This window comes from Halopenitus malekzadehii (assembly GCF_900108505.1).
Classification (GTDB): Archaea; Halobacteriota; Halobacteria; order Halobacteriales; family Haloferacaceae; genus Halopenitus; species Halopenitus malekzadehii.
Genome location: NZ_FNWU01000003.1, coordinates 1 through 110,127 on the forward strand (window position 1 = coordinate 1; position 110,127 = coordinate 110,127).

Annotated in this window: 114 protein-coding genes, 2 tRNA genes and 1 pseudogene (1 of these 117 only partly in view); 62 read left to right on the plus strand and 55 right to left on the minus strand. The window is 67.8% G+C overall.

What is annotated here, in order from left to right; translation table 11 throughout:
• From BLW38_RS07230 to BLW38_RS07250, 5 genes and pseudogenes are all read right to left on the minus strand, one after another.
• Positions 1 to 1,384, minus strand: a 1,384-nt coding sequence (locus BLW38_RS07230; protein WP_092817920.1) for an RNA-guided endonuclease InsQ/TnpB family protein, incomplete at its 3' end; no start/stop codon positions are given.
• Positions 1,381 to 1,812 (minus strand): annotated as a pseudogene (gene tnpA / locus BLW38_RS07235) (IS200/IS605 family transposase). The gene BLW38_RS07230 and the pseudogene tnpA, both read right to left, overlap by 4 nt.
• A 304-nt stretch (positions 1,813 to 2,116) precedes the next feature.
• Positions 2,117 to 2,446, minus strand: coding sequence for a transcription factor S (locus BLW38_RS07240; RefSeq protein ID WP_092816469.1), 330 nt, complete (start codon positions 2,444 to 2,446; stop codon positions 2,117 to 2,119).
• A gap of 106 nt (positions 2,447 to 2,552) precedes the next feature.
• Entirely contained in the window at positions 2,553 to 3,263 is a 711-nt protein-coding gene (locus BLW38_RS07245; protein WP_092816471.1) for a hypothetical protein, read from the minus strand.
• A complete protein-coding gene (locus BLW38_RS07250) occupies positions 3,260 to 4,099 on the minus strand; it encodes a hypothetical protein (RefSeq protein ID WP_143040824.1) in 840 nt (279 codons plus the stop codon). The genes BLW38_RS07245 and BLW38_RS07250 overlap by 4 nt, the downstream gene beginning before the upstream one ends.
• A gap of 110 nt (positions 4,100 to 4,209) precedes the next feature.
• On the opposite strand from BLW38_RS07250, the gene BLW38_RS07255 reads away from it, so the two are divergent.
• The 4 genes from BLW38_RS07255 to BLW38_RS07270 all read left to right on the plus strand — a co-directional run bounded on the left by BLW38_RS07255 (position 4,210) and on the right by BLW38_RS07270 (position 7,864).
• A complete protein-coding gene (locus BLW38_RS07255; protein WP_092816476.1) occupies positions 4,210 to 4,836 on the plus strand; it encodes a hypothetical protein in 627 nt (208 codons plus the stop codon).
• Between the two features lie 69 nt (positions 4,837 to 4,905).
• Positions 4,906 to 5,175 (plus strand): DUF7561 family protein, encoded by a 270-nt coding sequence (locus BLW38_RS07260; RefSeq protein WP_092816478.1) that lies wholly within the window; start codon positions 4,906 to 4,908, stop codon positions 5,173 to 5,175.
• A gap of 103 nt (positions 5,176 to 5,278) precedes the next feature.
• The gene (locus tag BLW38_RS07265; protein ID WP_092816480.1) at positions 5,279 to 7,282 is read left to right on the plus strand and encodes a helicase C-terminal domain-containing protein; all 2,004 of its coding nucleotides are present in this window, start codon (positions 5,279 to 5,281) and stop codon (positions 7,280 to 7,282) included.
• A gap of 387 nt (positions 7,283 to 7,669) precedes the next feature.
• The gene (locus BLW38_RS07270; RefSeq protein WP_021073996.1) at positions 7,670 to 7,864 is read left to right on the plus strand and encodes a UPF0175 family protein; all 195 of its coding nucleotides are present in this window, start codon (positions 7,670 to 7,672) and stop codon (positions 7,862 to 7,864) included.
• Between the two features lie 111 nt (positions 7,865 to 7,975).
• Here the strand turns inward: BLW38_RS07270 and BLW38_RS07275 are convergent, their stop codons facing one another.
• Complete coding sequence (locus BLW38_RS07275) at positions 7,976 to 9,130, minus strand: 60S ribosomal export protein NMD3 (protein ID WP_092816845.1); 1,155 nt, start codon at positions 9,128 to 9,130, stop codon at positions 7,976 to 7,978.
• Positions 9,131 to 9,329: 199 nt separating this feature from the next.
• Between BLW38_RS07275 and BLW38_RS07280 the strand changes: the two genes are divergently transcribed.
• The 5 genes from BLW38_RS07280 (at position 9,330) to BLW38_RS16215 (ending at position 12,264) form a co-directional block, all read left to right on the plus strand.
• On the plus strand, positions 9,330 to 10,637 hold the full coding sequence (locus BLW38_RS07280; RefSeq protein WP_092816482.1) for an O-acetylhomoserine aminocarboxypropyltransferase/cysteine synthase family protein: 1,308 nt from the start codon (positions 9,330 to 9,332) through the stop codon (positions 10,635 to 10,637).
• 50 nt (positions 10,638 to 10,687) lie between these two features.
• Positions 10,688 to 11,602 (plus strand): malate dehydrogenase, encoded by a 915-nt coding sequence (gene mdh, locus BLW38_RS07285; protein ID WP_092816484.1) that lies wholly within the window; start codon positions 10,688 to 10,690, stop codon positions 11,600 to 11,602.
• A gap of 63 nt (positions 11,603 to 11,665) precedes the next feature.
• On the plus strand, positions 11,666 to 11,938 hold the full coding sequence (locus BLW38_RS07290; protein ID WP_092816486.1) for a DUF433 domain-containing protein: 273 nt from the start codon (positions 11,666 to 11,668) through the stop codon (positions 11,936 to 11,938).
• A complete protein-coding gene (locus BLW38_RS16815; protein WP_177167459.1) occupies positions 11,938 to 12,087 on the plus strand; it encodes a DUF5615 family PIN-like protein in 150 nt (49 codons plus the stop codon). The genes BLW38_RS07290 and BLW38_RS16815 overlap by 1 nt, the downstream gene beginning before the upstream one ends.
• Positions 12,088 to 12,090: 3 nt before the next feature.
• The gene (locus BLW38_RS16215; RefSeq protein WP_177167460.1) at positions 12,091 to 12,264 is read left to right on the plus strand and encodes a hypothetical protein; all 174 of its coding nucleotides are present in this window, start codon (positions 12,091 to 12,093) and stop codon (positions 12,262 to 12,264) included.
• Positions 12,265 to 12,319: 55 nt separating this feature from the next.
• Here the strand turns inward: BLW38_RS16215 and BLW38_RS07295 are convergent, their stop codons facing one another.
• Positions 12,320 to 12,667 (minus strand): helix-turn-helix domain-containing protein, encoded by a 348-nt coding sequence (locus BLW38_RS07295; protein ID WP_092816488.1) that lies wholly within the window; start codon positions 12,665 to 12,667, stop codon positions 12,320 to 12,322.
• A 144-nt stretch (positions 12,668 to 12,811) separates the two neighbouring features.
• Positions 12,812 to 14,011 (minus strand): NAD(P)/FAD-dependent oxidoreductase, encoded by a 1,200-nt coding sequence (locus BLW38_RS07300; protein ID WP_092816490.1) that lies wholly within the window; start codon positions 14,009 to 14,011, stop codon positions 12,812 to 12,814.
• Between the two features lie 137 nt (positions 14,012 to 14,148).
• Here BLW38_RS07300 and BLW38_RS07305 point away from each other — a divergent pair, with 137 nt between their 5' ends.
• From BLW38_RS07305 to BLW38_RS07320, 4 genes are all read left to right on the plus strand, one after another.
• Positions 14,149 to 16,497 carry a DEAD/DEAH box helicase gene (locus BLW38_RS07305; RefSeq protein ID WP_092816492.1) on the plus strand — a complete coding sequence of 783 codons (2,349 nt, stop codon included), beginning with the start codon at positions 14,149 to 14,151 and terminating at the stop codon, positions 16,495 to 16,497.
• Positions 16,498 to 16,574: 77 nt separating this feature from the next.
• Positions 16,575 to 17,372 (plus strand): topoisomerase DNA-binding C4 zinc finger domain-containing protein, encoded by a 798-nt coding sequence (locus tag BLW38_RS07310; protein ID WP_092816494.1) that lies wholly within the window; start codon positions 16,575 to 16,577, stop codon positions 17,370 to 17,372.
• 53 nt (positions 17,373 to 17,425) lie between these two features.
• The gene (gene endA / locus BLW38_RS07315) at positions 17,426 to 18,562 is read left to right on the plus strand and encodes a tRNA-intron lyase (protein WP_092816496.1); all 1,137 of its coding nucleotides are present in this window, start codon (positions 17,426 to 17,428) and stop codon (positions 18,560 to 18,562) included.
• Positions 18,559 to 20,268 carry a tryptophan--tRNA ligase gene (locus BLW38_RS07320; RefSeq protein WP_092816498.1) on the plus strand — a complete coding sequence of 570 codons (1,710 nt, stop codon included), beginning with the start codon at positions 18,559 to 18,561 and terminating at the stop codon, positions 20,266 to 20,268. The genes endA and BLW38_RS07320 overlap by 4 nt, the downstream gene beginning before the upstream one ends.
• Before the next feature lie 108 nt (positions 20,269 to 20,376).
• On the opposite strand, the gene BLW38_RS07325 is transcribed toward BLW38_RS07320, so the two are convergent.
• Positions 20,377 to 20,733, minus strand: coding sequence for a DUF5518 domain-containing protein (locus BLW38_RS07325; RefSeq protein ID WP_092816500.1), 357 nt, complete (start codon positions 20,731 to 20,733; stop codon positions 20,377 to 20,379).
• A 131-nt stretch (positions 20,734 to 20,864) separates the two neighbouring features.
• Between BLW38_RS07325 and BLW38_RS07330 the strand changes: the two genes are divergently transcribed.
• The 4 genes from BLW38_RS07330 to BLW38_RS07345 all read left to right on the plus strand — a co-directional run bounded on the left by BLW38_RS07330 (position 20,865) and on the right by BLW38_RS07345 (position 26,317).
• Positions 20,865 to 21,395, plus strand: a complete 531-nt coding sequence (locus BLW38_RS07330) for a DUF5815 family protein (RefSeq protein WP_092816502.1) — start codon at positions 20,865 to 20,867, stop codon at positions 21,393 to 21,395.
• Positions 21,396 to 21,533: 138 nt separating this feature from the next.
• Entirely contained in the window at positions 21,534 to 21,740 is a 207-nt protein-coding gene (locus BLW38_RS07335; protein WP_092816504.1) for a helix-turn-helix domain-containing protein, read from the plus strand.
• Between the two features lie 183 nt (positions 21,741 to 21,923).
• On the plus strand, positions 21,924 to 25,247 hold the full coding sequence (gene carB, locus BLW38_RS07340) for a carbamoyl-phosphate synthase large subunit (RefSeq protein WP_092816506.1): 3,324 nt from the start codon (positions 21,924 to 21,926) through the stop codon (positions 25,245 to 25,247).
• Positions 25,248 to 25,339: 92 nt separating this feature from the next.
• A complete protein-coding gene (locus tag BLW38_RS07345; protein ID WP_092816508.1) occupies positions 25,340 to 26,317 on the plus strand; it encodes an alpha/beta fold hydrolase in 978 nt (325 codons plus the stop codon).
• Positions 26,318 to 26,351: 34 nt separating this feature from the next.
• Here the strand turns inward: BLW38_RS07345 and BLW38_RS07350 are convergent, their stop codons facing one another.
• Entirely contained in the window at positions 26,352 to 27,002 is a 651-nt protein-coding gene (locus tag BLW38_RS07350; RefSeq protein ID WP_245710095.1) for a TVP38/TMEM64 family protein, read from the minus strand.
• Between the two features lie 129 nt (positions 27,003 to 27,131).
• On the opposite strand from BLW38_RS07350, the gene BLW38_RS07355 reads away from it, so the two are divergent.
• On the plus strand, positions 27,132 to 27,527 hold the full coding sequence (locus tag BLW38_RS07355) for a DUF5830 family protein (protein ID WP_092816512.1): 396 nt from the start codon (positions 27,132 to 27,134) through the stop codon (positions 27,525 to 27,527).
• Positions 27,528 to 27,620: 93 nt separating this feature from the next.
• Here the strand turns inward: BLW38_RS07355 and BLW38_RS07360 are convergent, their stop codons facing one another.
• Complete coding sequence (locus BLW38_RS07360; RefSeq protein WP_092816846.1) at positions 27,621 to 28,928, minus strand: DUF7115 domain-containing protein; 1,308 nt, start codon at positions 28,926 to 28,928, stop codon at positions 27,621 to 27,623.
• Between the two features lie 239 nt (positions 28,929 to 29,167).
• On the opposite strand from BLW38_RS07360, the gene BLW38_RS16220 reads away from it, so the two are divergent.
• From BLW38_RS16220 to BLW38_RS07375, 3 genes are all read left to right on the plus strand, one after another.
• Positions 29,168 to 29,322: transfer RNA gene (locus BLW38_RS16220), tRNA-Met, on the plus strand.
• Positions 29,323 to 29,400: 78 nt separating this feature from the next.
• Complete coding sequence (locus tag BLW38_RS07370) at positions 29,401 to 29,727, plus strand: cupin domain-containing protein (protein ID WP_092816514.1); 327 nt, start codon at positions 29,401 to 29,403, stop codon at positions 29,725 to 29,727.
• A 3-nt stretch (positions 29,728 to 29,730) separates the two neighbouring features.
• Positions 29,731 to 30,192 (plus strand): rhodanese-like domain-containing protein, encoded by a 462-nt coding sequence (locus BLW38_RS07375; protein ID WP_092816516.1) that lies wholly within the window; start codon positions 29,731 to 29,733, stop codon positions 30,190 to 30,192.
• A 78-nt stretch (positions 30,193 to 30,270) separates the two neighbouring features.
• Here the strand turns inward: BLW38_RS07375 and BLW38_RS16820 are convergent, their stop codons facing one another.
• Complete coding sequence (locus tag BLW38_RS16820; RefSeq protein WP_143040828.1) at positions 30,271 to 30,588, minus strand: PGF-CTERM sorting domain-containing protein; 318 nt, start codon at positions 30,586 to 30,588, stop codon at positions 30,271 to 30,273.
• A complete protein-coding gene (locus BLW38_RS07380) occupies positions 30,491 to 30,787 on the minus strand; it encodes a hypothetical protein (protein ID WP_092816518.1) in 297 nt (98 codons plus the stop codon). Before BLW38_RS07380 ends, BLW38_RS16820 begins: the two co-directional genes overlap by 98 nt.
• Positions 30,788 to 30,912: 125 nt before the next feature.
• Between BLW38_RS07380 and BLW38_RS07385 the strand changes: the two genes are divergently transcribed.
• Positions 30,913 to 31,317: a ribbon-helix-helix protein, CopG family gene (locus BLW38_RS07385; protein ID WP_092816520.1), complete on the plus strand. Its 405-nt coding sequence runs from the start codon at positions 30,913 to 30,915 to the stop codon at positions 31,315 to 31,317.
• A gap of 26 nt (positions 31,318 to 31,343) precedes the next feature.
• Here the strand turns inward: BLW38_RS07385 and BLW38_RS07390 are convergent, their stop codons facing one another.
• The 3 genes from BLW38_RS07390 to mch all read right to left on the minus strand — a co-directional run bounded on the left by BLW38_RS07390 (position 31,344) and on the right by mch (position 34,223).
• Entirely contained in the window at positions 31,344 to 32,549 is a 1,206-nt protein-coding gene (locus BLW38_RS07390) for a potassium channel family protein (protein WP_092816522.1), read from the minus strand.
• An 83-nt stretch (positions 32,550 to 32,632) separates the two neighbouring features.
• The gene (locus BLW38_RS07395; protein WP_245710096.1) at positions 32,633 to 33,244 is read right to left on the minus strand and encodes a hypothetical protein; all 612 of its coding nucleotides are present in this window, start codon (positions 33,242 to 33,244) and stop codon (positions 32,633 to 32,635) included.
• Between the two features lie 19 nt (positions 33,245 to 33,263).
• The gene (gene mch, locus BLW38_RS07400) at positions 33,264 to 34,223 is read right to left on the minus strand and encodes a methenyltetrahydromethanopterin cyclohydrolase (protein ID WP_092816524.1); all 960 of its coding nucleotides are present in this window, start codon (positions 34,221 to 34,223) and stop codon (positions 33,264 to 33,266) included.
• 158 nt (positions 34,224 to 34,381) lie between these two features.
• On the opposite strand from mch, the gene BLW38_RS07405 reads away from it, so the two are divergent.
• On the plus strand, positions 34,382 to 35,053 hold the full coding sequence (locus tag BLW38_RS07405) for a hypothetical protein (RefSeq protein ID WP_092816526.1): 672 nt from the start codon (positions 34,382 to 34,384) through the stop codon (positions 35,051 to 35,053).
• Between the two features lie 6 nt (positions 35,054 to 35,059).
• On the opposite strand, the gene BLW38_RS07410 is transcribed toward BLW38_RS07405, so the two are convergent.
• From BLW38_RS07410 to BLW38_RS07420, 3 genes are all read right to left on the minus strand, one after another.
• Positions 35,060 to 35,377 carry an MTH1187 family thiamine-binding protein gene (locus tag BLW38_RS07410; RefSeq protein ID WP_092816528.1) on the minus strand — a complete coding sequence of 106 codons (318 nt, stop codon included), beginning with the start codon at positions 35,375 to 35,377 and terminating at the stop codon, positions 35,060 to 35,062.
• Between the two features lie 115 nt (positions 35,378 to 35,492).
• Positions 35,493 to 36,455, minus strand: a complete 963-nt coding sequence (locus BLW38_RS07415) for an alpha/beta hydrolase (protein ID WP_092816530.1) — start codon at positions 36,453 to 36,455, stop codon at positions 35,493 to 35,495.
• Complete coding sequence (locus BLW38_RS07420; protein WP_092816532.1) at positions 36,452 to 36,883, minus strand: hypothetical protein; 432 nt, start codon at positions 36,881 to 36,883, stop codon at positions 36,452 to 36,454. The genes BLW38_RS07415 and BLW38_RS07420 overlap by 4 nt, the downstream gene beginning before the upstream one ends.
• 339 nt (positions 36,884 to 37,222) lie before the next feature.
• On the opposite strand from BLW38_RS07420, the gene BLW38_RS07425 reads away from it, so the two are divergent.
• The 4 genes from BLW38_RS07425 to BLW38_RS07440 all read left to right on the plus strand — a co-directional run bounded on the left by BLW38_RS07425 (position 37,223) and on the right by BLW38_RS07440 (position 39,486).
• Positions 37,223 to 37,432 (plus strand): hypothetical protein, encoded by a 210-nt coding sequence (locus BLW38_RS07425; protein ID WP_092816534.1) that lies wholly within the window; start codon positions 37,223 to 37,225, stop codon positions 37,430 to 37,432.
• A gap of 91 nt (positions 37,433 to 37,523) precedes the next feature.
• A complete protein-coding gene (yqeC, locus tag BLW38_RS07430) occupies positions 37,524 to 38,345 on the plus strand; it encodes a selenium cofactor biosynthesis protein YqeC (protein WP_092816847.1) in 822 nt (273 codons plus the stop codon).
• A gap of 46 nt (positions 38,346 to 38,391) precedes the next feature.
• Positions 38,392 to 39,051 (plus strand): HAD family hydrolase, encoded by a 660-nt coding sequence (locus BLW38_RS07435; RefSeq protein ID WP_092816536.1) that lies wholly within the window; start codon positions 38,392 to 38,394, stop codon positions 39,049 to 39,051.
• Between the two features lie 57 nt (positions 39,052 to 39,108).
• Positions 39,109 to 39,486, plus strand: coding sequence for a thioredoxin family protein (locus BLW38_RS07440; RefSeq protein ID WP_092816538.1), 378 nt, complete (start codon positions 39,109 to 39,111; stop codon positions 39,484 to 39,486).
• A 172-nt stretch (positions 39,487 to 39,658) separates the two neighbouring features.
• Here the strand turns inward: BLW38_RS07440 and BLW38_RS07445 are convergent, their stop codons facing one another.
• Positions 39,659 to 40,573, minus strand: coding sequence for a DUF106 domain-containing protein (locus BLW38_RS07445; protein WP_092816540.1), 915 nt, complete (start codon positions 40,571 to 40,573; stop codon positions 39,659 to 39,661).
• 103 nt (positions 40,574 to 40,676) lie between these two features.
• Positions 40,677 to 41,303 (minus strand): adenylate kinase, encoded by a 627-nt coding sequence (locus BLW38_RS07450; protein ID WP_092816542.1) that lies wholly within the window; start codon positions 41,301 to 41,303, stop codon positions 40,677 to 40,679.
• 93 nt (positions 41,304 to 41,396) lie between these two features.
• Between BLW38_RS07450 and BLW38_RS07455 the strand changes: the two genes are divergently transcribed.
• Entirely contained in the window at positions 41,397 to 42,251 is an 855-nt protein-coding gene (locus BLW38_RS07455; protein WP_092816544.1) for a DUF63 family protein, read from the plus strand.
• A 68-nt stretch (positions 42,252 to 42,319) separates the two neighbouring features.
• On the opposite strand, the gene BLW38_RS07460 is transcribed toward BLW38_RS07455, so the two are convergent.
• A complete protein-coding gene (locus BLW38_RS07460) occupies positions 42,320 to 44,143 on the minus strand; it encodes an aldehyde ferredoxin oxidoreductase family protein (protein WP_092816546.1) in 1,824 nt (607 codons plus the stop codon).
• A gap of 120 nt (positions 44,144 to 44,263) precedes the next feature.
• Between BLW38_RS07460 and mobA the strand changes: the two genes are divergently transcribed.
• Together mobA and BLW38_RS07470 are read left to right on the plus strand one after the other, a co-directional pair.
• Entirely contained in the window at positions 44,264 to 45,073 is an 810-nt protein-coding gene (gene mobA, locus BLW38_RS07465; RefSeq protein WP_245710097.1) for a molybdenum cofactor guanylyltransferase, read from the plus strand.
• 83 nt (positions 45,074 to 45,156) lie between these two features.
• A complete protein-coding gene (locus BLW38_RS07470; RefSeq protein WP_092816548.1) occupies positions 45,157 to 46,041 on the plus strand; it encodes a CehA/McbA family metallohydrolase in 885 nt (294 codons plus the stop codon).
• A 112-nt stretch (positions 46,042 to 46,153) separates the two neighbouring features.
• On the opposite strand, the gene carA is transcribed toward BLW38_RS07470, so the two are convergent.
• Entirely contained in the window at positions 46,154 to 47,227 is a 1,074-nt protein-coding gene (gene carA, locus BLW38_RS07475; RefSeq protein WP_092816550.1) for a glutamine-hydrolyzing carbamoyl-phosphate synthase small subunit, read from the minus strand.
• Positions 47,228 to 47,323: 96 nt separating this feature from the next.
• Between carA and BLW38_RS07480 the strand changes: the two genes are divergently transcribed.
• Both BLW38_RS07480 and BLW38_RS07485 read left to right on the plus strand, forming a co-directional pair.
• The gene (locus BLW38_RS07480) at positions 47,324 to 47,737 is read left to right on the plus strand and encodes an Lrp/AsnC family transcriptional regulator (protein ID WP_092816552.1); all 414 of its coding nucleotides are present in this window, start codon (positions 47,324 to 47,326) and stop codon (positions 47,735 to 47,737) included.
• Between the two features lie 49 nt (positions 47,738 to 47,786).
• Complete coding sequence (locus tag BLW38_RS07485; protein WP_092816554.1) at positions 47,787 to 48,416, plus strand: NUDIX hydrolase; 630 nt, start codon at positions 47,787 to 47,789, stop codon at positions 48,414 to 48,416.
• Positions 48,417 to 48,471: 55 nt separating this feature from the next.
• On the opposite strand, the gene gpmI is transcribed toward BLW38_RS07485, so the two are convergent.
• Positions 48,472 to 49,986, minus strand: a complete 1,515-nt coding sequence (gene gpmI, locus BLW38_RS07490; protein WP_092816556.1) for a 2,3-bisphosphoglycerate-independent phosphoglycerate mutase — start codon at positions 49,984 to 49,986, stop codon at positions 48,472 to 48,474.
• A 305-nt stretch (positions 49,987 to 50,291) separates the two neighbouring features.
• Here gpmI and BLW38_RS07495 point away from each other — a divergent pair, with 305 nt between their 5' ends.
• Both BLW38_RS07495 and BLW38_RS07500 read left to right on the plus strand, forming a co-directional pair.
• Positions 50,292 to 51,224: a replication factor A gene (locus BLW38_RS07495; RefSeq protein WP_092816558.1), complete on the plus strand. Its 933-nt coding sequence runs from the start codon at positions 50,292 to 50,294 to the stop codon at positions 51,222 to 51,224.
• A 1-nt stretch (position 51,225) separates the two neighbouring features.
• Positions 51,226 to 51,855: an RPA family protein gene (locus BLW38_RS07500; RefSeq protein WP_092816560.1), complete on the plus strand. Its 630-nt coding sequence runs from the start codon at positions 51,226 to 51,228 to the stop codon at positions 51,853 to 51,855.
• A gap of 110 nt (positions 51,856 to 51,965) precedes the next feature.
• Here the strand turns inward: BLW38_RS07500 and yciH are convergent, their stop codons facing one another.
• From yciH to BLW38_RS07515, 3 genes are all read right to left on the minus strand, one after another.
• Entirely contained in the window at positions 51,966 to 52,259 is a 294-nt protein-coding gene (gene yciH / locus BLW38_RS07505; RefSeq protein ID WP_092816562.1) for a stress response translation initiation inhibitor YciH, read from the minus strand.
• 45 nt (positions 52,260 to 52,304) lie between these two features.
• Positions 52,305 to 53,630 (minus strand): dihydroorotase, encoded by a 1,326-nt coding sequence (locus BLW38_RS07510; protein ID WP_092816564.1) that lies wholly within the window; start codon positions 53,628 to 53,630, stop codon positions 52,305 to 52,307.
• A gap of 98 nt (positions 53,631 to 53,728) precedes the next feature.
• Entirely contained in the window at positions 53,729 to 54,340 is a 612-nt protein-coding gene (locus tag BLW38_RS07515) for a DUF6149 family protein (protein ID WP_092816566.1), read from the minus strand.
• 203 nt (positions 54,341 to 54,543) lie between these two features.
• Between BLW38_RS07515 and BLW38_RS07520 the strand changes: the two genes are divergently transcribed.
• Positions 54,544 to 55,782, plus strand: coding sequence for an NAD(P)/FAD-dependent oxidoreductase (locus BLW38_RS07520; protein ID WP_092816568.1), 1,239 nt, complete (start codon positions 54,544 to 54,546; stop codon positions 55,780 to 55,782).
• 84 nt (positions 55,783 to 55,866) lie between these two features.
• Here BLW38_RS07520 and argS read toward each other — a convergent pair whose 3' ends face one another.
• Positions 55,867 to 57,696, minus strand: a complete 1,830-nt coding sequence (argS, locus tag BLW38_RS07525) for an arginine--tRNA ligase (protein ID WP_092816570.1) — start codon at positions 57,694 to 57,696, stop codon at positions 55,867 to 55,869.
• 318 nt (positions 57,697 to 58,014) lie between these two features.
• On the opposite strand from argS, the gene BLW38_RS07530 reads away from it, so the two are divergent.
• The 5 genes from BLW38_RS07530 (at position 58,015) to mptA (ending at position 62,096) form a co-directional block, all read left to right on the plus strand.
• Complete coding sequence (locus BLW38_RS07530; RefSeq protein ID WP_092816572.1) at positions 58,015 to 58,788, plus strand: DUF120 domain-containing protein; 774 nt, start codon at positions 58,015 to 58,017, stop codon at positions 58,786 to 58,788.
• The gene (gene ribB, locus BLW38_RS07535; RefSeq protein WP_092816574.1) at positions 58,788 to 59,465 is read left to right on the plus strand and encodes a 3,4-dihydroxy-2-butanone-4-phosphate synthase; all 678 of its coding nucleotides are present in this window, start codon (positions 58,788 to 58,790) and stop codon (positions 59,463 to 59,465) included. Before BLW38_RS07530 ends, ribB begins: the two co-directional genes overlap by 1 nt.
• Before the next feature lie 120 nt (positions 59,466 to 59,585).
• The gene (locus BLW38_RS07540) at positions 59,586 to 60,515 is read left to right on the plus strand and encodes a branched-chain amino acid transaminase (RefSeq protein ID WP_092816576.1); all 930 of its coding nucleotides are present in this window, start codon (positions 59,586 to 59,588) and stop codon (positions 60,513 to 60,515) included.
• A 105-nt stretch (positions 60,516 to 60,620) separates the two neighbouring features.
• A complete protein-coding gene (locus BLW38_RS07545; RefSeq protein ID WP_092816578.1) occupies positions 60,621 to 61,034 on the plus strand; it encodes a DUF7124 domain-containing protein in 414 nt (137 codons plus the stop codon).
• Between the two features lie 102 nt (positions 61,035 to 61,136).
• Complete coding sequence (gene mptA, locus BLW38_RS07550) at positions 61,137 to 62,096, plus strand: GTP cyclohydrolase MptA (RefSeq protein WP_092816580.1); 960 nt, start codon at positions 61,137 to 61,139, stop codon at positions 62,094 to 62,096.
• On the opposite strand, the gene BLW38_RS07555 is transcribed toward mptA, so the two are convergent.
• The 3 genes from BLW38_RS07555 to BLW38_RS07565 all read right to left on the minus strand — a co-directional run bounded on the left by BLW38_RS07555 (position 62,097) and on the right by BLW38_RS07565 (position 65,495).
• The gene (locus tag BLW38_RS07555) at positions 62,097 to 62,960 is read right to left on the minus strand and encodes a TrmB family transcriptional regulator (RefSeq protein WP_092816582.1); all 864 of its coding nucleotides are present in this window, start codon (positions 62,958 to 62,960) and stop codon (positions 62,097 to 62,099) included. It abuts the gene before it with no gap.
• Positions 62,961 to 63,065: 105 nt separating this feature from the next.
• Positions 63,066 to 64,718, minus strand: a complete 1,653-nt coding sequence (locus tag BLW38_RS07560) for a DUF255 domain-containing protein (protein ID WP_092816584.1) — start codon at positions 64,716 to 64,718, stop codon at positions 63,066 to 63,068.
• A 72-nt stretch (positions 64,719 to 64,790) separates the two neighbouring features.
• Entirely contained in the window at positions 64,791 to 65,495 is a 705-nt protein-coding gene (locus tag BLW38_RS07565) for a helix-turn-helix domain-containing protein (RefSeq protein ID WP_092816587.1), read from the minus strand.
• 109 nt (positions 65,496 to 65,604) lie between these two features.
• Between BLW38_RS07565 and BLW38_RS07570 the strand changes: the two genes are divergently transcribed.
• The gene (locus BLW38_RS07570; RefSeq protein ID WP_092816589.1) at positions 65,605 to 66,174 is read left to right on the plus strand and encodes a GNAT family N-acetyltransferase; all 570 of its coding nucleotides are present in this window, start codon (positions 65,605 to 65,607) and stop codon (positions 66,172 to 66,174) included.
• 71 nt (positions 66,175 to 66,245) lie between these two features.
• Here BLW38_RS07570 and BLW38_RS07575 read toward each other — a convergent pair whose 3' ends face one another.
• Positions 66,246 to 66,857: a GNAT family N-acetyltransferase gene (locus tag BLW38_RS07575; RefSeq protein WP_092816591.1), complete on the minus strand. Its 612-nt coding sequence runs from the start codon at positions 66,855 to 66,857 to the stop codon at positions 66,246 to 66,248.
• A 149-nt stretch (positions 66,858 to 67,006) separates the two neighbouring features.
• Between BLW38_RS07575 and BLW38_RS07580 the strand changes: the two genes are divergently transcribed.
• Positions 67,007 to 68,728: a hypothetical protein gene (locus tag BLW38_RS07580; RefSeq protein ID WP_092816593.1), complete on the plus strand. Its 1,722-nt coding sequence runs from the start codon at positions 67,007 to 67,009 to the stop codon at positions 68,726 to 68,728.
• A gap of 62 nt (positions 68,729 to 68,790) precedes the next feature.
• Positions 68,791 to 70,593 (plus strand): archaeosine synthase subunit alpha, encoded by a 1,803-nt coding sequence (arcS, locus tag BLW38_RS07585; protein ID WP_092816595.1) that lies wholly within the window; start codon positions 68,791 to 68,793, stop codon positions 70,591 to 70,593.
• A 40-nt stretch (positions 70,594 to 70,633) separates the two neighbouring features.
• Here the strand turns inward: arcS and BLW38_RS07590 are convergent, their stop codons facing one another.
• The 3 genes from BLW38_RS07590 to BLW38_RS07600 all read right to left on the minus strand — a co-directional run bounded on the left by BLW38_RS07590 (position 70,634) and on the right by BLW38_RS07600 (position 73,063).
• Positions 70,634 to 70,960 (minus strand): DUF7091 family protein, encoded by a 327-nt coding sequence (locus BLW38_RS07590; protein ID WP_092816597.1) that lies wholly within the window; start codon positions 70,958 to 70,960, stop codon positions 70,634 to 70,636.
• A 69-nt stretch (positions 70,961 to 71,029) separates the two neighbouring features.
• Positions 71,030 to 72,703 (minus strand): ABC1 kinase family protein, encoded by a 1,674-nt coding sequence (locus BLW38_RS07595; RefSeq protein WP_092816599.1) that lies wholly within the window; start codon positions 72,701 to 72,703, stop codon positions 71,030 to 71,032.
• Positions 72,704 to 72,706: 3 nt separating this feature from the next.
• Complete coding sequence (locus BLW38_RS07600; RefSeq protein WP_092816601.1) at positions 72,707 to 73,063, minus strand: Hsp20/alpha crystallin family protein; 357 nt, start codon at positions 73,061 to 73,063, stop codon at positions 72,707 to 72,709.
• A gap of 142 nt (positions 73,064 to 73,205) precedes the next feature.
• Here BLW38_RS07600 and BLW38_RS07605 point away from each other — a divergent pair, with 142 nt between their 5' ends.
• On the plus strand, positions 73,206 to 74,495 hold the full coding sequence (locus BLW38_RS07605) for a molybdopterin molybdotransferase MoeA (protein ID WP_092816603.1): 1,290 nt from the start codon (positions 73,206 to 73,208) through the stop codon (positions 74,493 to 74,495).
• A complete protein-coding gene (locus tag BLW38_RS07610) occupies positions 74,492 to 76,549 on the plus strand; it encodes a molybdopterin biosynthesis protein (protein WP_092816605.1) in 2,058 nt (685 codons plus the stop codon). The genes BLW38_RS07605 and BLW38_RS07610 overlap by 4 nt, the downstream gene beginning before the upstream one ends.
• Positions 76,550 to 76,586: 37 nt before the next feature.
• On the opposite strand, the gene BLW38_RS07615 is transcribed toward BLW38_RS07610, so the two are convergent.
• From BLW38_RS07615 to BLW38_RS07625, 3 genes are all read right to left on the minus strand, one after another.
• The gene (locus tag BLW38_RS07615; RefSeq protein WP_092816608.1) at positions 76,587 to 76,979 is read right to left on the minus strand and encodes a universal stress protein; all 393 of its coding nucleotides are present in this window, start codon (positions 76,977 to 76,979) and stop codon (positions 76,587 to 76,589) included.
• Positions 76,980 to 77,042: 63 nt separating this feature from the next.
• On the minus strand, positions 77,043 to 77,396 hold the full coding sequence (locus BLW38_RS07620) for a hypothetical protein (protein WP_092816610.1): 354 nt from the start codon (positions 77,394 to 77,396) through the stop codon (positions 77,043 to 77,045).
• 97 nt (positions 77,397 to 77,493) lie between these two features.
• The gene (locus BLW38_RS07625; protein ID WP_092816612.1) at positions 77,494 to 78,330 is read right to left on the minus strand and encodes a cytochrome B; all 837 of its coding nucleotides are present in this window, start codon (positions 78,328 to 78,330) and stop codon (positions 77,494 to 77,496) included.
• A gap of 125 nt (positions 78,331 to 78,455) precedes the next feature.
• Between BLW38_RS07625 and engB the strand changes: the two genes are divergently transcribed.
• Positions 78,456 to 79,079: a GTP-binding protein EngB gene (gene engB, locus BLW38_RS07630; RefSeq protein ID WP_092816614.1), complete on the plus strand. Its 624-nt coding sequence runs from the start codon at positions 78,456 to 78,458 to the stop codon at positions 79,077 to 79,079.
• 21 nt (positions 79,080 to 79,100) lie between these two features.
• Here the strand turns inward: engB and BLW38_RS07635 are convergent, their stop codons facing one another.
• Positions 79,101 to 79,877: a formate/nitrite transporter family protein gene (locus tag BLW38_RS07635; RefSeq protein WP_092816849.1), complete on the minus strand. Its 777-nt coding sequence runs from the start codon at positions 79,875 to 79,877 to the stop codon at positions 79,101 to 79,103.
• Positions 79,878 to 80,024: 147 nt separating this feature from the next.
• Between BLW38_RS07635 and BLW38_RS07640 the strand changes: the two genes are divergently transcribed.
• Positions 80,025 to 81,071: an A24 family peptidase gene (locus BLW38_RS07640; protein ID WP_092816616.1), complete on the plus strand. Its 1,047-nt coding sequence runs from the start codon at positions 80,025 to 80,027 to the stop codon at positions 81,069 to 81,071.
• Positions 81,072 to 81,122: 51 nt separating this feature from the next.
• Here the strand turns inward: BLW38_RS07640 and BLW38_RS07645 are convergent, their stop codons facing one another.
• Positions 81,123 to 82,064: a hypothetical protein gene (locus BLW38_RS07645; RefSeq protein WP_092816618.1), complete on the minus strand. Its 942-nt coding sequence runs from the start codon at positions 82,062 to 82,064 to the stop codon at positions 81,123 to 81,125.
• 174 nt (positions 82,065 to 82,238) lie between these two features.
• Between BLW38_RS07645 and BLW38_RS07650 the strand changes: the two genes are divergently transcribed.
• From BLW38_RS07650 to BLW38_RS07660, 3 genes are all read left to right on the plus strand, one after another.
• Complete coding sequence (locus tag BLW38_RS07650; RefSeq protein ID WP_092816850.1) at positions 82,239 to 82,733, plus strand: cupin domain-containing protein; 495 nt, start codon at positions 82,239 to 82,241, stop codon at positions 82,731 to 82,733.
• Between the two features lie 118 nt (positions 82,734 to 82,851).
• Positions 82,852 to 83,208, plus strand: a complete 357-nt coding sequence (gene hisI, locus BLW38_RS07655; RefSeq protein WP_092816851.1) for a phosphoribosyl-AMP cyclohydrolase — start codon at positions 82,852 to 82,854, stop codon at positions 83,206 to 83,208.
• A 43-nt stretch (positions 83,209 to 83,251) separates the two neighbouring features.
• Positions 83,252 to 84,397, plus strand: coding sequence for a DUF7118 family protein (locus BLW38_RS07660; RefSeq protein WP_092816620.1), 1,146 nt, complete (start codon positions 83,252 to 83,254; stop codon positions 84,395 to 84,397).
• Positions 84,398 to 84,430: 33 nt separating this feature from the next.
• Here the strand turns inward: BLW38_RS07660 and glmM are convergent, their stop codons facing one another.
• The gene (gene glmM / locus BLW38_RS07665; RefSeq protein WP_092816622.1) at positions 84,431 to 85,789 is read right to left on the minus strand and encodes a phosphoglucosamine mutase; all 1,359 of its coding nucleotides are present in this window, start codon (positions 85,787 to 85,789) and stop codon (positions 84,431 to 84,433) included.
• 132 nt (positions 85,790 to 85,921) lie between these two features.
• Between glmM and BLW38_RS07670 the strand changes: the two genes are divergently transcribed.
• Complete coding sequence (locus BLW38_RS07670; RefSeq protein ID WP_092816624.1) at positions 85,922 to 86,521, plus strand: hypothetical protein; 600 nt, start codon at positions 85,922 to 85,924, stop codon at positions 86,519 to 86,521.
• A gap of 48 nt (positions 86,522 to 86,569) precedes the next feature.
• Here BLW38_RS07670 and lipA read toward each other — a convergent pair whose 3' ends face one another.
• Positions 86,570 to 87,508 carry a lipoyl synthase gene (lipA, locus tag BLW38_RS07675; RefSeq protein WP_092816626.1) on the minus strand — a complete coding sequence of 313 codons (939 nt, stop codon included), beginning with the start codon at positions 87,506 to 87,508 and terminating at the stop codon, positions 86,570 to 86,572.
• 113 nt (positions 87,509 to 87,621) lie between these two features.
• Here lipA and htpX point away from each other — a divergent pair, with 113 nt between their 5' ends.
• The 4 genes from htpX to BLW38_RS07695 are packed head-to-tail and all read left to right on the plus strand — an operon-like array spanning position 87,622 to position 90,336.
• Positions 87,622 to 88,494 carry a zinc metalloprotease HtpX gene (gene htpX / locus BLW38_RS07680; protein ID WP_092816628.1) on the plus strand — a complete coding sequence of 291 codons (873 nt, stop codon included), beginning with the start codon at positions 87,622 to 87,624 and terminating at the stop codon, positions 88,492 to 88,494.
• Between the two features lie 41 nt (positions 88,495 to 88,535).
• Positions 88,536 to 89,141, plus strand: a complete 606-nt coding sequence (pspAB, locus tag BLW38_RS07685) for a PspA-associated protein PspAB (protein ID WP_092816630.1) — start codon at positions 88,536 to 88,538, stop codon at positions 89,139 to 89,141.
• A gap of 5 nt (positions 89,142 to 89,146) precedes the next feature.
• On the plus strand, positions 89,147 to 89,689 hold the full coding sequence (locus tag BLW38_RS07690; protein WP_245710099.1) for a hypothetical protein: 543 nt from the start codon (positions 89,147 to 89,149) through the stop codon (positions 89,687 to 89,689).
• Entirely contained in the window at positions 89,686 to 90,336 is a 651-nt protein-coding gene (locus BLW38_RS07695; RefSeq protein WP_092816632.1) for an IMPACT family protein, read from the plus strand. Before BLW38_RS07690 ends, BLW38_RS07695 begins: the two co-directional genes overlap by 4 nt.
• Positions 90,337 to 90,611: 275 nt before the next feature.
• Here BLW38_RS07695 and BLW38_RS07700 read toward each other — a convergent pair whose 3' ends face one another.
• Together BLW38_RS07700 and upp are read right to left on the minus strand one after the other, a co-directional pair.
• A complete protein-coding gene (locus tag BLW38_RS07700) occupies positions 90,612 to 90,830 on the minus strand; it encodes a DUF7569 family protein (protein WP_092816634.1) in 219 nt (72 codons plus the stop codon).
• Between the two features lie 81 nt (positions 90,831 to 90,911).
• Positions 90,912 to 91,589: a uracil phosphoribosyltransferase gene (gene upp / locus BLW38_RS07705; protein ID WP_092816853.1), complete on the minus strand. Its 678-nt coding sequence runs from the start codon at positions 91,587 to 91,589 to the stop codon at positions 90,912 to 90,914.
• A 195-nt stretch (positions 91,590 to 91,784) separates the two neighbouring features.
• Between upp and BLW38_RS07710 the strand changes: the two genes are divergently transcribed.
• Positions 91,785 to 93,989 (plus strand): ATP-dependent DNA helicase, encoded by a 2,205-nt coding sequence (locus BLW38_RS07710; RefSeq protein WP_092816636.1) that lies wholly within the window; start codon positions 91,785 to 91,787, stop codon positions 93,987 to 93,989.
• Between the two features lie 40 nt (positions 93,990 to 94,029).
• On the opposite strand, the gene BLW38_RS07715 is transcribed toward BLW38_RS07710, so the two are convergent.
• Positions 94,030 to 94,488 carry an NOB1 family endonuclease gene (locus BLW38_RS07715; protein ID WP_092816638.1) on the minus strand — a complete coding sequence of 153 codons (459 nt, stop codon included), beginning with the start codon at positions 94,486 to 94,488 and terminating at the stop codon, positions 94,030 to 94,032.
• Entirely contained in the window at positions 94,488 to 94,733 is a 246-nt protein-coding gene (locus BLW38_RS07720) for a PRC-barrel domain-containing protein (protein ID WP_092816640.1), read from the minus strand. The genes BLW38_RS07715 and BLW38_RS07720 overlap by 1 nt, the downstream gene beginning before the upstream one ends.
• A 182-nt stretch (positions 94,734 to 94,915) precedes the next feature.
• Between BLW38_RS07720 and infB the strand changes: the two genes are divergently transcribed.
• Complete coding sequence (gene infB / locus BLW38_RS07725; protein ID WP_092816642.1) at positions 94,916 to 96,709, plus strand: translation initiation factor IF-2; 1,794 nt, start codon at positions 94,916 to 94,918, stop codon at positions 96,707 to 96,709.
• Positions 96,710 to 96,745: 36 nt separating this feature from the next.
• On the opposite strand, the gene BLW38_RS07730 is transcribed toward infB, so the two are convergent.
• From BLW38_RS07730 to BLW38_RS07750, 5 genes are all read right to left on the minus strand, one after another.
• Positions 96,746 to 97,129, minus strand: a complete 384-nt coding sequence (locus tag BLW38_RS07730) for a DUF5811 family protein (protein WP_092816644.1) — start codon at positions 97,127 to 97,129, stop codon at positions 96,746 to 96,748.
• A 131-nt stretch (positions 97,130 to 97,260) separates the two neighbouring features.
• Positions 97,261 to 97,761, minus strand: a complete 501-nt coding sequence (locus BLW38_RS07735; RefSeq protein ID WP_092816646.1) for a pyruvoyl-dependent arginine decarboxylase — start codon at positions 97,759 to 97,761, stop codon at positions 97,261 to 97,263.
• Positions 97,762 to 97,872: 111 nt separating this feature from the next.
• Positions 97,873 to 99,096, minus strand: coding sequence for a proteasome-activating nucleotidase Pan2 (gene pan2, locus BLW38_RS07740; RefSeq protein WP_092816648.1), 1,224 nt, complete (start codon positions 99,094 to 99,096; stop codon positions 97,873 to 97,875).
• A 143-nt stretch (positions 99,097 to 99,239) separates the two neighbouring features.
• Complete coding sequence (gene tgtA, locus BLW38_RS07745; RefSeq protein WP_092816650.1) at positions 99,240 to 100,721, minus strand: tRNA guanosine(15) transglycosylase TgtA; 1,482 nt, start codon at positions 100,719 to 100,721, stop codon at positions 99,240 to 99,242.
• Positions 100,722 to 100,771: 50 nt separating this feature from the next.
• Positions 100,772 to 102,643 (minus strand): site-2 protease family protein, encoded by a 1,872-nt coding sequence (locus tag BLW38_RS07750; protein WP_092816652.1) that lies wholly within the window; start codon positions 102,641 to 102,643, stop codon positions 100,772 to 100,774.
• A gap of 152 nt (positions 102,644 to 102,795) precedes the next feature.
• Between BLW38_RS07750 and BLW38_RS07755 the strand changes: the two genes are divergently transcribed.
• On the plus strand, positions 102,796 to 103,014 hold the full coding sequence (locus BLW38_RS07755; RefSeq protein ID WP_092816654.1) for a hypothetical protein: 219 nt from the start codon (positions 102,796 to 102,798) through the stop codon (positions 103,012 to 103,014).
• 65 nt (positions 103,015 to 103,079) lie between these two features.
• Here BLW38_RS07755 and BLW38_RS07760 read toward each other — a convergent pair whose 3' ends face one another.
• Both BLW38_RS07760 and BLW38_RS07765 read right to left on the minus strand, forming a co-directional pair.
• Entirely contained in the window at positions 103,080 to 104,069 is a 990-nt protein-coding gene (locus BLW38_RS07760; protein ID WP_092816656.1) for a 5,10-methylenetetrahydromethanopterin reductase, read from the minus strand.
• A gap of 19 nt (positions 104,070 to 104,088) precedes the next feature.
• On the minus strand, positions 104,089 to 104,931 hold the full coding sequence (locus BLW38_RS07765; protein WP_092816658.1) for a coenzyme F420-0:L-glutamate ligase: 843 nt from the start codon (positions 104,929 to 104,931) through the stop codon (positions 104,089 to 104,091).
• Positions 104,932 to 105,058: 127 nt separating this feature from the next.
• Here BLW38_RS07765 and BLW38_RS16225 point away from each other — a divergent pair, with 127 nt between their 5' ends.
• Together BLW38_RS16225 and BLW38_RS07780 are read left to right on the plus strand one after the other, a co-directional pair.
• The gene (locus BLW38_RS16225; protein ID WP_177167461.1) at positions 105,059 to 106,096 is read left to right on the plus strand and encodes a zinc ribbon domain-containing protein; all 1,038 of its coding nucleotides are present in this window, start codon (positions 105,059 to 105,061) and stop codon (positions 106,094 to 106,096) included.
• Between the two features lie 10 nt (positions 106,097 to 106,106).
• Complete coding sequence (locus BLW38_RS07780; RefSeq protein WP_092816665.1) at positions 106,107 to 106,730, plus strand: zinc ribbon domain-containing protein; 624 nt, start codon at positions 106,107 to 106,109, stop codon at positions 106,728 to 106,730.
• A gap of 487 nt (positions 106,731 to 107,217) precedes the next feature.
• On the opposite strand, the gene BLW38_RS07785 is transcribed toward BLW38_RS07780, so the two are convergent.
• Entirely contained in the window at positions 107,218 to 108,279 is a 1,062-nt protein-coding gene (locus tag BLW38_RS07785; RefSeq protein ID WP_092816854.1) for an aldo/keto reductase, read from the minus strand.
• A 168-nt stretch (positions 108,280 to 108,447) separates the two neighbouring features.
• Between BLW38_RS07785 and BLW38_RS07790 the strand changes: the two genes are divergently transcribed.
• Complete coding sequence (locus tag BLW38_RS07790; RefSeq protein WP_092816667.1) at positions 108,448 to 109,359, plus strand: acyltransferase; 912 nt, start codon at positions 108,448 to 108,450, stop codon at positions 109,357 to 109,359.
• A gap of 204 nt (positions 109,360 to 109,563) precedes the next feature.
• Here BLW38_RS07790 and BLW38_RS07795 read toward each other — a convergent pair.
• Positions 109,564 to 109,648: transfer RNA gene (locus BLW38_RS07795), tRNA-Leu, on the minus strand.
• Positions 109,649 to 109,900: 252 nt separating this feature from the next.
• Here BLW38_RS07795 and BLW38_RS07800 point away from each other — a divergent pair.
• Positions 109,901 to 110,127, plus strand: partial view of an Rrf2 family transcriptional regulator gene (locus BLW38_RS07800; protein ID WP_092816669.1) — the beginning only. 367 nt of this gene lie beyond the right edge of the window; 227 of the gene's 594 nt are visible here — the first part of the coding sequence; the start codon lies at positions 109,901 to 109,903; its stop codon lies beyond the right edge, outside the window.

Below are 110,127 nucleotides of genomic sequence, written 5' to 3' on the forward strand. Positions count from 1 at the left end.
AGCTACCGACCCACGGGGCAACTTGCGGGTTTGTGCGCACTTCTTTGGGACTTTCGTGAGGGTGTGGTTTCCCCGACCAGTCGTGGTCGTCCCACTCGAATCGCACGGGCCGTGCCATCGGCCTGATTTCGCAATCGCTGTTTTCTCGAAGGAACGTCTCTGACGCCGTGAGGTCGGCGTGTCCCTCGAAACCGCACGGACACGTCAGCGTATCCTCGTGGCGAATCGTCTTCTCGTGGTCGCCACACTCGGGACACGTCTGACTCGTCCACGCTTCCGACTCGGCTTCGAGGCTGATGCCGTACTCCTTACAGACACACGCGAGACGGTGGATGAACTTCTTGAACGCCCAGAAGTTGTGCGTCTTCTCGTTCACCCTGACCGACCAGTGCGTTTCCAGCACGTCGGTCAAGTCGCCCACGTACACCGTCGCCACGCCCTCGTCGTATAGCCGTTCAACGAGGTCGCGCACCAGCGCGTTCTGTGCGTGGTCACGGCGCTTCGTCCGCTGTCGGTACAACCGTCGAATCCGCTTCGAGGAGTAGCGTTTCTCACAGAGTCGTCCGGAAGACTCCGTCTTCCGTGATTCCGAGAGACTTCGTCTCTCGGGCAATTTCGACTGTAGGCGAGCGATTTCGTCGGTCGTCTCGCGGAACCGTCCGAACAACTCCCGACCGTCGTAGAGATACTGGTTCCCAGTAGTCGTGGAACAGGCGACGAGATTGTTCGCTCCAACGTCGAGGGCGGCTTCTTCCGAAGCCAGTGGTGAATTCCGAAAACGCTTCGCGTTTTCGACTTCAGGAAAATCTTCGATTTTCCGTGAATCCAGTCGAGAATCAGGTACGGTGACTGGTTGAAATGCCCTGAACGTGTCGCTAACCTCGTCGTATTCGAGTTCCAGACGACCCTGTTTGCCGTCCCACTTCGGGTTGCCTCGGACTTCGAGGTGGAGTCGTTCGTGGTAGCCGAGTCCGTATTCGTCTTTCAGTTCTTGCCCGACAGGGATTTCGAGACGGCTACGCTTGCCCCACTCAATCGTGTACTGGTTGTTGCGGATGTAGGTACGGAGTTCGCGTCCGTCCTCCTCGTTGCCCCAGTACGACGGTGGGTTGGCGTACTCGCCGTTCTCCTTGAGGGCGAAGAACGACCGCCACGCTTCGCTGTTCTTGCGCGTGACCTGTTGGACAGTCGCGCTTCCGACGACACCGTTGTAGCGTCCTCGGTACTCGGAAGTGTCCCACACGTCGCCGTCACCGAAGTAGTTCTGACGACGTTCGTAGGTCAGTTCGTTCCACAGAGAAGCGGATGCATCGAGTAGACGTAGGAGGCACTCTTTGTCGTTCTCGGTCTGTGGTATGACCTCGAAGGTGTTGACGCGCTTCATGCGTCGCCACCCTCCTGTTCAGCGATGTAGCGTTCGACAGCGCCCTTCGAGGCACTGCCCGCCGTACCGACGTAGTACGAACGAGTCCACTTCACGCGGTCGTCGTACCGCTGGTTGTACTTCCGCGCAGAGATGCCCTTGACCCAGTTGACGATGAGCGACGGGGCGTTCTTCGGTGGACTCCCGATGAACAGGTGTACGTGGTCGGGCATGACCTCGGACTCGGCCAGTTCGAGGCCCTTATCCTCACAGATTTCCGCGAAGATGGTTTCGAGACGTTCCTTCGTCTACCCCGTCAGGTGCGAACGCCGATACTGAGCGGAACCCTGTTCCGCGAGGTCAGCGGGACCTCCGGTCCCGCCCGATTTCGGCACGAACACTATGTGGTAGTAGAGTTCGTATTTCGCGTGACGGGTGCTCTTTACAATCTATGCATACTATCACGGTCGGACGGCTTAAAGATTGCGTTGGAACCCCGTCTATACCATCGTTGGCGGTTGAATACTGTTGGTCGGCTTCATCCCCGTCGCCAGACTCCGTCTGGCGGGCAACCAGAACGCAGAGCGTTCTGGTGACGCCCTGAAGGGCGAGGCTTTCGCCTCGAATTTTCCGTAAGCTCAGTCAACAGAACGAAGTTATCTCGAAACGGTGATCTACCGGATAGCACATTGAGACGATCTTTGGCACCCGAGTTCAGCCCAAATCCGACTAGTTCGAGGGATTCAGAACCACTTAGTTGTAGCCGCGCCACCGGTGGCCGCATTCCTGGCACTTGAAAAAGCGCGTCGGGGGTTCGTCGGCCGCGCCGGTCTGTTTGATCGTGTACCAGGCTTCGCCGTGGCCACACTCGTCGCAGACGACGTCGGTCGCGGTCGGCTTCCCCTCGAAGTTCGCGTTCTCCTCGGTTTCGATCGGCGAGGAGTCGCCCTGTCGTTCCGTCGAGACGAACTGCTCCGCGAGATCGTCGTCCTGGTCCGCCGTCGCGCCACAGTCGTCGTTTTGACACACCATTCGGCCGTCGACCGACACCATCATCGATCCGCACTCGTCACAGAATTGCATCGGTGCTGTTTACCGGGCTATGGCCGGGAGCGGCTTGAAGGTTCGCTCCGAGAGCCGACCGGACCGACGGAGCCTCTTGCGCCCGTGCTCACGCATCCACTCTCGTTCACTCGTTCACGCGGTCGAACATCGGACCGTCGGTCGAGACCATCGGACAGTTCCGGACGCGGAACCGGTCCATCTCGATCACTTCGACGATCTGTGTCCCCTCGTGGGTACAGGCCATCGTCGGCGGATCGGTGCTGTGTGGGCAGCGTTGGCAGTACTCGCGTTTGTCGACGACCCGGTCGTCGTACTCGGGCGACTCCCCGAACTCGCCGGCGTCGTCGGCGAAGTCGGTCGCCGCGTTCGGTCGGGGACCGCTTTCGGCGTCGAGGGCCGACTCCGTCGGGGGAGCTGACTCAACCGATCCCAGGTCGTCAGTCTCGAGCGTCCCCCAGACGTCCACCTCACCGACGTCGACGTCCATCGCCTCGAAGGGATCGTCCGCAGCCGTATCGGCAGGATCCACATCGGCCGGATCCGCATCGGTCGGATCCGCATCGATCGCGAGCTCGTCGACCATCCGGTCCAGTTCGTCCCGCCCACGACCGGTCGTGTCCGCAGGGTCGGCGGCGGAGCGGTCGGGACCGGAATCATCCGTCTCGGTGCCATCCGTTCCGGCGCGGTACCGGTCGGTCCCGTACTCCGAGAGATCGATCGGGTCGATCTCGGTCGCCTCGTCCGTGGACGTGTCCGTCCCGTTCGGCTCAGCCGGCTCAGCCGGCTCCGTCGACTCCGGCTCGTCGCCCGGCTCCGCCGATCCATCCTCGCTCATTCCGACTCACCCTCACCCTCGAAGACGTCGGCCGCTTCGCGCGGCTCCGTCGTGTCACCCTCCAGCGCCGGCGGGTCGCCGACGAGGAGCCATGCGCTGCCGAAGAAGCCCGATTTCGGCTCGACGCCGGTGAAGTGGCTGTCACAGTGTGGACAGCGAGCGCGGCCGAGGAGTCCGATCCGGACCGATTTCTCACACGATTCACAGGCGGCTTCAGCCACCCCGTTTCGGTTCGCCTCCTCGAGCAGCGCCTCGTGTGCATCCCGCCGTGCGTGGGTCGTCTCGAGCCGGTCGAGACGGCGCTGTGCGTTTACGAGCGCGCCCGCAAGCCGAGTGAGCTTCTCGTCGTGGTCCGAAACGCGCTCGGCGTGGGCGTCCACGTCCGCACGCACCCCGTCTACACGCGTTTCGGCCGCGTCGACGTCCCCTTCGAGGTCGTCGATCCGGGTCGAGACGGACTGAACCGTCGATCGAAGCGTCCCGAGGCGGTCGTCGATCTCGGGGTGGGTGTGGTCCTTCGAGGCTCGCGATTCGGCCTCCTGGAGCACGCTGATGACGCGTTCGCGAACGTCGGCGATCTGCTCGTCGAGCTCGTCACGAAGCGTCTCGACGTCGGTTTCGATCCGGTCGAGTTCGGCGTCCGTTCGATCGAGGCCCTCACGAACCCGATCGAGCGTCTCGGAGTCGGGAACGTCCACCCCGCGCTCCTCGGCGAGGCGAACGACCGCACGAGCGAGCAGCTCCTCCCGGCGGTCGGCGGAGAGCTCCGCCAGTTCCGCCGGCCACTCGTCGTCCCCCGGGGATGCTCCCTCCCGGTCCTCCTCCGGAAGTGTCATCCGATCGCGATCACCCATCTACCGCCTTTTCGACGCCAACACATAAGTAAGCTTGCGCAACGGTCGTGGGAGTCGACGCGCTTTAGCCGGTCACGGGTGTTCCGTCCGGTATGCGATTCACGCGACGAGTCGGCGGGGTACTGTCGATCGGGATCGGGGGCAGTCTTGCGATCGCCGCGGTCGTCCTGGCGGGGATCGGCACCCTGGATGGTGCCCTCACGATGGTGCCGGGCGTCACCGCGGCGCTCGGCGGTCCGGGTAGCGGCGGAACGGGCGGCGGAGTCGGTATCGGCGGCCACTCGGTGCTTCACCCGGCCGCCTACGCGGCGGGTGCAACGCTGCTCGTCGCGGGTACCGCCGCAGTCCGTGATCGGACCATCGATCCGCGAACGTCCCTCGTGATTCCCGCCATCGGCCTCGGTCTCGCGCTGATCGGCGGCGTCCTCGGCGGCACCCTCACCGCGGTCACCGGCGATCCCGTGGGAGCCGGCGTCGGCGGTCTCACACCGGAGAGTACGTTTGCGATCGCAGGAACCGCGGTCGGAACCGCGGTCGCACCCGTCGTCGTCGGAGCGCTCCGTGAACACACGATCGTCCTCCTGGCGGGGTTCGTCGTGGCGATCGCGGCCGTCGCCGCGTCGCCGACGCCGGTTCTGGCCGCTGCCGTCGGACTCGGCGGCGGAACGGGCGCGATCGCCGTCGCCTGGCGGCTCGACCCGGACGGCTGGCGGCCGTGAGCCAGCCACGGCGGATCCCGGCATCGAACGACGCGATACCCCTATCCGTGTCGGGACCGAACTGCGGGTATGGCGACCGAGGCGTGTGCGGTCTGTGACACCGACGTGCGGATCGCCGGCGGGATCGGCGATCTCTGGAGCTTCGCCTTCGAGTCGACGCAGGGGTTGACGCTCGAGCTCGTCGACGGCTCCGAGTTCTTCCTCTGTTTCGACTGTCTGGAACGGCTCCCCGACGACACGGAACCGACCGCGGCGGACGTCGAGCGACTGCAGGCCGCGGCCGAAACCGACGCGGGAACGGCGGCGGACGGGACGGAGACGGACGTCCCGTCGAAGTAGCGACGAGACGGAACCGACGCCCGCTCGGAGAACGGCGAGACGGCCCCGACGTCGGTGTCGATCGACCCGACAGTTTTACTCCGATCGCAACGGACCCGGGAGTGTGGACCCCGACCGGATCCCCGCCGAATTCCCGGCGCCGAGCTTTCGCGGCGCACAGGAGCACGCCCTACAGGACATCAACGACGCGTTCGCGGCCGGTAACGACGTGGTACTCGTGCGTGCCCCGACCGGCAGCGGCAAGTCCCTCCTGGCGCGGTCGATTATGGGTGCGGCCCGGTCGGTCGAGGCGGCCGAACCGCGGGAGTCGACCGGCGCATACTACACGACGCCGCAAGTCTCACAGCTCGATGACGTCGCGACCGACGATCTCCTCGACGACCTGAACGTGATCCGCGGGAAGTCGAACTACGCCTGCGTCCTCCCCGGTGAACACGACACACCGGTCGACCGCGCGCCCTGTGCCCGACAGCGCGGGTTCGACTGCAGCATCCAACACCGATGTCCGTACTTTTCCGACCGATCGATCGCCTCCTCACGGCGCTTTGCCGCGATGACGCTCGCCTACTTCATGCAGACCGCCGGGTCCGAGGTGTTCGGAACGCGGGATGTGGTCGTGATCGACGAGGCCCACGGACTGGCCGAGTGGGCGGAGATGTACGCGACGATCGAACTCACCCCGGACCGCGTTCCCGTCTGGGAGGACGTCGGTGTGCCCGACGTCTCGGGCGAATCGGGCGGTCACGGCGGCAGTCGAGAAGGTGGCGGTAGTCGAAACGGTGACGGCGACGGGAACCCCGACCACGCTCCGCTCGACCGCACCGCCCGGTTCGTCGAGCAGCTCCGTGACGCCTGCGAACGCGCGAAGGACGAGCTGGTCGGCCGGCCGGAGCTGGAGCCCGCGGAGGTCGCCCGCCGCGACCGACTCCAAGAGCTGATCGGGGAACTCGGGTGGTTCCTCGAGGATTACCGGGACCCGCGGAGCCCGACCACCTGGGTCGTCGATCAGCCCGGCGGCGAAGGAACGGCGATCACGATCAAGCCGCTGGACCCGGCACGGTACCTGAAACACACCGTCTGGGACCGAGGGAACCGCTTCGCGCTGCTGTCGGCGACGATCCTCTCGAAGGAGGCATTCTGCCGCGGGGTCGGGCTCGACCCGGCCGACGTCGCGCTCGTCGACGTCGAGCACACGTTCCCGCTCGAGAACCGCCCGCTGTACGACGTGACGCAGGGGAAGATGACCTACGAGCACCGCGCGGAGACGATCCCCCGGATCGCCGATCTGGTCGTCCGCCTGATGGCTCGTCATCCCGACGAGAAGGGGCTGATCCACGCCCACTCGTACGCGATCGCCGAACAGCTCGTCGATCGACTCCGCGATCGCGGCGTCGCACCGCGGATGCGCAGCCACACGAAGGCGACCCGGGACGATGAACTGGAGGTATGGAAGGCGAGCGACGACCCGGAGGTGTTCGTCTCGGTGAAGATGGAGGAGGCGCTCGATCTCCGAGACGATCTGTGTCGATGGCAGGTCATCTGCAAGGCGCCGTACCTGAACACGAACGACTCCCGCGTCGCGCGCCGGCTTGAGGAGGGCCAGTGGGCGTGGTACCATCGTGCCGCGCTTCGAACCGTGATCCAGGCCTGCGGGCGCGTCGTGCGCGCGCCGGACGACCACGGGACGACCTACCTGGCCGACGACTCGCTGCTCGACCTCTTCGACCGGGCGCGGGCCGACACCCCGCCGTGGTTCGCCGACCAGGTCGCAGCGATGCGGACACCGGACCTCCCCGCGGCCGACCCGTCGGCGGCACTGTCCGGTGTCAACGCGACACCGTCGCCGACCGCGGCTGCGGCTCCCGAGGAGGCCGTCGACGCCGAAACGGAAACCCCAACCGCAACCGGCGATGCGTCGACGGACGGTGCAGCGGAGGACGGGAACACCGAATCGGCATCGACGAACCGGAATTCGGAACCCGGAACCACGAGTGGCGGGGCACGCAGCACCTCGACCGGCGGCGGAGGCGGGGCCGAAACCCGGTCCGAACGCGACGCGAAGCGCCGCAATGATCACCCGCTTTCCGACGTCTGGGGCGACGGGTAGCCGGGCGTCAGATCAGGGAGACGCCCCAGGCCACCATCGAAGACACCATCAGGAACGCAAAGAACAGCGCGAACAGTTTCTCTCGGTCCATACGCTGAGTAGGCGGTCGAACACGCATAATTCCTGTGTCCCACGATCGTGATTCCACTCGCAACCCACGGATCAGTCATCGACGGCACCCTGAACGCGAGGGTGTCGTAGTGATCGAATCCCGTTCTCGTGTGAGAACCCCTCGACAGTGGTAACAACCAACGGTCAATACATATGTACCTAATACACACCGTGGCTGTGCCGGATCACCTGCAGTATACCTTATACCATATAAGGTGTCAATATACCCCTTAGGAGATAGTAACCTTCATAATCCCTCACGCCTCACCGACGTGTATGGCATCCCACGGGCTGGCGACCGCGCTCACGCTGTACGGGTCGCGAACACTGACGCTGTCGCAGGCGGCCGCGCAGGCGGGGCTCAGCGAGGCCGAGTTCATCGAACAGCTCGAGCGACACGACATCGAGGTCACCGAGTCCGAGCGTGCCGCCGCGCTCGACTCCGACGCAGTCGCCGCGACCGCCGACTGAGACCGATCGACGGCTCACGGCGGCCCTTCTCGACGCGTTTTCGTCGAGACGACGGGAGCGGCGGCGCCGTGTTGACCGTACATCCGCACCGTTCGGCCCGAACCGTCCGTATTATTCGCTGACGGCGTCGGCCTCGACGTCGGCGCCGGTTTCCTCCTCGTCGGGAACGAGGTAGACGTCGCCGTCGTGTTTCACCGCGGACACGGCGTCGGGACGGTCCTCGTCGTCGAAGAAGTCGGGATTCGGGACCGTGACGGCCTCGTAGGTCTCGGGATCGAGCACCTGCACGGCGTGTTCGTCCTCGACGGTCACGACGGTCGTTTCGGTCGCGTCCTCGTGCCGGCCGACGCGGTCGGCATCGGGCGTCTCGCCCTCCGCGTACTCGGAGACGTACTCCTCGCCGGAGGCGAGCCGGGTGCCCCGAATCCGGTTGGAGACGCTCTCGACGAGCACCGGCCCGTCGCCGTCGTTCGGGTCGATGATCTCGCCGGCCGCGTAGCGGGGCAGCCGAACGGCGAAGGTCACGCGATACACCTCGTTACCGTCTCCGTCCTCGGTCACGAGCGTCGGGTAGGACTCGAAGCTCCCGCCGAGCCGCTCGACGATCCGGGTCGCAACCGACTGACCCAACCCGTTCGAAGAGATCTTGACGTTCGGACCGTCCTCGGTCTCGTTTACCTCGGTGATGAAGGCCTCCCGATCGCCCTTTTCCTCCTGGTCAGCGACGTGGGTTTCGGCGATCTCGAGCGCCTGATCCCGTTCTGCGGGGGTAAGGTCGCGGTCGTCGGCCCGGACCTGAACGATCGCGGCGTAGTAGCCGCCGGCGATCCGGCCGCATCGGTCACAGGTCCCGCGGGAGATCTTGACCGGCACGGTCACGGATTTCTCACGGAGCGTTCCACGAACGATCCCGGAAAACTCACAGTGCATCCGGATCGTGTTCTGGTCGACCTGCTCGGGTTCGACGCCCCAGTTCACCTCGGCGGCGTCGACGTGGACCCCGAGCGCCTCGGCCGTCTCATCGACGGCGACGTCGGTGTAATCACGCGCGCCGACATCCCGCCAGGACTCGCCGCGACGGACGGCGCCGCACCCGGAACAGACGAGGACCTCGATCCGGTCCGGAGCGTCGACGAGATCGAAGTCCTCGAAGTAACAGTCGTCACAGAGCTTTCGATCCCGCGTGCGCGGCTCGCCGGGGCGCGGCTCGTCTCGATCCGCGACCGGATCGCCACAGCGGGGACAGAACTCGCGGGAGTCGGTCATTGCCTCGCGGTAGGTGACTCGACCGGTTAAGTCGACCGAATCACCCGGCTCCGTCGACGTCGGTGGCGTCGGCGATCGCGGGGCAGAACGGAGATCGGTCCACATCCGTGACACGGAGACCCAAGTGACGGATCGCGAACGCCGGCAGCGTCTGCACCGGTGGTGTGGCTTTAACACCGACGGGAGCGATGTGCCGCGTATGGCAGACGATCCTGCGGACGAGGAGACGCAACGGTTCGCCACGCGCAGCCTCCACGCCGGCGCACAGCCCGACCCGACGACGGGATCGCGGGCGACGCCGATCTATCAGACGACGTCGTACGCCTTCGACGACGCCGATCACGCGGCGTCGCTGTTCGCGCTGGAGGAGCCCGGCAACATCTACTCGCGGATCATGAACCCGACGAACGCCGTCCTCGAGGAGCGGATCGCCTCCCTCGAGAACGGCATCGCCGCGGTCGCAACCAGTTCCGGGATGGCCGCGTTGAACCTCGCGACCTTCCTGCTTGCCGGCCCCGGCGACAACATCGTCTCCGCCTCCTCGCTGTACGGCGGCACCTACACGTATCTCTCCCACACGGTCGAGCGAAAGGGGGTTACCACCCGCTTCGTCGACACGCTCGACGTCGACGCCTACGCGGAGGCGATCGACGAGGACACGGCCTACGTCCACCTCGAGACGATCGGCAACCCCGCACTCGTGACGCCCGACATCGAGGCGATCGCCGAGGTCGCCCACGAACACGACGCACCCCTCCTCGTCGACAACACGTTCGCGACGCCGTACCTCTGTAACCCGCTCGATCACGGCGCGGACCTCGTGTGGCACTCGACCACGAAGTGGATCCACGGCGCCGGCACCACCATCGGCGGCGTCCTCGTCGACGGCGGGTCGTTCCCGTGGGGCGAGCACGCGGAGAAGTACCCGGAGATCGGCGGCGACAACCCCGCCTACCACGGCGTCAACTTCACCGAGCGGTTCGGCGACGCGGCGTTCACCTACGCCGCCGTCGCCCGCGGGCTGCGCGACCTCGGCTGCCAGCAGTCGCCGTTCGACTCCTGGCAGACGATCCAGGGGCTCAACACGCTCCCGTTCCGGATGGAGCGCCACTGTGAGAACGCCGCGATCGTCGCCGAACACCTCCTCGACCACCCCGAGGTGAGCTGGGTCAACTACCCCGGACTCGAGACCCACGAGACCCACGACGCCGCCAGCGAGTACCTCGACGGCGGCTACGGCGGAATGATCACCTTCGGGCTCGAGGCGGGCTACGACGCCGCGAAGACGACCGTCGAGAGCACCGAGATCGCCTCGCTGCTGGCGAACGTCGGCGACGCGAAGACCCTGATCATCCACCCCGCCTCGACGACCCACCAGCAACTCAGCGAGGAGGAGCTGCTCTCGGCGGGCGTCACGGAGGACATGGTCCGGATCTCGGTCGGCCTGGAGGACCCCGCGGACGTCATCGCCGACCTCGATCAGGCGATCGAAACCGCGACGGAGTAGGATCGTTCGCCGAAACGATTAGGGGCGTTCCGCCCCCGGTATCAGACGGTATGACCAAAGTAAGCGTGGTCGGCGCCGCGGGCACCGTGGGTGCTGCGGCCGGCTACAACATCGCGCTGCGTGACGTCGCTGACGAGCTCGTGTTCGTGGACATCCCGGACAAGGAACCGGAAGCGGTCGGTCAGGCCGCCGACGTCAATCACGGCGTCGCCTACGACGCGAACACGACCGTTCGCCAGGGCGACTACGCGGACACCGCGGGCTCGGACGTGGTCGTGATCACCGCCGGGATCCCCCGTCAGCCCGGTCAGACACGGATCGACCTCGCGGGCGACAACGCGCCGATCATGGACGACATCGGCTCCTCGCTGGCCGAACACAACGACGACTTCGTCACGGTGACCACCTCGAACCCGGTGGACCTCCTCAACCGGCACCTCTACGAATCCGGCGATCGCGACCGCCACGCCATCGTCGGGTTCGGTGGCCGGCTCGACTCGGCCCGGTTCCGGTACGTCCTCGCGGATCGGTTCGACACGCCGGTCCGGAACGTCGAGGCCACCATCCTCGGCGAGCACGGCGACGCACAGGTGCCCGTCTTCTCGAAGGTGCGCGTCGACGGCCGGGATCCGAGCTTCGACGCCGACGAGCGCGAGGCGATCCTGGGCGACCTCCAGGAGTCCGCGATGGACGTCATCGAGCGCAAGGGCGCCACTCAGTGGGGGCCGGCGACCGGCGTCGCCCACGTCGTCGAGGCGATCCTCGAGGACACCGGCGAGGTGCTCCCGTGCTCGGTCGTCCTCGACGGCGAGTACGGCCAGACGGACACGGCCCTCGGCGTGCCCGCCAAGCTCGGGGCGAACGGCATTGAGGAGATCGTCGAGTGGGACCTCGACGACTACGAGCGCGAGCTGCTCGCTGAGGCGGCCGAAAAGCTCTCCGAGCAGTACGCCGAGATCGCGTAGCGGCCGCGCGTCGAACTCTAGCGAAGCGAACCCTTATTTCGGAAGCCGTCGTATCTTCGCTCAATGAGTTCCGCGATCCAGATCGTGAATACGCCGGAGGTACTTCACGGGAAGCCACGGATTGCCGGCACGCGCATCGGCGTGCTGCAGGTCGGCGAAGCAGTTCGTCGGAACGAATGGACGGTCGAGGAAACCGCCGACGAGTTCGATATCGACGCCGATCACGTTCGGGCTGCACTCGCGTATTACGATGACCATCCCGAGGTGATGGCTACGCTCCGCACGCAGCGGGAGGCGCGAAAGCGAACGATCGACGCGACGACCAGAGCCGAGTAGTGCGGCTGCTGTGTGACCAGAACGTTCCACGAAAATACGTCACCGCGTTCCGACAACACGATCGACTCACGGCAACGACGGTCGACGAGCAACTCAGGCACGATGCTCCGGACCGCGAGATCGTCGCACGCGCCGAACGTGATGGATAGGTCGTGTTCACGAACGACGAGGACTTTTATGTGGTGGGCGGCGATCACGGGCTGCTAGTGTATGATCAAGTTACGGACCCGACTCCCAGTGCAGTCGTGGCGGCAATAGAGCGAATCGACGCCGCATACGAATCCGACGCCGAGATACTGGAAACGGTGCCGGGCGGCTGGCTCTAGCTCGCCAGTTCGGTTGCAAGCAAATCGGTAGGTAGGTTCCGGATCGGTGGGTCGTTCACGCGTTGGAGCCGTCACCACTCCCGCTTTTCGCGCCGTCCTCCTTTTCCCCCTCGATCCGCTCGGAACCACCTTCGATCCGCTCCGAGAGCCAGTCGTAGTGGTCGAGCAGCGCGCTCACTCCGGCGTCGGTGAGCCGATAGACGTCGGCGATCCCTTCGGTCCGCGACTCGACGTGGCCCGACTCCTCGAGCGCCGTCAGCATCGCGTGGAACGACTGCGGGTCGATCCGCTCGTTGTAATGGGACGTGATCCGGTTCTTCAACTGCTGTGCGCGGAGGCTCCCCGCCTCGTACAGGAGCGCACAGACGTCGCGGCGGCGACCGCTGTGGAGCCACTTGGACATAGCGGTCGATCCGTCCCCGATGGTGATAGGGCTCCCGTCTCGGGACGAGTGTTCGTGGTCCGTCCACGGGGCCGCGATCGCGATCAGGCGTCGTTGGGGTGCTCCTTCCGGCGTCGTCGGAGAATCCCGTCCGACGTCCTCGAGTCACTCCTCGGCCGATCCGGTGACCGATCCCTGGAACATCGTTCGGAACGGGAAGTCGATCTCCCGCGTCTCGAAGCGATCGAGCGAGAGGGGTTCGAGCGCGAACGGGACCGGCTCGTCCGTGAGGCGCGCCCGGACCGCGGTGCCGATCGCGTCGGCGGCCATCACGCCCGCGCCGTGGAATCCGGCCGCGATGACGAGGCCGTCCGGGGCCTCGGCCGGCGCGTCGATGATCGGCTTCGCGTCCGGCGTGGTCGCGTCGGCCATCGGACAGCACTCGTAGCGGACCACCGTCGAGTCCGCGTCGACGCTTGCGAGGATTCCCGGGAGATCCTCGCGGAGCAGTCGATCGAGTTCGTCGCCGATCTCCCGCGGGTCCTCGGGCGGGGCCGTGGCCCGGCCCGATCCGCCGTACTGGTGTTCGGTCCCGACGAGCAGCCGACCGTCCCGGGTGCCGCGCCAGTAGGCGCCGAGGATCGAATCCCCGCCCATCGGGACTCCGTCGGGAAGATCGACCTCGAGGTACGCGACGTTCCAGGTGAACGGCCGGATCGGGACCCGAAGGACGTCCGCAAGCAGGTCCGGCGTGGCCGAGCCCGCGGCCGCCACCACGGCATCGGCGTCGACGGAACCGTACTCCGTCTCGATGCCCGCCACAGCACCGTCCGTAACGCGGACCGACTCGACGGTCGTGTCCGGCCGGAACTCGACGCCGCGACGGACACACTCGTGGTGCATCGTCGCGAGGAACTCGTCGACGTCGAAGTAGCCGGTTCCCGGCCAAACGAGCGCCTTCTCGTAAGGCGCCTCGGGGTCGAAGACGTCCGCGTACGCGTCGGCATCGACGAGCTGTACGTCGGTGACGCCGTCACCGGCGTCGGAACTGCCGGTATCGTCGTTCGACGTCGCCGTTTCCCGGGCCGCCTCGACGTCCGCGGGTCGCACCCCGCGGACGTACTCGCGGTCGGTCCACTCGAAGACCCCGGTCCCGTCCAACTCGCGGAAGAATTCGATCGCGTGCCGACTCCAGGCCGGTTGGTCGGGGTAGTCGACCGGCGTCGTGATCACTCCGGAGGCGCGGCTCGAGGTTCCGTTTCCGATCGCGTCCCGGTCCAACACGACCACGTTGTGGTCCGACGCGAGCCGGTAGGCGGTGCTCAATCCTGCGACGCCGGACCCGACGACGGCAACACGTGTCATACCGGTCGATCGGTTCCGGTTCGCATAGTGGTTTCGCCGGCCGCGAGCGGAAACGCCCTCAACGAGAGGAAACGCCTTTCCCCACGAGGCGCCCCACTTCGAACAATGCGTGGGAGGCCGTCCCGGGGAGGGACACGATGAAGGTCGCCGAAGCGGTCCCGGAGTTCGCCGACGCGTTCGGCTTCGAGGAGTTCAACCGGATGCAACGCGAGACGTTGCCCGCCCTGTTGGACACCGACGAGAACGTGGTCGCGAGCGCGCCGACGGGGTCCGGTAAGACCGCCCTCGCCGAGCTCGCGATCTGCAAGACCCTCGCCGACGGCGGGACGGCGCTGTTCGTCGCGCCGCTGCGCGCGCTCACGAACGAGAAGGAAAGCGAGTGGGAGCGCTTCGAGGATCTCGGCTATTCCGTGTACGTCGTCTCGGGCGAGCGCGACCTGAACCCTAGACAGGCGGAACGCGCCGACGTCATCGTGATCACCCCCGAGAAGGCGGACTCGGCGACGCGGAAACACGACTCCGCGCGCTACTCGTTCATCGGCGACGTCGACTGCGTGCTCATCGACGAGGTCCACCTCCTCGATTCCGACCGCCGGGGCGGCGTCCTCGAGGTCGTCGTCTCACGGCTGCGCCGGATCTGTGACCCGCGGATCGTCGCCCTCTCGGCGACGATGTCGAACGTCGGGGACGTCGCCGACTGGCTCGACGCGCCGCCGGAGGCAACCTTCGAGTTCGGTGACGAGTATCGCCCGGTCGATCTGGAAACCGACGTGAAGACCTACTCACACGGCGACAACGCCTTCGCGGACAAGTACCGCCGGCTCTACCGGGCGTTCGACCTGGCCGAGCCCCACATCCGCGAGGACGGGCAGGCGCTCGTGTTCGTCTCCTCCAGACAGGACACCGTCCAGGCCGCGAAGAAGGCCCGCGACGAGATCGCCGAGCGCGACGTCCCGGTCGGCGCGCGCGGCGAGTACGACTTCCACACGGCGGCACAGGAGCTCACGAACGACACGCTCCGACAGTCGGTCCTCGACGGGGTCGGCTTCCACCACGCCGGGCTCGGGAAGGACGACCGCGACCGCGTCGAGGAGTGGTTCCGGGAGGGGCTGATCTCGATCCTCTTTTCGACGTCGACGCTGGCGTGGGGCGTGAACCTCCCGGCCCGCTGTGTGATCATTCGGGACACGAAGTATCACGACCCGTTGGCGGGCGAGACCGACGTCTCGCCGCTCGACGTGCTCCAGATGCTGGGTCGAGCCGGACGCCCCGGCTACGACGACATCGGATACGGCTGGGTCGTCTGTGACCGGTCCGACGCCGACCGGTACCGCCGGCTGCTCCGGGAGGGCAAGCCGATCGAGTCACGGCTCGCGGAGGACCTCCCGGGCCACCTCAACGCCGAGATCGCGATGGGGACGATCCGCGACCTCGATGACGTGATGGACTGGATCGAGACGACGTTCTACTTCGTGCGCGCGCGCTCGGAACCCGAGCGGTACGACTTCGACTCGATCCGTGAGCGCGTCCGGGACACGCTCGAGGACCTGGTCACGGACGGGTTCGTCGAGACCGACGCGGATCTGGGGATCGAACCGACCGCGGTGGGGCGACTCGCTTCGAAGTACTACCTTCGGCTCGATACCGCGAGCCGCTTCCACGAACTGGCCGAGCGCGACTCGCTGTCGGTGGCCTCGATCCTCGAGGCGATCGCCGCCGCCGGCGAGTTCGACTCCGTCTCCGCGCGGTCGGCGGAGGCCGACGCGATCGACCGGATCCTCTCGGCGTCCGATCTCGAGACGAGCCTCGAGGAGGGCCACCGGAAGGTGTTTGCGATCCTGGCGGCGAGTATGGACGACGCGGTCCCCTCGGACCTCCGGTCCGACGCGTGGGTGATCCGGCAGAACGCGCTCCGGTTGATCGCCGCGCTGACGGAGTTCCTCGACCGCTTTGCCGGCCCGCGCGCGGCCAATCTCGCGCGTCGCGTGGAGGCACGGCTCGATCACGGCGTCGCCCGCGAGGCGGTCGCGTTCACGGCGATCGAGGGCGTCGGCGCGAACCGTGCCGACCGACTCGCCGACGCGGGGCTCGACTCGCCGACCGTGGTGGCCGAAGCCGACCCGAGCACCCTCGAGGCAGTCGGGATGAGCGAGGGCGTCGCGAGCCGGATAGTCGAGGCTGCCGGCGATCTCCCGCGGATCGACGTCGAGTGGGGGTCGTTCCCCGAGCGCGTCGGAACCGGGGACAACGAGCTGTGTGAGGTGACGGTTCGAAACCACGGGGGCGGCGCCCGAGTCGGCGTCCGCGTGACCGTCAACGACGTCGAGATGCACGCGAAGACGGTCTATCTCGACGGTGAGGCGACCGTTCCCGTCGGTGTGTTCGGACCGCCGGACGCGGCAGAGCTGTCCTTCGTGGTCGAGGTGACGTTCCCCGACCATCCCTTGTTCCCGGTGCGTGCGAGCCGCGCCGTCGACGTCGAATAGGGGATCGGGACAGCGAAGTTGCTGCCGACGCCCCACGCCCAGGGAGGGTTCAAAGGCGATGCCGCGCCAGACGGCGTATGCCATCGCGACTCCGCGTTCTGGCCGGTGACTGTACCACGACCCTGAGCGGCACCCGCGAGCGAACCCAGCGCGGCCGCGTGGTCGTCGTCGTCAAGCCGGACAACACGACGCTCGTCCACGACGCCGACGGCTACCAGCCGATCGAGTGGCTCACCCGGCCCGATTCGGTGGCGATCGAGACCGACGCCGCGGGGTTCACCGTCACCGCGCGCGACGGCGACCGAACCCTTCGGGTGATCACCCACGAGCAGGAGGCCGGGATCGAGGTCCCGGTCACCGAGGCCGGGCTCCCGGTCGGAAGCTGTCCGGACTGTGCGTCCGCGCTGATCCGGTCGGGCGGGCACGTCGCCTGCACGGGCTGTAAGGACCGATACGGGCTTCCGACGGGTGCAACGGTGCTCGACCGGAGCTGTGAGGAGTGTGGACTTCCCCTGCTTCGCGTCGAGCGGGGGGAGGCCTTCACCGTCTGTCTGGACGTCTCCTGTGACTCGCTGGCGGACGCCGTCGTCGACCGGTTCGACCGCGTCTGGACGTGTCCCGACTGCGGCTCGGACCTCCGCGTTCAGCAGGCGACCGGCCGGGTCTTTCTCGGCTGTGACGCGTATCCGGCGTGTGAGACGACGTTCTCGATCCCCGACGGGGTCGTCGTCGACGACTGCCCGTGCGGGTTGCCGATCCTCGAGAGCGCCACGGGGCGACGCTGTCTCGACGGCACCTGCGAGGCGTGGGAGGCGTGGAGTGGCAACGGCAACGGCGGAGAGAACGGCGAGGACGCCGAGCCGCCCGGAGCCTGAGTCGTCATCCACGGACCGCAACCCGTTTAGGACCGCCGCCCGGCCGGTCAGGTATGCAACCGGACGGCGAACTCCGCGACGACGGGATACAGGTGGGCGGCGATGCCCGCCAGCGGTTCTACGACTCGCGGGGCTACGGGCGCCCGCGTGACGGCAACGCGATTTCGCTCACGCCGCTGGAGGCGGCACACCTCCTGTTCCGGGGGGATCTCGGGGCGGTGAGCGTCGACGGAGAGGACCTCGGGTTCGAGGCTTTCTTCGTCCACGCGGCCGCCGTGCAGGACCGGTTCGCGGTCCGGTTCCTCGTGTACGCGGACCTCCGGGACCGGGGGTTCTACCTCTCACCGACGCGCGAGGGCTGGCCGGGACACGACCGGCAGGCGGGGACGGACGCGGACTTCATCGTGTACGAACGCGGCGAGAGCCCGCCGAGCGGGGGCATCGCCCACCGGCTGCGTGTGGTCGGCGAGCGCGAGTCGATCCCGGCGGCCGGACTCGCGGGGACGACGCTCGCCGTCGTCGACGAGGAGAGCGACATCACGTACTTCGAGACGGCCGCGATCGATCCGGCCGGAGGAACGGACTACGACGCACCCCAGGGGATCACGGGCGTTCTGCTCGCGGACCGGGTCGTCGTCTGGGACGCGCCGACGGACCTCTACGACCGGGGGTTCTACGGACGCCCGCTATCCGGACGCGCTGCGACGCTCGACGGCGCGCTCCAGCTGTCGCTGCTCGAGGCCGCGTATCTGGCCGGAACCGGGTCGTTGCGGTTGACCGAGACCCTCGCGCTCTCGGAGCCGGTGGGTAAGGGGAGCACTCACGGCGGCGTCAGCAGTGACGATGACGGAAGCGCTGCCGCGGCGATCCGCGGACGCGGGCGCGCCGTCGAAGGGAAAAAATTCGACCGACGTCGTCGCATCTACAGGGACCTACGCAACCGAGACATCGTCCCGAAGACGGGGTTCAAGTTCGGTGCCGACTTCCGGACGTACCTCGACGTCGGGACGGTCGAGGACCTGCCACACTCCGAACATCTGGTTCGCGTCATCGAGCCGGACCACGCGTTCGTCCCGCGGGAGCTGTCGCTCGACGTCCGGCTTGCCGGCGGCGTCCGCAAGCGAATGGTTTTTGCGCTGACCGACGCGAGTTCCATCGACTACCTCTCGGTAGATCGACTCACTCCATGACCGACGACGATCACACGCCACGCGAGGTCGCCACCGCCGCCGACGCGCGCGACGACGCCGATGCGAACGCCGCGGGCCGCGGGACCGTGACCGACGGAGGAACCGACACCGCAGCCGGGGCCGACGACGTGGAGCTCGACCCGTGGGGATCGGCGACGGTCGACGACTACCGGAAGCTCTTCGAGGAGTTCGGGATCGAGGAGTTCGACGACGTCCTCCCCGACGTTCCCCATCCCCACTACCTGATGCGTCGCGGCGTCATCTTCGGCCACCGCGAGTACGACGCGGTCGCCGACGCGATGGCGAACGACGACCCATTCGCGGCGCTGTCGGGGTTCATGCCCACCGGCGATCCCCACATCGGCCACAAGCTGGTCTTCGACGAGCTGATCTGGCACCAGCAGCAGGGCGGGGACGCCTTCGGGCTGATCGCCGACCTGGAGGCCCACTCCGCGCGCGGGCTCTCCTGGGACGAGATCGACGAACACGCCCGGAGCTACGTCCTCTCGTTGATCGCGCTCGGATTCGATCCCGAGGAGGGAACCGTCTATCGGCAGTCCGACAACCGGGAGGTACAGGACCTCGCGTTCGAACTCGGGTCGAAGGCGAACTTCTCGGAGCTGCAGGCGCTGTACGGCTTCGACGGCGAGACGAACGTCTCGCACATGCAGTCGACGATCACCCAGATGGCGGATATCCTCTACCCGCAGCTCGTCGACGGTCCGAAGCCGACCGTCGTGCCGGTCGGGCCCGACCAGGACCCCCACCTGCGGCTCGCACGGGACCTCTCCGAGCGGATGCGGTACTTCAAGGTCACCGAGGCGTTCGCGAGCTTCGAGCTGACCGACGACGAACGGCAGCTCGTCCGGGCGGCCTACGACGCGCTCGCGGCCGCCGGTGACGGGGGCGCGGACGGCGGTAACGTGGCAGCGGACGCCGACCAGGGGACGGAGATGGAGGCGGCGACGGCGGACCGGGTTCGCTGTGCGGACGCCGCCGACTGGCTCGACACGTACGATCCGACGCCGGATCTGACGGACGCGAAGGGGCCGGCGATCGAGAAGCTCCGCGCGGCCGGGAAGGAACCGCTCCGTCCACGGGTCCGGTTCCTCGACCGGAACGCGACCGACGACGCCTTCGAGGACCTGATCGGCCGGGTCGACGGGGACAAGCGGGTCTTCGAGGAGCACATCGACGCCTTCGACCTGACGCACGAGGTCGCCGAAACGCTCGCGCGCGAGGTCGAGCTCGACCACGACGGCTTCGGGTTCCGCCAGCCGTCCTCGATCTACCACCGGTTCATGTCCGGGCTCACCGGCGGCAAGATGTCCTCGTCGATCCCGGCGAGCCACATCTCGCTGCTGGACGATCCCGAGGACGGATACGACAAGGTGAAGGCAGCGACCACCGGCGGACGATCGACCGCCGAGGAGCAGCGCGAGCTGGGCGGCAAACCCGACGAGTGTCCGGTCTACGAGCTGTACGCCTACCTGCTTGCGAACGACGACGACGATCTGGCGCGGACGGTCTACGAGGAGTGTGAAGACGGGGACCGGCTCTGTGGCGGGTGTAAGGAACAGGCCGCCGAGCTGATGCGTGAGTTCCTCGCCGATCACCAGGAGAAACGCGAGGAGGCGGCCGCGCTGCTCGAGGGGATGGACATCGACTTCGAATCCGACCGACGCGGCACCGGCGGCGAACACTGACGGTCGGTCAGCGATCCACGGTACCCCGAGGTCCTCACGGCTGATTGGCGTCGTCGTCGGGTTCCTCGCGACCCCCGTGGTCACCCTACCACGGTCACCCAACCACGATCACCCGATCTCGGTCCGGAGATGGCTCCCGAGTAGCCCGCCGATCGCGCTCAGCGCGACCCAGTAGACGAGGATCGCCAGGATCGCGAGGACGACGAGCACCGCGATCGAGAAGCCGACGACCGCGTCGGGGACGAGCGGGAGGAACGCCAGCACGACGAGGAGGATCAGTATCGACGGGACCGACGCGAACAGCCCGGAGAGGCCGCCGACGATCGCGCCGTCTTCGGGATCCGGGCCCTGGAGGTAGCCGGCGAGGATCCCGCCGGCGATCGGCGACAGCGGGACCCACGTGAGGACGGTGGTCGCGATCGCGCCGATCGCGGCGTTGAGCAGGGTGTTGCCGTCGGTGTCCATACCGTAGATGAGGTCGGCATCGGGTATAAATGCGGGCACGGGCCACTTCCGGGACACCGTGGGAGATCTCGACTGATCGGCCGATCGCGTCGTTCCGCGCCTTTTAACCCCGAGACGCGCCAACCGCGGGTATGAGCGAACCACGCGTCCCGGGGACGGCGGACGCGATCGAACTCCCGTGCGGGGAGACGATCGGGCACGGCGACCTCGATCTCGGGATGCGCGAGTACGACTGCGCGTGCGGGGAGACGCACGCGGTGGTGATGGACGTCCATCCCCCGGAGCGGTTCCTGCCGGAGTTCCTCGTCGAGGTGTTGCGCGAGGCGGTCGAGACGACCAGCGAGGAGATGCCCGAGTTCGGCACGCCACACCTGCTCGGCGTCGTTCTGGAGGAGTTCCCCGACCGAGTGGTCGCCGAGGACGCCTCCGAGAACGCGGACGTCGGCTACGCGCTCGTCTGGGTGACCGACTTCGACTCCCGGCGGCTTCACGAGGTGATCGTCGAGCTCGTCATCGAGTTGATGGAACACGCCGTGAGCCACGCCGAGGACGACGGCGCACTGCGGGAGTTCGAAGAGCAGATGACCGAGTTCGACGTCGCCGAGTTCGTCGATCGATACCGGGCCGAACGCGACCTCGAGGCCGAGGATCCGTACGCCTAGCCGAACGCCGAGGTGGACCTCGAGACCGAGGATCCGGCCGCATAGCGGTCGGGTATATAAGCGATCGGACGGTGTCCGACGAACGTCAGACTCCTGTCTCACTGAACGCTATGTGTGTGGCTCCCGTACGTAAGACGTATGCACACCCGGAAGTTCGAACCGCTGCGCGGTGTGCTCGCCGAGGCCGATGAGCCGTTGACGGCGCGGGAGATCCTCTCGCTGCTCGAGGAGCGCGAGGAGTTCGACAACCCGCATCGTGTCGCAACCGTGTTGGGACGGTGGGCCGAACGTGGCGAAGTCGAAGTGATCGCCGACAGCCCCTACCGATACCGACTCAACACGTGACCCGCAGCCGGAAGCCGCGGAGCGTGATGATGACGGCTGACTAGCGGCGTGGCCGAGCAGGAACGTCGCCGGGACGACCTCGATCGTGGTACGTGACGCCATAACTTGCGAATTTCGAAAAACTCCTTCGAGAATCGCATTCTTTCGCCGGCCTTATTACGATGTACGCACTCCGAACGCATAATGAGCGACTCAGCAGTGGCCTCCGAGGCGACGGAGACGTCCGAGGACCGCACCATCCTGCTCATCGGGAGCGGCCCGATCCAGATCGGGCAGGCGGCCGAGTTCGACTACTCCGGCGCGCAGGCGTGTCGCGCCCTGCAGGAGGAGGGTGCCCGGGTCGTCCTCGTCAACTCGAACCCGGCGACGATCATGACCGATCCGGAGATGGCCGACCGCGTGTACATCGAGCCGATCACGCCCGAGGCGATCGCCGAGGTCATCCACGAGGAGAACCCCGACGGCGTCATCGCCGGGCTCGGGGGACAGACCGGCCTCAACGTGACCGCCGAACTGGCCGAGCAGGGCATCCTCGAGGAACACGACGTCGAGATCATGGGAACGCCGCTCGACACCATCTACGCGACCGAGGACCGCGACCTCTTCCGCCAACGGATGGAGAACATCGGTCAGCCGGTTCCCGCGTCGACGACGATCTCGCTGGGCGAGGACGAGTCGGTCACCGACTTCGACGAGGAGGCGTTCCGCGAGCGCGTCCAGGACGCCGTCGACGAGGTGGGCGGCCTGCCGGTCATCTCGCGGACGACCTACACCCTCGGCGGCTCCGGCTCCGGCGTCGTCGAGGAGTTCGAGGAACTCGTCGATCGCGTCCGCAAGGGACTGCGCCTCTCGCGCAACAGCGAGGTCCTCATCACCGAGTCCATCGCCGGCTGGGTCGAGCTCGAGTACGAGGTGATGCGCGACGCCGACGACTCCTGTATCATCATCTGCAACATGGAGAACATCGACCCGATGGGGATCCACACCGGCGAATCGACGGTCGTGACTCCCTCGCAGGTCATCCCCGACGACGGCCACCAAGAGATGCGCGACGCCGCGCTCGGCGTCATCCGCGAGCTGGGGATCCAGGGCGGCTGTAACATCCAGTTCGCCTGGCGCGATGACGGCACGCCGGGCGGCGAGTACCGCGTCGTCGAGGTGAACCCGCGCGTCTCCCGTTCCTCGGCGCTCGCCTCGAAGGCGACCGGCTACCCGATCGCCCGCGTGACCGCGAAGGTGGCGCTCGGCAAGCGCCTTCACGAGATCGACAACGAAATCACCGGTGAGACGACGGCCGCCTTCGAGCCGGCCATCGATTACGTCGTGACGAAGGTGCCGCGCTGGCCCATCGACAAGTTCGACGACGTCGACTTCGAGTTGGGCACGGCGATGAAATCGACCGGCGAGGCGATGTCGATCGGCCGGACCTTCGAGGAGAGTATGCTCAAGGCGCTGCGCTCCTCGGAGTACGACCCGGCCGTCGACTGGGTCGACGTCGACGACGAGACGCTCGAGGACGACTACCTCGAGACGCCGACGCCGGACCGTCCGTACGCGATCTTCGAGGCGTTCTCGCGCGGCTACACCGTCGATGAGATGTGCGATCTCACCGGGATCAAGGAGTGGTACGTCGAGCGGTTCAAACGCATCGCCGACGCCCACGAGGGCGCGAAACACGGCGAGTTCACGGAGGCGGCGATCGCCGGCTTCACCGACGCCGAGATCGCCGACGCAGCTTCCTCGGAGGCGCCCGCGGACGTCGAACCGCAGACGACCTCGACCGACGGCGGCACGATCGAGACGGTCTCCGTCGAGGAGGTCACCTCATCAACGCCGAGCCGCACGTTCAAGCAGGTCGACACCTGTGCCGGGGAGTTTGAGGCGACAACGCCCTACTACTACTCCGCGCGCCTGCCCGAGTACCTCGCCGGCGCCGACGCCGGCAGCGGCGAGAGCGACTACGGCGAGCTCCAGCGGATCGACCCCGACGTCGAGAGCGTCGTCGTCATCGGCGGCGGCCCGATCCGCATCGGGCAGGGCGTCGAGTTCGACTACTGTGCGGTTCACGCGGTGCGCGCGCTCCGCGAGATGGGGATCGACGCACACGTGATCAACAACAACCCGGAGACCGTCTCGACGGACTACGACACCTCCGACGGGCTCTTCTTCGAGCCGATCACCGCCGAGGAGGTCGCCGACGTCGTCGAGGCGACCGACGCCGACGGCGTGATGGTCCAGTTCGGCGGTCAGACCTCGGTGAACGTCGGCGAGCCGCTCGAGGCGGAACTCGAGCGCCGCGACCTCGACTGTGAGATCGTCGGGACCTCCGTCGAGGCGATGGACCTCGCGGAGGACCGCGACCGTTTCAACGCCCTGATGGACGACCTCGGGATCGCCCAGCCGGCCGGCGGCACGGCGACGAGTCGCGAGGAGGCGCTCGAGCTCGCCCACGGGATCGGCTACCCGGTCCTCGTGCGTCCCTCCTACGTGCTCGGCGGCCGCGCGATGCGCGTCGTCGAGGACGACGCGGAGCTCGAGGAGTACATCGAGGAGGCGGTTCGCGTCTCGCCGGACAAGCCGATCCTCATCGACCAGTTCCTCGACGACGCGGTCGAGCTGGACGTCGACGCCGTCGCGGACGGGGAGGACGTCCTCATCGGCGGCGTGATGGAGCACGTCGAAAGCGCCGGCGTCCACTCCGGCGACTCCGCGTGTATGATCCCCCCGCGTTCGCTCGACGATGACACGCTCACCCGCGTGCGCGAGGTCACCGAGGAGATCGCGACCGCGCTCGATACGGTCGGCCTCCTGAACGTCCAGCTCGCGGTGACCGGGGTCCACGATCCCGGCGCCGACCCGACGGTCTACGTGCTTGAGGCGAACCCCCGATCCTCGCGGACGGTCCCGTTCGTCTCGAAGGCGACCGGGGTCCCGATCGCGAAGATCGCCGCCACGGTGATGGCCGGCGAGTCGCTTGCGGACCTCGACGTCGACGAACAGATCCCCGAACACCTGAGCGTGAAGGAGGTCGTCCTCCCGTTCGACCGCCTGCCGGGGTCGGACCCGCGTCTGGGCCCCGAGATGAAGTCCACCGGCGAGGTGATGGGCACCGCGACGTCGTTCGGCAAGGCCTACGACAAGGCCCAGGACGCGACCGGCAAGCCGATCCCCGAGGAGGGGACCGCCGTCGTCGACCTCTCGGCCGACCAGTTCCCCGACCCGGGCACCGAGGCGGGCGAGGCGCTCGTCAACGGCTTCGCGGAGCACTTCGAGCTGTCGACGGCCACCGATCTGATCGAGGCCGCCCGCTCGGGCGAACTCGACCTGATCGTCTCCCGCCAGCGTGACCTGCTCGAGGTCGCCGTCGAGGAGGAGATCACCTACTTCTCCACGCCGGCGAGCGCGAAGGCCGCCCTCGAGGCGCTCGACCACGCCGACGACGATCTGGACGTGATGGCGGTCTCGGACCGCCCGAAGCGCGTCGCCGACTGGGGCGCGGCCGAGTAGTCCGCCTCCGTCGTCCTTGACCGATTCGCGTCCGCGCACACGGTCGGAACTCGCCGAAGTCGTTACCCGGTTCGCCACCCATAGCCATCGGTATGCCGACCGACCAGCCGTCGACGGATGGCCCGGCGTCGCCGCCGGACGACGAGACCCCAGGCAACGGAATTCCGGCCGAGGAGGTTCCGGTGGGTGAGATTCCGGCCGACGAGATCCCGGCGGCGGTCCCCGGTGAATCACGGGTCCACGAGACGAACGGCGTTCGGCTCCACGTCGTGGAGGCGGGTCCCGCGGACGGCAAACTGCTCGTGCTCCTCCACGGATTTCCGGAGTTCTGGTACGGCTGGCACGCCGCGATCGAACCGCTCGCGGCCGCGGGGTTTCGCGTGGTGGTCCCCGACCAGCGCGGCTACAACCTGAGCGAGAAGCCCGACGGGATCGCGCCGTATCGGATCGACGAGCTGGCCCGCGACGTGGCGGGATTGATCGACGCATACGACCGCGAGACGGCGGTTCTGGCGGGCCACGACTGGGGCGCGGCGGTCGGCTGGTGGATCGCCCTCCACCATCCCGACCGACTCCGGCGGTTCGTCGCGGTCAATCTCCCGCATCCGACCGTCTTCCGGCGAACGCTTCGACGGTCGTGGCGCCAACGCCGTCGAAGCTGGTACATTCTGGCGTTTCAGTTCCCCTGGGCCCCTGAACGGATCGCCCGAGTGAGGAACTGGGCCCCGGTCGTCGAGGGAATGCGTCGATCGAGTCGGCCGGGCACGTTCGATGCCGAGGATTTCGACCGGTATCGCCGCGCGTGGGATCGACCCGGAGCGTTCACCGGGATGGTGAACTGGTACCGGGCGGTCGGGCGGGAGCGGCCGACGCCGACGCACACGATCGTCAACGTCCCGACGCGCATCGTCTGGGGAGCCGGGGACCGGTTCCTCCAGCGGTCGATGGCCGTCGAGAGCCTCGCGCACTGTTCGAGCGGGACGTTACAGACGGTCCACGATGCGACCCACTGGATCCTCCACGAGCATCCGAACCGGGTGGCTCGGGCGATCCGCGAGCACATCGAGTGAGAGGAAGAGCCTCGTGGGTCACAGATACGGCCGTTCAGGCGGAACTGGCCCCGAGATCCGACTCATCCAGATAGAGACGGTAACACGGTCCCGCCAGAAGAAGGATCGCGACGCTGGCCATCCCGAGCAGCAGAACCGGGTCGAACGTCACCCCGCCGCCGGCGAGCAGCCGATCGGCCGAGACGCCGACCGCCACGCCGGCGATCACCCACGGCGTCTCGCCGATCGCGGTCCCGAGGAGGAAGGGGCGGACGTCGACTCGGGTGACCCCGGCCACGATCGAGACCGCGTCGGACGGGACCGGCAACAGCCGGCTCGCGGCGATCGTTCGCGTCGCACCGGCGGCCGCGACGAGGCGCACGCCGACACGCGAGAACCGGCTTCCGGACGGGTCCCAGCCGGCACGGGCGAGCGCGTACGGCGGGAGCGCGGTGGCCGTCACCAAGACGATTCCGGCCGGAACCCCCGCCCAGCCGTAGCCGTAGCCCGCGGCGACCGCGATCAGCGTCGTCGGAAGCGCCAGCGCCGGGCGGACGACCGCGAGTCCACACAACGCGACCGCGAACAGCGCCGGCTCGTCGACGACGCGTTCGACGGGCGCCACGAGCGTTCGCGGGCCGGCCAGCCACGCGATGGCAACGATGCCGGCGAGAACGGCCAGTCCGGCGGCGAGACGACGCTTCACGCGACCGGCTATCCGGTCGACTGATAAACGCCTTGTGGAGCCCCGATGGGGCGATCGGCGAGGCCAACCGCGGATCGTCTCCCAGGGTCGTCCTGTCAGTTTTTATGGACCGCCGTCGAACGGGGGTGTGTGGACCGCGATCGCCAACCCGAGGCCGACGCAACGCGCGACCGGAAGCGCGAACTCGGGATCGAACTCCTCGCCAGCCTCGAGGTGGAGTCGATCCCGCTCGCGGAGGCGATCGACCGGATCGAGACGGTGACCACGAGCCCCTCGCTGACCCGGGAGATCCTCGATGCCGCCCGAAAACGCGGCGTCATCGACCGGGAGGACGGCCGGATCCGGACGCGACGCGGGGGGACGTCCGTCTCCCCGGAGGAGGGCATCACGCTCCGCGAGGGGACCTTCGAGTGCCGTCGCTGTGGGACGTCGATCTCGACGGGACACTTCATCGAGTTCGAAACCGGCGAACTCGGTCCGTTCGGCTCCTCGTGTGTCCGGATGGTGCTCGGTCGAGAGGAGTGAACGGCGGGGCGGTCTCCTCGAAGTTCCGTAACTCGGTCGGTGAAGTATCCCGGCTGGAGTGGGTGGTTCCCCGGTTCCCGGTTGCAGGACCGGTCAGCGGCCGCGACGAAGCTCCTCGATCAGCTGCTCGATGAGCGTGGCCTGCTCATCGATCCGCTCCGCCTGCGTCTCGACGGCCGCCCGAAGCTCGGCGACCTCCCGGGCGAGGGCGTCGTCGGTCACGCCGGCCGGCTCGAACCCCGAATCTCCGAAGTCGGCGTCCGCCGCGGACGCGTCACCGGGTGCACCGGCGGCTTCCGCAGCCGACCGGGACCCATCGGGCTCGCCACGCGCGGCGGTACCGTCGAGGGCCTCGCCGCGAGGCGATCGTTCCGAGGAGACATCACCCGTCCCGTTCTGTGAGGCGCCGGTCCGTCGTGCGGTTTCAGTCTGCGACGGTCCGGCTTGTGCGGCCTGTGCGGCGTCCGCGTCGGAGCGGTCCGACGACGCCCCGTCGACTGCCGCCGACGAGGCGGACGGGTCGGGCGCAAGCGGGTCACCGGATCCCGCCGATCCGGCGTCCTCGGGACCGCCCCCGTTGTGCTCCGTCGTCCCCGTCGCTCCCGCGGTTCCGGCGGGTACGTCGGCGCCGGAATCGACCTCGGGATCGGCGGCGTCGGCGTCCGCCGCCGGGGAGGCCGAAAGCGGGTCGACGCCGACGCCGAAGTCCGGCGAGTCCTCCCCGCCGGCGTCATCGGACGCCTCCTCGGCATCCGCCTGGTCCTCCTCGCGGACGGCCCGCAACTCTGCCGGGCTCTCGACGTCGTGGTAGGCACAGACGGCGTCAGCCAGTGTCTCACGGACCTCACGGGCCGATTCGTTCGGGGCCTTGAACCGCTCACGACGGTCCCGCATAGCGAGGACGACCGAGGTCGCGACGGTTCCCTCCTCGAAATCGAGGTCGATCACGCCGTCATAGTGGAACTCCTCGAACTCCTCGTCCCAGACGACCGAGCCGATGTGTTTGACGAGCCGGTCGCTCGTGATGATGAGCGTCAGTTCCGAAAAGCGGAACGTGCTGATGACCGACTCACCAGGATCCGTGACCCCCGCCGCAGAGAGCACGCCTGCGAGGATCGGGTGGAGGGCGTCGTCGGTTCGTTTCGCGGGGACCGTGATCGTCTCCTCGCCGTCGAGCCCGCGATCGAGGGTGATCTTCGTCTTGCGGCGGCCCTCGGAAACGTCGACCCGCTCGGCGCCGTGTGGGTAGGCGTCGACGGTCTCGTCCGAGAGCAGCCCGTCCGACCGATAGACGAGCGTTCGTGTCGGCGTCACCGCGAGGACGTCCTCGCCGCCGAGATCGACGCGGGCGACGACGTCCTCCTCGCCGACTGCCGATGCGAGCAGGTCGGGAAGACTCATTGGAAAATCCATTCGCCGCGCCAACTATAAATCCGCGGGTCGATCGCGGACGGTGGGGACCGATCGCGGACGGCGAGGGTCGATCGCCGCCATCGCGGGGTCGCTTGCACCCGATCGACGATCCCACCTCGGCGATCACGCCATCCCGACCATCCCCGGCGACCCCCACCCTGTCCCGCGGTCGCAAACTGCCTGCGGATGGGAAGGTTAAAGGTCGTCATCCCGGTACGTGCAACTGCGGCCGGGTGGCTTAGCTGGACATAGCGCCGCACTCATAGGGTTCAGAGATTCGGTGCGGCAGTCGCCTTGGAAGCGTCCGCGACCCCACCGGGGCCCCGCCGAGCCTCGGACCTGGGCGATGCGGAGATCGCGGGTTCGGAGCCCGCCCCGGCCATATTCTCATCCGTGTTCGTCCGGGCTGGTTCGCCGACGAGCCGACGGTATTTATTCATTGGCGCGATCGATCGTGTGTATGAGCCTCGACCGATACGCCGACGCGATCGCCGACCTCGATCCCGACCAGGGCGAGGTCCAAAGCACCGAAGTCGTCGTGACCGACGACGTGCTGGTGAAGGCGTTCGTCCTCGCGCCCGGCGGGGAGATCGCACCGCACGAACACGACGGCGCCACCAACGTCTTCCACGTCCTCGAGGGATCTCCGACCATCGTTCGCGGGGCGGAGACCGAACGGATCGAGGCGCCCGGCGTCGTACACAACGAGCGCGGGGTCGCCCACGGCGCCCGCAACGAATCCGACGACCGGGCCGTACTGACCGCGAGCCTCTGTCCGCTCCCGTGACCGATGAGCGCCGAGATCGACGTCGACGAACTCGAACCGTTGATCGAGAGCGAGGGAGATTCGCCCGCGGGCTCGCTCGTGATCGTGGACATCCGGTCGACACGGACCTTCGATCGCGGCCACATCCCCGGCAGTCGGAACGTCCCGGCCCCCGAGTTGCGGAGCCGCCTCGAGGAGATGGCCGATGCAAACCGGATCGTGACGGTCTGTCCCCACGGAATATCCAGCCAGCAGGCGGCCGATCTGATCGCGTCGTCCACGATCACGGCAGACGTGACCGTCGAGAGCCTCCGCGGCGGACTGGCAGCTTGGGACGGCCCGATGGAGACGGCCGCGACCGGCGCCGGATCGGCTGACGAGGGGCTCCACCAGGGATCGGCGGACGAAGGACCTTACCGGGAACCGACGGATGAGGGACCTCGGCGGACGGGTCCGAACGGGTCTGACCCCGAGGCACCGTTTTGAGGCCGACCCGCAAACCGTCCGGGGACGACCCGCAGACGGCCTGCAGACGGCCCGCTGACGATCGTCCCCCGTCCGCCTCTACGATCGTCGCGTTCGCGCCGCAACGAGAATGGACGCGAGCAGCAGCACGACGATCGCCACCACAGGACCGAATCCGGGGACACCCTCATCGGTCCGCGTGTCCGAGCCCGAGCCGACATCGGTCGATCCGCCGGCAGCGGAGTCGCCGTCCGCGGTCCCTTCACGGTCCTCCGTGACCGTGAGCGAGACGCGCTTCCCGCCGAACTCGATCGTCGTCTCACCGAACTCGGTCGACCCGTCGGAGCGCGTTCCGGACCCGGATCGCGTCGGTCGTCGCGGCGGACGGCGCCTCGTCGATCGCAGCGGACGATGTATCGGCCGTTGTAGTGGCCGGTGCCTCGCTTGTCACGGTGGCCGGCTCCCCGCTGGTCACGGTCGCCGGTGCCTCGATCGCCGTCGGCACTGCCTGTTGGGCGGTCAGGTCCGCACCCGCCATAACCGGAGCCGAAACGACGCGGGCGAGGAGCAACACCGGCAGAGCGAGCGCGATCACCCGGTGAACGTGCGCGCGCATACGCCGTGACGCGCGACGATCGCCTTATAACTCGGGGATGCACCGTCGACGAGCGGACGCCCGTCGACCGGATCACGCCACCGTCTGACAAACCCTTAAGTAGCAGGGCCGACCAATAGTCGGTGATGGGCAACAAGAACAAGACCATCTCGTTCCGCGTCAACGAGGACGCCTTCGAGACCCTCCGCGAGATCGCCGAGCAGCGCGACATCTCGTTGTCCGCCGTGTTCCGCGATTACGTGGACACGCTGGTTGCCCACGACGGCAAGGTCCGCGTCGTCCCCGAACACGAACTCGAGAGCGCGGGCGAAAGCGACGACTCCTTCCCGCCGAAGGTGGAGGTACCGAAGAGCTTCATCCGCGAGCACGAGCGGCTGGAGCTCGAGGCCGACCACCTCCGCGAGCAGCTCGAGGAGCACAAACGCTACGTCACCTACCTGCGCGAGCAGCTCGAGGACGAGGACGAGGAGGTTATCCAGCTCGAGGAGCTCGACGGCGACGCCGATGAGCCGTCCTTCCGGCTCGGGTGACCCCTCCGAGGACTGCGTCCGGATCGTCAGGCGGCTCGATCGGCGAACTCGGCCGCGGACGTGCGCGTTCCCTTCGTGATCAGGACGTCGCCGGCCTGCAACACCGTATCGATGTCCGGGCCGACGAGCCAGCCCTCCCCCGGCCGTCGAACCGCCAGGACGCTCGTCGAGACGGATGTCTCGGGAACGCCCTCGTGGATCGCGGTCCCGTCGAGGTCGCTGTCGGGATCCACCGTCGTTCGAGTGATGATCTCGTCGGACTCCTTGACCGCCAGCTCCACGACCGGATGGACGTCGAGGTCGCGGAGGACGCCCTCGGTGATCTCCACGGCGGCGTCGGAGATGACCTCCGTCGCGACGCCGAGGTGGATGAGCCCCCGGAGTGCGACCGGGTCGTCGGCCTCCCGGGCCGCCCGGAGCGTCCACGCCTCGAATCGGGACTGCAGCGCGTCGACCTCGACCTCGAGGTTGCTCACCTCCTCGGCCAGCTCCTCGGCGTCGAACAGCACCGATCCGTAGGCGAGATCAACCGCGAGCTCCGAGAGATTCTTCATCAACACGATCGAATCGACCGCCCGCTCGAGGTCCGAGACGTCCGGCTCGATGGGCTCGTCGGCCACGTAGGCCTCCTCGGTCGCGGTCTCGTGGACGTCCGGGATCGACGCCTCCGGCCCGCGGAAGATGGCCACGTCGTCGGGACACAGCGTGGTCGTGGGGCCGGGATTCAGGATCCACTCATCCGCACGGCGGATCGCGATGATCCGGACGCCGGTCTCCGACTCGAGGTCGATGTCCTGTAGCGTCCGGCCGGAGTACGGCGATCCCTCCGCGATCGTCCCGCGAACGAGCAGTTCGACCGCCTCGGAGAGGGCGCCACGCATCGCGTCGGGGAGCCCGATCTCCTCTAAGACGACCTTCGCGATGTCACCGGCGGCATCGCTGATCTTGTCCGCGCCCGCGATCACGCCGAGAACCGGCGCGAGCTGCTCGGCCTCGTTCGGATTCCGGGCGGCAAGCATCAGGCTCATTCGGGCCCGCATCTGGAGAACGTCCATCTTGTGCTCCAGTTCGAGCACCTCGCGGGCGATGTCGGTGCTCTGGTGGAGGACGGCCGAGTACGAGAGGTCGATGAGCAGCTCCGCGGTGTCCTTCATCTCGACGAGCAGGTCCTTGACGCTCGCCGGCTCGTATTCGACCGTTTCGGGGGTCCGATCCCCCTCGAATCGTCCCATACGCGACACTCACCGGCGCGTGGCAAAAGCCTTGTCACGTCGCCGACGGACGGTTCGCGACGACGCTGACGGGATCCGGACCCTCATCGATCGCCGTCGCATCGATCGTCGCCGAGCGCCGCCCGCCCGCGGTCGGTGAGAGCGTACCGGACGGCTGTATCGGCTGCGTTCGTCTCACCGTCGGTCGGCGCAGTCGCCTCGCCGTCGACGGCGTCGACGAGATCAAGCAGCGCGAGCCAGCCGAGCAGATCGGCGGTTCGGTCGTGCCAGATCGTCTCCCACGTGTCCGGGTTCTTGTGGTGTTCGTAGGTCGGGACGTCGTCGCGAACGCGGTCGAACACGGCGTCGGGGGATGCACCACGCTCGCCAGCGTCGGTAGCGTGCTGATTGACCGCCGCGACCGCCGCGAGCGTTTCGGGAGCGAGCAGCACCCGGTCGAGAAACGACGTGCGGAGGTGCTCGACGGTCGGCTCGCGGTCGGTGCGGGAAAACCCGACGTCGGTTTCCTGCGCCAGCTCGAGGGCCCGCAGGAACGTGAGCCAGGTGCGTGCCACGTCGCGGCTCGGGAAGTCGAGCCGGCGTTGGAGCCGGGCACAGCAGTCCGACTCGTCGCCGGGAACCAGCGGAACCGCCCGTTGCGCCTCGCGAACGCGGTCGAGGGCGGCGGGCGGCGCGGGGAGCATCTTGAAACGCATCGGTGGGTCTCGTGGCGGGTTACTCGAAGCCGTATCCGGCGGCGTCAGTCATCCCGAACGACTCGGCGAGCAGATCCTCGTCGGTCTCCCCGTAGCTGTAGGTCGGACCGTCGACGACGTCGACGGTGACGCTGGCGGGCGCGAACACCGTCTCGGGGACGTCGTGGAAGTCCCAGTCGGCGTCCTCGAACACCTCGATGAAGGGGGTGCCGTAGTCGTCACGAACCGTGGAGACGATCTCGTCGAACCGGTCGTCGTCCCGGGCGACCTGGAGGTAGACCTCGCCGCCGTACGCGAGCGCGTCGTTGGTCCGACCCATCGCGACGTCCTCGTCGTAGCTCACCGGGGCCACCGGCGCGGAGCCGGTCGCCGTGAGGACGTCCGTCGGGTCGTAGCCGATCTCGAGCAACCGGAACATCGCGAGCTCCGGCGCGCGGGCAGCCATCGTGACCGAGCCGACGATCGAGCCGGTCGCAAAGGTCGGCAGGAAGACGCCGGACGTGTCGACGCCGGCCAGATCCGCGGCGTGCTCGGCGATCGCGTCATCCGGCAGCGACGCCGATTCGACCGCCAGCGTCGCGAACTCCGACTCGTCGTAGTAGCCGACGCGCTCGAACTCGGTCTCGCGGCCCACCAGCGCGCGAGCCGGTCCCGAGCCGAGCCCCTCGAAGTCATCGAAGGAGAGCTCCCAGCCGGCCTTCTGGGAGCACAATAGCGCGATCGCGGGATGGTCGGTCGAGACCTCGACGTACGGTCGGGGCGTGCCCGCCAGTTGCCCCGTCCGTGTCGTCAGGTTCGCCAGTCCGGCGGTCTGGATCTCCGCGAGCAGGATCCCCGCCTCGATGCCGCCGTCCGCCTCGACCCCGAAGTCGATGACGGTGGCCTCAGAGTCCAGCTCGTGGGGGACGATCTTGAGCTCGCCGGCAAAGTCGAGTGCCTCGTCGACGAGTTCGATCGCGGTCCGATTGATGCTGTCCATACGAACGCTGGGGACTCCTCGCCTAAGGGGCTTATCAAGCAGCCAGGAATCGTTCGTCGTTGGACCCGGTCGCCGCGCACGTCTCGACGACATTCCGGAGATCGTCGACGGTCCATCGCCGGAGGTTTATCCCGGATACCGACACATCCCGGGCCACGATGTTCGACGCACTCGCCCGGCGGTCCGACGACGCGATCTCACGACGGTCGATCCTCGGCGGAACCGCCGGGATCCTCGGCGCGGCAGCGACCGGCGGCGTCCTCCTCACCACGGGCCCGACCGTCGCAAGCGCCGCGATCGACGGCGACCCGGCGGCGCTGGAGGCGGGCGACACGCCGACGGTCATCAGCAACGACGGCGGGATCGAGGCCGTCTATCTCACGCCCGAGGTCACCGTCGAGTGGGCGAACTTCGGAAGCGGGGTCCAAACGATCGACCTGACGGTCGCGGTCGGGAGCGACGACGGCGTGGACACGATCGTCGAGGAGACGCTGGCGACCGCCACGGAGACGCCCGGCCCGATCGCCGAGACGAAACCGGCGGACGGAACGACCGGCTTCGGGGACGTTGCCGGCGCCCTCTCGCTCACGCTGGAGCGACTCGACGCGACGGAGATCGGCGACGCCGTCACGAGGGATTCGCTGAGCGACCCGACACTGCAGGCCGGGGAGACGGCCGCAACCGTGCTGGACGTGGTCCTCCGGGCGGATCTGACCGGCTATGAGGGCGAGTCCGAGACCGTGCTGCGAACGACGAGCTTCGAGGTCGCGGTTCGCAATCCGGAGGGGAGTGCCGACGCCGGCGGGACCGTGAACACGGAGGCCGTCTGAGCCGTGTCAATCGTGACGGGAGCGGGTGGCCTCGCGGCCGAGATGCTCCTCGACGGCCGCAACCTTTGCGGCGGCTGGGGCGTCGACGGTGCGCTTGTCGTCGATCTTCAGAACCGTCGAGACACGGTCGGCATCGACCGCGGTGTGGGCCGCCTCGACCGCCTCGAACAACGTCCCGACGTCGTCGGCCTCGATCACCGTCCCCATCGGGTTCGTCTCGTAGCTCACCGGGAAGTCGTCGAGGGCCGCGACGGCGGCGGCGACCTCCTCGGACATACTCCCCTCGATCACGGGCGCAACGCTCAACAGGGCAACGACGGTCATACGCGATCGATCGGTCCCGCATCGGCTTAAAAGCGGGCGGCGATATGGCGACGCTGTGACGTCGCGGCATCACGGCGTCGGGAGAGGCGGTGAGGGGCGATGAGGGGCCGACGGGTCAGTCCGCGAAGACGTCGGTGAGGAAGGACAGCTGATGGCCGATCGCGGGCTCGAAGTCGGTGCTGTAGACCGACCAGTGGTCGGCCGGCAGCCGGACGTAGGTCCCACGGGGAAGCCGGTCGGCCGCCCGCTCGACTGCGTCGACCGGTGCAAGCACGTCGTCAGCCCCCGCGAGCACGAGCGCGGGGACGCGGACGTCCGCAAGTCGGTCCGTGACGTCGGCTCGAGCGATCGACAGCAGCGAGCCTGCAGGAGTCTCGTTGCGCCAGTCGGAATCCCGGTCGACGAGGTCGAGATAGGCGCGTTTGGCGTCCGGCGCGGCGACCACCGCCCGATCCTCGGGATCCCCCGCGATCGGAACCGCCCGGCCGCCGGAGATTCCGCCCGGAATCACCTCGCCGATCCGACCGCGGATCCCGGCGCCGACCGCCCGGGCGAACGGACCGAATCCGCGCCGTCGAAGGTACGCGCCGCCATCGAGGATCGGGGTGATCGCCATCACGGCGTCGACGGCACGTCGCTCCTCGGCGACCCACAGGGCGTGTGCGGCCGCGAACCCGGCGCCGTAGGCGACGACCGAGGATCCGAGGTCGGGAACCTCCTGAACCCGGTCGACCGCGGCCGCATACGCGCGGCGGTGGCCCGCGGGATCGATCCGCTGGTCGTCGCCGTCGGAGTCGCCAAAGCCCGGATAGTCGAACCGGAACGCGGCATAGCCCGCGGCCGCGAACCGCTCCGCGATCGCCGGCAGCCCGAAGGTGGCCTCGGCACCGATCTCCGGTCCCATCACGACGACCGGCGGGTCTTCGGCCGGCGCGCTTGCGTCCGACGACGGGAGATACAGGCGGCCGCGACAGCTGCCGCCGGCACAGTCCGCGGTCAGCGTTCGGGTCGCGAACCGCTCGCGAGCCGGACGGTCGAGGTCGCGCTGGGCCCGGTTTCGGGGGATCCGACGAGTCATCGATCAGCCCCCTGATCGGGCTCCGGATCGGGTCCAGTGCCGGCCCCCTGATCGGCTTCCGTATCGGGTCCATCACCGGCGTCGGCGTCAACGTCGTGGACGACCGTCTCGAGCACCCGCGTGGAGAATTCGGTCTCCGTGAGTTCCTCGGCGACGAGGTCGTCGATCCACGCCGGGTCGACCGACCACCAGCCGAGCACGTCGCCGGGCGCGCGTATCACCGTCGCTTCGACCGGTTGTGGGTTCCACCGGCCCTGTTCGGCGAGATCGATGAGGGCGTTACACGCCCGTCCGATCTCGCGTTTCGTGACCGTCTCACCGGGGAAGGCGGTCAGGTACGTCACGTCGACGGTCCCCGCCGTGAGGGAGAGCGACTCGACGCTGACCCCGAAGCTTCGAAGTTCGTCCGCGAGCGCGTCCGCGTCCATACCGGTCGGTAGCGGTCGGCGTGGTAAATCGGTACCGGCAGCAAGACGGCGATCGGAACGTCCGAGTGAACGAGGATGTGAAACGGAACGGAATCGAACGAATCGGATCGATCCGGCGACTCGCCGGGGACTCACGGGATGGAGCGCGCGAAAAGCCGCGGACGGGGGGGATCGTCGGGGGGACGACGAACCAAGTCGCTTGTCAGAGGCACACGATTTGGGTTTCCCGCGCGGCACCTGGTTGTAGTGAATCGAGAATAATAACCTTTCCGTCGTGTGTGTTGATCACAGCCACGGGACCCGCGGGATTGATGCGGCTACGGACGCTGGGGTCGAGGCGTGACGCTTCGTCGCTCCCACGACTGCGTTCGCTGCGGGACGTCGATCGACCCGGGCGAGGAGTTCGGCGCCGTGGATGTTCTGGATCCGGTCGGGGAGCTGCAGGTGTTGGTGTGTGTCGACTGCGCGGCGGATCTGCGGGCGTTCCTGGACGGGACCACGAACCGCAAACCGGGTGACTCGTCAGGATCGGGCGATCCGGCCGACTGAGGATCCGAGCGATCGAGGGGTCGACCGACCGAGAGAGCGACCGATCGCCGTCGACACCCATTTCGGCGACAGGCCCGAACGCCGGATCGAGATGGATCCGATCGAGGCGTTCCGAGCCGATGGCGCCGCCGTGGCGGTCGTCGGCGCCGGCGGCAAGAAGACGACGATGTACACGCTCGCGAATCTGCTCGACCACGCGGTCGTCACCGCGACCGTCCGGATCCCGATCTTCGATCCGAACGTGGCGAGCGTCTCGGTCACGGCCGATCCGGTCGAGCGGCTCGATCGAATCACGACGAACCCGAAGGCGGCGTTCCCGCTCGGGTTGGTCCCGGCCCGCGAACGCGAGGACCGATATCTCGGCTACGATCGAGAGACGGTGAGTCGGATCATCGAGGCCCACGACGGGCCGGTTCTCATAAAGGCGGACGGGGCCCGGACGCGGGAGTTCAAGGCGCCCGGCGAGTCGGAGCCGCAGATCCCCGACGCCGCGGACGTGGTAGTGCCGGTCGCGAGCGTCGCCGTCGTTGGCGAACCGCTCACCGACGAGCTGGTGCACCGCCCCGAGCGCGTCGTCGACGTCGCCCGCGGATCCGGGCTCGACGTCGCGCTCGGCGATACGGTCACGCCCGAACTCGTCGGCACGGTCCTGGCCAGCCCGGACGGCGGACTCGCCGGCATTCCCGACGGCGCGTCCGTGATCCCTCTGCTCAACAAGGTCGACGATGCCGACGCGGCGGCGACCGCCCGGGCGGTCGCGAGCGTCGTTCGGGAACGGATGGCTGAGCAGCGACGGAAGTCGCGAGGCACGTCGTCGTTCCCGTCGGTACCCCACGTCGTGCTCGGGCGGCTGATCAACGGGAACGTCGTCGATCTGGTGCCGGTGGACGGCGACGATCCGACGGTCGAGTGACCCCGCGAGTTGAAACCTTTTTGAGCGTGTCGCCCCGAGACCCGCCGTGTACGACGCGGTCGTCTTCGACAACGACGGGGTGCTCGTGGGACGGACCCCGTTCGACACTCTCCGGGAAGCTGCCTGGAACGCCTTCGAGAGCGTCGGCGTCGAGGACCCGGACCTCGCACACGTCGACGACCTCGCGATCGGCGTCACGCCGGCCACGCTGACGGACGTCTGTGAGCGATACGACGTGGATCCGGCCGAGTTCTGGCGCGCCCGCGACCGGACCGCAAGCGACGCGCAGATCGACGACGCGCGAGCCGGACGCAAGACTCCCTACGAGGACGTCGACGTCATCGACGATCTCGACGCCTCGCTCGGGATCGTCTCCTCGAACCAGCAGGCGACCGTCGAGTTCCTGCTCGACCACTTCGAGCTGTCCGAGCGCTTCGAGGCCGTCTACGGCCGCGAGCCGTCGATCGTCAGCCTCTCGCGGAAGAAGCCCTCTCCGTACTACCTCGAGCGAGTCCTCGAGGACCTGGATGCGGAGACGGCGCTGTTCGTCGGCGACAACGAATCCGACCTCGAAGCCGCTGACAACGCGGGGATCGACTCCGCGTTCATCCGCCGCCCGCACCGCCGTGAGTTCGAATTGAGCCGAACACCCACCTACGATATCGACGACCTCCACGACCTCGTGAGCATCTGCGGCCGCCGGTGACCGGCCCCCGCGGTCGTCGCCGACGAGGCTTTCCGCGTCGCGACCCTCGGGAGAAACATGGCTGCGGACACATCCACCACTGCGGACGACCGGCCGGTCGATCTGGACACCGGCGACGACCTCGACGCGTTTCTGGCGACACACGACGTCGCGCTCGTGGAGTTCTACACCAAGGGGTGCACCCTCTGTCAGTCGGTCGAACCGGTCCTCGGAACGGTCGCCACGGCGACGGACGTCGCGGTCGCGACCGTCAACCCGCGGACCGACCTCTCGCTCGTGGAGGCGTACGGCGTTCGGAGCGTGCCGACGCTCGTGTTGTTCGTCGACGGAGCGCCGGTCGACCGGCTCGCGGAGGGGTTCGTCGGCGTCGAGCGAGTTCTCGAGCTGATCCGGACGCACGCACCCGAGCGCGTGCCCGAAGACGGAACGGCGTGAACTACCCCACCCTACCGCTCGGGCTGACGACCTCGCGCTTGAGGGTGGGGCTTCCTGTTTCAACGACGCGCTTTGTAACGGCCGCGCACGCCGATCGACGGGGATCGTGGCGGCGAACGCACGCGACTCCGGAGAAACGGACCGAACGGGCGAACCGATTCGGCGTCGACGACTACGCCGACGTCGGCGACATCTGGATGTTGAGGCTCTTCTGAATGATCTGGGTGAACGCCATCGAGCAGAGGAAGTACCAGACGATCCAGATCTGGATCGGGCCGAGGATCGGCTCGGTCCACTCGACGGCCTGGCCGGCGATCGGGATCACGAGTTCACCGAGCTGGTAGTTCGCCTCCGAGCCGCGGTAGCCGACGACCCAGAACATCCAGAGGAACGCCGGGATGGTGAGGAACATGATCCACACCATCGGGCGGAACTGCTCTTTGAACATCCCGAGCTGGTCGCCCATCGCCTCCATCTGCTCGTCCTGGATCGCGTCGAGCGCCTCCTGGTCGTCCCGTTTCTTTGCCTCCTTGCGGCGTTCCTGGATGTTCTTCATCCGATCTTGATACTGACCCATCTTCTCCATATCCATCAGGCCGGCGCGCAGAAGCGTCGAGTAGAGGCCGGTCGCGAGGGCGACGACCATAATGACGACGTGGAAGGGGACGACGTTCATCAGCGGGCCGAACACGACGTCGACGGCACCCGCGATGACCTGCCGGACCGGGGCCCATGCGTAGCCGGCGAAGAGGCCGACGGTCGCAAGCCCCGCGGCCTTGTCCCACTTCGACCAGGACGTTCCCTCGGGGGCGTCGGCGTCGCCGCCCGAAGTGATCGGTCCCGAATCGTCCGCGGACTCGAGACCGTCCTCGATCCCCGCACGATCGGCGAGCGCGAACCCGGATTCGCCGTCCTCGAGGATCCCCTTCTCGATCAGCCGGCCCCACTGACCGCTCGAGATCTCCTCGCGGACGTCGACCCACTTGACCTCCCCGTCGGACGCGTGATCGAGGACGACCTTGATCGCCTCGCGCATCCCGTCGTCCTCGGCGACGAGGCTTCTGACCTTCCGTTCGACCGTGCTCATTGTCACGCGGTAGGAAACGGACCGTTAAGAACCTTTTAGCTTGGCGCCAGGAGCAGCCACCGCGCGGCGGGGAACCGCGACCGCGCGGTCCCGAACTCGGCCGTTACTCCGCGTCGAGGACGTCGGAGATGCGGTCGAAGACCTCTTCAGGGGCGGCTTCGCCGTCTATCTCGACGAGATCGCCGGTCTCCCGGAAGTGTTCGATGACGGGTTCAGTGTTCTCGCGGAAGACGGAGAGACGCTCGCGAGCGGTCTCCTCGGTGTCGTCCTCCCGCTGCACGAGCTCGCCGCCGCAGTCGTCACAGACGCCCGACTCCTCGGGCGGGGCGAACTCGACGTGGAAGTTCGCACCGCAGTCGTCACACACCCGCCGACCGGTCAGCCGGTCGACGAGGACCTCCTCGTCGACGTCGAGGAAGATCACGGCGTCGAGGTCGGTGATCTCCGAGAGGTATTCGGCCTGATCGAGGTTCCGTGGATACCCGTCGAGGACGTAGCCGTCGGCGTCCGCAAGCGCCGCCTCGACGATCTCGTTCACGACGGGATCCGGGACGAGTTCCCCGGCCTCCATGAACTCCCGCGGCGTGCCGTATTCGGTTTCCAGATCCTTCCGGGCGCGCAGCGCGTCGCCGGTCGTGACGTGTTCGAGGTCGTACTCGTCGGCGAGTTTCTTGCTTTGGGTTCCCTTGCCCGCACCGGGCGCACCGAGCAGCAGCACGTGGTGGCTCATACCCGAGGTGTCGGCATCCGCACGTAAAGAGTTGAAGATATCGCGCTCGGAAGCGACCGAAACGCTTTCCGATCGCCGCGCCGGTGGCGAGGTATGGTGCTTCTCCCCGAGGGGTTCGGGCTCCCTCCGCTCCCGCATCTCGTCGGACTGCTCGTCGCCGTCGCGTTCGTCGCGGCCGGGATCGCACGGCGTCGGCCGACGGTGACCGACCGACACGTGGTCGCGTTCGCGCCCTGGATGGCCGTCGGATCGTGTCTCCACGTGCTGTATGTAGTTGGTGGACTGCCGGCAGCCGTCCGCCCGCTGGCCGGCACGCCGGCGGTCTACCTCTCGGTCGCCGCGATCGCGGGGGCGACGTGGTTGCTGATCGACGTGGCAGCCGCCGGCCTGGACCAACCCACGGACGCCACGCCGGAGACGAAGCGAGTTCCCGCCACGATCGCAGCGGTCGGCGTGACCGCGCTGCTTCCGGTGGTCGCGACGGCGCTCGCGGTCGGCTCGGACGCCGGGGCCCTCACGCCACGGTGGCCGGCGATCGCGCTGGTCGTCTCGATCGGCGTCGGCGCCCTCGCGTGGGTCGGACTCGTCCGACTGGTTCCCCGCGCGTCGGTGACGGGGGGCGTCGGCGCGTTGGCGGTCCTCGGGCACGCGCTTGACGCCGTCTCGACCGCCGTCGGCGTCGATGTCCTGGGTTTCAGCGAACGGACTCCGCTCTCGCGGCTGATCATGGAGGGCGCCGCCGCCCTCCCGACGGCCGATCTGCTCGGCGTCGGCTGGCTGTTCATCCTCGTGAAGCTGACGCTCGTCTGCGGGATCGTCGTGCTGTTCGTCGACTACGTCGAGGAGGACCCGACCGAAGGATACCTCCTGTTGGGATTCATCGCGGCGGTCGGACTCGGTCCGGGTGCGCACAACCTGCTGTTGTTCACCGTCGCCGGCGGCGCCTGACCGCTCACTCCGTGTTCACCGTCGCCGGCGGCCTCCGACCGGTCACCGTTCCGGCGACGATCGCGGGATCACTCGGATGCATCCGCGAAGGGCGATCCAACCGGGGTCTCGGCGTCGCGAACGTCCGCGAGCCCGAGCCGGTCGAGCGTCTCCCGCGTCGGAACCCCGTCGCGTCCCCAACCGCGAACACGGTAATAGCCGTCCAGGAGATCCGCGAACTCGTCGGGGTCGATCCGGCTGCCGGCCGCGGGACCGTCGGTGATCGGTTCGGTGAGAACGTCGGGAACCGCGTCGTCGGTTCGATCGACCCCCTCCCGGACGTTGAACAGCCGGACGAGCGTCCAGATCCGTTCGCCGGCGGCGGCGAGGTCGTCGGCCGTGGTCGGATACGCCAGACCGGTGGCGTCGGCCAGCACGCGGAAGAACGCGACACCCACGTCGTCGTGAAGCGTTTCACCGGCGAAGTCGTCGGCGACGAGGCTCCACAGCAGCGACCGCCGGGTTTGCGCCTCGATCACCGCCTCGATCCGGTCGGCGTCGCTCCAGGAACCGAACACCTCGCGCTCGATCGGGCGGGCCCGCCGGTGGCAGCCGCCGCGGTCGCTCGTGGCGTACGCGAGCGCCATCCCGACCGCCGCTCGGGGGTCATAGGACGGCAGCTCCATCGCCTTCACCGTCGGTATCCCACCGACGTCGAACCGATCGGCAGCCGCATCGACCCCGCGCCGGAGCGTCTCGATCACGGCCGGATCGAGGTCATCGATGGTCGATGCAGATCTCCCGGCGAGACGGCGGATCACCGCCCGGGCAGCGTCCGGATCGCCGAACTCAACCGACGCATCGATGGCGCCGGCGTCGCTCGCGCGGGCGAGCCACGCGACCGCGTTGCCGGCGGAGATGACGTCGACCCCGAGCCGGTCACAGCAGCCGCCGAGGGCGGCCACCGCGTCGAAGTCGTCGACCCCGAGCCCGGCGCCGAGCGTCATCTGTGTTGCCCCGCGGGGAACCGTCTCGCCGTCGTCGGTTTCGACGCGGAACCCGCCAGGAACCGGGTCGTCGGGGTTCTCACGGCCCACCGAGGCCTCGCGGGCCGCGTCGATCCCGACCTCGTCAGTCCCCTCGAAGGTCCCCTTTCGCCACCCCTCGGTGGCGAGCGCGCCGACTTCGTCCGCGAAGTCGATCGACTCGAGGGTCTCGCCGGCCGCCTGCCAGCGCCCCGTGTCGTCGTCCGCGTACGCCTCGGCCAGGGAGTCACGAAGCCGGGCGAGGTCCTCGTTCGGCGGCGCCGCGCGGTCGCCACGGGCGATGACGGCCTTGAGGCCCTTCGCACCCATCACCGCGCCGGCGCCGCCGCGACCCGCGTGGTGCTCGCCAGCATCGGAGGCGATCGTCGCGTATCGGACCGCGTTCTCGCCGGCGGGGCCGATACACGCGACCGCCGCGTCGGAATGGGCCGCCGCGGTCTCGACCGTGTCCGCGCCCCAGTTCGGCGAGGGGACGATCCGGCCCTCTCCGTCCCCGAGTTCGATCCGAACCGGCTCGTCGCTGGCACCGGTCACGAGCAGCGCCAGACAGTCGTCCAGGGACCCGGCGAGCCGTTCGGCGAACGTGCCGCCCGCGTACGAGTCGAGGAAGACGCCGGTCAGTGGCGACTTCGTCACGGCGGCGTATCGCGACTCTCCGGGAAGCGACCCGGACAGCGGACCGACGCAGAACGCCAGCAGGTTATCGGGGCCGAGGGGGTCCACGTCGGGAGCGAGTTCCGCGTAGAGGTACCGCGCGCCGAGCCCCTTCCCGCCGAGATAACGCCGTCGCCAGCGCTCGGGGACGCGCTCGCGCTCGACGGTCCCCGCTGAGAGGTCCGCCCGCAATACGTGGGTCCGTCCCGTCATTGTGGCAATCTTGCACCCCCCGACGTATATGCCGCCCGGTCGATCGCGGGACGCCACCCGGTCGATCCGGAAGACGGCACCCGACGATCACTGAGGGCTCACGGCGCCGACGAACGACCGATGAACGCGATCCCGAACGCGGCCGCCGAGGGCGACAGCGTATTCCCGGCGGCCCACGCACCGATCGGTATGTCGGACGCAAACGACGCCGGCGTGTCGGACGCGAACGACGTCGACGCCTCGGTGGAAAACGACGCCGGCGGTGTCACGGGCGTGATCCTCGCCGGCGGCCGGTCGACGCGCTTTGGCGACCGGGATAAGGCGATCGCGCCGCTTGCGGGAACGCCGATGATCCGCCGGGTCGCGAACCGCCTCGCGGGGACTGACGATCCGGTCGATCCGGGCGGCGGGCGCGCGAGCGGCGGCGAACCGGTCGTCGACGACCTCGTGATCAACTGCCGGGACGACCAGCGATCGGGGATCACGGCCGCGATGGAGGGCTTCCCGCTGCCGGTGACCTACGCCGAGGACGAGGAGCCGGACCGCGGCCCGATGGCCGGCATCCGCGACGGCTGCCGGGCCGCCACCGGCGAATACGTCGCCGTGGTCGCCTGTGATATGCCCTTCGTCGATCCGACCCTGATCTCTCACCTGCTGGAGCGGTGTCACAGCCACGAGGCCGCGGTCCCGCGGCTCGAGGATCGATGGTTTCAGACGACTCAGGCAGTCTACCGTGCGGCGCCGATGGGCGACGCCTGTGACTGCGCGCTCGCGGCCGGCGAACGGAAGATCATCGAGCCGCTGTTCGAGCTCGACTACGTCGTCGTCGACGACGCCGAGATCGAACGGATCTCGACCGAGCAAACCTTCCGGAACGTCAACACACGCGAGGATCACGCCGACGCTGAAGCGCGGATCGAGGGGATGTGACGGACGGGACCGCGTGTGGTCGAGCGGCGAGGTGGACGTGACCGGGACGTGCGCTTATATATCTCTCACCCGTACTCGGAGGCGTGTCGACGCAGAACCTCACCCTCCGGATCGATCCGCACGTCCATTCCGAGGACTCCTACGACGGCCACGAACCCGTCGATCTGATCCTCGAGCACGCGGCGGACATCGGGCTCGACGCGGTCGTGATCACCGACCACGACGTGATGGGTGAGTCGCTGCGGGCCGCCGAGATGGCCCCCGAATACGGGCTCGTGGGAATCCCCGGCGTCGAGGTCTCGACGGCCCACGGCCACCTGCTGGCGATCGGCGTCGACTCGATGCCGCCCCATCGGGAGTCGTACGCGGAGACCGTGGCGTGGATCCACGACCACGGCGGCGTCGCGATCGTTCCCCACCCGTTCCAGCGCTCCCGCCACGGCGTCCGTCGAAAGTACATCCCGATCGGCGGCGCGGACGCGTCGGGAGACACGGAGGAAACGGTGCCGGCTGCCGTCGCTGGCGCCGACGGCGTCGACGCCATCGAGGCCTTCAACGCCTGGCTGTTCACCGGCTACCGGAACCGGAAGGCACGCCGGTTCGCGGCCGAAAACGACCTCGCTGCGGTAGCGGCCAGCGACGCCCACACCCTCGAGTACGTCGGGCGTGCCTTCACCGAGGTGACGATTCCGGACGCGGACTCGGTCGCCGCGGTGACGGCGACGGACGTGCTGGACGCGCTCCGAGCCGGGTCGACCTCGGTCGCCGGTCGGCGTGCGCCGGTCCCGATGGCGGCCCGCCACTACGCGATCGCCGCCGCGCGAAAGTCCGGCTACTACGCGAAGACCGGCGCGATCCGGAGCGCCGCCGCGGCGCGGTGGGGCGCGATGACCGCCGCCTCGACCGCGCGCGTCGGCGCCGTACAGGGTGCCCACCGGATCGCGCGGGTGGCCTCCTGGCTGCGGTAAGTGCGGTGATGCCGCCGATCGGGCGGACGAGCGCGAACGGCACGGGAAAACGCAATCAAAAACGGGAGCGGTGCCGCCGCGATGGAAGGTCGAACCGTAACGCGAGGCGGTATCAGTCGGCGGTGATCTCGGTCGTCGAGTCGGCCATCGCGAGCACGTCGTCGAAGAAGTCGAGCGAGTCGTGCGGACCGGGGTTCGCCTCGGGATGGTACTGGCGCGTGAGGATGCCGAGGTCGTCGTCCTCCAGTCCCTCGGCGGTGTCGTCGTTGACGTTGATCTGGGTGACCTCGAGCGGGCCGGGGTCGGCGACCGTGTAGCCGTGGTTCTGGGTGGTCATCACGACCCGGTCGGTGCGGAGGTCCTTGACGGGCTGGTTGACGCCGCGGTGGCCGAAGGTCATCTTCTCGGTGTCGCCGCCGAGCGCGCTCGCGACGATCTGCTGGCCGAGGCAGATCCCCGCAAGCGGCAGCTCACCCGCGAAGACGTCGACGACCGTCTTGGCGGCCACGAAGTTCTCCGGGTCGCCGGGGCCGTTCGAGACGAACAGCACGTCCGGGTCGACGGCGGAGACGTCCTCGGGAGTGGCGTCGTACGGGAGCACGTGGACGTCCGCCCCGCGTTCGTTCAGCGACTCGATGATCGAGCCCTTGGCGCCGCAGTCGAGCAGCGCGATCCGGACGTCCGACTCGCCGGCCGGGTCGCCCTCGTGGAGTTCGGGCTCGGCGACGGAGACGCCGGCACCGATGTCGACGTGGTCGCTCATCGGTTCACACGCCTCCATCTCCGCGATGGCGTCCTCGGGCGTGACATCCTCACCGGCGGCGATCCCGCAGGCCATCGCGCCCTCCTCGCGGACGGTGGTGACGAGCTCGCGCGTGTCGAGGTGGTCGATCGCGGGGATGTCCTCGCCGTCGAGCCACTCGGCGACGTCGTCGGTGAACTCGCGGGCGATCGCCGCGCGGGGCTGGACGGTTTCGGACTCGAATCGCTCGGACCGGACGCCGTAGTTTCCGATCAGGGGGTAGGAGAACGTGAGAACCTGCTCGGCGTAGGAGGGATCGGTCAGCGATTCCTCGTAGCCGGTGTAGGCGGTCGTGAAGACCAGTTCACCACGTGTGCGCCCGGGCGAACGCGTGCGGGCCTCGAGCACGCGACCGTCCGCAAGCGCGATGTAGGCGTCCGACATTACGAGAAACGTACGGAGCTACGCTAATAAGTGCGTCGTTCGAAGGCGAATTACGAAATTCGTAATCACTAACTGCCTGCCCGGCCTCGGGGCGGTATGGACGAGCTCGACCGGCAGATCCTCTCCGTCCTTCGACGGGACTCCAGAACGCCGTATACGGAGATCGCCGACCAGGTCGGCACGTCGGAGGGGACCGTCCGCAACCGCGTCGAGCGGATGAACGAGGAGGGGATCATCGAACGGTTCACCGTGACCACCCGGACCGGCAACGTGAAGGCGATGATCGAGATCTCCGTCGAGGTGAACGTCGACACGGGCGCGGTGGGCGACCGGATGGCCGACTGGGAGGCGGTCGACTTCGTCTGGCAGGTCTCCGGGGAGGACGACATCGTCCTCGTCGTCGACGCCGTCGACACGGGCGCGGTCAACGATCTGATCACCGAGGCCCGCGAGATGGACGACGTGAAGTCGACGAAGACGCGGCTGATTCTGGACGAACGGCTCGGATGACGCCACATCGATCGAATTCTTATTAGGGTGGCTCGCCGTCCCCTTCCGTATGAACCGAGACGACGCGATCGATCGCGACCCGATCGCCGACGGCGGCGCCGAGACGGCCGACGCGAACGCGGCATCCGAGGACGCTCCGCACCACGAGAACGCGAACCAGGACGTCATCGCCGTCGATCCGGACGACACGGCGCAGGGAACGGTCAACCGGCTTGACGCCCACACCGGCGAGGGGATCCGCCACCGAGCGTTCACCTGCCTCGTCTTCGACGGCGACGGAAAGATCCTGCTGGCACAGCGGGCGCCGAGCAAACGGCTGTGGAACACCCACTGGGACGGCACCGTCGCCTCCCACCCGGTCGAGGGGCAGTCCCAGACGGAGGCCACCGAACAGCGCCTCGAGGAGGAGCTGGGCATCAGTCCCGACCAGTACAACGACCTCCGCGTGACCGACAAGTTCGAGTACAAACGTTACTACGAGAACGCCGGGTTGGAGTGGGAGGTCTGTGCGGTCCTGAAGGTCACCCTCGACGACGTCAATCTGGATCCCGACGAGGCGGAGATCGGCGGGATGCTGTGGGTGGAGTACGACCATCTCCACGAGCATCCGGAGCTGTACCGCCAGCTTCGACTCTGTCCCTGGTTCGAGATCGCGATGCGCCGCGACTTCTCGGAGTGAACGGTCCCTCGCGAGACGGCGCCGCCGACGACGACCCCGATAGGGTCGCCAACGGCTACTCCAACAGCGACTCGCCGGTCATCGCCGCGGGTTGATCGAGGTCCATCAGCTCAAGAACCGTCGGCGCGACGTCACACAGCGATCCGTCCGCTCGAACCGTCCGGCCGCCGTCGTCGCCGGCCGGCGAGCGATAGATGAACGGAACGGGGTTGAACGTGTGTGCCGTGTGCGGTTCCTCCGGCGTCCCCATATCGTCGGCGTTGCCGTGGTCCGCGGTGACGATCGCGTGGCCGCCCGCGTCGGCGATCGCCTCGAGCAGCCGGGAGAGCTGGGCGTCGACTGCCTCGACCGCCGTGACCGCGGCCTCGAAGTCGCCGGTGTGGCCGACCATATCCGGGTTGGCGTAGTTGAGCACGAGCAGGTCGGGGTCGTCGGCCGCGATGGTCGAGATCGCCTCGTCGGTGACACCCGCGGCCGACATCTCCGGGCGCTCGTCGTAGGTCGCCACGCCGGGGCTCTCGACGATCGTCCGGATCTCGCCGGGAAACTCGACCTCGCGGCCGCCGTTGAGGAAGTAGGTGACGTGGGCGTACTTCTCCGACTCCGCGATCCGGAGCTGCGTGCAGCCCGCCTCGGAGACGACCTCACCGAGCGTGTCCGCCGGGATCTGCGGCGGGAACGCGACCGGGAACTCGAAGGTCTCGTCGTATGCCGTCATCGTGACGAGCCGTATCTCGGGCTGGTCGAGATCGACGTTCCACGTCGGGGACGTGTCGGTGAGCAGCCGGACGAGCTGTCTGGCGCGGTCCGCCCGAAAGTTGAAGAAGACGACCGCATCGCCGTCGGACAGCGCCGGCTCGCCCGCGATACAGGTCGGCTCGATGAACTCGTCGGTCTCCCCGCGGTCGTGCGCACGCTCGACCGCCTCGATGCCCGAGTCGGCGGTGTGGGGCGCCTCCCGGTTCACGATGGCGTCGTAGGCCTTCCGCGTCCGGTCCCAGTTCTCGTCCCGGTCCATCGCGTGATACCGACCGGTCACCGTCGCAACCGCGCCGGTCCCGGCAGCCGCCGTGTGCTCCGCGAGATCCGCCAGAAACGTCTCGGCGATCTCGGGTGCGGTGTCGCGCCCGTCGGTGAACGCGTGAGTGCTCGCGGGCACGCCGGCGGCCGCCGCCGCGTCGATCAGGGCGCGCAGGTGCGCGATGTCCGAGTGCACGCCACCGTCGGAGACGAGCCCGAGAAAGTGGACGCGCCCGTCGTGCTCGCGTGCGTACGAGAACGCCGACCGGATCGCGTCGTTGTCGGCGAACTCGCCGGCCGTGATCGCGTCGGAGATGCGCGTGTACGCCTGCTTGACGACTCGGCCCGCACCGATATTGAGGTGGCCGACCTCCGAGTTGCCCATCTGCCCCTCCGGCAGACCGACCCGGCGGCCGTGCACGGTCAACCGACCGGACGCGCCACGGTCCGAGAGGTCGTCGAACGTCGGGGTGTCGGCGGCCGCGACGGCGTTTAACCGGTCGTGATCGCCGAGTCCCCACCCATCCAACACGATGAGCGCTGTTCGCATACCCGACGAGTGGGCGGGGAGCGTCAACTACCCTTCGTTGTGCCGCCGAGGCGGCTTCGATATGTCGTCGAGTCGGCTCCGGTGAACCGTCGCCGATCGTCATCTCCTCGTCATCTCCACCCGAAACGGCGCCCGCGCGTGTCGGACGAAGGTCAGACGTCTGGCCGAACAGTCACGGAAATCGGCCGAGAGAGCGACGTTATCGCTCGTTCATTCACTTTCACTACGGTTACGGAACCTTTTACGGGATGCCGCCCCAAGGAGCGTACGCCTCCCATTGAAAACACGCCGGAGGCGACACAGCCATGACGGACCTACGAGACCACGCGGAAGCGATAGCGGAACAGTTCTCGGACCACATCGAGCCGAGTCCCGACGTCGACGAGATCGAGGCCAAACTCGACAACCTCGTCACCGACTACCGGGTCCCCATCGAGGAGGCTCGACGCAGCGTCACCAACAGCTACCTCGAGGAGGCCGGTCTCGAGCGCGACGAGCTGGGCCGTGGCGGGAGCGAGCGCGTCGACGTCAACGAGATCGACGACGATGAACAGTGGGTCGACCTGCGGGTGACCGTCGTCGACCTGTGGGAACCCCGCAGCGACGCGGTCGCCCAGGTCGGCCTGCTCGGCGACGAGTCGGGGACGATCAAGTTCACCGCCTTCGAGACCTCGGATCTCCCCCTGCTCGAGGAGGACCAGGCGTACGAGCTCTCGAACGTCGTCAGCGACGAGTACGAGGGCCGCTACTCGGTCAAGCTCAACCGAACCACGTCGATCACCGAGATCGACGCGGACATCGAGGTGGGCGACAACGCCGAGACGGTCGAGGGTGCCCTCGTCGACGTCCAGTCGGGGTCGGGGCTCATCAAGCGATGCCCCGAGGAGGACTGTACCCGCGTGCTGCAGAACGGCCGGTGCAGCGAACACGGCAAGGTCGAGGGTGAGTTCGACCTCCGGATCAAGGCCGTCCTCGACGACGGGACCGACGTCCACGAGGTCATCTTCGACCGCGAAGCGACCGAGGACCTGACCGGCGTCACCCTCGAGGAAGCCAAACAGGAGGCGATGGACGCACTCGATACGACCGTCGTCGCCGACGGAATGGCCGCGGACGTCCTCGGCCGGTACTACCGGGTGACCGGGCCAACGCTGGGCCGATACGTGCTCGTCAACGATCTCGAGGAGCCCGGACCGGTGGACGTCGAGCAGGCGCTTATCAACGCGAGGTCGATCTAACATGAGCCAGAGCGGATCCACACCGACGAGAGAGGTCGCCCGGCGCGTCTTCGCCACCGAGTTCAACGACGCCGGCTACACGTTCAAGGAGTCCGAGGACGAGCGCGCGCCCGTCTACTCGCTGTTGCCGACCGGCGAGTCCGCGAACCGCGTGTTCTTCGTCGGAACGCTGACCGAGAAGGACGACGTCGGCGAGGACAACGAGTACTGGCGCGGCCGGATCGTCGATCCGACCGGCACGTTCTTCGTCTACGCCGGTCAGTACCAGCCCGAGGCGGCGAACACGCTGCGGGAACTCGAACCGCCGGCGTACGTCGCGGTGGTCGGCAAGCCGCGAACCTACGAGACCGACGACGGGTCAATCAACGTCTCGGTCCGGCCGGAGTCGATCACCCGCGTGGACGCCACGGTCCGTGACCGCTGGGTCGCCGAGACCGCCGAACGAACCCTCGAACGAGTCGCCCGGTTCGAGGACGAGGGCAACGAGTACGCCCGGATGACCGAGGAGCACTACGACCTCGATCCGGAGACGTATAAGGCGGCCGCGCTGTCCGCCCTCGAGGATCTCGACGACGCGGGCGAGGAGTCGGACGGGAACGATCCCGAGTCGGAGACCTCGATCGAGGCGTAGTCGGGTCGGCGGTCCCCGAACGGGACCGGTTCCGTTCCCCGATCGACGAACGCGTCGCTCGCGGGGTAACTAACGCGAAAAACGGCTCGACGGCGGGTGCTAGGTGACGGTCACGCGACGTTGAACCCCTTCTCGCTGAGGAACTCCTCGACGCGCCCGGAGTGGTTCCCCTGCAGCTCGATGGAGCCGTCCTCGACGGTGCCGCCGCAGGCGAACTTGGACTTGAGATCCGACGACAGCGAGTCGAGATCGACGTCCTTGGGGTCGAATCCTTCGATGACCGTTACCTCCTTTCCGTATCTTCGCTCGTCGATGCGGATGCTGATCTGCTGGGACTCCTTGGCAACGTCTTCACAGACGCAGAGTTCCTGGGGCAGCCCGCACGTCGAGCAGACTTCCGACATTACAAGCTGAATCTACTGGACGGCGGTATTAAATAGTGTCGGGAGTCAGGGATCGGCCGACGATCGGACCGGTTCGCCGAGCGGCTCGCCGAACGACTCGGCGCCGGTCGCGGGGTCCCGCTCGTAGACGACCCGACCGCGAACCGTCGTCAGCTCGGGAAAGACGCCGGAGCGGTCCTCGAACGGCGTCCACCCGCACGCAGAGTGGAGCGCGGCGGCCTCGATCTCGCGGCCATCCGTGAGGTCGACGAGGACGAGGTCGGCGTCGATCCCCTCCTCGATCGCCCCCTTCTGCGGGAGATCGAAGATCGCGGCCGGGGCGGTCGCCGTGACCTCCCGGACGCGCTCGAGCGTGAGCTTCTCACGCCGGACGGCGTCGAGGAGGAGGGGGAGCATCGTCTCGACGCCGGGCACGCCGCTGGGTGCATCCGTGAGCGGCTGCCGTTTCTCGGCGACCGTGTGGGGCGCGTGGTCGGTCGCGACGACGTCGATTCGCCCGTCACGAAGCCGCTCGAACAGGGCGTCCCGGCGGTCCGGATCACGAAGCGGCGGATTCATTCGTCCGAACGTCCCCAGCCGGTCGCAGTCATCCGTCGAGAGGAACAGGTGGTGTGGCGTGACTTCACAGGTCGCGTCCGTCCCGTCGGTCGCGTCGACCCCCTCCGGCGTCGAGGTGTGTGCGATGTGGAGCCGTCCGGCGGCACGCTGGCCGGCGTCGACCGCTCGTCGGACCGCGTCCGCCTCGGCCTCCGGCGTCCGGAACGCCGACCAGCGATCACTTCGCGCCTCGCGCCCGGATCCGCCGAGGTCTCCGTCGAGAGCGTCCCGATCGAACAGGGTGGCGTCCTCCGCGTGGACGGTCACGGGGACCTCGGCGTCGGCCGCCCGCTCGAGAGCGTCCTCGAACAGCGAGAGGTCGATCCCCATCTCGCCGGTCGAGTCGGCGAGGAAGATCTCCCCGAGGGCGAACAGCGGACGGTCAAACAGCGTGTCGGGGTCCCACTCGGGGACCACGCCGCCGTTGATCCCGTAGTCCACGAGGGAGGCGTCGGCGGCCAGCCGCGCCTTCGCGTCGAAGGCCGCGCCGTCGACGGTCGGCGGGTCGGTGTTCGGCTGGTCGACCACGGTCGTGACGCCCCCGGCGGCCGCCGATCGGGATCCCGTCCGCCAGGTCTCCTTGTGGGATCCGCCCGGCTCCCGAAAATGGACGTGGACGTCGATTGCGCCCGGAAGGAGGTGTTTCCCGTGTGCGTCGATCACGCGTTCGTCGGCCGCCGGATCGAGATCGGGGGCGACCGCGTCGATCGTTTCCTCGGTCACGCGAACGTCCCGAACCCGGCCGTCGGCGAGCGTTCCGCCGGTGATGAGCATACGCGAACGTCGACGGCGGACGGAAAAACGGTGCTGGTTCGGGGCGCTCACGGACGGCCCCAGTGGCGGCGGTTCCAGAACCGCGCCGGTGGCGGCGATCAGGCCGTCGAGGTTCCGTCGTCGGTGGCGGCGTCCTCGTCGAGACCGGGCGCAGCGGTCGGATCGACGTCCTCGGGTTCGCCGCGGTCACCACGCATCGTCTCGCCGTCCTCGGTCTCGACGTAGACGTCGTCCGCGAAGCCGGCCTTGGCGTTCTCGTACTCGGGATCCTCGAGCTTCCCGGGGGTCGACGGGGCGTCGACGATCCCGTCGACGGGATGGAACTCGCCGAGGGGATCGTCGATCGTGATCCCGTGGTCTGTAAAGAACTCCTCGTAGCGCCGGTAGTGCGGCTCGAGCTCGTCGCCGGGGATCTCCATCATCTCCGTCCAGCCGTGGTTGAAGAAGTCGAAGTTGGCCTGAACGTGGGTGATCTCGCGGGCTTCGGCCTCCGGATAGCCCGCCTGGAGGGCGGCGACGTAGGCGTCCATCGTCGCCTCGAAGAAGTCGTCGAGGTGTGCGCGCCGCTGCTCGCGGCGGTCGTCGTCCGCCTTGTTGAGGAAGATCGTCGTGTGTAGGTCGACGAGCTTGTCGCTCGCGACCTCCCCGAGCACCGGTGCGGTGAGCGCCTTCTTGGCGGCCCAGTGGCGGACGTTCTGGCTGATCTTCATATGGCTCCGTTGGGGTCGTACGACCTTGAATCTGTGGCGGTCCCGCCGGGGAACCCGTGGCGGTCCCGCCGGGTGGCCCGGGATCGACCACCTCGACCCTGAAAGGTCCTAAAGGACCCAACGATCGCACAATATGGGATGGATCCTCACGATTCCTCATTCAGATAGCAACCGACATTAACCCCGAAGCCGAAGCCGGGGTCATGACCGACTCGTACGTGATCGTCGGCGACGGGGTCGCTGGCTCGTCGGCCGCGGAGACGCTCCGGGAGGAGCGTCCGGACGCCGACATCACGGTCATCACCGACGAGGGTGAAGCCCTCTACAACCGGATCCTCATCAAGGAGTTCGCGAAGGGGAAACTGCCCGAAGCGCCGATCTCGATCCACGACGAGGAGTGGTACGCCGAGCGGGAGATCGACCTTCGGCTGAACACCCTCGTCGTCGACATCGATGTCGAGAACGACGCGGTGACGACCCACGAGGGGGAGACCCTCGGGTACGACGCGCTGCTGTTGGCGATCGGCGGCACCCCCCAACAGCTGCCCGTCGAGAACGCCGACGCCGACGGTATCCAGCATTTCTGGACGTTCCAGGACGCCCGACAGATCAAAGAAAGCGTCGAGGACGCCGACACCGGCGTCATCGTCGGTGCCGGCCTCCTGGGGATCGACTTCGCGGCGATCTGCGGCGCCCAGGACGTCGAGGCGAAATACCTGATGCGTGGAAACGCCTGGTGGCGGTACGCCCTCTCGGAGGAGGGTGCCGAGCTTATGCACGAGGCGATGCGGGAACGCGGCGTCGAACCCGTCTTCGACTCGGGCGTCGACCACTTCGAGGTCGACGACGACGGCCACGTCGAGGCGGCCGTCGATCCGAACGGCGACCGGTATGCGTGTGACTTCGCCGGCATCGCGATCGGCTTGAACTTCAACACGGAGATCGTCGAGGAGACGCCGATCGAGACGGACGATGGCATCATCGTCGACGAATACATGCGCACGAACGTCGACAACGTCTTCGCGGCCGGCGACATCACCGAGTTCCACGATACCATCCTCGGCGAGCGTGCCCAGAACGGGGCGTGGGGATCGGCCAAGGAACAGGGAACGATCGCCGCGAAGAACATGGTCGAGTACGGTTCCGCGGAGTTCCGGTGGGTCTCCTCGTACTCGATTACCCACTTCGACTTCCCGTTCCTCTCCTTTGGCCACCCGACGCTCGGCGACGAGTCGATCGAGGCGACGACGGGCGAGGGCGAGTGGCGCAAGCTCGCGCTCAAGGACGGCAAGATCGTGGGCGGCGTCCTGATCGGGGACCTGGCGCCGCAGTCGGCGTACAAACAGCTGATGCGTGAGGAGCGATACGTCGGCGACCAGACGGAGGCGCTGCTTGCGGACGGCTTCTCCGTCGACGACCTGACGCAAACGAGCAAACAGTAGGGCGGCCGATTTTCGATCCGGCGAGCGACGTCCGATCCGGGAGCGACGGTTGGACCGACAACCTCCGGTCGGGTCGGCGACCGACTACATCGACTCGGGGGCCTCGACGCCGAGGACCCCGAGCGCGTTCGCGACGGTGTGTTTCGAGGCAGCGACGATCGCCAGCCGCGCGTCCCGTAGCTCCGGCGACGACGCCGACAGGACCGGACATTCGCGGTAGAAGGAATTGTACGCGTCGGCGATCTCGCGGGTGTACGTCGCGACGATGTGCGGTTTCAGCTCGTCGGCAGCCTCCTCGATCACGGCCGGGAAGCGAGCGATCTCACGGAGGAGGGCCCGCGCTTCCGCGGTTTCGAGGACGTCCGCGTGCACGTCGACGGATGCCGTCCCGCCGGCGTCGTCACGTCCGGTCGTCGCATCGGCGGTGACGCTGGGGACCGACACGTCCGCGGTCGCGGCCTCCTGGAGGATGCCGCAACAGCGCGCGTGGACGTACTGAACGTACGGGGCCGACTGCGCCTCGAAGTCGAGCGCCCGGTCCCACTCGAAGGTGATCGCCTTGGCGGGCTGTTTCGAGACGATGTCGTACCGGACCGCGCCGATTCCGACCTGGTGGGCGATGCGCTCGACGTCCGACTCGTCGAGATCGTCGTCGCGGATCCGGTCGTCAAGACGGGTCTCGACCTCCTCGCGGGCGCGGTCGATCGCCTCGTCGAGGAGGTCATCGAGCATCACGCCGGTCCCGCGGCGGGTCGACATCTTCCCCTCGGGCAGGTTGACGTACGAGTAGATCACGTTCTCGAGCTGGTCGACGTCGTTGCCGAGGAGATCGAGGGTCGCGTTGAGCTGGTCGGCCTGCAGCTTGTGGTCCTCGCCGAGGACGGTGACGGCGCGGTCGTAGTTGTCGAACTTCCACTCGTGATGGGCCAGATCGCGGGTGGTGTACAGCGAGGTGCCATCCGACCGGAGGAAGACGAGGTTCTTGTCGATCCCCCACTCGTCGAGCTCGAGCTGCCAAGCGTCCTCCTCGTAAACCGCCTGGTCGGTCTCCGTGAGCCGGTCGGCGATCTCGTCGGTCGAGCCGTCGCGCATAAACCGCGTCTCTTTGACGAACTCGTCGAAGTCGGCCGGGAGGCGCGCGAGACACTCCCGCATCCCCGAGAGCACCTGGTCGACGACCTCGCCGACGCGCTCGTAGGTCTCCTCGTCGCCGTCCTCGAGACCCTGGAGGATGGACTGGATCTCGTCCTCGGCCGTCTCGACCGCCTCGGGGGCGGCCTCCTCGAGGTAGCTGTTCCCCTTGCGGTAATACCGGACGAGATCGTACTCGATCCGGTCGCGGGCCGGCGAGTCCTCGAGGTCGGATTCGTCGAAGGTCTCGTAGGCCCACGTGAAGACCGCCATCTGGCGGCCGGCGTCGTTCACGTAGTAGTGCCGATCGACTTCGTAGCCGGCCATGTCCACGACGTTGGCGACAGCGTCACCGACGATCGGGTTGCGCGCACGGCCGACGTGAACGGGGCCGGTCGGGTTCGCGCTCGTGTGCTCGACGACGACCGACGTGTCCCGATCCGCGAGCGCGCCGTAGTCGGCATCGATGCCGGCGGCGAGCGTGTCAGCGAGGTACGCGTCGGTCGTCCGGAAGTTGAGGTAGGGGCCGGCGGTCTCGACCGCCGCGAGGTAATCGTATGCCTCGGCGTCGATCGTTTCCGAGACGGCCTCGGCGAGTCGGCCGGCAACCTGCGGGGGCGCGTCCCCGAGCTCGCCCGCCAGCCGGAAGGACGTGCTCGAGGCGAGCGTGGCGTCCGTGTCGGCCGGCGGCTCCTCGATGCCGAGGTCGTCGGTCGGGAGATCGAGGTCGGAAAGCGCCGCCGAAAGCGCCGCCTCGACCTCCGACCGGAACTGTCGGAACATATTCCTCGTTCGAGAGGCCGGCTAAAAGGCCCTTGCGAAGCGGGAGCGACGGAACGGCGGAGCGACGACGGAACGAGACGGCGGAACGGGAACGCCAGGATGGGGACGGCAGGATGGAGACGACAGGACGGAAACGGTGGAACCGAGATACGGGCGGCTTTCGTCGTGACCGACGTTCCTTTATATATCCCGTGGGATGTAGGCACGTTGGGTTCCGGTAACCGGGATACATCACGATCGTGTGACGTCCAATCACATTTTCGTTATCCATACCGCATTCGTTATACTTATGCCCGGCAGGCCCGAACGTCGGAGTATATGCCAGACGCGGCGGCAGCATCCGAACGGACGGGCCCCGACGAGATCGCGGCGCTCAAAACGATCGCCCTGGCGGGCGGACTCTCGGAGACGAAAATCTCGTGTGCGGGGCTCGCGGCGGACCTTGACGCGTCGACACAGACCGCCTCCAGGCGGCTCCAGCGGCTGGAGGCGAACGACCTGATCGAGCGGGACGTGGTCGGCGACGGGCAGTGGGTCCAGGTAACCGATGCCGGCGAGTCGGTCCTCCGCGGCGAATACGCCGATTACCGGCGACTCTTCGAGACCGAGACGAAGCTGTCCCTGACCGGCGTCATCACGAGCGGGATGGGCGAGGGGCGCCACTACATCACGCTCGATGGATACATGTCGCAGTTCCGAACGCGGCTCGGCTACGAACCGTATCCGGGAACGCTCAACGTCGAGCTCGACGAGGCGAGCGTCCGAAAGCGCGGCGAGATGGCCGGCATCGCCGCCGTCGACATCGACGAGTGGGAGGGCGAAGACCGGACCTACGGCGCCGCGTCGTGTTACGCGGCGACGATCGTCGCCGACGGGACCGATGCCGAGTCCGACGATCGGGAGCCGCGTGAGTACGCCGGCGCACACGTCATCGTTCCGGATCGCACACACCACGACGAGTCCCAGCTCGAGGTGATCGCGGCCGACAAGCTCCGCGAGGAGCTCGCGCTTACCGACGGCGAAACGGTGCGGGTCCGGATCGAGCCGGCCGACCGCCCGGACCGCGACGGGGCAACCACGGGGGCACGGTGATGCGGGCGGACGCCGAAGCCGCCCTCGAGGGGGCGCTCGACGCCTTCCGTGCCGGCGGACCGGTCTGCATCCACGACTTCGTGGACCGGGAGGGTGAGACGGATCTCGTGTATCCCGCCCGCGCAGTCACCCCGGCGGCCGTCTCGCGGATGCGAAACGATGCCGGTGGCTTGATCTGCGTCGCCGTGAGCCACCGCGTCGCGGAGGCGTTCGAGTTGCCGTTCCTCGCGGACGCGATCGACCACCCCGCGATCGACGACGACCCGGCCTACGACACCCGGTCCTCCTTCTCGCTCCCGGTGAACCACCGGGAAACCTTCACCGGGATCACGGACATCGATCGTGCGCGGACGATCACCGAGTTGGGAACGGCGGCAGCGGCGGTCGAACGCGACCCCGAGGCCTACACCGCCGAAACCTTCGCGTCGGAGTTCCGGTCGCCGGGCCACGTCCACGTGCTCCGCGGAGCCGAAGATCTACTGGCCGATCGAACCGGCCACACCGAACTCGGGCTCGCGCTCGCGGCCGCTGCCGGGGAGCCGCCGGCCGTCGTCGTCTGCGAGATGATGGACGACGAGACCGGCACGGCCGTCACGCCGGAGGACGCCGCGGCCTACGCAGATCGACAGGGGATCCCCTACGTCGAGGGAAAAACGCTCGTCGAGGCGCTCGAGTGACGCGTCGGCGTGATCGACGGGGCATCCGAGCCGTCGAAGAGGCCACCAGCACGGCCGACGAATGCGGTAGCCCGTCGCGTGTTCCGCCTGATTTATGGCGGACGCCGACGAGGAGCGAGTATGAGCTTCGAGGAGATGGATGTCGACACGATCTGGAAGAACGGGTCCTTCGTCGACTGGGAGGACGCGACGACCCACGTGCTCACGCACGCGCTCCACTACGGAACCGGCGTCTTCGAGGGCGCCCGGTGTTACGACACGGAGAACGGGCCGGCGCTGTTCCGCTGGGAGGAACACCTCGATCGCCTGTTCGATTCCGCAAAGATGTACGATCTCGAGATTGACCACTCCCGTGCGGAGCTCACGAACGCGACCCTCGAGCTGCTCCGCAGGCAGGACCTCGAGAGCGGATACATCCGGCCGATCGCCTATTACGGGTACAACTCGCTGGGCGTCTCCCCGAAGGACTGCCCGACCGACGTCGCGATCGCCGCCTGGCCGTGGGGCACCTACCTCGGTGAGGAGGCACTGGAGGACGGCGTCGACGTGATGGTCTCCTCCTGGCGGAAACACGCCTCCTCACAGGTCCCCACGAACGTGAAGACGACCGGCCTCTACGTCAACTCGATGCTGGCGGGCGAGGAGGCCCGCCGGAACGGCTACGTCGAGGCGATCGTCTTGAACAAGGAGGGCAACGTCGCCGAGGGCCCCGGCGAGAACGTCTTCCTCGTCGACGACGGCGAGATCTACACCACGGGCCGAGCACAGTCGATCCTCGAGGGGATCACCCGGGACACCGTGATCACGCTGGCCCGCGAGAACGGCTACACCGTCCACGACGAGGCGACGCTCTCGCGTGGACAGCTGTACACCGCCGACGAGCTCTTCTTCACCGGCTCCGCGGCAGAGGTGACCCCGATCCGCTCCGTGGACGACACGGAGATCGGCCCCGGCACGCGTGGCCCGGTGACCGAGGAGCTACAGGACGCCTTCTTCGAGCTGGTCGAGCGTCGGACCGAGGAACACGACGACTGGTTCACGTACGTCTAGGTCGCGTCCGTCAGTCACGTACGCCCCCGACGATTCCGTTCGCCGCCGGTCCCGATCGCGGACGGAAACGAAGCGGTTTTCGGCCGGCGAGGCGAATCGAGCGGTATGGACAGTGGCGGATCCAGCGACATGACGCTGGCGTTCGAGTTGGCGGCCCTACAGCGGGTTGCGGACCCAAACGCCGTGTTCAACAACGCCAGACAGTGGACCGAATACGTCGGCGTCGTCAGCGAGAAGCCGACCTACGTGGTCACGAACTTCACCCGGAAACACCGCGTTCGCCAGGACTTCTTCTCGGGGCCGCGTGGCGTCGAGGAGAGCCTCGAGAACATCAAGACCCAGTTCGAGACCGACCGACACGTCTTCGTCGGGATCACGGACGAGGATGAGGCGGTCGCCGAGGCGGCCGGCTGGGAGTTCCTCCACGTCGAGGACGCGGCGGAAGCCGCCGGCTGGACCCTCGGCGAGGCCGAGGAGACGGCCGAGACGGACGCCGACGAACGCGACGACTGGCCCTGAGCGCCGACGAACGCGACGACTGACGCTGATTCCGGAGCGATCAGCGGTAGCAACCCACACCTTTCGAAAGTCCTAATCGGGTCTCGCCCGTTCATACCGGTAATGAGCCACCAGCTCCCCGACGTGCAGGCGTCCACGCCCGACGTCGCCGTCGGCCTCTCACAGGTGGGCGTCACCGACGTACAGAAGCTCGTGAAACTGTCACGGGGCGGGGACCGGCCGATCGTGTTGATGGCCGAGTTCGAGGTGTTCGTCGATCTGCCAAGCGGCCGGAAGGGCATCGACATGTCCCGGAACATGGAGGTCATCGACGAGATCCTCGAGGACATCACCCGCGAGGAGGCCTATCGCGTCGAGGACGTCTGCGGGGACGCGGCCGAACGACTCCTCGAGAAACACGAGTACACCTCCCGGGCGGAGGTGCAGATGACCGCGGACTACATCACGCGCGAACGGACGCCGGCCTCCGACCGGCCGACCCAGAACACCGCAACGATCATCGCCTCCGCGGAGGCGACCGAGGAGGGAACTCGCGAGGAGATCGGCGCCGAGGTGACCGGCATCACGGTCTGTCCGTGTTCACAGGGAATGTCCGAGGCGCGGGCCCGCGAGGAACTGCACGAGCTGGGCGTCGACGAGGAGACGACCGAGGCGTTCCTCGATGCGGTACCCCAGCCGGGGCACTCACAGCGCGGTCACGCGACGTTGACCGTGACTGCCGACGGCGATCCCGACGTCGACCTTCGGGAGATCATCGACATCGCCAGGAACTCGATGAGCGCGCGTATCTACAACCTCGCGAAGCGTCCGGACGAGGACCACATGACCTACCACGCCCACGCCAACGCGAAGTTCGTCGAGGACTGCGTCCGGTCGCTGGCCGATCAGACGGTCTCCGCGTTCGACCATCTCGACGACGACGCCGTGATCCGGATCGCCCAGTCGAACGACGAGTCCATCCACGAGCACAACGCACACGCCGAACGCGAGGTCACGATCGGACAGCTTCGATCGGAAGTGAACGGCGACGACATTGCCGACGACTCGGCATCGGGATCGTAGCTACCGGCCGTCGAATTCGTCACGCGATCGGAACCGATCGAGCCGCGTCGCCGCCGCCCACCGCGGTTCGAACCGGTCACGGACCTCGGCCGCGAACGTGGGATCGGTCAGATCGATCATCGCGAACGGTTCCCCCGCCGACAGCGGATGGGGGACCTCCAGACACACCTCGGTGTCGTCGAGGAGGGTACACGACCCCTCGATGCCCTCGACGGGACGGTCACCGGATCCCTCAACGACACGGGATTCGAACCGTTCGTCGTCGAGTAATCGCTCCAAAGATCGGCTGCCGCTGCCGATCCGGTCCGGCAGTCGATCGACGAGGGCCGCCGACACGAGGACGCGCGTGTCGACGCCACGGTCGAGCGCATCGGCGATCGCGGCGGTCACGCGATCGCTTACTGCCGGCAGATCGACGCCGGTCGCCGGCGTCCCGGCAACGATCACGATCCGGTCGTCTGCCGCCGCGAGACGGTCTAACAGGAGGGCAACCGTTTCCTCGTCGCCGACCGCCGCCGTCCAAAACTCCTCGGCAACGGGGTCGTCCGCCGCAAGCTCCGCAGTAAGGGTGTCGACGACCGACTCATACCGTGTCAGCCGTTCGTCGAGCTCGCGGCGCTTCTCGGCCAGCAGCCGATCGAGTGCGACGTCCGGTTCGACCGCGACGTACGTTTTCGGCCGGCTTGCGTCCTGACTCCGGACCAGATCGCGATCCTCGAGTTCGTTGAGAACGTCGTAGATCCGACCCATCGGGACGTCGCTCGCCCGTGACAGATCCTTCGCGATGATCGGACCGGTTCCCACCAGCGTGCGGTAGGTCCGTGCCTCGTACTCCGACAGCCCGAGATCGCGAAGGTTCGCCATACAGGAGGTCCACACGCGACCGGTATAAACACATCGCCGGTTTATCACACCGCGGTCCCGGAACCGGTTCCGGCAGTATAACTGCCGAAACCGTCGGTTCCGATCCTAGCGCATCGCTGAAACCGCGTTCAGCAACTCATCAGGAGTTTCCACGGGGTCGGAGTGGTCAGCAGACACCACAACGATCGCGGTTCCTGCGTCGGGCGCGATCGGCGTCGGCACCTCTTCGCGGTGGGCGTTCACCACGACGACCTTCCCGTGGTCGGCCACGCGCCACGCCGCACGGTGGAGATCGGTTCCCGGTTCGGTGCCGACGAACACCGCCGGCGTCCCGTGACACAGCCGCGCAGTGAGGCTTCCGTAACTCGCCAGCTGTACCCCGTATCGATCGGTCGCGCCGGCGAAGGCGGCCGCCGTCTCGTGGGCAACGTCGACGTATCGGTCGGTCCCGGTCGCGATGCCGAGATCCAAAAGCGCCGTGGCGACCTCGACGTTCGTGTCGAGCGGCCTGAAAGGGTGGTCGAGCAGGCCGGCGCCCTCTCGCGGGCCGTCGAGGAACGATCCGTCGACGAACAGCGTCTCGATGGCCCGATCGGCGACGGTTTGGGCCACGTCGATCCCCTCACCGAGGACGCCCTGGGCCCGGGTGAAGACGGCGATAACCCGGGCGAGATCTTCAAGGACGTCCGTCTCGCCGCCCGGCTCCTCGGTGAGGTATCGGGTTACCTCGCCCGTCGAGGCGTCGACCAGTTCGCGTTCGAGAGTCCCGAGGATCCGCTCGGCGTACTCGCGAGCGTGGTCGTCGTCGGTATACGCCGCGTAGGTCAACAGCGCGTCGGCAGCGAGGGCGTTTCCGCCCGCAAGCACGGTGTGGTCACGGCGGGGGGCGGTGCGCTCGGCACGACCGTCGGCGTCGCGGGCGTAGTAGGCCCGTCCCTCGCCCGGACCGATGGATCCGCCGACGCCGATGCCGGTCCACAGATCGTCGGTGAGGAACCCGACCGCCTCGTGAGCGATCTCCTCGTAGGCGGCGTCGCCGGTGTGGAGATAGGCGTTCGCGAACGCCCGCGTCAACGCGGCGTTCGCGTCGATCGGCTTCTCGTGGTGAACGTCGTTCCAGTCGCGGGTCCCGGCATACCGGAAGAAGCCGCCGGCGACGTCGTCCCGGAGGTTCGTCGAGATCGCATCCAGGGTCCGCAGCGCCTGTGACCGCTCGCGTTTGAGCGCGAACTCGATCGTTCGCGGCAGCGGGAACTTTGCGTCGTCCCCCCAGCCGGCGTGCTCGGCGTCGAACTGCACGTCGAGCTGTCCGGCGAGATGCTCCTCGATCGCCTCGGTGACCTCGCCGGACGGCGGCAGGTCGCCGGCGAGCGCGCGCGGGACGCGCCCAGCCGCGTCGCCGTCCTCGGTCCACCGGTCGCGGACGGACTCGAGCACCTGTCGCATTCCGTCGGGGCCGAGGTAGCCGGCGCCGGTGAGCAGCTCGCCGCCCGGCGTGAGGAAGACGGTCGAGGGGAATCCGCCCATGTTGTAGCGTTCGCGAACCCGGGGCCAGCGGTCGACGTCGACCCGGATCGGGACGAACGACTCGTTGATGTTGGCGGCGATCCGCGGCTCGCCGTACGTCTTCGCGTCCATCTCGTGACAGCCGTCACACCACGTCGCGGTGAGCGCGAGCAGTACGGGGCGGTCGGTCTCCGCGGCCTCGGCGAAGGCGTCCGGCCCCCAGTCGCGCCACTCGACGTGCGTCTCGGTCATACCCGGCGGTCGGGTGGCCGGGAGGGTAAGGGCTTCGAGACGGGCGGCGTCGGCGCAGTCGACGAAGCGCCACTAGAGGCCGCGCAGGTCCTCGAGCGTGTCGTCGATGTCGCGGTCCGCGACCGCGAGCGAGAAGCCATCGGCCCGCGCGAGGTCGCCGGCGTGGTCCCACAGGTCGTCCTCGTCGATCCCGTGCAGGACCACGGCGTTCGGGGTCGGCGTGACGACCCGGAGTGCGACGAGCGGGGACTCTCCGCGTGTCACGTTCGTGAACACGAGCGCACGGTTCGTCGACTGACCGTAAAGCCGGTAGAACTCCTCGCTCGAGAGCCGCGAGATCGCCTGAATGGAGTTGATGACCGTGTGACCGTAGATCCGGTCGCGCTCGCCCGCAACGATCTCGGTGGCGTCCATCGCGTCGTGAAACGTCGACAGCGGGACGGCGGTCGTGTACTCCCGGAGGTCGAGAACGACGTCGCTCTCGAAACCGGCCGAGATGACGCGTGCGTACTGTCTGAGTCGGTCGCCGCCCCGGTCGGCGTCGATCGCGATCAGCGCCTCCACGGTTCGCCGAACGACGCCGATCCCGGGGCTCTCGCGGCGGCCGCTCTCGTAGTCGGAGACCACGGAGGAGGAGACGCCGAGCTGGCCGGCAAGCTCGGTCTGTGAGACGTCGAAGTCCGTGCGCCACTTGCGGAGGGTTGCGCCCGGATCGTCGCTGAGGGTGATCTCGCCGGCGATCCGCCGCGCCAACTCCTCGCGCGCGCGCTGGCTCATCGTCACCACGTGCGGTCGAACCGGGCAAAAGGGTGTCGAAATCGGGGTTCGGCGATCATCGATATCCCGCGGCCGAAACCGTGAGAAAGCCGGCCGCTCGACGGCAGGTATGGAGATCCGACCGTACGATCCCGACGATCCCGACGACGTTGCGGCGCTGTGGACCCACAAGCAGGCCTTCGAGCGTGGACTCGGCGCGGAAACCGGCGGCGAGGAGAAGGCGACCGCCTACGAGGCGAAGATCACCGACTCCTACCGGGCGGAGTGGCTCGAGTGGGTCGAACGGTGCGTCGCGGCGGAGGAGCGATGCGTGACGGTCGCGGACGCCGGCGACGGGTACGAGGCCGAGAACGCCGGCGACGAGTCCGAAAACGGGACCATCGGGGACGAGGGCGAGGGCGAGGACGACGGGATCGTCGGATACGTCTTCGTCCTCCCCGAGACGCACCGATTCATCTGGGACGCGGCGGTGCTCAACGAGATCTTCGTCGCGCCCGCCTACCGCGGCGAGGGCGTCGCCGACGACCTGATGGACGCTGCACTGGCGCTGGCGACCGACCAGGACCTCCCGATCGACCGCCTGATCCTCGACGTCGATCCCGACAACGAACGGGCACGCCGGTTCTACGACCGACACGGGTTCGAGGCGTGGGGAGAACTGGTGGCCCGACCGCTGTGAGCCGGGCGAGAGCGGCCGCCGCGACCTGGGCGAGAGCGGCCGCCGCGACCTGGGCGAGAGCGGCCGCCGCGTCACAGGATATCGGTGCCGCCATCGGTCGCGGTGCGCCATTCGGACCGGCTGATCGTGTAGCGGACGCGGTCGTGAACGCTCCCGTCGAGGAACGTGAGATCGTTCCGCAGCCGTCCCTCGCGGCGGCCGCCGAACCGGTCGACGTATCGTTCGATCGCCCGCTGCGACCGGTCGTTGTCGGGATGGTGCGAGACGGCCACGACCGCCAGATCGAGCCGGTCGAAGGCGAGTTCGAGCAACGCCGCGGCGCGTTCGCCGGCGTAGCCACTCCCCTGGAACCGGTCCCGGAGCCAGATGCCGGGTTCGGCGAGGCGACGGTCCCAGTCGATCCGTAGCTCCGTACAGCCCGCGATCTCGCCGGCACCCTCCTCTCCCTCGGCGGGTCGGATGAGGTAGTTCACGGCCGACCGCTGCTCCCAGGTCGACCGCCCTCGGTCGAGAAACGCCGCGGTCTCGTCGATCGTGTCGTGGGGATCCCAGGTCACGTACTCGGTGACGGTCTCGATCCCGGGATCGGACGAACAGATCCGATACAGTTCGTGGACGTCGACCCGATCCGGCCACAGCGGCGTGAGTCGGAGACGGTCGGTTTCGATCAGCTCGGGGAACACATCATATCGTTGACGGCGCCAAAGTATAAAACGGGCCGCGTGGATCCGGCAGGATCGAGGGAAACCAGTCAATCGACCGACCGTTCACGACGATGAACGGTTCGAACGGACTCGATCGTTTATGTGTGGGCGTCCCGTCCCCACGCTTGATGAGGGTTCGTGTGGCCGCGATCGCGGTCTGTCTTGCGGTCGCGGTCGGCGTCGGGGGTCTCGGGAGCGTCGCGGTCGGGGATGCGGCCGCCGAGTCGCCCGCGGAGATGGCGGTCGAGACCGTGAGCGGCGCGGACGTCGCTGCGGTACACGCGGGAGCCGATGACGCCCGACGCCCGCAAGTAGCCGGCGACGGACCGGCAACCGAGAACGAGACGGGGGCCCGGAACGGAACGGAGTCCCAGGAGGGGACGGAATCCCGAACCGGAACCACGACCGAGCAGGAACCGACTTCGGGACCGGAAACCACTCCGACGACGAACGGGACGGCGGAAACGACCGGCGGATCCCCCAGGTTCGGGGCCAGCCTGAGCGCCTTCGTGCAGTCGACCTCAGCCGAAACCGAAACGACGGTCGATCAGGGGATGTGGGAAGCGGGCGCCGGCGAGTCAGTGGACAACGAGGAAGGAGTCGATCGCGCGACCGAGCTCGCCGAACAGGTCCGATCGATCCACGCGGAGCGTCGGACGCTCGCGTGGAACCGCTCGAACGGGACGATCGACGGGGCTCGATATCGTGCCGCCGACCGGCGACTCGAGGCCCGTCTCGAGGCGACGCGCGCGGCCGCCGCGTCAGCACGCGAGCTGACGCCGGACGACTCCGCCTCGAGCCGGGCGTTCGCGGCCGTCGAGAACGCCGCCGCGGCCGCCCAGGGACCGCCGGAGACTCCGAAAGACGGGAACGGACCGCCGAGTGAGAGCCCTGGGAACGCGACCGCTCCCGGAACCGTCGGTGGCGGCCCCGGAAACGGGACCGGGTTCGAAAACGCGACCGAGCGACCGAGCGAGGTGCCCGGAAACGAGGCGACGTTCCCGTGGGACGGGCCGATCCTGCCGGACGATCCCGGTCCGAACGCCGACGGTTCGGGGAGCCGGAACGCTGCGGACGGAAACGAAAGCGGGGGCGAAGCCGGTGAAAGGGGACAGCCGGGGAACGCCGGGAATTCCGAGAACACCGGAAACGGCGGAACCGCCGGAGATGGCGGGCCCTCCGAAAGCGAACGTGACGGGGACCGTGGAACCAGCACCGACCGTGGGAAGTCGGGGGACGGCGCGCCAGGAAGCGGGAATGGACCGGAGGCCGGGAACGGGAAAAGTGACGCATCCGGAAACGACGACGCAGCCGGAAACGACGACCGGCCGGGTGACGGGGCGGGAGACGACCACGGCAACGCGCCGGCCGATCCGGAGGCCGACGACGCCAGTGACGGTTCGAGCAGTTCCGAACCCAGCAGTCCCGAAAGCGACGGGCCAGGAAACGAGGGCGCCGGGAGCGGTAACTCGGAAAACGACGGCGCCGGAAGCGAGAGCTCCGGAACCGACGGTCCTGGGAACGGAGACTCCGGAAACGACGAAAACTCCGGGGAGAACGCGGGTGAGAGAGCACCGTCGGACGATGGCAGCGGACCACCGTCCGATGGCGGAGCCGAAACCGATCCCGGAAACGGTGACGGCAGTGGTAGTGGTCGAAACAGCGGATCCGAAAGCAGCAGCGATACGGGCCCCGACAACAGCGGAAACGGAGACACCGACGACCGCGATAACGCCGGCAACAACGGGAATTCCGATTCCGGGGGCTCGGACGGTAGGTCCGGAAACGGCGCCCAGCCGGCGGATCGACCGCGTCTCGCCACGGCGAAGAGCATCGTCACGCTGGCGTGATCCCGGCTGATCGGGTCGCACCGGAACGCAACCTATTCGGCCGTCGGCGGCCGACGCGACGTATGACCGACTACTTCGAGGTTCACGAGCGGGACGGCGCCGCCCGCCTCGGCGAACTCCGGCTCGCGGATCCCGTCCGAACGCCGGCCCGGGCGGACCCGTTCATCGAGGACGCCGGGAGTCTCTGGGCGGCCGACCGATCGATACCGGACTGCGGCGAGGACACGCTGACGGTGCTCCCGCACCGCGGGTTCCCGGCCGGCACCCGCGAGGAGGTTCGGGAGGCGTTTCGGGTCGAGCATCCCGACGTCGAGTTCCCCAGCGCGGCGGTCGTGAGCGCCCAGGATCCGGTTGCGTCCGGCGCCGACGCGTACGTCATCTCGGAGGCGCCCACGCTGGTCGGGCACGCGCGGGCGTTCGTCGAGGCGATGGTGCGGATCAAACGATCCCTGCCGGCCGACACCGCCGTGCTGCTGTCCGGGGTCGCGACGCCGCTGAACGTCGCGACGCTCGCGTACGCCGGCGTCGATCTCGTCGACGGAACGCTCGCGCGGGTGAAGGGCTCACAGGGCAAGTACCTGACAGCGGACGGCGAACACTTCCTCGAGGACCTCGAGGAACTCCCGTGTGCGTGCCCGGCGTGTGCGGGCCCCCGCGACGAGTTCACCCGTCAAGACTGCGAGCAGCACAACCTGAACGCGCTCGACGCCGAGCTACGGCGGGTTCGCCACCGGATCCATCGCGGCCGGCTGCGCGATTACATCGAGGGGCAGGCGCGCCACGACCAGTGGCTCACCGCCACGTTCCGCCGGCTCGATGACGAGTGGGGGTTCCTCGAGCGGCGGACGCCGGTGATCCGCGACGCGGAGATCACGGCCGCAAGCGCCGAGACGATGGACCGGGTCGAGATCCGGCGGTTCGCCGACCGGGTGACGAGCCGGTATCGATCGCGGTTCGACGCGCCGCTGGTGCTCGTGCCCTGCTCGGCGACGAAGCCCTACAGCGACTCCCAGAGCCACCGACAGTTCCACGACGCGATCCAGTGGCGGGGCCACATCGCCTCGATGACCTCGCCGATCGGCGTGGTGCCCCAGGAGCTCGAGACCACCTACCCGGCCCAACACTACGACTCGGTGGTGACCGGCGACTGGTCGAGCGAGGAGATCGAGTTCGTCGCGGAGGTCCTCCGGCGGTATCTGGAGCGGAACGACTACCCCCGCGTCATCGCACACGTCCCCGAGGACGGCTATCGAGAGATCTGCGCGCGCGTGGCGGGCGCGGTCGACGTCCCGTTCGAGTACACCTGCGGGGACCATCCGACGACCGACGACTCCCTGGACGCTCTCGCGGCGGCGCTCGAGGGCGAACCGGCCTACAGCAAGCGCGAGCGCGAGCACAACACGGTTCGTGCACTCGCCGACTACCAGTTCGGCCCGGTCGGAAGCACGGACGCAGGCACGGGCACGGGCGAGGACGCCGGCACAGAGATCTTCGGCGAGGACCTCCACACGACCGGCCGCTACCCGAAGCTGCAGGCGTGGTCGGGGCCGGCCGGCGACGCGGGCACGCAGTTAGCAACGATGGTGCCACAGTACGGCGTCCTCTCGCTCACGCTCGCGGGCGCGCGACGCTGGGTCGACAGCGACGTCCCGACGAAGCGGGTCGAGATCGACGGATTCGTTCCCCAGGGGTCGGTGCTGGCGCCCGGCATCGTCGACGCCGACGACGCGATCCGCGTCGGCGACGAGGTCGTGATCGAGGGGCCGGCAGCGTTCGCCGTCGGCCGCGCCGAGATGCACGGCAGGGAGATGATCGACTCGACGCGCGGGATCGCGGTGACGGTCCGACACTGCGAGGAACGGTGACCGGCCGCGAGGTCACATCACTGCATCTCGATCCCGCGTCTCACCACGTCTCGATCCGGTCCTCGCGAACGTCCTCGAGACAGCCGGCACAGTCGGGGTGGTCGGCATCGAAGCAGGCCGGCGTCCCGTCCTCGGCGACCGGAACCGCTCGGGTCTCGGCGTGTCGCCGGCAGACGATCCGGGCGTTCCCGTCCGCGTCCGTGGGGAGGTCGAACCGGTCGGCTCCCGTCCGGTCCGTCCCGGATCGGTCGGACTCGGCGCCGTCGCCGTCCTCGAGTCCCGACCGATAGGCGCGTTTGGCCGACTCAAACTCCCGGCCCGCGCGCCGCAGACCCCGGCGAAGCGCGCGCTCGATGCCCTCGTCCATATCGGGGGATCGGGGCGGCGAGCCAATCAGTCTTCGGCATCGATCGACGCCGGGGATGGCGTCCGATCGCTATTCGTCCCGCCGCTCGCGCATGCTCTGCCGGGTGAACTGCGGGCGGGCGCGGATCCCCTTTCGCGAGCGGAACGACCGGTACAACGCGATCGCGAGCGGGGCCGAGAGACCGAGCGAGAGCGCCGCGAGTTCCCAGGCGTTCGCGAACGAGTAGAGGATCGTCGCGGAGAGGACGCCGACGGCCAGCAACACCGAGTAGGCGATCCGCATCGCCAGTTTGTCGAGCACGTGGGTGTCGTCCTCGATGGTGACGTTGAGGTGGACGTCGCCGCGCTCGGCCCGGTCGAGGACGCGATCGAGTTTCGGCGGAACGGTGATGAGCGATCGGGCGGTCTCCTGGATCTGATCGCCCGCTTCGGCGGCCATATCCCGTGCGGTCTGCTCGTAGTAGCCCTCCTCGCGGAGGTAGTCGGTCGCCGTCTCGATGAAGTCGAACTCCGGATCGAGGGTGACGCAGACCCCCTCGACCACGGTCGCGACCCGGAGCACCAGCGCGAGGTTCCGGGGCAGTCGCAGCGGGAACTCGTAGATCGTCGACTCGACCTGCTCGATGATCTGGTTCACCCGATACTGTTCGATGTCTTCGCCGCGGGCGTCGGCGATCGCCAGCTCCATCACCTCGCCCATCACCTCACGGTCGGCCTCCGGCGAGAGGGTCCCGATCGCGATCAGCGTGTCGAGGATCGCGTCGATGTCCTGGTTCGCGACGGCGACGTAGAACTCGACGATCTGCTCCTGTACGTACGGATCGACGCGGCCGGACATCCCGAAGTCGTAGAAGACGATCGAGCCGTCCTCGGCGACCGCGAGGTTCCCCGGGTGCGGGTCGGCGTGGAAGACGCCGTCGTCGATGATCATCCGGAGGTACGCACGCTGGAGCGTCTCGGCGACCGCGGTCGGATCGTGGCCGGCCGCCTCCAGGTCGTCGATCCGGTCGATCTTGGTCCCCGGGATGTACTCCATCGTGAGGACGCGCTCGCCGGACGCCTCGGGATAGGCTGCGGGGATCCGGACCGAGTCGTCGTCCGCGAAGTTCCCGCGGATCTCCGCGAGCATCTCGCGCTCGCGGTCGTAGTCCATCTCCTGGCGGATCGTCTTGGCAAACTCCTCGGAGAGGTTCTCCAGCGAGAAGGCTCGCCCGCTGTCGATGAACCGCTTGACGATCGGCAGCGACCACCGGATCACGCGCAGGTCGGCGTTCACGAGCGGTTCGATCCCGGGACGGCGGACCTTGACCGCGACGGGATCCCCCTCGTAGGTGGCAGTATACACCTGCCCCAGGCTCGCACCGCTTATCGGGTCGGCGTCGAAGTCGTCGAAGACCGCGTCGACGGACCCGAACTCGGCCTCGAGCACCTCGCGTGCCTCCGTCCACGGCGCCGGCGGCACGTCGTCCTGGAGCTGTGAGAGGACGTCGATGTAGGCCGGCGGCAGGACGTCGGGTCGGGTCGACAGCAGCTGTCCGAGCTTGATGAACGTCGGGCCGAGCGTGAGCAGGACATCGAGCAGGGTGGCTGCGCGGTCGCGTTGTGTCTCGGCGTCGACCTCGCGGGAACCGCCGAACAGGAAGAACCGTCGTCGGTCGCGCCAGTACGCGATGATGAGCGGCGAAAAACGCCGCAGAACGACCCAAAACCGCCAGTATGCGCGGAGAGTGACCAGCGTGATCACCCGTCAGTGCTCGTCGATCGCGATCGGTTGTCCGTCGGCCGAACGACGCTTCGGAACCGTGAGCTCGAGCACGCCGCGGTCCATCGTCGCCGCCGCCTCCGAGCCGACGCCATCGGGCGGTAACGGGAGATCCACGTCGAGGAACAGCGGACGGTCCTCCCGGAGGTACCGGTAGCCGTCTGGGGTCGTCTTCTCCCGGCGAGCCTCGATGTCGATCCGACCGGACTCGGCGACGACCTCGGTCGTCTCGCTGGTCGCGCCAGGCAGGTCGACGACGAGGACGTAGGCGTCCGCCGACTCGAGGAGGTCAGCGAACACCGCCTCGGGGAGGTCCCGAAGCGCATCGCGGAGCGCGGACATACCCACTGGTACGCGGGGGAGGTCGAAAAAGGGTGTGGTCGCGATCGGCAGACGTTCGAGGGTCACGAGATCGGGTGGATCGGTGGACCCGATGGGATCGACGCGGAGACGGCCTTTTGCCCCCCGAGCGGAAAGGGGGCGTATGGACACGAAGCGACACGAGGCGGGGTTCAAGGACCGAACCCGCGTTTCGGCCGCGCGATCGACGCTGCTGGAGGCCGTTCGGAGCCACGGGCGAACCGAACGGGTCCCGGTGGGTGAGGCCGACGGGCGAACCGTCGCGGAGCCGATCACCGCACCGAGTCCGGTTCCGGGGTACGACCGGGCGGCGATGGACGGCTACGCGGTCCGCGCCAGTGATACCTTCGGGGCAAGCGATCGGTCGCCGGCGGTACTCCGGGAAACGACCGAAACGGTCGGGCGCGAGGAGGCCGCACGCGTCCACACCGGGAGCGATCTCCCGGCGGGCGCCGACGCCGTCGTGATGATCGAGCAGGTCGAGACCGTCGATTCGACCGACGAGATCGAGGCCTTCGACGCTGTCGCTGAGGGGGAAAACGTCGGCGCGGCCGGCGAGGACGTCGCCGAGGGGGCACACCTCTACGACCCCGGTCACCGGCTTCGACCATCCGATCTCGGCCTCCTGAAGTCGGTCGGCCTCGAGTCGGTGCCGGTCGTCGAGCCGCCGCAGGTCGCGGTGATCCCGACCGGCGAGGAGCTCGTGCAGTCGGATCCGGATCCGGGGGAGGTGATCGAGACGAACGGTCTCACGGTCTCCCGGCTCGTCGAGCGGTGGGGCGGTGATGCGCGGTACCACGACGTCGTCACCGACGACGAATCGCTGCTCCGGACGGCGATCGACGACGCGATCGGGGCGGGCGCCGACGTCGTCGTCACGACCGGCGGATCGTCGGTCGGGGAGCGCGACCTCCTGCCGGAGGTGATCGACGATCTCGGCGAGGTACTCGTCCACGGGGTCGCGCTCAAACCCGGCCATCCGGTCTGTCTGGGGGCCGTGTCTGAGACGCCCGTGGTCTCGCTGCCGGGGTATCCCGTGGCCTGCATCGTCAACGCGGTGCAGTTCCTCCGGCCGGCGGTGGCGCGGTCGCTCGGCACAACGGTCGATCCCCATCCGACGCGGCGAGCCCGACTCACCCGCAAGATCGCCAGCGAGCCCGGAACGCGGACGTTCGCTCGGGTCCGCGTCGAGGAGTCGGCCGATGGAGATGGGCAGGAATCGGACGCCGAGAACGGGTCGGCGTCGACGTCACCGGCCGACTCGCTTCCCGAGGCGACGCCGACGCGCGCGAGCGGCTCCGGCGTGCTCTCGAGCGTCGCGCTCGCGGACGGCTGGGTCGTCGTTCCCGAGGACCGCGAGGGGATCGACGCCGGAACCGCCGTCGACGTGGAGTACTGGGAGGTGACCGAATGACGGACCGCAAGGAGTTCCGCGATCTCGCGACGCCGGCGGCCGCCCACGACGCGATCGCGTCGCTCGATCTCGACCCGGGCGTCGAGGCGGTCCCGCTGTCCGACTCGCGGGGGCGGATCCTCGCCGAGCGGATCGACGCGGACCTCGACGTCCCGGGGTTCGACCGCGCCTCGATGGACGGCTACGCGGTCCGCGCCCGCGACACCTTCGGGGCCGACGAGGCAGATCCAGTCGAACTCGAGCGCGTCGGGGCGGTCCACGCCGGGGAGGAGCCGGGCGTGGCCGTCGAGCCCGGAACGTGTGCCGAGGTCTCGACCGGCGCGGTGCTGCCCGAAGGCGCCGACGCAGTCGTGATGGTCGAACGGACCGACGTTATCGGCGGCGAGAACGATGCGAACGACGAAGACACCCGAATCGCGGTCCGGACGTCGGTCGCACCGGGCGACCACGTGATGGTGGCCGGTGCGGACATCGCCGCGGGTGCCAGAGCGCTCGGGCCGGGGACGCAACTGACGCCCCGCGAGATCGGCCTTCTGTCGGCGCTGGGCGTCGAAACCGTTCCGGTTCGACGGCGTCCGCGCGTCGGGATCGTCTCGACGGGCGACGAGCTCGTCCGTCCCGGCGAGACGCTCGACAGCGCTCGGGGGCAGATCTACGACGTGAACTCGACGACGATCGCGGCCGGCGTCGAGGATGCGGGCGGCGAGCCGGTGTTGTACCCACACGCCGGCGACGACTACGACGAGATGGAGCGGTTGCTGCTCAAAGCGGCCGACGAGTGCGACCTGGTCGTCTCCTCGGGGTCGACCTCCGCGAGCGCCGTCGACGTCATCTACCGCGTGATCGAGGACCGCGGTGAGCTGCTGTTACACGGCGTCGCGGTAAAACCCGGCAAGCCGATGCTCGTCGGCCGACTCGAACGATCGTCGGACGCGAGCACGACGACTGACGCCACCACCGCGACGGACGCCGACGACGAGCGACGTGGGGAATCGGCCTACATCGGGCTGCCCGGCTACCCGGTGTCCGCGCTCACCATCTTCCGGACGTTCGTCGCGCCGGCGATCCGCGAGGCCGCCGGCCAGCCCGAACCCCGGACCGCGACGATCGAGGGCGAGATGGCCGTCCGCGAGCGGTACGGGGAGGGGCGGCTCCGCCTGATGCCGGTCGGGCTACTCGAGCGTGACGGGCGTCTCGACCACGGAATGACGGCGGACGGGAGCGGCGACCGTCCGCTCGTCCATCCCGTCGACAAGGGATCGGGCGCGACGACGAGCCTGGTCGAGGCCGACGGCGTGGTGGCCGTCGACCCCGATACGGACTATCTCGAGGCTGGCGAACCGGTCACCGTCCAGCTGTTCTCGCCGGACGTGCGGCCGCCAACGCTGCTCGGCGTCGGCGAGGACGATCCGGCGCTCAACCGGCTGCTCGACCGGATCGATCGGCCGCGATACCTGCCGGTCGGAACCCGAGAGGGACTCCGACGGCTGCGTGACGGACTGCCGGACGTCGCCGTCGCAGCCGGACCGATCGACCGGGACGTCGAGGCCGTCTCGCTCGGCGGCTGGACACGCGAGTGGGGGCTGATCGTGCCCGCGGGAAATCCCGCGGACGTGACGGAACTGGCCGACCTCGTGGACCGGGAGGTACGGTTCGTGAATCGGGGGACGGACTCGGGATTGCGAGCGAGTCTTGACGACGCACTCGAGGACCTCGCGGCGGAGCGAGGGACCGACCGCAGGGAGCTGGCGGACGCGATCGACGGCTACGACCTGACGGTTCGCGCCTTCGAGAGCCCGGCGCGGCGAGTGCTCGCGGGAGAAGCGGACGTCGGCCTCGGACTTCGGACGACGGCGGAGCGGCTCGGAACCGGATTCTGCCCGCTCGGCGTCCAGGACGTTCGGGTGCTCGCGAACGCTGAGCGGACCGATACGGACGGGGTGTGCGCCCTCCGTGAGGCGCTCGACGACGTGCTCGGCGGCGCGGGCGGGGAGACATCGTCCGTTCTCGATGGCCTCGCGGGGTACGACGGCGGAACCGACGGAGAGCTCTAGGCCGCAGGGCGAGGACCGGGAGCGACGGGACCGACGCTCACTCCCGCGGAACGGCGACGACCGGACGATCGGCGTCGGCGAGGATCCGTCGAGCGACGCTGCCGAACAGGGCCTCCTCGACCGGCGATCGGTCGCGCAACGAGATCACGATCTCGTCGGCGCCGAACGACTCGGCGGCGGCACGGACGTCCTCGGCGGGGTCGTTGCCGCGAACGAACTGATGGGTCTCGACGGTCGCGGCCGCGAGCCTGACGGCGACGACGTTGAGTGCCTCCTCGCCGTCCCGGACGTCCCGAGCGCTCGTGTCGTCGCCGCCGAGCAGGGAGTTGACGGCGTGAACGGTGTCGTCGGCATCGACCCGATCGGCCAGATAGTCACAGCTCGCGGCGCTGGCGTGAACCGAGTTCGTGGGACACAGGAAGGTGGTCACGACTCGGATCCGTCGCCGAGCCCGCTTAACCGTTTCCGCGGGTGGGTCCCGGCTCGGCCGCCGTCACTCCTCGGGCAAGTCGTCGGCCGAAGTCGGCACCTCCTCGACCTGGCCGGCCAACGTGGCCGCGTCGCCCGCGACCGTCGACGGGTCGACGCCCGCCTCGTTGGAGACGAGCCGGAGATGGGCGGCAAGCAACGCGAGCGGTTGCAGCGCCTCCTGTTCGCGATCGTCGGCGTGCTGTGAGAAGGTCGTCTCGACCTCGCCGTCCCGAACGACGCCCGCAAAGAGCGCGTCGACGTCCGCATCGAGAAGGTCGCGTGCGTGTTCGACCTCGCGTGCGAACGCATCGTCGTCCGTCGCGGCATCCGTCTCGCCGTCGTCATCGACTCCGTCGCCGGCATCGGGCGTGGGCATACCGATCGGTGGCGGGCGAGAGGACAAAAGGGCGCGGGTCGGGCGGAGCGTGGGCCTGGAGGCTGGCCGATCGGGGCCACCCGAATCGACGTCGACGTCAGTTCGGGCGCGGGCGCGCAATGAACAGCGTCTGGACGATGTTGAACGGGTCGTACACCGACTGGTGACACTGACAGTAGACGCCGTCGGCGGCGTCATAGCGGGAAGACTCCTCGTTCTTTTTGTACCCCGGAACACAGCAGAAATGGGTACAGACGTTGAGCCAGGCGAGGAAGCCGTTCTCCGTCGAGGCGGCAAGCCACTCGTCCTCCTGTGCCGCCTCCTCGATCAGCGGCGATCGAATGACCGTCGCTGTGAGCGTGTCCTCCGCGTCCTGGGACCGCCAGTTCGCGCTTGCAGGTTTGCCCATTCCATCCTGTCCGATGCCGTTACCCCACTCCTCGTAGTCGTCGAAGGAGTCGACGTGGAGCTGTTCGCCGGTTTCGTACTCCTCGCTTTGCCAGTCGTAGCCGCCGGGGGCGGACCGAAAGAGGTTGTCGGACTCGTACTCGGGCTGGATGTTCTCATACCCCTCCATCCCGCAGTACTGGAACCACTCGCCGGAGTAGGTCACGTCGCCCGCCATATCCTCCTGGGCGACGGTGATCTCGACGCCGTTTTGGGTGATCGTCGTCACTTCCGGCCACTTTCCGCGGAGGTAGCCGTCATCGGTGATCTCGATCGGGATCTGGGGCATCCCACGAGGGGCCGGGCCACCGGTGAGCTCGATGGCCATCGCGGTCGTCTGCCCACCGCCCGTCCCGGTGGAACTCGTCAGGGAGTTAACCGTCGCTGATCCCGTCGCGCCGACGCCCGCGAGGGCGCCTCCGCCGACGACGCCTTTCACGAACCGTCGTCGTCCGGACTCGGGTGGGTACTTATCATCCGCGCTCATACGCGAAACCTCGCTCGCGCCGGTGAAAAGCGTGACGAACCGCCCGCCACGTCACCGGCTGTCCTGACACGGCCGTACACGCGCTTTCTGAATACAGTTAAAAGGGTGCGGCCGGTAGCGTCCGTATGTTCGAGGACCGGCCAAATCGCGACGCGGAAGTCGTTCTCGTCGGGCGGTCGAACGTCGGGAAGTCGACGGTGATGCGGGAGCTAACCGGCCACGACGTCTCGACCGGCGGGAAGCCGGGCGTCACGCGCCAACCGAACCACTTCGACTGGACGGCACAGGACTTCATGTTCACCGACCTTCCCGGGTTCGGCTTCATGTCCGGCGTCAAGGACGAGCGGCGAGAGCAGATACAGACCGACATCGTCCACTATCTCGAGGAGTATGCGGACCACATCCTGGCCGGCGTACTCGTGCTGGACGGCAACAGCGCGGTGGAGATCATCGACCGCCACGCGGACCGCGGCGAGGTGCCACACGACGTCGAGATGTTCGGGTTCCTCCGGGAGGTCGGGATCGAGCCGATCGTCGCCGTCAACAAGATGGACAAGGTCGACGACGAGGACGAGCGGCTGAACGCGATCTGTGACCGGCTCGGGGTCTACCCGCCCTGGCAGCAGTGGCAGGGGGAGACGATCGCGCCGATCTGCGCCAAACGGGGCTCGATGGAGCCGCTGTATGAGTGCCTGCGAACCCGGTTTCACGAGGCGAAGCGTGACGACCTCCTCGGGTTCGTGAGCTGAGACCGTCCGTCGATCGTCCGGTCAGTTTCCGCCGCGAACGACGTGTCCGTACTTCAGCAGCGCGACGAACACCCCGCCGCCGACGAGGTTCCCGACGGTCGCCAACGAGAGGAACGCGAGGTAGTCGAGAACGGAGATCGACGGCGACATAAACACGCCGAAGAGGACCTCCACGTTGCCCGCGATCGAGTGCGGGAGATGCAGGATCCCGATGGTCGCGGTCACGATCCAGATGATGAGGATCCGGCTCGTCGTCTCCTGTGCGGCCGTGATCAGCCAGGCGAGCAGCCCCATCAACCATCCGGCGAAGACCCCGGCGACGAACAGCCAGCCGAGGTCGTGCGTGACGAGTTTGAGCGCGATCGCCTCGAAGGCGGCCGGCGTCACCACGCCGAGCCCGGGCATCAAAAGCACCGCGAGCAGGGTGAACAGGAACCCGCCGACGACGTTTCCGACGTACACGAGCCCCCACAACCGAAGCAACCCACGTATCGACGCCTGACCGTCCAGCACCGGAACCACCGCCAGTGTGGTGTGTTCGGTGAACAGCTCGGAGCGACCCAGGATGACGAAGACGAAGCCGACCGAATACGCACTGGCGAGCAGCAACTCGGTGGCGAGATCGCCGAACCCGCCCGCCGAAAGCGTGAGAATTGTCGCCATCAGCAATGGGCCGAAGCCGATGTCGAGCCCCGCCGAGATCCCCGAGAGCAGCAGTCCCGATCGCTCCCGGTTGATTTCGTGCAGACCGCTCTCGATCAGCGAATCGAGGACGTCCCGGGTCGGTTTCTGCTCCATCACGGCCGTGTTGGTTGCGTCGCGGTCGGACACGAGGGAGGCTCTCCCATCTCGGACATCGACCCGCCGGTATGCAAACGTTTCCCCGCGACGATACGGTCGATCACCGATCCCAACCACTATGCCGGTCGACGCCACGGATGAGGTATGTACGCGACGGCACCCGATCTGCTCCGCCTGGCGATCGTGCCGGTCTTCGCGTGGGCTGCGCTCCGCGATATCCGGACGCGGCGACTCCCGAACCGGCTGTGGCCCCCGGTGTATCTCTTCGGCGCGGTGCTGTTGGCGGTCGACCTCCTGATCCGCTGGCCGATCGGCGGCGTCGCCGACCGGCTGTTCCTCGTTCGGGTCGCGATCAGTCTCCTGTTCATCGCGCCGCTTGGCGTCGCGTTCTGGTACGTCGGCGGGTTCGGCGGCGCCGACGCCAAGGCGCTCGTGGCGCTGGCGATCGTCTACCCGACGTTTCCGACGTACGTGCTCCCGATCGCGGGGATCCCGGCGCTGCCGGCGGTCGAGCCGGCGCTCGGCGTGTTCTCCCTGACGATCCTCACGAACACCGTCCTCGTCGGTGCCTGCTACCCGGTCGGACTCGGGATCTACAACGCCCTCCGCGGCCGGCGGTCTCCCGTGATGGTCCTCGCACGACCGGTCGCCATCCACCGACTGCTGGCGGTCCACGGTCGACTCTTCGAGACGCGCGGGGGCTACACCCGGAACGGGCTCGACCTCGACGCGCTCCGGATGTACCTCCGGTGGCGCGGGACGACGCTGACCGCGGTGCGTGAGGACCCCGACCGCTATCGCGACCCGGAAAGCGTGACCGAGACGTACGCGCCGACCGACGGCGCAGCCCATCTCGAACCGGTGACTGACGGTTCCGAGGGATCCGCGACTGGCGACGCCGAGAGACCCGCGGCTGACGCCGAACCGATGGACATCGAACCGCCGGACGACGGATCGGCCGACGATCCGTGGGCGGCCGCCCGGTTTCTCGAGTCGATCGAGGGAACGGCCTACGGCACCGATCCGGAAACGCTGCACGAGGGGCTCGAGACCGTCGCCGACCCCGACCGGGATCGCGTGTGGGTCTCGCCGGGAATGCCGTTCGTCGTCCCGATGTTCCTCGGGATCGTCGTCTCGCTCACCTACGGCGACGTCCTCTTTGCGGTCCTGCGGGCGATCGGGCTGGCGTGAGCGGGCGGCCATCCGTGCCCATCGACGACTCACTCTCCGGTCAAAACCGACTCACTCCCCGGTCCGAATCGCGACGTCGTGTGACCGATCTCCGTCGCGCCAGTGGATCCGGAGCCGCAGCGTCGGCCCCTCCTGCTCGGCGATTTCGGGGTCGGTGACTGCGTGTTCGTAGGTGTGGGTGGCGGTCTCGCCGGCCGGAACCGACAGGCTGACCGCCGCCTCGGGCGCGTAGGCGATGCGCGGCCCGATCCGGTTGATCGCGGCGACGAAGGTCCCGTCGACGTCGCCGACGTTCTCGACGGCGATCGTCGCGGTGACGGTCTCGCCCAGCGTGATCGCGTCCGGCGCGTCGACCGAGACCGCGAAGTCGGTGGGGCCGCGCTCAAGCGCCGCCGTCGTGTCGGCAGCAAGCACGTGAGCACCGGCGGATCCGTCACCGTCACCCTCGCCAGTTCCGTCGTCGGTTCCCCAGACGAGTCGAGCGTCGGAGGCAGCAGGGATCGGGTTCGGAACCGGGACTGCGACCCAGCCGCGCTCGGCCGGATCGGGCTCGGGCCACCCGTACGCCTCGCCGAAGTCGACGAGGGTCCCCGGCGACGGGCCGATCCCGGTCGTCGCCGGGAACGTCTCCGCCGGCGTCTCGAGCGCGAAGGAGTCAGGCGGGGACGACGTCGGGTCTTCGACGGCGACGTCGGCGACCACGTACTGCGACCCGCGGCCGCCATAGACGCCGTAGGAGTCAGGCGAGTCCATCGCGACGAGCTCCGGACGAACGGTCAGGTCGTGCACGGTGACGCCGGTCGCGTCGGATCCGCCGGGCGTGTCGGGTCCATCCGTCGGTTTCCCGTCGTCAGTGCCGGTTGAGGTTCCGGTGACTGAGGGATCGATCCCGTTTCCGCCGCCGTCACTGAGGACGTCACCCAGACAGCCGCCGACGGAGGCGATCGCCGGGAGTGCGATCCCGACGAGCACCCGTCGTCGAGTCGGATCCATACTACCAGTACGAAACCGTCTCCGAAAAGATCACGATTGGAACAAAGGCCCGTTTGAGCCATCTCGACCGCGGATTCCGGGCGAACAGACCGAATGTCGAGCGTGATGAGTCGCCGGATCGACCTCCGGATGGGGCTGCACAACGACTACGTCGTTCGCCGCCAACGGCGTCATATGGATCCGGTCAACCAGGCGGATCTGGAGTGGACCGAACTGGACCGCGAGGACACGACGTTCCGCAGGAAGCAGCTCGGCGAGGCGGCCGGCGGCGCGGATCTCGGCTGTAGCCTCTACGAGCTTCCGGCCGCGGGACGGTCGTGGCCATACCACTACCACACCGCGAACGAGGAGGCGATATACGTGCTCGCGGGAGCCGGAACGCTGCGTCTCGGCGAGGAGACGCATTCGATCGAGGCGGGCGATTACGTCGCCCTCCCGGCCGACGCGTCCGGCGGCCATCGCGTGGTCAACGACGGCGACGATCCCCTTCGATATCTGGTCGTGTCGACGATGCGAGAGCCGGACGTGACGGTGTATCCGGACCGGGACCGGGTCGGCGTGTTCGTGGGATCGCCGCCGGGCGGACGCGACGGACGATCGCTGCACGGATACTACCCGATCGACGGTGACGTCGACTACTGGGAGGACACGACATCCGATGGCGAGTGAGCGAGCCCCCAAAAGGCCTATTCGACCGCTCCGCCTCGATCGGAGTATGAGTGAGGCCGCAGACCGAGACACGGAGGCCGCGGACGGCAGCGACCGAGAATCCGGAGGCCCTGACGCGATGATCGACGTCGACTTCGGCGAGGACGGGCTCGTCCCCGCGATCGCCCAGGACGTCGACTCCGGCGAGGTGTTGATGCTCGCGTACGTCACCGAGGAGGCACTCGACCGGACGCTCGAGACGGGCGAGGCGCACTACTACTCCCGGTCCCGCGAGGAACTGTGGCACAAAGGCGGGACCTCCGGACACACCCAGGACATCGCCGAGGTTCGCGTCGACTGTGACGCCGACACGCTCCTGTATCTCGTCGACCAGACGGGCGGCGCCTGCCACACCGGCCATCGATCGTGTTTCCACCGGACGGTCGAGGGCGAGCACGTCGGCGAGCGCGTCTTCGATCCCGACGAGGTGTACTGACGATGGTCGCCGTCGCGACGCCGAAACCACGGGGGACGATGGCGTGAACGACGCCGTCACGAACGTCGAGCCGGTTGCGGCGGCCGCGACGGCGGCCGCGGAACTGCGCGAACGATACGACGAACGCCGCTCGATCGAGTCGCGGATCGACGAGGTGGGTCGCGACCGCGTCGAGGCCGCCGCGGACGCATATCGACGGGCCGTCCGGGTGCTCGACCGGTACGAGGAGGACGCGACCGGCACCGGCGATTTCGGCTCCTACGTCCGCTTCGAGGGCGAGTTCGAGGCGGCCACCGACGTCGACGACGACGTGCCTGCGGGCGAGGCGTTCGCAGCCGCGAACGAGGCAGTCGACAAGCGGCGTCTCTCTGAGTCCGACTTTGACGCCGCCCGGGAGGCGCTCGAACCGGCCGGCGAGTACGTCTCGCTGCTCGAGGAGCGCGACGAGGCGGTCGACGAATATCGGCGGGCAAGACACGACGCCAGCGAGGCTCGCGACCAACTGGCCGATCACCTGGCGGACCGCGAGGCGGTCGCGGACCGGGACCACGTCGACCTCGACGCGCCGGTCGACCGCATCCGCGAGCCGGTCGAGCGCTACAACGAGGCCATCCAGGACGACTTCGAGGAGTTCCTGAAAACCGAAAGCACGCGCGAGGTCTTCGCCCTGCTCGAGACGGCCGACCGCTATCCGCTCGTCGAGATCGACCAACCGCCCCGGGATCTTCGGGAGTACGCCGCCGACCACGCCGCCGGCGAGGAGCCGCTGCCGACGCTGCTCGAGTACGCCGACTACTCGCAGTCGAAACTGGACCACTACGTCGACGACCCCGGCGCACTCCGGACCGCGGTGGCGGTCCACCGGACCTGGATCGACCGCCTCGACGGCGAACCGTTCACGCTCGCGTGGCCGCCGGCGCCGGCCGAAGAGCTCCGCTACCGGATCAAGGAACTGACCCCGCTCGCTTCGCGGTTCGCGGACGAGGAGACGGTCGCGCTCCTGCGCACGGTCCGCGACCGGACGCGCGAGGACGACTACGAGCGAACACGCGAGGCGGCAGTGACGCGGGCCGAACTCGACGAAATCGACAGGGAGATGCTCGCCTCGGGCGAGATCCACGATCGGGTTGCGGCCGCCCGCGACGTGCTCGATCTGATCGAGACGGTGCTCGCGGAGACCGCAGAGTAGGACGTCGAAACGAGGAGTGAATGGCCGGAGTCGTTACCGTGCGTCCTCGAGCGCCGCAAGCACCCCGTCCGCAAGTTCCTCGGCGCGGTCGGCTGACCGGGCCTCGGCGTAGACGCGGACCTTCGGCTCGGTCCCCGAGGGGCGGACCAGGACCCAGGCGTCGCCGTAATCGAGCCGGTAGCCGTCCGTGGTGTTCGGCTCGGCAGCCGCCTCGCGGACGTACGCTTCGGCGGCACCCAACAGGCGATCGAGTTCGGCGTCGGAGTCGTAGGAGACGTTGTGGCGGACGTTGACGTAGTCGGCGTAGGGGACGACGACCTCGCTGGCGGGGCGGCCGTCCGCGAGCAGTTCGAGGAACCGCGCCGCGATGTAGGCGCCGTCCCGCGAGAGCCGATACTCCGGGAAGAAGACGCCGCCGTTGCCCTCGCCGGCGATCGGGACCCGTTTCCCGGCTGCTTGGAGCTCTCGGACCCGAGTGATGATGTTCGTCGCACCGATGGGCGTCAACTCGAGGTCGGCGCCGACGTCCTCGCACACGTCGACGAGCCGCTGAGAGACGTTGACCGCCGAGACCGCAGCGTCACCCGCCGAGAGAGCATCGGCAGCCAGCGCCGCGAGCGAGGCGTCGCCCTCGATGTACGCACCGGTCTCGTCGACGAAGACGGCCCGATCCGCGTCGCCGTCGTGCGCGATCCCGAGATCGGCGTCGCTCGAGCGGACGAGCCGCTGGAGATCCCCGAGATGTTCCGGAACCGGTTCCGGGAGCCGTCCGGGAAACCGGCCGTCCGGCTGGGCGTTCACGGTGCGGACCGAACAGCCGAGACGACGGTAGATCGCCGGATTGGTCAGCGATCCGGCCCCGTGGCCCGGGTCGACGGCGACGGTGAGGTCGGCATCGGCGATGGCCGCCCGGTCGACGGCATCGACGACGGACTCGACGTAGGCATCGTTCACGCCGTCGATGTGGGTCGTTTGGCCGGCGCCCCGCCAGTCAGCCTCATCGAACTCCTCGCCGAGAACGTGGTTCTCGACGCGCTCAAGGGCGTCGACCTGAAGTTCGACGCCGTCATCCCCGACCAGCTTGATGCCGTTGAACTCCGGCGGGTTGTGGGAGGCGGTCACGAGGACGCACGGAGTCTCCCGGACCGCACAGTACCGGCCGACTGCGGGCGTCGGGACCTCGCCGAGCCGGTCGACGTCACAGCCGACCGCCGCGATCCCGGCCGCGGCGGCGTTACAGAGCAACTCGCCGGTCGTCCGGGTGTCCCGTGCGACCGCGACGCGGTCGGTCTCCCACACCGTGCCCGCCGCCTTCGCCACCCGCAGCGCAAACTCCGGCGACAGGTCGGCGATCGCGACCCCGCGCGTCCCGCTCGAGCCGAACAGCTTCATACCGGGTGCACGGACGCACCGGGGAAAGCGATTCCGAAGCCACCCCACTCGAGGTCCGAAGCCACCCCACTCGAGGGGATAGACGATGGCGATGTCGGGACGTTCATACGACCGCGGCGGCTACGCGAACGTATGACGCTGTCACGACGGGCGTTGCTCTCGAGCGTCGGGACCGCCGGGACCATCGCGGTTGCTGGCTGTCTCGACTTCGCCGCCGGAGAGGGGCCACAGGGACCGTCGGGGGAGATCGACGAGTTGTCGTGTGACGACGACTCCTTCCGGCGACTCGACCAGCGGTTTCCCGAGGACGGGGCGAGCTACGTCTCGGCATACACCGCCGACGACGTCCGGTTCGAGCTCGCGCTCCAGGGGGCCGAGAAGACCTACGGCAGCGATCTCAGAGTGGTGCTCCGCTGTCTCGATCAGGACGTCGACGCCGAGATCGCAAGCGACGAACACATCGCGGTGCAGCGGCGAACGGCGTCCGGGTGGCAGGACGTCCGTGGAACACCCGACGGCAGCGAGGTGACGTATCCGGAGACGACGAAGGTCGTCAACTCCGGCGGGGGATACACGTGGTCGCTTACGCTTCGGGAGGAGGCGGTCGCGGACACGCTGTCGACCGCCGATCTCAAAGTCTGTCCCGCTCTCGGCGCCGGAACGCACCGATTCGTCTACTGGGGACTTCCCGGTGACGTCGCCATCGGCAGGCAGTTCGAGATCATCGGCTAGTCAGCGGTTCGATCGTCGAAGTCGACGGTTCGATCGCCACGACCGGCGTCAGGAACCGCCGACCGCACGAGCACGCTGACGGGCCGCCTCGATCGAGGTGCCCTCACGAAGGAGTGCGTCGACGAACAGCTCGCCGGCCTTGTAGGAGGACCGGACCATCGGCCCCGACGCGCAGTACAGGAAGCCGAACTCTTCCTCGGCAACCCGTCGCCACGTCTCGAAGACGTCGGGATGGACGTACTCGAAGACGTCGAGATGTGACCGGGAGGGCTGGAGGTACTGCCCGAAGGTAACGATGTCGACGTCGATCTCGCGGAGATCCGACAGCGTCCGGTAGACCTCGTGGTCGTACTCGCCGACGCCGAGCATCAGGCTCGTCTTGGTGTGGATGTCCGAGGCTCGGTTCACGCGATCGAGCACCGACAGCGACTGTTCATAGCCCGCGCGGCGGTCACGTACCGGCCACTGGAGCCGTTCGACCGTCTCGACGTTGTGGGCGATCACGTCGGGATCCGCATCGATGATCCGGTCGATCGCGTCGGGGTCGCCCCCGAAATCGGGGATCAACACCTCGACGAGAATTTCGGGATCGCGGTCGTTGATCGCCCGGATCGTCTCCGCGAAGTGTGCCGATCCGCCGTCGGCGAGGTCGTCGCGATCGACGGACGTCAACACGACGTACTCGAGCCCGATCTCGGCGACTGCGTCGGCGACGTTCTCGGGCTCGGTGGGGTCGAGCGGCTCCATCCCACCCGTTTCGACGTCACAGAAGTTGCACCCGCGCGAGCAGCGATCCCCCATCAGCATAAACGTCGCCGTTCCGGGCCCGTCGCGGCCGGACCAACACTCGCCGAGATTCGGACAGTTGGCCTCCTCACAGACCGTATTAAGGTTCCGGTCGCGGAGGGTGGATTTGATCTCGGTGAACCGCGTGCCGGCCGGTGGCTGCGTCTTGAGCCAGTTCGGTTTCCGCCGCCTCGATGCCATACCGGTCATTGGACGCAAGCCGGCAAAAACGTGGGGATCGATCCGTCCAGGGCGGTCGGTTCGCGGCGTTTGGGTTCGGCACGCTTTAGCATCTTCACCGAGTATATGCGTGTATGGAGTGGAGCACCGACTGGGGCCTCAGGGGCAGAATGGCGTTCACGATGTTCCTGCTGTTCGCCCTCTATCTGGCGTTCGTTGGGGTCCTCGTGTCCGTATTCAACGCGGGAATCTTCGTCACCCTCCTGCTACTTGGCGGCTTCTCGCTTGCACAGTACTTTTTCAGCGACAAACTCGCCCTCCGAAGTATGGGCGCCCGAACGGTGGAGCCCGACGAGGCGCCGGAGCTACATCGGTCGATCGAGCGACTGAGCCAGCAGGCGGACCTCCCGAAGCCGACGGTGGCGATCGCCGACACCCAAGTTCCGAACGCGTTCGCGACCGGGCGCAACCAGCAGAACGCGACGGTCTGTGTCACGACGGGACTGTTGAACACCCTCGATCAGGACGAACTCGACGGCGTGCTCGCCCACGAGCTCGCACACGTCAAGAACCGCGACGTGATGGTGATGACCATCGCATCGTTCCTCTCGACCATCGCGTTCTTCATCGTCCGGTGGGGCTGGCTGTTCGCCGGTAACGACCGAAACGCCCCGCCCGTGTGGGTCGCGATCGTGGTGTCCCTGCTCGTCTGGGTCGTCTCCTTCCTGCTCATCCGCGCGCTCTCGCGGTACCGGGAGTTCGCGGCGGACCGCGGCGCGGCCAGCATCACCGGGAATCCGAGCGCGCTCGCGTCAGCGCTGCAGCGGATCAACGGGCGGATGGATCGAGTCCCCAGCGAGGACCTCCGGCAGGAGGCGGAGATGAACGCGTTCTTCATCATCCCGATCCGGTCGGGGCTCATCGGGAAGCTCGCCAGCACGCACCCGCCGATGGAGCGACGTGTCGAGCGGCTCCGCGAGCTCGAGCGCGAGCTGGAAACCGCGTGAGAAAGGCCCTAATCCCTCCGGGCCCTACGCCGGGACAGTAGATGGGACTCTTCGAGACGATCCGGTCCGTGTTCGGCACGAACGCGGAGTCGGACGCCACGCGTGCCGCCGATCCCGAGGACCTGTTCGGGATGTCGACGGCCTATATGACGATGGAGGCTGACCTCGGGTACGACCACGTCGGGGAGGCAGCGCTGTGTTTCTCCGGCGTCGACTCGACGGCGTTCGCCGACGCCGTCGACGACGTGGAGGCCATCCTCGACGCCGGCGAGGCGGAGACGGGGACCGGCTTCCACCAGCACGAGGACGACCACGGCTATCGCTGGTTCGTCCTCGAGGATGACGATCCGGAGGACCTCGTGACGAGCGTCCACTTCGCGGCCGACACGTTCGTGGAGGCGGGATTCGGGTCGCGACTGCTTGCGGCCGTGTTCGGCTTCGAGACGGCTGATCGACGTGCGTACTGGATCTACTCCTTCCGCCGAGGGGCGTATTACCCGTTCGTCCCGACCGGATCCAGCGAGCGTGACGAGCGCGTCGAGTTCAAGCTTCGGTCGGTGCTCGAGTCCGAACTCGACGTCGAGGACGACGAGTCCTACTGGTACCCACTGTGGCCGGACGCGTCCGGCGATCATCCCTGGGAGTGACCCGGATGGGCGAACCAACCGAGAGCCCTGCTGAAGCCGGGACGGCGGAGGACGGCGCAACCGACGATGACGGGATCGGTCGACGGGGAGACTCGCCTCGGGACGACACCCGGTATGGCGGTCGAGACCGCTCCCCGAAGCCGGTGCTTCGATCGATCGCGGTCCAAGCGGCGGTCCTCTCGGCGGCGGCGCATATCCTCTGGGCGTGGCCGCGTTTCGGTACGGACACCGACCCGCGCCCCGCCACGTTCCTCCTGGCGGCGGCGTTCACCGTGCTTATCGCGGTTGCGACGGTTCGAGGCGGAGAGTACCGCCGGCTGTATGCCCTCGGTGCCGGGACGCTGGCGGCGTTTCTCGTCGGCTTCCTCCTGTGGCATCGGACGGCCCCGATCGAGGCGCTGGTCGGCGACCCGTACGCGCTCGTCGGGAAGGCTGCTGAGGGCGTCGGCGTCATCGCGTTCGTCGCGCTGTACCGACTTGCACCGCCGACGGCGGTCGCGCTTGAGCGTCTCCGAGAAGATGCTGAGCGGACAGGACCGGAGGAATGACCGATCCGGACCCGTACCTGACGGTCGCCGAACGGGCACGGGCCGCCTTCGAGGTGCGGGGGTCGGAGTTCATCGGGCACGTCGGGCCGGTATCGTCCGTCGAGGGGGCGGAGACGTTCGTCGACGCGATCCGGACCGAATACGACGACGCGACCCACAACGTCCCGGCGTACCGTGTGCCGGCGACACCACCGGAGGAACGGTCGTCGAATGGGCACGGAGACGCTTCCGTGATGATCCGGGAATACGCGAGCGACGACGGCGAACCGTCCGGATCCGCCGGAAAGCCGGCGCTGAACGTCCTCCAGGGCCGTGATCTCCGCAACGTGGTCGTCGTGATCACGCGCTATTACGGCGGGACGAACCTCGGCGTCGGCGGGCTCGTACGGGCGTACGGACGTGCCACGAAGGAGGCGATCGAGGCGGCCGGCATCCGTGAAGAAGTCCCACACAGGCAACTAACGGTGACGACGTCCTACGACGACTCCGGGACCGTTCGAGGGATCCTGGAGTCGGTGGGCGTGGATTTCGAGGCCAACTACGACGTCGACGTGCGCTTCGCGGTTCGGGTTCCGGTCGTGGACGTCGCGGAGATCGAGGACCGGCTTCGGAGCGCGACCAGCGGACGCGTCTCGATCGATGGGTGATCGACTGCGGCCGAGGACTGATCGAGCTGTTCGGCGGAAATCGATCGGACGAGCCAGCTGGCGCCGGCGCCGGATCGATCCCGAGCGTCGGAATGGCGAACAGGCGATGAAAGCTGGAACCGAACGTGAGGGTGTCGCTCGGCAGAGAACAGAGATCCCACGGCGGACATCGCGCACCCGCCTCGCCGGCCGTGGGACAGGCAGTCAGGACATACGGCGGCTGGAGCGGTATCAGGTATATATCTCCGGACGGATCTCGACTCGAAACGTGGTGTTCAGTCGACGATGATGTCGGAGTTGTTCCCGGCGACGCCGCCGGAATCTGGCTCCATCTCCCGCTGATACCGGTCGATCCACTCGGCGAAGCAGTCGGGGCAGAGCCGCTGGGTGTCGATGTTCGCGCGGTCGACGCTCAGCCGGATCGTTCGGGCGAGCGCGTCCGGCGTCGGGTCCCCGCAGGCGCTACAGGGCTCGTCTGGCTCCGCATCGGTCATACCGGTAGCTCATCGGGCAGTCTCTTAAAATGGATGGGGCGATCGTCGTCCGGAGGCGTACCAGTCCGATCGGAAACGGAATCAGGTCGTGCGGAACGCCCGATCGCCGGCGTCGCCGAGTCCCGGGACGATGAAGCCGTCATCGTCGAGGTGGTCGTCGATGGAGACGGTGAGCAGGTCGGCCTGGGGGGCGGCGTCGCCGACTCGAACGAGGCCATCGGGTGCCGAGACCGCCGACAGGACGAACAGGTTCTCGTAGCCGTCTGCCTCCGAGAGCACGTGGTCGAGGACGGCACACATCGTCGACCCGGTCGCGAGCATCGGGTCGGCGATGATGACCGTGTCGTCCTCGGTGATCTCGGGGAGCTTCACGTAGTCGATCGTGATCGGGAACTCGCCGGCGTCGTTCATCCCGGCGTCCTCGTCGCGCCCCGCGGAGATGACGCCCTGTTTGGCCCGCGGGAACGCCTTGAGCAGGCCCTCGACGAACGGGGTGGCGGCGCGCAGCACGTTGATTATCACGACGTCGTCGAGGCCCTTCACGCGCTCGCCGGTCGTCTCGGCAAGCGGCGTCGTGACGGGGACGAACTCGGTGTCCATCGCGCCGTCGATGATCTCGTAGCCACAGATGCGGCCGAGTTTGACGAGTCCCTTCCGGAAGGCGACCTGTTCGGTCTCGACGTCCCGGAGCCGCGAGAGGGTATCCTTCGCCAGCGCGTGTGTGATCAGGTAGGCGTCGTCGCGGTCTTCGATCGTCATTGTCGGCGATATCGGCCGCCGAATCTTTAAAAACCCGGTTTCGTCGTCCCCGACCGCGAGGGTGACCGTCCCCGAGTCCACGAACCGCTTCGGTCCCCGATCAGTTCCGTCGAGGGTTCACCAGTTTGGTCGAGAGGCTACCAGTTTCACTGAGGTACCCGACCCCTTTTAGCCGATGACGCCGAACCATCGACCGTGTCAGATCCGGCGTATCTGCGGTTCTTTCCGTACGAGGAACCCTATCCGAACCAGCGCGAAGCGATGGATAGGGTCGCGAACGCGCTCTCACGCGGCCAGGACGTCCTCTTCGAGGGCGCGCCCGGAACGGGGAAGACCCTCTCGGCGCTGGTTCCCGCGCTCGAGCACGCACGCGAGCACGATCGGACGGTCGTCATCACCACGAACGTTCACCAGCAGATGCGCCAGTTCGTCGAGGACGCGCGGGCGATCACGCGAACGGAAGCGATCCGAGCGGTGGTATTCAAAGGAAAGTCGTCGATGTGCCACATCGACGTCGACTACCAGGAGTGTCAAACGCTGCGGGACACGACGCGGTCGCTCGTCGAGACCGAGGCGGACAAGGGCGAGCTCGAGCGCCGCCAACGCGAACTGCTGGCGGAGAGTCGCGACGGCGACGCCGCGGCCGCGGAGGCGCGCGAGGTCGTGATGGAGGAACTGGACGATCTGGACGAGGAGATCGCGGAGATCGACTCGGCGAACGTCTGTGACCACTACTACAACAATCTCACGCGGGACACGGACGCGTTCTTCGAGTGGCTCTTCGAGGACGTCCGAACGCCCGAAGACGTCTACGAATACGCCGAGGAGCGCGACCTGTGCGGCTACGAACTGCTGAAGGAGGGGATGGAGGGCGTCGACCTCGTCGTCTGCAACTATCACCACCTGCTCGATCCGACGATCCGTGAGCAGTTCTTCCGCTGGATCGACCGGGATCCCTCGGAGATCATCACCGTGTTCGACGAGGCACACAACGTCGAGGACGCCGCACGCGAGCACGCGACGCGAACGCTCACCGAGAACACCCTCGAGTCGGCGCTCGAGGAGATCGACGGGAGCGACGACTCCCGAGCCGAGGCCGCCGAGAACGTCGTCTCGGCGTTCCACGAGGCGCTCGTCGAGACGTACGATTCGGCCCTGGGGTTCGGGGAGCGAGAGTCGGTCGGCGATCGCTGGGAGGACGTCTCGATAGCCAACGAGGACCGTCGCGACGACCTCACGCTCGCGTTCCTCGACCGATACGCGGGTCGCGGGATCGACGTCGAGGCCGAGCTCGCGGTCCAGCTCGGGCGGGCGTTCGACGAGGAGTACGACCGCCAATATCGGGAGGGTGAGACGACGAGCCGGAAGGAATCGGGAACCCTACAGGCCGCACAGTTCATCGCGACGTGGATGGAGGAGGGAGCCGAGTTCGGCCAGTACCCGGTCGTCTCCGTGCGACGCAACGAGGCCACCGACGAGGTCTACGGCCGGGCGGAGCTGTACACCTGTATCCCGCGAACGGTCACGAGCGAGCTGTTCGAGGAGGTCGCCGCGTCGGTCCTGATGAGCGCGACGCTGCGCCCCTTCGACGTGACCGCCGACGTGCTCGGGCTCGAGGACGTCGCGAGTTTGGCCTACGAACTCGCGTATCCGGCGTCGAACCGCGTCACCTACGCCGTCGACACGCCGCCGCTTTTCGCCTCGGACCGATCGGACCCGGAGGTTCAGGGGACGGTCGGCGAACTCCTCCGGGACGCCATTCGGTTCACGCCGGGGAACACGCTGGTCTTCTTCCCGTCGTATGCCGAGGCCGAACGGTACTATGAACGACTCCAAAGCGGGATCGACGGACGCCCGGAACCGGATCGATCCGGTCCGCTGGGGACGCTCCTCCTCGACGGTTCGAGCGTGGAGACGGAGACCCTCCGCCGCCGCCTCGTCGACGGCGACGACTGTACGCTTTTCACCTCGCTGTGGGGAACGCTCGCTGAGGGCGTGAGTTTCGACGACGACGCGGCACGAACCGTGATCGTCGTCGGCGTCCCGTACCCACACCTCTCCGACCGAATGGAGGCGGTCCAGGCGGCCTACGACCGTGCGTTCGCCGACGGCTCCGGAACCCGCGACCCGGGGTGGACCTACGCCGTGGAAGTCCCGACGGTCAGGAAGACGCGGCAGGCGCTCGGTCGGGTCATTCGGGGCCCCGACGACTTCGGGGCCCGGATCCTCGCCGACCGACGCTACACCGGTGCCGATATGGGCAAGTATTCGGTCAGGGATCGGTTCCCGCCCGAGGAGCGTTCGGAGCTCATCGACATCGCACCGGAGAAGGTGAAGTTCGGGATGTTGAACTTCTTCACGGACCACGACGCCTACGACGGGGATCCGCCGAGCCCGTAGGGGCGAGGAACGTCGAGCCCGAAGACCGGCTTTCGGCACCTCAACTCGGGTTCTTGCGGGTCAGATCGCTCCCGCAGACCGGACATCGATCCCGGTCGTCGTCGAACGTCCGGCCGCAGCCGGCACACTGAAACAGCCACTCGCGCTCCTCGGTGATTCCCTCGCGGGCGATGGGATCGACGGCGACGTCAAGCCGCTCGGCGACGTTCTGCATCGCGTAGTCGTCGGTGACGAGCGTGGCGTCGAGTTCGACGGCCGCGGCGATCAGGCGAACGTCGGTCTCCGAGAGCGTGTCGGCGTCGCCGGAGTTCCGGGCGGCGCGTTCGACGCGCGCGATGACGTCCGCGTCGGGAACGTGCACGTGCATTCCCGACCCCTCCATCGCGTCGAACCGGAGGGCGTGACCGCCGTCGAGCTCCTCGTGGACCGCGGGAATCGACGCCGTGGGGCCGTCGACGTCGTACTCGTGGATGAATGCCGACGAGTCGAGAACGAACATTACCGCGAAACGACGATGTAGTCCTTGACGGCCTGCACGTTCCCGACCGGGATCTCGATCCGTCCTCGGTCGTCGGCCGAGAAGCCCACGCGACCGGGGTCGAGCTGTTCGTGCGGCGAGACCAGGAGGTTTCGCAGCTCGCCGGTTTTGAGGTTCATCGTGATGTTGTACAGGTCGCCGAGTTCGGTACCGTCGGCGCCCATCACGGCTTTACCCGAGAGGTTCTCCGCGAGGATGTCGGCCATACGTCGATCGATCCGGGGCGTCACCTTAAACGCCACGGGCCGTCAGACGGTCGGCGGACGGGACCGATCGGTCCGTGGTCGGGAGCGCCCCGAAACGGGCGAGATCGCCCCTTCGCGTTTTGAAACACTTAACTGGCGTCCACGACTCGAACACGGTAAGTAACCTTCTCGGGGGCATTCCGATGACCGACGACACACACTCCACCACCCTTCGAACGCCGATCGTCGCCGTGCTCGGCCACGTCGATCACGGCAAGACCAGCCTGCTCGACAAGATACGCGGATCGGCCGTCAGCGAGGGCGAGGCCGGCGCGATCACCCAACACATCGGGGCGACGGACATCCCGTTGGCGACGATCTCGACGATGGCCGGCGAGCTCGTCCAGCCAGAGGACTTCGACCTGCCGGGATTGCTGTTCATCGACACGCCGGGGCATCACTCCTTCTCGACGCTGCGCGCGCGCGGCGGCGCGCTCGCCGACATCGCGGTGTTGGTCGTCGACGTGAACGACGGCTTTCAGCCGCAAACCGAGGAGGCGATCGACATCCTGCGCCGAACCGGAACCCCGTTCGTCGTGGCCGCCAACAAGATCGACACGACGGCCGGGTGGAATCCCCAGGAGGGACTGCCGATCCAGGAGACCTACGAGGAACAGTCCGAGCGCGCCCGGTCGATGCTCGATGAGAACCTCTACGCGCTCATCGGCGAGCTCTCGGATGCGGGGTTCTCGGCCGACCTCTACTGGCGCGTCCAGGACTTCCAGAAGAACATCGGCGTCGTCCCCGTCTCCGCGATGACCGGGGAGGGAGTCCCGGACCTGCTGACCGTGCTGATGGGCCTCTCCCAACGGTTTATGAAGGAGGAGATGGCGATCGACGTCGCCGGCCCCGGCGTCGGCACCGTCCTCGAGGTGAAAGAGGAGCGCGGCTTCGGCGCCACCGTCGACGCCGTGATGTACGACGGCGTGATCCGGACGGACGATCAGGTCGTCATCGGGGGACAGGACGAGCCGATCGTCACGGACATCCGGGCGCTGTTACAGCCCCAGCCGCTCGCGGAGATCCGGACCGAAAAGCAGTTCGAGAAGGTCGATTCGGTCGCCGCGGCGGCGGGCGTGAAGATCGCCGCCCCCGACCTCGCGGACGCGATGGCCGGTGCGCCGGTCCGGGTCGTCCGCGACCGGGACATCGACGACGTGATCACCGAGGTGACCGCCGAACTCGAGGAGATCGACGTCGACACTGCCGAGGACGGGGTCGTGATCAAGGCGGACACGCTCGGGTCGCTCGAGGCGATGGCGAGCGCGCTCAAGGAGGCCGAGATCCCGATCATGCGCGCCGAGGTCGGCGACATCGCGCCGCGGGACGTCGCGATCGCCGAGACCGCGAACCAGGACGAACACAAGGCGATCCTCGGGTTCAACGTCGACATCCTCGCGAACGCCAGCGACGAGCTGGAGGCCGCCGACGTCAAGCTGTTCACCGACGACGTCATCTACCAGCTCATCGAGGAGTACGACACGTTCGTCGAGGAGCGCAAACGGGCCCAACAGGAGACGATCCTCGACAAGATCGTCAGACCGTCGCGGTTCCGCCTGCTGCCCGACCACACCTTCCGGCAGAACGACCCCGCCGTCGTCGGCGTCGAGGTGCTTGCGGGGACGCTCCAGAACAACCGCCACGTCGTCGAGTTCGAGAACGGCGAGCCCGACCGACGAGGCCAGCTCTCGGGCATCCAAAAGCAGGGCGAGGACGTCGAGGAGGCGCGGGCGGGCGAGCGCGTCAGCGTCGCCATCGACGGTCCGACCGTCGGCCGCCAGATCGAGGAGGGCGACATCCTCTGGACGGAGATCCCCGAAAAGCACGCGAAGATCCTCGAACAGGAACTCTCCGAGGACATCACCGCCGACGAGCTCGAGGCGCTCCACGGCTACCTCGACAAGCGGCGGAGTCGTGACCCCTTCTGGGGGAAGTGAAGAATGGATCCGGTCGCTACGCGTCGGTGAGGGCGGTCACTTCGCCGTTGGCGTGATCTCGCCGACGGCGTCCATTACTTGGAGGGCCGCACTCGCCGCGAGCCCCTTGGCGACCTCCTCGGTGTCGGTGTCGGCCAGCCCCGTCTCGAGGTCCTCGACGTCGGGGGAGAACCCGGCGGAGACGGGATGTCCGGCGGGCGGGTTTACCGCGACGGTTGCCTGCGGGCCGTTGCTCCCGACGGAGAGTTCCGATCCGACGACGTAGCTGTCGGGGAGGTACGATTCCGTCCGCGAGACGATCCCGGCAACCGCGGTTCGAAGCTCGCGTTCCTGTGTCGCGGACAGCTCGATGGCCGCCCGGTCCGGTTCGCCGGCTGGGGTGACGCCCGGTGATCCCGCGTACGGGTTATTGCCGTTCATTGAGGATGGGATCGATAGGGCCACCGCGTTCAAAAAGGCGTCGGCGATCGCGGAGCGGAACGGGAGATCGATCGGATCAACGGTTCGGTCAATCGGCAGAGCCGGTCAGCGGATCCGGTCAGCAGAGCCGGTCAGCAGATCGGTTCCGACTCCCCATAGGCCGCGATTACGACGACGCAGGTGTGTGCGTCCGGGGCCGGCTCCGCCGACTCGACGAGAGTCGTCCGGTCCCGCAAGTCCCAGTCGCGGAGTTGGGCGCCCGCATCGAGACCGTCGTCGATCCCCGCCCGGACCGCCGTCGGGTCGTCGCCGGTCACCTCGTAGAACAATCCGGGACCCGGGCCGGTCGCCCACCCGAGCCCGGCCGCGATCGTCCCGGAGTCACCCTCGGCGGCGCCGGTCGCCGAGTCGGGCCCGACGAGGCGTTTCGCCTGCACGACGAACAGACGGTTGCCGGCCGGACCGAGGTCGGGGGCCCGGTCGACGATCTCGACGGTCGCATCGGCCGGAACGACCGAGGAGACGGTGACGAGGTTGTAGTTGTGCAGGTTCGCGTCCGCGAGGGCCGCGTCGTACGCCGCCATCGCCGTCGGGGCGACGCCGACGCCGGCGGCGACGTGGATCGATGCCATCGTCGATGATCGGCGGGCGACGTGCTAAGGGATTTCGAAACCGATCGGCGGACGGGTCCGGTCGGCGGATGGTGGCCCCGGATGAAGAACCGATCGGGGCACGCGAGACGGTCAGTATTGGTAGTGGATGTTGCGGTCCGCGGTTTCCTCCGCCGAGTCGAGCTTCTCCACGGCGTCCTCGAAGTCGGATCGGGTCACCTCGGTTCGGCCGTCGCGGATCGCGAACATCCCGGCCTCGGTGGCCAGCGAGGCGAGGTCCGCGCCGCTAAACTCCTCGAGGTCCGTGACGAGCCCGGAGAGGTCGAGGTCGTCGGCGACGTTCATTCCCTCGGTGTGGATCTCGAGGATCCGTTCGCGGGCCTCGGCGTCGGGCTTGGGGACCTCGATGAGGCGGTCGAAGCGGCCCGGCCGGAGGATCGCCTCGTCGAGCATATCGAACCGGTTAGTCGCGGCCATGATCCGGATCTCGCCGCGGTCGTCAAAGCCGTCCATCTCGGAGAGTAACTGCATCATCGTCCGCTGGACCTCGGCGTCGCCGGAGGTCTTCGAGTCCGTCCGCTTGGCCGCGACGGCGTCGATTTCGTCGATGAAGATCACGGCGGGCTCGCGGTCGGCCGCGAGCTCGAAGAGGTCACGAACCAACCGTGACCCCTCGCCGATGAACTTCCGGACGAGCTCGGAGCCGGCCATCTTGATGAAGGTGGCATCGGACTCGTTGGCAACGGCCTTCGCGAGCATCGTCTTGCCGGTGCCCGGCGGCCCGTGCAACAGGACGCCGCTTGGCGGCTCGACGCCGACCGTTTCGAACGTTTCGGGGTTTTCAAGGGGATCCTCGACGGCCTCACGGACGTCACGGATCTGGTCGTCGATGCCGCCGATGTCCTCGTAGGTCACGTCCGGCGAGGCGTCAACCTCCATCGCCTGTGCCCGCGCGTCGGTTTCGTCGTCGAGCACGGTCTGGATGGCGAAGGAGTCGTTGATCGCCACGCGGTCACCGGGGTCGAGATCGGCCGACACCGAGGAGGCCGCCTCGGTGAGCACCTCCTGGTTGTTGCCGTGCTGTTTGATCACGACGCCGTCCTCTGTGGACTCCTCGACGGAGGCGATGTACAGCGAGGAGGTCTTCAGGACCTCGTTCTCCCGTTTGAGTTCGTCGACGTCGCGCTGGAGTTCCGACCGGCGGCTTTCGGCGTCCTCGAGCCGCTGTTCGATCTCGTCGTTTACCTGCACGATCCGCCGGAAGTGCTTGCGGATCGCTTCGAGCCGTTCCCCATCGCTCATCTCGGGATCGAGTTCGAGGCGGGGACGGTCCGGCAGTGACGGACTGTGGGACATTCGTTGCCGGTGGTACGGTTTCGGCGTACATGTGCCTTTGGGTCACGGCCCGTTTTCCGGACGGACCAGGCGTAGAATGTGACCAGTGCGACGATCGGTGCGACGATCGTCGTGAGTCAGCGTCCGTGCGACGAGCGGTTGGATCAGCGTCCGATCGTCGCGAGGTTCTCGAGTGCGACCGATTCGGGGAGCCGGTCGAGCACCGTCTCCTCCCAGCCGTCGTGTGCGAACGTGATCGCGGTGTCGGGGTGGTCCGTCGCGAGTCGAGCGACGCCGTCGACGGCGGCGCGTCGCAGCGCGGCGTTCGGACGGGATGGTGTCTCAGCGGTCAACGGATAGATCTCCGACAGCGCCGGCGGGATGGGTCCGAACGGGGGCCTAACTCGCCACACGGCGTCGTAGTCGTGGTCCGAGGGTGGCTTCGAGACGGTCAGGAGGAGCGATTCGGGAACCGACAATCGCCCGAGTCGATCGTGGTGGCGTACGATCTCGGGGCGACGGGCGGAGTCGGCCGAGAGCGAGAAGAACGTCCCCTTCGAGACGGGGTCGGTCGCCTCGAGTTGGTCACGGTGGTCGAGCAGCGCCCGATAGCCGTCCCACATCGCCGGGTGACCCCGGGCACGGCGTTCGACGAGTTCGAGGAGGGTGCCGGACCGAACGGCCTCCTTGACCCGGCGGAGCTCCTCGAGGGTGACGTGGAGGTTGTGTTCGGCAAGCAGTCGTTCCCGCCGTGCGTCCTCGGCGTCACGGAGGGACGCGGGCGTGTGCTCGGCACAGATCGGGCAGGAACACGGCAGGTACGTGAGCTCCTCGAGGTGTTCGGTACCCGAAACCGTTAGATAACGACCATCGCGAGCCATCAGCGCGTAGGCCGCCGAGTCGAACAGGTCACAGCCGCAGGCGACCGCGAGCGCGAGCATCATCGGGTGGCCGGCGCCGAACAGGTGCACCGGACAGTCCGGGTCGAGCCCGCGTTTCGCCCCCATCACCACGTCGACGACGTCGGCGTACCGATAGCCGTTCATCAGGGGGACGACCGCGCCGATCGGAAAGACGTCGAGGCCCGTCGCGGCGGCGTGGCGGCCGGCGCGTTCACGGAGGTCGGGGTGCGTCGACCCCTGAACCGGGGCGTTGACGAGCATCTCCCCGGTATCAATGGCGGCAGCGTCCGCCAGTGCCGTCTCGGTCGTCTCCAGGTCGGCTTCGGCACGATCGCGGTCGACGTCGGGGGGCGTCGGGACGTCGACCGGCGTGGCGATGTCGGAGCCGATCGCGTGCTGGAACTCGACGATCTCGGCGGTCGTGACGTCGATGTCGCCGTACTCCGCGAGCTGGAACGACCCGGAATCGGTCATGATCGCGCCGTCGAACCCCAGCATATCGTGGAGCCCCTCCTCGAGCGCTCGTTCGCGAACGCGGTCGGTGCTATGGATGATGTAGGAGTTGGTGATCAGGGCATCGACGCCGAACGTCGACTGGAGGCGGCCGGTATCGATCGTGAGCACGTTCGGGTTGATCACCGGCAGGAGGGCCGGGGTTTCGACGGTCACGCCGGCCCGCGGAACGGCAAGGCGGCCGAGACGGCCGGCGCCGTCGTGGTCCCGGATCTCGAACTGCTCGCGCATATCGCGTCTGCGTCGGGGCGGGCGGTAAGGGTTGCGTTCGGCGCTCCCGATTAGCCGAGCACCACGGGGCCGAACAGCATCACGAGCAGGGCGACGAGCATCGTCACGCCGATACCGGTGGTGATCGTCCGGGTGAGACGGGGCTTTGCGTCCACGGGGAGCCGCGAAACGACCGCCTCGGTCGCGGTCCGGAGGATCCGACCGCCATCGAGCGGGAAGGCCGGGATGCAGTTGAAGAAGGCCAGCTGGAGGTTGATCCACCCGGTCCAGAAGAGCACGTTCGCGCCGAGGAAGACGGCGGGATCGCCGAGCGCCGACAGCGGCCCGGTCACATCGTAAAACTGGACGTTCGTCCCGACGAAGCCCGCGAAGTTGTACTGCACGCTCGGATCGACGATGGAGTAGAACGGCAACACGGTGATCAACAGCAGCGTGCCGAGGAACGTGTCGCTCGCCGTGCCGGTCAACATCGAGAGGTACTGAGCAGCCGGGTAGTCGGTCACGCCGAGGCTATCGATCGACACGCCTGAGAATCCGGCCGCGATCTGGACCCCGAGGTAGGCATCGCCCGTCGACCGGTCGCCAGCCGACGCGTCATCGGGCGACGATTCACCCGTCGGTGCATCCCCGCCGGCCGGCGTCGCGTTCTCATCAGTTCCCGCTGCGGCGCCGTCGCCGACGTTCGATCCCAGCGTGACCGTGAACTCCTCGCGGTCATCGTCGACATAGCCGACGATCGTGACCGTCTCGCCGGGATCCCGCGCATCGATCGCCGCGCTGAGGTCTGCCCCATCGACGACGCGATCGTCACCGACGGCGGTGATGACGACGTCCTCGCCGGCCGGGGCGCCCGCGGTGGCGTTGAGCGGTCCATCGGGAACGACGACGGTGAGCGCGCCGATCGGACCCTCGACGGTCGTTCCGTTTGCCGTCTCGATGGTCGCGACGTGGTCGTCGCCGACGGCCTCACGGAACGCCGCTTCAGTGGTGACCGGATCGCCGTCGACGGCCGTGATCGTGTCGTTGACGGCCAGCCCCCCATCGCCGGCAAGCGGCGACGTCTCCGCGACGCCGGTGACGAGCAGCGATCGATCGATGGTCCGGTCGGTGCCGTCGTGTAGCGTGACGGTGATGCGGTCGTCGGTGTTCTCGGAGAGCTGACGGGAGAGGTCGGTGGCGTTGTCGACCGGAGCGCCGCCCACGGCGACGATCCGATCGCCCGGACCGATACCGGCCTCCGCAGCGGGCGATCCGGGATACGCGCCGCCGATCGCCGCGCCGGGTGCGACCGAGACGGCACCCGCAACGGGACCGAACAGCAGTCCGAAGGTCACGAGCACGACGATGAAGTTCGCGGTGACGCCGGCCGCGAACATCCGGGTCCGACTGCCGCGGTTCGCCCGCCCGGTCGACTCCTCGTCTGGTTCGACGAACGCCCCGACCGGAACGAGGGTGAACAAGGCGAGTCCCATCGAGTCGATGTCGATGTCCTCGACGCGGCAGACGAGTCCGTGTGCCCCCTCGTGAACGACGAGGGCGACGAGCAGCCCGCAGACGATCTCGAGGGCGACCGAGAGCGGGAGGAAGTCGTTGACCCCGGGGATGATGAGGACGTTCTGGGGGGTGTTGATGCCGGTCGGTTCCGGCGGGTTCGAGAGCACGCTAAGCGCGTTCGCGATCAGCAGGAGAAACGTCCCGACCATAATCACGAGCGCGACGCCGACGCCGACGTTCGCGACCGCTCGCCAGAGACGTTTCGGCGCGGACAGTCGGTCGAGGATGGCCTTCCCGCGTTTCGTGTGGATCGTCGTCATCGGCCCGGAAACCCGCACCGACTCGGGGAGCAGCCCACGGTTGTCCAGCCACGCCGCCGCCGCGGTGTACGCGAGCACCCCCAAGAGGATCCACAACAGGGAACTCATTGGCGAGTGTTCGGATGCGTCCCGGGTAAGGGGTTCGATCGCCGACACGGGTCGACTGGAACGAACGGTCGGAACGGACCGTGCGGACACCGCTTCCGAGGCCGCCGTGCCCATCAACAACACCCAAATACCCCACCGCCATAGCGTGAGATATGACACCGGTCGAGTTCCTCGCGGAACTGGTCTTCGGCGTGTACCAACTGGCAAGCATCTTCATCGAGAACGTGGTGGCCGGCGGCGACCCGCTCTCGATCGTCGCGTTCCTCGTGGGACAGGTGCTGATCGTCGGATCGATCGCCGCGATCGCCTACCTCGCTGTCGGCGCGCTGGCGAGCACGGTCGGCATACAGATCCCGTCCCCGAGAAAGTAACCGTTCCCGAGAAAGTAACCGTTCCCGACAGGCATCGTCACCGCAGTCGGTTCACGTTCGCCGAGTCACTCTGAAAAGACGTTTCGAAGTGCCGCCGCGGCGTCGGAGACCGCTGCGTCGACGTGCGGACCGATCGGCGATCCAACGACGAGTCCGTCAGCGTACTCCGCGATTTCGTCCGCGCGTTCACGAAGCTCCGCCGGCGATCCGGCGAGGCTGAACGCGTCGATCATCGACGGCGTCACCGTCTCGAAGGCTTCGGAGAACTGTCCGGCACTGACGAGGGTGCCGATCGTGTCGGCCGTTCCGTGGTCGATCCCGTGTCGATCGAGCACCGGCGGCGCCGCGCCGGCGGTGATGAACGCGACCGCGGGGCGGGCGGCGTCCCGAGCTGCGTCGGGATCGGCGTCGACGCTCACGCTTGCGTAGCCGATCAGATCGAACTCGCCGCGATCGGCTGGGCGATCCGCAAGCCCCCGTTCGACCTGATCACGTGCCCAGCGGAAGTCGTCGGGGTGCGAGCCGTTGAACAGCAGGCCGTCGGCGTGTTTCGCGGCCATACGGCACATATGCGGCCCCTCGCCGCCGACGTAGACCGGCAGGTCCGACCCCTGTGGCGGCTCGTAGTTGAGGCCGGCGTCGGTCGCCTCGAAGGTCCCCTCATGATCGATCCGGTCGCCATCCCAGAGTCGCCGTGCCGCCGTGAACGCCTCGAGCACCGGCCGGAGGCCGCGTTGGTCGCCGAGGCCGAGGTTCGCGAGCGTGGACGGATCGCCGGGACCGATCCCGAAGACCGCGCGGCCGTCCGAAACCTCATCGAGCGTCGCGACCCGCGAGGCGAGAGTGACCGGATGCGTCTCGAGCGGGTTGACGACTCCGGGGCCGATCCGAACCGTCGTCGTCTCGGCCGCCAGCCGGGACAGGAACGCCCACGGGTCGCGGTTGTTGTAGTGACACGTCGAGAAGACGGCGTCGTAGCCGGCAGCCTCCGCTGCGACGCCGCGGTCGATGAGTCGATCCAGTTCCTCCTCCGGAGTGAGTTCGATTCCAAGCATAATCAATCACGAGCCGGGATCAGTCGCCACCTTCGCCGCCACCGCCGTCCTCACCACCAGTCCCATCGTCACCGCCAGTCGTATCGTCACTGCCGGCTCCACCGTTCCCGCCGTCGTACGTCCAGTCGCGAAGCGCCTGCCGGACCAGATCGTCTTCGACGTCCCGAAAGTGCGCGTCGGATCCGTCGTGGTCGCCGAACGTGAAGTCGCGAACGACCACCACCGGCGTTCCGCCGTCCCCCTCGCCCGCGATGAGGTTCGCCGCCGCCGCCAGCTCGTCGACCACGTTTTGCACCGTCACACCGAGTTCACGCCCGTCCCGGTCGGATTCGCCCCGCCAGTCGCGGCTGGCGGGCAGTCCCGCCCACCCGATCGCGACACCCCGCTGGCCGTGTCGAAACGGACGACCACAGGTATCGGTGACGACGACGCGATCGGCGGGCAGCCCATCGCGGATCCGGTCCGCGCTGGCGGCGGGCCGCTTCGGAAGCAACAGGAGGTCGCCGGCGGGAACGTTCGACCGATCGATGCCGGCGTTGACCCCGATGTGGCCGAACCGGGTCGCCGTGAGCAGGAACGGTTCCTCGAGAATCATCTCGGTCGACTCCTCGAGGACCGCCTGCGCGAAGCGCGGGTCCTTCGACTCGCCGGTCGCTGCTTCGAGCCTGTCGGCGATCTCCCTGGCCCGCGGTCCCGGCGGGAAGTCATCAAAGTCGTAGACGCGACCTTCCGCCTTCGAGACGACCGTGCTGGCTACACAGACGACGTCGCCGGGGCGGAGGTCGACTCGGTCGCGGATCAAGGCGGCGAGGTCGTCTCCCTCCCGTATCTCGGGCAGACCGGGGACCGCAAACACGTCCATACGGTTCCGTATCGGCCGGGCGAGGGGAAAACCTCGACGGTACTGGCGGAGGCAGCCGGAATCGCCACCGCGTATCAACTGCCCGAAATTTATAAGTGCGGGTCGAAAGCGTATGTAATCAACGGCGATGCCAGGGAACGACAGGGACGACTCGGATCGGGACGAGGAGTCCAACGACGGTGAGTGGCAGTTTGGGTCGGGCGACGATGGTGGGGGAGACCGGTCCGATGGCCGGTCCCGGTCCGGTCGATCCGACCGGTCGCACCGATCGAGAACGCGACGCAACGCCGACGAATCGGACGATCGTGGCCGATCCGGGCGGCGATCGAGGCGACCGTCGACGGCCGAGGGACGGAACGACGATCCGAATCGTCGGCGGACTGCGGATCGAAACCGGCCCGGAGGGGCCAGCGGAACGGGACCACACGGCGGTACGGGTACGGGATCGAATCGCACCACCGGTTCCGAGTCGAACGGAGACTCCGTCACGGATTCGGCCGGGGGAACCGGCGGCAACGGGGGAGAGACGAACGCGTCGTCGACGGCGGGAGACGCACGCCCGCAGGGGACGACGACTGACGACGGACCGAACGGACAGTCGGCCGATACGGGACCCGGGACCGGCGGGACCGGCGGCGCCCAAGCCGGCACGGCGGCTGACAGCGTCGATCGAACCGACAACGGGCAACCGGCAGCAGCCGATCGGACGGGCAGTCAGCTCGGACCGGACGAGGTCTACTGCACGAGTTGCGGAGAGGTGATCAAGGAGATGGCGGAGATCTGTCCGAGCTGCGGCGTTCGACAGCAGGCCGCTACGGCACCGGCCGGAGGCGGCGTACCGGCGGGCGGGGGTGCTCCGGGTGGGGGTGCCCGGGGTGGGGGCGCTCCGGCTGGCGGCGGGATGGCCGGCGGCGCCGCAGCGATATCGGATATGCGGAGACACGAACTCGAGAAGGTCGCCAGAAAGAACAAGGGTACCGTGATGCTCGTGAGCTTCATCCTTCCCTGGGCGGGCTATCTGATGATCGACGAGACCGTCTTCGCGGCGTTGAGCTTCCTGAGTGGACACTACTTCCTGTTGGGTCACCTCATCGTTCCGTTCCACGCCAAGGCGATCATCGATAACGCCCGACAAGAACTCGATCAGGCGGGAGCAACTTGGTGAGTGATGGAGAATGAGCGTTACCGAAGTCTACTGTCGGAGCTGTGGCGAACGGATCAAAGCTGACGCAGAGATCTGCCCGAACTGCGGGGTCCGCAACCAGGCCCACCAGGGCGCCCAGCCGGCTCGCGGCGGCGGTCGGCGGCGCGGTGCTGGCGGGCAACAACGCGCACAGGGCGGCGCGGCTACGCAACGCTCCCCGCCGTCCGATAGCTGGGTCTACGGCGTCGGCGTCGGCACCGCTCTCTGGGTGATCGTCGCGATCCTCCAGCTCCGTGCAATGTCGGCTGTTCAGGGCATTCAGGGTGGCGGATCCCCGCTTGCGGCCGGGGGCCAGGCGCTCACCTCACTGCTCGTTGGCGGCCCCATTCAGCTCATCGCGTGGGTCGTGTTACCGATCGCGTTCTACTACGACAGCAAGTACGTCGCCTACGCGACCGACTGGAACCCCTCGACCGGACTGTTCGTCGGGATCGCGGCGCTGGCGCCGATCCTGAGCAGCCTCGTCGGAATGGTGGCGATGGTCGCGATGGGGATCCAGGGGATGTTCGTCGGCAGCATCCTGGTCCCGCTCGTCGTCGCCGGGCTCGCGGCCTACTACCTCAAACGCCGGTACGATCTGGTCCCGAGCGAGTGACGCAGGCGGCCGGGACCATCTCGCCTCGATCGGGGAACTCAAGCCTCGCCGGCCTCTAGCGACGACGGGCGGCGGTGACGAGGGGTTACCCCCACCGAGCCCCGTGTGACGATCGGTTTTCTTCCGAGCCGCCCGTTTTGCGACGACCCGGACCAGCCCGGTCCGCAGTGCGACGACCCGGACCAGCCCGGTCCGCGGTGCGACGATCGTGAACGGTCGGCCGACACCGTCTCAAGGATCGCGGCGGGCCGACGGCCCCGGAGTGGAAGTGAACTTGATGCGATCACCACCGTCGCAGTCATCCGGTTTCGACTCGAACACATCGGGATGGGACCGGCCGGGACTCTGCCAGTCGTTTATAGCGGATCACGAACCACCGCGTCGCGTGACGTAGCCGATCACCCACGTCGGTCGAGGCGGGAGCCCGGCACGCCGTCGTGGGGTCCGCCCGAGGTACCGGCTGTTCGCCAGCCCGATCGAACGGCACTCAGTAGGAGGCAGCTCGCTTGTCGAGACCCGCAGCCTCAATGTCGTCGCCGTCGACGGAGGTTCGAAGCTCGTCCATCCCGTCGAACCGGTCGATCTCGAAGTTCTCCGCGTACAGCTCCTGGACGCGATCGTACTCCTCGTCCGACAGCGACGGAACCTCGCTCGCCGCCGCCCACTCGTCGATGTCGTCGGTCGTCCGGAAGGTGGGCGTGACCGAGGCGACCTCGTCGTGGTACAGCAGCCACTGGATGGCGGCCTGGCTCATCGTCCGGTCACCGTCGCGTTCGAGGAACCGGATCGCGTCCAGCTTCTCCCAGCCGGCCTCGTACCACTCGTCCGGGCGGTAGGACCGGTGGTCGCCGTCGCCGAGCTCCGTGTCGGGCGTGACCTGTTCGTTGAGCAGTCCCGAGGAGTGGGGAACGCGTGCGAGCACCGACGTGTCGGCGTCGAGATCGCGGATCGTCTCGACGAAGTGCATCCCGGGGTCCTGCTCGAGGAGGTTGAAGACCGTCTGGACCGCGTCGAAGACGTCGTATTCGGCCGCCGCATCGCCCTCGGCCAGCCAGCCGATCGAGGGCCCGAGCGCCCAGCCGATCGACTCGGCTCGACCGTCGGCTTTGAACTCCCGAAGGACGTCGAGGACCTCCGGCGTCACCTCGTCGACGTTGGCGTTGTGCAGCTGGAGGAACTCGACGTGGTCGGTGTCGAGCCGGTCAAGCGACCGGTCGAACGCCTCCCGAAGATACTCGGAGGACAGGTCCTTCGGCAGCTCGCCGTGGCCGGCCTGCGGATTGTTGTAGAAGTCGTAGCCGATCTTGGTGGCAAGCGTCACCTCTTCGCGGTGTTCGGCGATCGCGCGCCCGAGGAGGTCCTCGGAATTCCCGTGACCGTAGACGTCGCCGGTGTCGAAGTAGGTGATCCCGCGATCGAGGGCGTGTTGCACCATCTCGACCGCCTGGTCCTCGGTGCGGTCACCCCACCAGTCGGTCCCGATGACCCAGGCGCCGAAGCCGATCTCGCTCACTGCCACGCCGGAGTTCCCGAGTTCGCGGTCGTGCATATCGCGGGGTTGGGGTGCGTCCCACTTAGCGCGTGTGGTTCGACCGTCGATCGCGGCGATCGCGTGGTGGTCGCCACGATCGGGCGTCGGTGGACGCGAGCGAAGCAGGGTCGATCGACGGTTGCGCACAACCGAATCCCTTTGTGGATCCCCGGCCAACGATCGGCGATGACAAAGCGACACGTGTCCCTCCCCGACGACGCGGAGGCCGGGGTTCAAGGGTTCATCGGCGAGGTGGACGACCGCCTCTCATCGTCGGAGGACACCTGTGACGTCGTCAGGGACGTCCTGATTGATCTCCACGGGGATCGTGAAGCGTGGGACGCCTGGCAGGCCGGCGAGGACGTCTCGAAAGCCGAGCAGGTACGGCTCCAGAGCTATGACCCGTGTAACGCGACGCTCGAGTCGGAGTATTACGCGGAGAAGGACGAGGAGGCCTTCGAGCGCTCGAAACATCTCCAGTGGCTTTGGCGACAGTTCGACGCGACGCCGATGGCCGACAACATCCATTTCGCGCTTCGGTTCCGGCAGATGCTTGGCACGCATCTCTTCGCGGAGTGTGGCGAGAACTGTCGATTCTTCAAGGGTATCTCGTTCACCTACGGACACAACATCGAGGTCGGGGACAACGTCGTGATCCACGACGACGTCCACCTCGACGATCGCGGCAAGCTGACGATCGGCGATCGCGTCTCGGTCTCCGACGGCGCCCATATCTACAGCCACGACCACGACATCGGCGACCAGACGTCGATCCGAAACTTCCACACGATCGTCGAGGACGACGCCCGAGTCACCTACGACTCGATGGTGCGTGCCGGGTGTCGGATCGGCGAGAACAGCGTCGTCGGCGCACGAGCGGTGGTGCAGGGCGACGTGCCGGCACACCACGTCGTCGTCGGGATGCCGGCAAAGAGCGTCCGCGTCAAACCCGGCTGGGAATCGGTCGCAACGGAACTCGACGATGGACGCCTCGAAACCCGACAGGACGACCGCGAAATCCCGGTCGAACTCCCGCCGGATCTCGAGCAGTTCGACGAGTTCGAGCGCGATCTCACCCCACCGGACGCCGAGGAGTGACGGCGCGCTCATAACGGGCGCCTCGGTGTTCACGAACCGCTTCGCGCCGAGGCATACCGCTCGCGAACCTGCTCGCGGCGCGAATGCGGGAGAAGGGATTTGAACCACGTGACGACGATCGCCTCGCTTCCGCTCGGCGCTGCGACGTCTCTGATACAAATCCCCGCCGAAACCCGCCGCTCGCGAACCTGCTCGCGGCGCGAATGCGGGAGAAGGGATTTGAACCCTCGAACCCCTACGGGAGCGGATCTTAAGTCCGCCGCTTTTGGCCAGGCTCAGCCACCCCCGCGCGTCCTGCGGCTTTTCCGGGCGGGCACAAACCACTTTCGGTGAGCCCAGCCCATCGATCGGTCTCCTCGACGTCGATCGGTTCGAGTAGTAGTGTGGGGCACCTCCGCCGATCGAAATATTCGACAAACGATCAAGATATATCGGAATTATACCCATATATAAACATCAATTCCGGACATCATCTAATGACTTATAGGTATATCAGGGATGAAACTATCCGTCCGGATCCTCCGTCGACAGACGACTCACGATGTCCCCGAACACGCTCACACGGAGCCAGACCGAGATCCTCGACGCAGTCGTCGATCTCATCGCCACCCGCGAGGACGCGGTGTGCACGGACGAGATCGCCGACCGTATCGATCGAAATCCGTACACGATCCGGACGGAGATGCAACAACTCACCGCGCTCCAACTGCTCGAGGGGATTCCCGGACCACGGGGCGGCTACAAGCCGACCGTCGACGCCTACCGAAC

Excerpts from the sequence above, each read along its gene's own strand:
- BLW38_RS07240 (WP_092816469.1), bottom strand. The coding sequence starts at position 2,446 with ATGCAATTCTGTGACGAGTGCGGATCGATGATGGTGTCGGTCGACGGC.
- BLW38_RS07245 (WP_092816471.1), bottom strand. The coding sequence starts at position 3,263 with ATGAGCGAGGATGGATCGGCGGAGCCGGGCGACGAGCCGGAGTCGACG.
- BLW38_RS07250 (WP_143040824.1), bottom strand. The coding sequence starts at position 4,099 with ATGACACTTCCGGAGGAGGACCGGGAGGGAGCATCCCCGGGGGACGAC.
- BLW38_RS07255 (WP_092816476.1), top strand. The coding sequence starts at position 4,210 with ATGCGATTCACGCGACGAGTCGGCGGGGTACTGTCGATCGGGATCGGG.
- BLW38_RS07260 (WP_092816478.1), top strand. The coding sequence starts at position 4,906 with ATGGCGACCGAGGCGTGTGCGGTCTGTGACACCGACGTGCGGATCGCC.
- BLW38_RS07270 (WP_021073996.1), top strand. The coding sequence starts at position 7,670 with ATGGCATCCCACGGGCTGGCGACCGCGCTCACGCTGTACGGGTCGCGA.
- BLW38_RS07275 (WP_092816845.1), bottom strand. The coding sequence starts at position 9,130 with ATGACCGACTCCCGCGAGTTCTGTCCCCGCTGTGGCGATCCGGTCGCG.
- BLW38_RS07280 (WP_092816482.1), top strand. The coding sequence starts at position 9,330 with ATGGCAGACGATCCTGCGGACGAGGAGACGCAACGGTTCGCCACGCGC.
- mdh (WP_092816484.1), top strand. The coding sequence starts at position 10,688 with ATGACCAAAGTAAGCGTGGTCGGCGCCGCGGGCACCGTGGGTGCTGCG.
- BLW38_RS07290 (WP_092816486.1), top strand. The coding sequence starts at position 11,666 with ATGAGTTCCGCGATCCAGATCGTGAATACGCCGGAGGTACTTCACGGG.
- BLW38_RS07295 (WP_092816488.1), bottom strand. The coding sequence starts at position 12,667 with ATGTCCAAGTGGCTCCACAGCGGTCGCCGCCGCGACGTCTGTGCGCTC.
- BLW38_RS07300 (WP_092816490.1), bottom strand. The coding sequence starts at position 14,011 with ATGACACGTGTTGCCGTCGTCGGGTCCGGCGTCGCAGGATTGAGCACC.
- BLW38_RS07305 (WP_092816492.1), top strand. The coding sequence starts at position 14,149 with ATGAAGGTCGCCGAAGCGGTCCCGGAGTTCGCCGACGCGTTCGGCTTC.
- BLW38_RS07310 (WP_092816494.1), top strand. The coding sequence starts at position 16,575 with ATGCCATCGCGACTCCGCGTTCTGGCCGGTGACTGTACCACGACCCTG.
- endA (WP_092816496.1), top strand. The coding sequence starts at position 17,426 with ATGCAACCGGACGGCGAACTCCGCGACGACGGGATACAGGTGGGCGGC.
- BLW38_RS07320 (WP_092816498.1), top strand. The coding sequence starts at position 18,559 with ATGACCGACGACGATCACACGCCACGCGAGGTCGCCACCGCCGCCGAC.
- BLW38_RS07325 (WP_092816500.1), bottom strand. The coding sequence starts at position 20,733 with ATGGACACCGACGGCAACACCCTGCTCAACGCCGCGATCGGCGCGATC.
- BLW38_RS07330 (WP_092816502.1), top strand. The coding sequence starts at position 20,865 with ATGAGCGAACCACGCGTCCCGGGGACGGCGGACGCGATCGAACTCCCG.
- BLW38_RS07335 (WP_092816504.1), top strand. The coding sequence starts at position 21,534 with ATGCACACCCGGAAGTTCGAACCGCTGCGCGGTGTGCTCGCCGAGGCC.
- carB (WP_092816506.1), top strand. The coding sequence starts at position 21,924 with ATGAGCGACTCAGCAGTGGCCTCCGAGGCGACGGAGACGTCCGAGGAC.
- BLW38_RS07345 (WP_092816508.1), top strand. The coding sequence starts at position 25,340 with ATGCCGACCGACCAGCCGTCGACGGATGGCCCGGCGTCGCCGCCGGAC.
- BLW38_RS07360 (WP_092816846.1), bottom strand. The coding sequence starts at position 28,928 with ATGAGTCTTCCCGACCTGCTCGCATCGGCAGTCGGCGAGGAGGACGTC.
- BLW38_RS07370 (WP_092816514.1), top strand. The coding sequence starts at position 29,401 with ATGAGCCTCGACCGATACGCCGACGCGATCGCCGACCTCGATCCCGAC.
- BLW38_RS07375 (WP_092816516.1), top strand. The coding sequence starts at position 29,731 with ATGAGCGCCGAGATCGACGTCGACGAACTCGAACCGTTGATCGAGAGC.
- BLW38_RS07380 (WP_092816518.1), bottom strand. The coding sequence starts at position 30,787 with ATGCGCGCGCACGTTCACCGGGTGATCGCGCTCGCTCTGCCGGTGTTG.
- BLW38_RS07385 (WP_092816520.1), top strand. The coding sequence starts at position 30,913 with ATGGGCAACAAGAACAAGACCATCTCGTTCCGCGTCAACGAGGACGCC.
- BLW38_RS07390 (WP_092816522.1), bottom strand. The coding sequence starts at position 32,549 with ATGGGACGATTCGAGGGGGATCGGACCCCCGAAACGGTCGAATACGAG.
- BLW38_RS07395 (WP_245710096.1), bottom strand. The coding sequence starts at position 33,244 with ATGCGTTTCAAGATGCTCCCCGCGCCGCCCGCCGCCCTCGACCGCGTT.
- mch (WP_092816524.1), bottom strand. The coding sequence starts at position 34,223 with ATGGACAGCATCAATCGGACCGCGATCGAACTCGTCGACGAGGCACTC.
- BLW38_RS07405 (WP_092816526.1), top strand. The coding sequence starts at position 34,382 with ATGTTCGACGCACTCGCCCGGCGGTCCGACGACGCGATCTCACGACGG.
- BLW38_RS07410 (WP_092816528.1), bottom strand. The coding sequence starts at position 35,377 with ATGACCGTCGTTGCCCTGTTGAGCGTTGCGCCCGTGATCGAGGGGAGT.
- BLW38_RS07415 (WP_092816530.1), bottom strand. The coding sequence starts at position 36,455 with ATGACTCGTCGGATCCCCCGAAACCGGGCCCAGCGCGACCTCGACCGT.
- BLW38_RS07420 (WP_092816532.1), bottom strand. The coding sequence starts at position 36,883 with ATGGACGCGGACGCGCTCGCGGACGAACTTCGAAGCTTCGGGGTCAGC.
- yqeC (WP_092816847.1), top strand. The coding sequence starts at position 37,524 with ATGGATCCGATCGAGGCGTTCCGAGCCGATGGCGCCGCCGTGGCGGTC.
- BLW38_RS07440 (WP_092816538.1), top strand. The coding sequence starts at position 39,109 with ATGGCTGCGGACACATCCACCACTGCGGACGACCGGCCGGTCGATCTG.
- BLW38_RS07445 (WP_092816540.1), bottom strand. The coding sequence starts at position 40,573 with ATGAGCACGGTCGAACGGAAGGTCAGAAGCCTCGTCGCCGAGGACGAC.
- BLW38_RS07450 (WP_092816542.1), bottom strand. The coding sequence starts at position 41,303 with ATGAGCCACCACGTGCTGCTGCTCGGTGCGCCCGGTGCGGGCAAGGGA.
- BLW38_RS07455 (WP_092816544.1), top strand. The coding sequence starts at position 41,397 with ATGGTGCTTCTCCCCGAGGGGTTCGGGCTCCCTCCGCTCCCGCATCTC.
- BLW38_RS07460 (WP_092816546.1), bottom strand. The coding sequence starts at position 44,143 with ATGACGGGACGGACCCACGTATTGCGGGCGGACCTCTCAGCGGGGACC.
- mobA (WP_245710097.1), top strand. The coding sequence starts at position 44,264 with ATGAACGCGATCCCGAACGCGGCCGCCGAGGGCGACAGCGTATTCCCG.
- carA (WP_092816550.1), bottom strand. The coding sequence starts at position 47,227 with ATGTCGGACGCCTACATCGCGCTTGCGGACGGTCGCGTGCTCGAGGCC.
- BLW38_RS07480 (WP_092816552.1), top strand. The coding sequence starts at position 47,324 with ATGGACGAGCTCGACCGGCAGATCCTCTCCGTCCTTCGACGGGACTCC.
- BLW38_RS07485 (WP_092816554.1), top strand. The coding sequence starts at position 47,787 with ATGAACCGAGACGACGCGATCGATCGCGACCCGATCGCCGACGGCGGC.
- gpmI (WP_092816556.1), bottom strand. The coding sequence starts at position 49,986 with ATGCGAACAGCGCTCATCGTGTTGGATGGGTGGGGACTCGGCGATCAC.
- BLW38_RS07495 (WP_092816558.1), top strand. The coding sequence starts at position 50,292 with ATGACGGACCTACGAGACCACGCGGAAGCGATAGCGGAACAGTTCTCG.
- BLW38_RS07500 (WP_092816560.1), top strand. The coding sequence starts at position 51,226 with ATGAGCCAGAGCGGATCCACACCGACGAGAGAGGTCGCCCGGCGCGTC.
- yciH (WP_092816562.1), bottom strand. The coding sequence starts at position 52,259 with ATGTCGGAAGTCTGCTCGACGTGCGGGCTGCCCCAGGAACTCTGCGTC.
- BLW38_RS07510 (WP_092816564.1), bottom strand. The coding sequence starts at position 53,630 with ATGCTCATCACCGGCGGAACGCTCGCCGACGGCCGGGTTCGGGACGTT.
- BLW38_RS07515 (WP_092816566.1), bottom strand. The coding sequence starts at position 54,340 with ATGAAGATCAGCCAGAACGTCCGCCACTGGGCCGCCAAGAAGGCGCTC.
- BLW38_RS07520 (WP_092816568.1), top strand. The coding sequence starts at position 54,544 with ATGACCGACTCGTACGTGATCGTCGGCGACGGGGTCGCTGGCTCGTCG.
- argS (WP_092816570.1), bottom strand. The coding sequence starts at position 57,696 with ATGTTCCGACAGTTCCGGTCGGAGGTCGAGGCGGCGCTTTCGGCGGCG.
- BLW38_RS07530 (WP_092816572.1), top strand. The coding sequence starts at position 58,015 with ATGCCAGACGCGGCGGCAGCATCCGAACGGACGGGCCCCGACGAGATC.
- ribB (WP_092816574.1), top strand. The coding sequence starts at position 58,788 with ATGCGGGCGGACGCCGAAGCCGCCCTCGAGGGGGCGCTCGACGCCTTC.
- BLW38_RS07540 (WP_092816576.1), top strand. The coding sequence starts at position 59,586 with ATGAGCTTCGAGGAGATGGATGTCGACACGATCTGGAAGAACGGGTCC.
- BLW38_RS07545 (WP_092816578.1), top strand. The coding sequence starts at position 60,621 with ATGGACAGTGGCGGATCCAGCGACATGACGCTGGCGTTCGAGTTGGCG.
- mptA (WP_092816580.1), top strand. The coding sequence starts at position 61,137 with ATGAGCCACCAGCTCCCCGACGTGCAGGCGTCCACGCCCGACGTCGCC.
- BLW38_RS07555 (WP_092816582.1), bottom strand. The coding sequence starts at position 62,960 with ATGGCGAACCTTCGCGATCTCGGGCTGTCGGAGTACGAGGCACGGACC.
- BLW38_RS07560 (WP_092816584.1), bottom strand. The coding sequence starts at position 64,718 with ATGACCGAGACGCACGTCGAGTGGCGCGACTGGGGGCCGGACGCCTTC.
- BLW38_RS07565 (WP_092816587.1), bottom strand. The coding sequence starts at position 65,495 with ATGAGCCAGCGCGCGCGCGAGGAGTTGGCGCGGCGGATCGCCGGCGAG.
- BLW38_RS07570 (WP_092816589.1), top strand. The coding sequence starts at position 65,605 with ATGGAGATCCGACCGTACGATCCCGACGATCCCGACGACGTTGCGGCG.
- BLW38_RS07580 (WP_092816593.1), top strand. The coding sequence starts at position 67,007 with ATGAGGGTTCGTGTGGCCGCGATCGCGGTCTGTCTTGCGGTCGCGGTC.
- arcS (WP_092816595.1), top strand. The coding sequence starts at position 68,791 with ATGACCGACTACTTCGAGGTTCACGAGCGGGACGGCGCCGCCCGCCTC.
- BLW38_RS07590 (WP_092816597.1), bottom strand. The coding sequence starts at position 70,960 with ATGGACGAGGGCATCGAGCGCGCGCTTCGCCGGGGTCTGCGGCGCGCG.
- BLW38_RS07600 (WP_092816601.1), bottom strand. The coding sequence starts at position 73,063 with ATGTCCGCGCTCCGCGATGCGCTTCGGGACCTCCCCGAGGCGGTGTTC.
- BLW38_RS07605 (WP_092816603.1), top strand. The coding sequence starts at position 73,206 with ATGGACACGAAGCGACACGAGGCGGGGTTCAAGGACCGAACCCGCGTT.
- BLW38_RS07610 (WP_092816605.1), top strand. The coding sequence starts at position 74,492 with ATGACGGACCGCAAGGAGTTCCGCGATCTCGCGACGCCGGCGGCCGCC.
- BLW38_RS07620 (WP_092816610.1), bottom strand. The coding sequence starts at position 77,396 with ATGCCCACGCCCGATGCCGGCGACGGAGTCGATGACGACGGCGAGACG.
- BLW38_RS07625 (WP_092816612.1), bottom strand. The coding sequence starts at position 78,330 with ATGAGCGCGGATGATAAGTACCCACCCGAGTCCGGACGACGACGGTTC.
- engB (WP_092816614.1), top strand. The coding sequence starts at position 78,456 with ATGTTCGAGGACCGGCCAAATCGCGACGCGGAAGTCGTTCTCGTCGGG.
- BLW38_RS07635 (WP_092816849.1), bottom strand. The coding sequence starts at position 79,877 with ATGGAGCAGAAACCGACCCGGGACGTCCTCGATTCGCTGATCGAGAGC.
- BLW38_RS07640 (WP_092816616.1), top strand. The coding sequence starts at position 80,025 with ATGTACGCGACGGCACCCGATCTGCTCCGCCTGGCGATCGTGCCGGTC.
- BLW38_RS07645 (WP_092816618.1), bottom strand. The coding sequence starts at position 82,064 with ATGGATCCGACTCGACGACGGGTGCTCGTCGGGATCGCACTCCCGGCG.
- BLW38_RS07650 (WP_092816850.1), top strand. The coding sequence starts at position 82,239 with ATGGATCCGGTCAACCAGGCGGATCTGGAGTGGACCGAACTGGACCGC.
- hisI (WP_092816851.1), top strand. The coding sequence starts at position 82,852 with ATGATCGACGTCGACTTCGGCGAGGACGGGCTCGTCCCCGCGATCGCC.
- glmM (WP_092816622.1), bottom strand. The coding sequence starts at position 85,789 with ATGAAGCTGTTCGGCTCGAGCGGGACGCGCGGGGTCGCGATCGCCGAC.
- BLW38_RS07670 (WP_092816624.1), top strand. The coding sequence starts at position 85,922 with ATGACGCTGTCACGACGGGCGTTGCTCTCGAGCGTCGGGACCGCCGGG.
- lipA (WP_092816626.1), bottom strand. The coding sequence starts at position 87,508 with ATGGCATCGAGGCGGCGGAAACCGAACTGGCTCAAGACGCAGCCACCG.
- htpX (WP_092816628.1), top strand. The coding sequence starts at position 87,622 with ATGGAGTGGAGCACCGACTGGGGCCTCAGGGGCAGAATGGCGTTCACG.
- pspAB (WP_092816630.1), top strand. The coding sequence starts at position 88,536 with ATGGGACTCTTCGAGACGATCCGGTCCGTGTTCGGCACGAACGCGGAG.
- BLW38_RS07690 (WP_245710099.1), top strand. The coding sequence starts at position 89,147 with ATGGGCGAACCAACCGAGAGCCCTGCTGAAGCCGGGACGGCGGAGGAC.
- BLW38_RS07695 (WP_092816632.1), top strand. The coding sequence starts at position 89,686 with ATGACCGATCCGGACCCGTACCTGACGGTCGCCGAACGGGCACGGGCC.
- BLW38_RS07700 (WP_092816634.1), bottom strand. The coding sequence starts at position 90,830 with ATGACCGATGCGGAGCCAGACGAGCCCTGTAGCGCCTGCGGGGACCCG.
- upp (WP_092816853.1), bottom strand. The coding sequence starts at position 91,589 with ATGACGATCGAAGACCGCGACGACGCCTACCTGATCACACACGCGCTG.
- BLW38_RS07715 (WP_092816638.1), bottom strand. The coding sequence starts at position 94,488 with ATGTTCGTTCTCGACTCGTCGGCATTCATCCACGAGTACGACGTCGAC.
- BLW38_RS07720 (WP_092816640.1), bottom strand. The coding sequence starts at position 94,733 with ATGGCCGACATCCTCGCGGAGAACCTCTCGGGTAAAGCCGTGATGGGC.
- infB (WP_092816642.1), top strand. The coding sequence starts at position 94,916 with ATGACCGACGACACACACTCCACCACCCTTCGAACGCCGATCGTCGCC.
- BLW38_RS07730 (WP_092816644.1), bottom strand. The coding sequence starts at position 97,129 with ATGAACGGCAATAACCCGTACGCGGGATCACCGGGCGTCACCCCAGCC.
- BLW38_RS07735 (WP_092816646.1), bottom strand. The coding sequence starts at position 97,761 with ATGGCATCGATCCACGTCGCCGCCGGCGTCGGCGTCGCCCCGACGGCG.
- pan2 (WP_092816648.1), bottom strand. The coding sequence starts at position 99,096 with ATGTCCCACAGTCCGTCACTGCCGGACCGTCCCCGCCTCGAACTCGAT.
- tgtA (WP_092816650.1), bottom strand. The coding sequence starts at position 100,721 with ATGCGCGAGCAGTTCGAGATCCGGGACCACGACGGCGCCGGCCGTCTC.
- BLW38_RS07750 (WP_092816652.1), bottom strand. The coding sequence starts at position 102,643 with ATGAGTTCCCTGTTGTGGATCCTCTTGGGGGTGCTCGCGTACACCGCG.
- BLW38_RS07755 (WP_092816654.1), top strand. The coding sequence starts at position 102,796 with ATGACACCGGTCGAGTTCCTCGCGGAACTGGTCTTCGGCGTGTACCAA.
- BLW38_RS07760 (WP_092816656.1), bottom strand. The coding sequence starts at position 104,069 with ATGCTTGGAATCGAACTCACTCCGGAGGAGGAACTGGATCGACTCATC.
- BLW38_RS07765 (WP_092816658.1), bottom strand. The coding sequence starts at position 104,931 with ATGGACGTGTTTGCGGTCCCCGGTCTGCCCGAGATACGGGAGGGAGAC.
- BLW38_RS16225 (WP_177167461.1), top strand. The coding sequence starts at position 105,059 with ATGCCAGGGAACGACAGGGACGACTCGGATCGGGACGAGGAGTCCAAC.
- BLW38_RS07780 (WP_092816665.1), top strand. The coding sequence starts at position 106,107 with ATGAGCGTTACCGAAGTCTACTGTCGGAGCTGTGGCGAACGGATCAAA.
- BLW38_RS07785 (WP_092816854.1), bottom strand. The coding sequence starts at position 108,279 with ATGCACGACCGCGAACTCGGGAACTCCGGCGTGGCAGTGAGCGAGATC.
- BLW38_RS07790 (WP_092816667.1), top strand. The coding sequence starts at position 108,448 with ATGACAAAGCGACACGTGTCCCTCCCCGACGACGCGGAGGCCGGGGTT.